This window comes from Pseudomonas chlororaphis (assembly GCF_001921865.1).
Lineage (GTDB): Bacteria > Pseudomonadota > Gammaproteobacteria > Pseudomonadales > Pseudomonadaceae > Aquipseudomonas > Aquipseudomonas chlororaphis_D.
In genome coordinates this window covers 169265-282139 of sequence record NZ_MSCT01000002.1, presented here as the reverse complement: position 1 = coordinate 282139, position 112875 = coordinate 169265, and the positions used below count along the sequence as shown (strand labels likewise).

At 61.3% G+C, this 112875-nt stretch carries 108 protein-coding genes, 2 tRNA genes and 1 pseudogene (2 of these 111 only partly in view); 49 read left to right on the top strand and 62 right to left on the bottom strand.

All coding sequences use genetic code 11. The annotated features are described in order from the left end of the window. From BTN82_RS01600 to BTN82_RS01590, 3 genes are all read right to left on the bottom strand, one after another. A protein-coding gene (locus BTN82_RS01600) for a DUF924 family protein (protein WP_075117433.1) crosses the window boundary here: on the bottom strand, positions 1–520 show its 5' portion. 83 nt of this gene lie to the left of the window's left edge; only the first 520 of its 603 coding nucleotides appear in the window; it begins with the start codon at positions 518–520; its stop codon lies off the left edge, out of view. A 4-nt stretch (positions 521–524) separates the two neighbouring features. Further along, entirely contained in the window at positions 525–1535 is a 1011-nt protein-coding gene (locus BTN82_RS01595) for a class 1 fructose-bisphosphatase (RefSeq protein ID WP_075117432.1), read from the bottom strand. 207 nt (positions 1536–1742) lie between these two features. Then, the gene (locus BTN82_RS01590; protein WP_075117431.1) at positions 1743–4193 is read right to left on the bottom strand and encodes a glycogen/starch/alpha-glucan phosphorylase; all 2451 of its coding nucleotides are present in this window, start codon (positions 4191–4193) and stop codon (positions 1743–1745) included. Positions 4194–4458: 265 nt separating this feature from the next. On the opposite strand from BTN82_RS01590, the gene BTN82_RS01585 reads away from it, so the two are divergent. Beyond that, a complete protein-coding gene (locus BTN82_RS01585) occupies positions 4459–4902 on the top strand; it encodes a YkgJ family cysteine cluster protein (RefSeq protein WP_186828344.1) in 444 nt (147 codons plus the stop codon). Positions 4903–5174: 272 nt separating this feature from the next. On the opposite strand, the gene typA is transcribed toward BTN82_RS01585, so the two are convergent. Next, positions 5175–6995: a translational GTPase TypA gene (gene typA, locus BTN82_RS01580; protein ID WP_075117429.1), complete on the bottom strand. Its 1821-nt coding sequence runs from the start codon at positions 6993–6995 to the stop codon at positions 5175–5177. Positions 6996–7134: 139 nt separating this feature from the next. Next, the gene (gene thiI, locus BTN82_RS01575; RefSeq protein ID WP_075117428.1) at positions 7135–8589 is read right to left on the bottom strand and encodes a tRNA uracil 4-sulfurtransferase ThiI; all 1455 of its coding nucleotides are present in this window, start codon (positions 8587–8589) and stop codon (positions 7135–7137) included. A gap of 330 nt (positions 8590–8919) precedes the next feature. Between thiI and glnA the strand changes: the two genes are divergently transcribed. The 3 genes from glnA (at position 8920) to BTN82_RS01555 (ending at position 11676) form a co-directional block, all read left to right on the top strand. Next, positions 8920–10326: a glutamate--ammonia ligase gene (glnA, locus tag BTN82_RS01565; protein WP_075117426.1), complete on the top strand. Its 1407-nt coding sequence runs from the start codon at positions 8920–8922 to the stop codon at positions 10324–10326. A 197-nt stretch (positions 10327–10523) separates the two neighbouring features. Beyond that, positions 10524–11072 (top strand): chorismate mutase, encoded by a 549-nt coding sequence (locus BTN82_RS01560; RefSeq protein ID WP_075117425.1) that lies wholly within the window; start codon positions 10524–10526, stop codon positions 11070–11072. Positions 11073–11160: 88 nt separating this feature from the next. Continuing rightward, on the top strand, positions 11161–11676 hold the full coding sequence (locus tag BTN82_RS01555) for a DUF4124 domain-containing protein (RefSeq protein ID WP_075117424.1): 516 nt from the start codon (positions 11161–11163) through the stop codon (positions 11674–11676). A 21-nt stretch (positions 11677–11697) separates the two neighbouring features. On the opposite strand, the gene BTN82_RS01550 is transcribed toward BTN82_RS01555, so the two are convergent. Genes BTN82_RS01550 through BTN82_RS01530 form a run of 5 tightly spaced genes read right to left on the bottom strand, consistent with a single transcriptional unit; the run spans position 11698 to position 18237 of the window. Then, complete coding sequence (locus tag BTN82_RS01550; RefSeq protein ID WP_075117423.1) at positions 11698–12900, bottom strand: 3-oxoadipyl-CoA thiolase; 1203 nt, start codon at positions 12898–12900, stop codon at positions 11698–11700. A gap of 35 nt (positions 12901–12935) precedes the next feature. Then, positions 12936–14468: a 3-hydroxyacyl-CoA dehydrogenase gene (locus BTN82_RS01545; RefSeq protein WP_075117422.1), complete on the bottom strand. Its 1533-nt coding sequence runs from the start codon at positions 14466–14468 to the stop codon at positions 12936–12938. Continuing rightward, on the bottom strand, positions 14465–15259 hold the full coding sequence (locus BTN82_RS01540) for an enoyl-CoA hydratase (protein ID WP_075117421.1): 795 nt from the start codon (positions 15257–15259) through the stop codon (positions 14465–14467). The genes BTN82_RS01545 and BTN82_RS01540 overlap by 4 nt, the downstream gene beginning before the upstream one ends. Positions 15260–15299: 40 nt before the next feature. Then, positions 15300–16487, bottom strand: a complete 1188-nt coding sequence (locus tag BTN82_RS01535; protein WP_075117420.1) for a CaiB/BaiF CoA transferase family protein — start codon at positions 16485–16487, stop codon at positions 15300–15302. A 28-nt stretch (positions 16488–16515) separates the two neighbouring features. Further along, positions 16516–18237, bottom strand: coding sequence for an acyl-CoA dehydrogenase family protein (locus BTN82_RS01530; protein WP_075117419.1), 1722 nt, complete (start codon positions 18235–18237; stop codon positions 16516–16518). Positions 18238–18349: 112 nt separating this feature from the next. Between BTN82_RS01530 and BTN82_RS01525 the strand changes: the two genes are divergently transcribed. The 4 genes from BTN82_RS01525 to ntrC all read left to right on the top strand — a co-directional run bounded on the left by BTN82_RS01525 (position 18350) and on the right by ntrC (position 23751). After that, on the top strand, positions 18350–19249 hold the full coding sequence (locus BTN82_RS01525) for a LysR family transcriptional regulator (protein ID WP_075117418.1): 900 nt from the start codon (positions 18350–18352) through the stop codon (positions 19247–19249). 197 nt (positions 19250–19446) lie between these two features. Beyond that, positions 19447–20871, top strand: a complete 1425-nt coding sequence (locus tag BTN82_RS01520; RefSeq protein ID WP_075117417.1) for an MFS transporter — start codon at positions 19447–19449, stop codon at positions 20869–20871. A 361-nt stretch (positions 20872–21232) separates the two neighbouring features. Beyond that, complete coding sequence (gene glnL / locus BTN82_RS01515) at positions 21233–22318, top strand: nitrogen regulation protein NR(II) (protein WP_075117416.1); 1086 nt, start codon at positions 21233–21235, stop codon at positions 22316–22318. Further along, the gene (ntrC, locus tag BTN82_RS01510; RefSeq protein WP_075117415.1) at positions 22315–23751 is read left to right on the top strand and encodes a nitrogen regulation protein NR(I); all 1437 of its coding nucleotides are present in this window, start codon (positions 22315–22317) and stop codon (positions 23749–23751) included. The genes glnL and ntrC overlap by 4 nt, the downstream gene beginning before the upstream one ends. A gap of 736 nt (positions 23752–24487) precedes the next feature. Here ntrC and BTN82_RS01505 read toward each other — a convergent pair. Then, positions 24488–24928: a hypothetical protein gene (locus tag BTN82_RS01505; RefSeq protein WP_075117414.1), complete on the bottom strand. Its 441-nt coding sequence runs from the start codon at positions 24926–24928 to the stop codon at positions 24488–24490. Here BTN82_RS01505 and BTN82_RS01500 point away from each other — a divergent pair. Beyond that, positions 24927–25382 carry a tRNA (cytidine(34)-2'-O)-methyltransferase gene (locus tag BTN82_RS01500; protein WP_075117413.1) on the top strand — a complete coding sequence of 152 codons (456 nt, stop codon included), beginning with the start codon at positions 24927–24929 and terminating at the stop codon, positions 25380–25382. The two genes, BTN82_RS01505 and BTN82_RS01500, sit on opposite strands and share 2 nt — an antisense overlap. A 197-nt stretch (positions 25383–25579) precedes the next feature. On the opposite strand, the gene secB is transcribed toward BTN82_RS01500, so the two are convergent. Genes secB through BTN82_RS01485 form a run of 3 tightly spaced genes read right to left on the bottom strand, consistent with a single transcriptional unit; the run spans position 25580 to position 26788 of the window. Continuing rightward, complete coding sequence (secB, locus tag BTN82_RS01495) at positions 25580–26062, bottom strand: protein-export chaperone SecB (protein WP_075117412.1); 483 nt, start codon at positions 26060–26062, stop codon at positions 25580–25582. A 56-nt stretch (positions 26063–26118) separates the two neighbouring features. After that, the gene (gene grxC, locus BTN82_RS01490; RefSeq protein ID WP_075117411.1) at positions 26119–26373 is read right to left on the bottom strand and encodes a glutaredoxin 3; all 255 of its coding nucleotides are present in this window, start codon (positions 26371–26373) and stop codon (positions 26119–26121) included. A 1-nt stretch (position 26374) separates the two neighbouring features. Then, entirely contained in the window at positions 26375–26788 is a 414-nt protein-coding gene (locus tag BTN82_RS01485) for a rhodanese-like domain-containing protein (protein ID WP_075117410.1), read from the bottom strand. Between the two features lie 151 nt (positions 26789–26939). On the opposite strand from BTN82_RS01485, the gene gpmI reads away from it, so the two are divergent. From gpmI to BTN82_RS01465, 4 genes are all read left to right on the top strand, one after another. Beyond that, positions 26940–28469, top strand: a complete 1530-nt coding sequence (gpmI, locus tag BTN82_RS01480) for a 2,3-bisphosphoglycerate-independent phosphoglycerate mutase (RefSeq protein WP_075117409.1) — start codon at positions 26940–26942, stop codon at positions 28467–28469. A gap of 136 nt (positions 28470–28605) precedes the next feature. Next, positions 28606–29892 carry a murein hydrolase activator EnvC family protein gene (locus BTN82_RS01475; RefSeq protein WP_075117408.1) on the top strand — a complete coding sequence of 429 codons (1287 nt, stop codon included), beginning with the start codon at positions 28606–28608 and terminating at the stop codon, positions 29890–29892. 31 nt (positions 29893–29923) lie between these two features. Further along, positions 29924–31234, top strand: a complete 1311-nt coding sequence (locus tag BTN82_RS01470; protein ID WP_075117407.1) for a S41 family peptidase — start codon at positions 29924–29926, stop codon at positions 31232–31234. Positions 31235–31397: 163 nt separating this feature from the next. Further along, positions 31398–32156 (top strand): divergent polysaccharide deacetylase family protein, encoded by a 759-nt coding sequence (locus BTN82_RS01465; RefSeq protein WP_075117406.1) that lies wholly within the window; start codon positions 31398–31400, stop codon positions 32154–32156. 51 nt (positions 32157–32207) lie between these two features. Here the strand turns inward: BTN82_RS01465 and BTN82_RS01460 are convergent, their stop codons facing one another. The 7 genes from BTN82_RS01460 to BTN82_RS01430 all read right to left on the bottom strand — a co-directional run bounded on the left by BTN82_RS01460 (position 32208) and on the right by BTN82_RS01430 (position 38073). Continuing rightward, on the bottom strand, positions 32208–32963 hold the full coding sequence (locus BTN82_RS01460; protein ID WP_075117405.1) for a substrate-binding periplasmic protein: 756 nt from the start codon (positions 32961–32963) through the stop codon (positions 32208–32210). A 104-nt stretch (positions 32964–33067) separates the two neighbouring features. Then, positions 33068–33838 (bottom strand): imidazole glycerol phosphate synthase subunit HisF, encoded by a 771-nt coding sequence (gene hisF / locus BTN82_RS01455; RefSeq protein WP_075117404.1) that lies wholly within the window; start codon positions 33836–33838, stop codon positions 33068–33070. 9 nt (positions 33839–33847) lie between these two features. Next, positions 33848–34585 carry a 1-(5-phosphoribosyl)-5-[(5-phosphoribosylamino)methylideneamino]imidazole-4-carboxamide isomerase gene (gene hisA, locus BTN82_RS01450; protein WP_007921811.1) on the bottom strand — a complete coding sequence of 246 codons (738 nt, stop codon included), beginning with the start codon at positions 34583–34585 and terminating at the stop codon, positions 33848–33850. 42 nt (positions 34586–34627) lie between these two features. Further along, complete coding sequence (locus BTN82_RS01445; RefSeq protein ID WP_075117403.1) at positions 34628–34885, bottom strand: DUF2164 domain-containing protein; 258 nt, start codon at positions 34883–34885, stop codon at positions 34628–34630. Further along, complete coding sequence (gene hisH / locus BTN82_RS01440; RefSeq protein WP_075117402.1) at positions 34886–35524, bottom strand: imidazole glycerol phosphate synthase subunit HisH; 639 nt, start codon at positions 35522–35524, stop codon at positions 34886–34888. Next, positions 35524–36117 (bottom strand): imidazoleglycerol-phosphate dehydratase HisB, encoded by a 594-nt coding sequence (gene hisB, locus BTN82_RS01435; RefSeq protein ID WP_075117401.1) that lies wholly within the window; start codon positions 36115–36117, stop codon positions 35524–35526. Before hisB ends, hisH begins: the two co-directional genes overlap by 1 nt. 294 nt (positions 36118–36411) lie before the next feature. After that, positions 36412–38073: an OFA family MFS transporter gene (locus BTN82_RS01430; protein WP_075117400.1), complete on the bottom strand. Its 1662-nt coding sequence runs from the start codon at positions 38071–38073 to the stop codon at positions 36412–36414. A 428-nt stretch (positions 38074–38501) separates the two neighbouring features. Between BTN82_RS01430 and BTN82_RS01425 the strand changes: the two genes are divergently transcribed. The 4 genes from BTN82_RS01425 to BTN82_RS01410 all read left to right on the top strand — a co-directional run bounded on the left by BTN82_RS01425 (position 38502) and on the right by BTN82_RS01410 (position 42242). Beyond that, positions 38502–40730 carry an AsmA family protein gene (locus tag BTN82_RS01425; RefSeq protein ID WP_075117399.1) on the top strand — a complete coding sequence of 743 codons (2229 nt, stop codon included), beginning with the start codon at positions 38502–38504 and terminating at the stop codon, positions 40728–40730. Then, complete coding sequence (gene mutY / locus BTN82_RS01420; protein ID WP_075117398.1) at positions 40727–41794, top strand: A/G-specific adenine glycosylase; 1068 nt, start codon at positions 40727–40729, stop codon at positions 41792–41794. Before BTN82_RS01425 ends, mutY begins: the two co-directional genes overlap by 4 nt. Further along, entirely contained in the window at positions 41791–42063 is a 273-nt protein-coding gene (locus BTN82_RS01415) for an oxidative damage protection protein (RefSeq protein ID WP_007921798.1), read from the top strand. Before mutY ends, BTN82_RS01415 begins: the two co-directional genes overlap by 4 nt. Positions 42064–42166: 103 nt before the next feature. Continuing rightward, positions 42167–42242, top strand: a tRNA-Phe gene (locus BTN82_RS01410). A gap of 86 nt (positions 42243–42328) precedes the next feature. Here the strand turns inward: BTN82_RS01410 and BTN82_RS01405 are convergent. Continuing rightward, on the bottom strand, positions 42329–42778 hold the full coding sequence (locus BTN82_RS01405) for a hypothetical protein (protein ID WP_075117397.1): 450 nt from the start codon (positions 42776–42778) through the stop codon (positions 42329–42331). 352 nt (positions 42779–43130) lie between these two features. Here BTN82_RS01405 and BTN82_RS01400 point away from each other — a divergent pair, with 352 nt between their 5' ends. After that, on the top strand, positions 43131–44093 hold the full coding sequence (locus tag BTN82_RS01400; RefSeq protein WP_075117396.1) for an alpha/beta fold hydrolase: 963 nt from the start codon (positions 43131–43133) through the stop codon (positions 44091–44093). Between the two features lie 105 nt (positions 44094–44198). Further along, on the top strand, positions 44199–44597 hold the full coding sequence (locus BTN82_RS01395; RefSeq protein ID WP_075117395.1) for a hypothetical protein: 399 nt from the start codon (positions 44199–44201) through the stop codon (positions 44595–44597). Positions 44598–44885: 288 nt separating this feature from the next. Here the strand turns inward: BTN82_RS01395 and gabP are convergent, their stop codons facing one another. Further along, on the bottom strand, positions 44886–46283 hold the full coding sequence (gene gabP / locus BTN82_RS01390) for a GABA permease (RefSeq protein ID WP_075117394.1): 1398 nt from the start codon (positions 46281–46283) through the stop codon (positions 44886–44888). Between the two features lie 554 nt (positions 46284–46837). Here gabP and BTN82_RS01385 point away from each other — a divergent pair. From BTN82_RS01385 to BTN82_RS31440, 9 genes are all read left to right on the top strand, one after another. Further along, a complete protein-coding gene (locus BTN82_RS01385) occupies positions 46838–47611 on the top strand; it encodes an ABC transporter ATP-binding protein (RefSeq protein ID WP_075117393.1) in 774 nt (257 codons plus the stop codon). A gap of 13 nt (positions 47612–47624) precedes the next feature. Further along, entirely contained in the window at positions 47625–48380 is a 756-nt protein-coding gene (locus BTN82_RS01380) for an ABC transporter substrate-binding protein (RefSeq protein ID WP_075117392.1), read from the top strand. 77 nt (positions 48381–48457) lie between these two features. After that, a complete protein-coding gene (locus tag BTN82_RS01375; RefSeq protein ID WP_075117391.1) occupies positions 48458–49150 on the top strand; it encodes an ABC transporter permease in 693 nt (230 codons plus the stop codon). Beyond that, entirely contained in the window at positions 49150–49839 is a 690-nt protein-coding gene (locus BTN82_RS01370) for an ABC transporter permease (protein WP_044460683.1), read from the top strand. The genes BTN82_RS01375 and BTN82_RS01370 overlap by 1 nt, the downstream gene beginning before the upstream one ends. Before the next feature lie 149 nt (positions 49840–49988). After that, positions 49989–51200, top strand: coding sequence for a methyltransferase (locus BTN82_RS01365; RefSeq protein WP_075117390.1), 1212 nt, complete (start codon positions 49989–49991; stop codon positions 51198–51200). A 355-nt stretch (positions 51201–51555) separates the two neighbouring features. Then, a complete protein-coding gene (locus BTN82_RS01360) occupies positions 51556–52377 on the top strand; it encodes an FkbM family methyltransferase (protein WP_075117389.1) in 822 nt (273 codons plus the stop codon). Between the two features lie 77 nt (positions 52378–52454). Beyond that, positions 52455–52530: transfer RNA gene (locus tag BTN82_RS01355), tRNA-Thr, on the top strand. A gap of 1075 nt (positions 52531–53605) precedes the next feature. Continuing rightward, positions 53606–54799 (top strand): hypothetical protein, encoded by a 1194-nt coding sequence (locus BTN82_RS01350; RefSeq protein WP_261792923.1) that lies wholly within the window; start codon positions 53606–53608, stop codon positions 54797–54799. Between the two features lie 419 nt (positions 54800–55218). Beyond that, on the top strand, positions 55219–56013 hold the full coding sequence (locus BTN82_RS31440) for a hypothetical protein (protein ID WP_261792922.1): 795 nt from the start codon (positions 55219–55221) through the stop codon (positions 56011–56013). Positions 56014–56025: 12 nt separating this feature from the next. Here BTN82_RS31440 and BTN82_RS01335 read toward each other — a convergent pair whose 3' ends face one another. The 24 genes from BTN82_RS01335 to BTN82_RS01225 form a co-directional block, all read right to left on the bottom strand. After that, positions 56026–56997: a hypothetical protein gene (locus BTN82_RS01335; RefSeq protein WP_075117386.1), complete on the bottom strand. Its 972-nt coding sequence runs from the start codon at positions 56995–56997 to the stop codon at positions 56026–56028. Further along, complete coding sequence (locus BTN82_RS01330) at positions 56970–57674, bottom strand: hypothetical protein (RefSeq protein WP_075117385.1); 705 nt, start codon at positions 57672–57674, stop codon at positions 56970–56972. The genes BTN82_RS01335 and BTN82_RS01330 overlap by 28 nt, the downstream gene beginning before the upstream one ends. Then, on the bottom strand, positions 57671–58219 hold the full coding sequence (locus BTN82_RS01325; RefSeq protein WP_075117384.1) for a DNA-binding protein: 549 nt from the start codon (positions 58217–58219) through the stop codon (positions 57671–57673). Before BTN82_RS01325 ends, BTN82_RS01330 begins: the two co-directional genes overlap by 4 nt. Beyond that, complete coding sequence (locus tag BTN82_RS01320) at positions 58216–59139, bottom strand: hypothetical protein (protein ID WP_075117494.1); 924 nt, start codon at positions 59137–59139, stop codon at positions 58216–58218. The genes BTN82_RS01325 and BTN82_RS01320 overlap by 4 nt, the downstream gene beginning before the upstream one ends. Beyond that, a complete protein-coding gene (locus BTN82_RS01315; protein ID WP_075117383.1) occupies positions 59136–59843 on the bottom strand; it encodes a hypothetical protein in 708 nt (235 codons plus the stop codon). The genes BTN82_RS01320 and BTN82_RS01315 overlap by 4 nt, the downstream gene beginning before the upstream one ends. An 8-nt stretch (positions 59844–59851) precedes the next feature. Beyond that, positions 59852–62284 carry a phage tail protein gene (locus BTN82_RS01310; RefSeq protein WP_075117382.1) on the bottom strand — a complete coding sequence of 811 codons (2433 nt, stop codon included), beginning with the start codon at positions 62282–62284 and terminating at the stop codon, positions 59852–59854. Between the two features lie 9 nt (positions 62285–62293). After that, a complete protein-coding gene (locus BTN82_RS01305; RefSeq protein ID WP_075117381.1) occupies positions 62294–62818 on the bottom strand; it encodes a phage tail protein in 525 nt (174 codons plus the stop codon). Continuing rightward, the gene (locus BTN82_RS01300) at positions 62815–63987 is read right to left on the bottom strand and encodes a baseplate J/gp47 family protein (RefSeq protein WP_075117380.1); all 1173 of its coding nucleotides are present in this window, start codon (positions 63985–63987) and stop codon (positions 62815–62817) included. The genes BTN82_RS01305 and BTN82_RS01300 overlap by 4 nt, the downstream gene beginning before the upstream one ends. Continuing rightward, entirely contained in the window at positions 63984–64301 is a 318-nt protein-coding gene (locus BTN82_RS01295) for a DUF2590 family protein (protein WP_075117379.1), read from the bottom strand. Before BTN82_RS01295 ends, BTN82_RS01300 begins: the two co-directional genes overlap by 4 nt. After that, complete coding sequence (locus tag BTN82_RS01290) at positions 64301–66580, bottom strand: phage tail tape measure protein (RefSeq protein ID WP_075117378.1); 2280 nt, start codon at positions 66578–66580, stop codon at positions 64301–64303. The genes BTN82_RS01295 and BTN82_RS01290 overlap by 1 nt, the downstream gene beginning before the upstream one ends. A 5-nt stretch (positions 66581–66585) precedes the next feature. Next, a complete protein-coding gene (locus BTN82_RS31745; RefSeq protein ID WP_410002777.1) occupies positions 66586–66729 on the bottom strand; it encodes a DUF6890 family protein in 144 nt (47 codons plus the stop codon). A gap of 23 nt (positions 66730–66752) precedes the next feature. Further along, positions 66753–67040, bottom strand: a complete 288-nt coding sequence (locus BTN82_RS01285) for a putative phage tail assembly chaperone (protein ID WP_075117377.1) — start codon at positions 67038–67040, stop codon at positions 66753–66755. 37 nt (positions 67041–67077) lie between these two features. After that, a complete protein-coding gene (locus tag BTN82_RS01280) occupies positions 67078–67554 on the bottom strand; it encodes a lysis system i-spanin subunit Rz (protein WP_075117376.1) in 477 nt (158 codons plus the stop codon). Next, a complete protein-coding gene (locus BTN82_RS01275; RefSeq protein ID WP_075117375.1) occupies positions 67554–68093 on the bottom strand; it encodes a lysozyme in 540 nt (179 codons plus the stop codon). The genes BTN82_RS01280 and BTN82_RS01275 overlap by 1 nt, the downstream gene beginning before the upstream one ends. Then, the gene (locus BTN82_RS01270; protein ID WP_075117374.1) at positions 68090–68296 is read right to left on the bottom strand and encodes a hypothetical protein; all 207 of its coding nucleotides are present in this window, start codon (positions 68294–68296) and stop codon (positions 68090–68092) included. The genes BTN82_RS01275 and BTN82_RS01270 overlap by 4 nt, the downstream gene beginning before the upstream one ends. Continuing rightward, positions 68293–68505, bottom strand: a complete 213-nt coding sequence (locus BTN82_RS01265; RefSeq protein WP_075117373.1) for a TraR/DksA C4-type zinc finger protein — start codon at positions 68503–68505, stop codon at positions 68293–68295. The genes BTN82_RS01270 and BTN82_RS01265 overlap by 4 nt, the downstream gene beginning before the upstream one ends. Further along, positions 68505–68954, bottom strand: coding sequence for a phage protein (locus tag BTN82_RS01260; RefSeq protein ID WP_075117372.1), 450 nt, complete (start codon positions 68952–68954; stop codon positions 68505–68507). The genes BTN82_RS01265 and BTN82_RS01260 overlap by 1 nt, the downstream gene beginning before the upstream one ends. Positions 68955–68958: 4 nt before the next feature. Continuing rightward, positions 68959–70074 carry a DUF2586 domain-containing protein gene (locus BTN82_RS01255; RefSeq protein WP_075117371.1) on the bottom strand — a complete coding sequence of 372 codons (1116 nt, stop codon included), beginning with the start codon at positions 70072–70074 and terminating at the stop codon, positions 68959–68961. Positions 70075–70085: 11 nt separating this feature from the next. Continuing rightward, positions 70086–70766: a phage virion morphogenesis protein gene (locus tag BTN82_RS01250; protein ID WP_075117370.1), complete on the bottom strand. Its 681-nt coding sequence runs from the start codon at positions 70764–70766 to the stop codon at positions 70086–70088. Next, entirely contained in the window at positions 70756–71211 is a 456-nt protein-coding gene (locus tag BTN82_RS01245) for a phage tail protein (protein ID WP_075117369.1), read from the bottom strand. The genes BTN82_RS01250 and BTN82_RS01245 overlap by 11 nt, the downstream gene beginning before the upstream one ends. Then, entirely contained in the window at positions 71208–71669 is a 462-nt protein-coding gene (locus BTN82_RS01240; RefSeq protein WP_075117368.1) for a head completion/stabilization protein, read from the bottom strand. The genes BTN82_RS01245 and BTN82_RS01240 overlap by 4 nt, the downstream gene beginning before the upstream one ends. Positions 71670–71765: 96 nt before the next feature. Continuing rightward, positions 71766–72485, bottom strand: a complete 720-nt coding sequence (gene gpM, locus BTN82_RS01235) for a phage terminase small subunit (protein ID WP_075117367.1) — start codon at positions 72483–72485, stop codon at positions 71766–71768. After that, positions 72482–73504: a phage major capsid protein, P2 family gene (locus BTN82_RS01230; RefSeq protein WP_075117366.1), complete on the bottom strand. Its 1023-nt coding sequence runs from the start codon at positions 73502–73504 to the stop codon at positions 72482–72484. Before BTN82_RS01230 ends, gpM begins: the two co-directional genes overlap by 4 nt. 1 nt (position 73505) lies before the next feature. Next, the gene (locus BTN82_RS01225) at positions 73506–74426 is read right to left on the bottom strand and encodes a GPO family capsid scaffolding protein (RefSeq protein ID WP_075117365.1); all 921 of its coding nucleotides are present in this window, start codon (positions 74424–74426) and stop codon (positions 73506–73508) included. Positions 74427–74589: 163 nt separating this feature from the next. On the opposite strand from BTN82_RS01225, the gene BTN82_RS31435 reads away from it, so the two are divergent. The 3 genes from BTN82_RS31435 (at position 74590) to BTN82_RS01210 (ending at position 77767) form a co-directional block, all read left to right on the top strand. Further along, entirely contained in the window at positions 74590–76653 is a 2064-nt protein-coding gene (locus BTN82_RS31435) for a terminase large subunit domain-containing protein (protein ID WP_075117364.1), read from the top strand. Next, positions 76565–77434 carry a phage portal protein gene (locus tag BTN82_RS01215; protein ID WP_075117493.1) on the top strand — a complete coding sequence of 290 codons (870 nt, stop codon included), beginning with the start codon at positions 76565–76567 and terminating at the stop codon, positions 77432–77434. Before BTN82_RS31435 ends, BTN82_RS01215 begins: the two co-directional genes overlap by 89 nt. A gap of 75 nt (positions 77435–77509) precedes the next feature. Beyond that, entirely contained in the window at positions 77510–77767 is a 258-nt protein-coding gene (locus BTN82_RS01210) for an ogr/Delta-like zinc finger family protein (RefSeq protein ID WP_075117363.1), read from the top strand. A 51-nt stretch (positions 77768–77818) separates the two neighbouring features. Here the strand turns inward: BTN82_RS01210 and BTN82_RS01205 are convergent, their stop codons facing one another. After that, positions 77819–78004, bottom strand: a complete 186-nt coding sequence (locus BTN82_RS01205; RefSeq protein ID WP_075117362.1) for a hypothetical protein — start codon at positions 78002–78004, stop codon at positions 77819–77821. Between the two features lie 101 nt (positions 78005–78105). Continuing rightward, positions 78106–78456 (bottom strand): helix-turn-helix domain-containing protein, encoded by a 351-nt coding sequence (locus BTN82_RS01200; RefSeq protein WP_075117361.1) that lies wholly within the window; start codon positions 78454–78456, stop codon positions 78106–78108. Positions 78457–78540: 84 nt separating this feature from the next. Between BTN82_RS01200 and BTN82_RS01195 the strand changes: the two genes are divergently transcribed. The 11 genes and pseudogenes from BTN82_RS01195 to BTN82_RS30825 all read left to right on the top strand — a co-directional run bounded on the left by BTN82_RS01195 (position 78541) and on the right by BTN82_RS30825 (position 88651). Then, on the top strand, positions 78541–78753 hold the full coding sequence (locus BTN82_RS01195) for a DNA-binding protein (protein ID WP_075117360.1): 213 nt from the start codon (positions 78541–78543) through the stop codon (positions 78751–78753). Between the two features lie 29 nt (positions 78754–78782). Beyond that, the gene (locus BTN82_RS01190) at positions 78783–79262 is read left to right on the top strand and encodes a YmfL family putative regulatory protein (RefSeq protein WP_315969260.1); all 480 of its coding nucleotides are present in this window, start codon (positions 78783–78785) and stop codon (positions 79260–79262) included. Then, complete coding sequence (locus tag BTN82_RS01185; protein WP_075117358.1) at positions 79259–79624, top strand: hypothetical protein; 366 nt, start codon at positions 79259–79261, stop codon at positions 79622–79624. Before BTN82_RS01190 ends, BTN82_RS01185 begins: the two co-directional genes overlap by 4 nt. Positions 79625–79698: 74 nt before the next feature. Next, positions 79699–79932 carry a hypothetical protein gene (locus BTN82_RS01180; RefSeq protein ID WP_075117357.1) on the top strand — a complete coding sequence of 78 codons (234 nt, stop codon included), beginning with the start codon at positions 79699–79701 and terminating at the stop codon, positions 79930–79932. A 2-nt stretch (positions 79933–79934) separates the two neighbouring features. After that, positions 79935–82721, top strand: a complete 2787-nt coding sequence (locus tag BTN82_RS01175) for a toprim domain-containing protein (RefSeq protein ID WP_075117356.1) — start codon at positions 79935–79937, stop codon at positions 82719–82721. Between the two features lie 15 nt (positions 82722–82736). Then, positions 82737–83027 (top strand): hypothetical protein, encoded by a 291-nt coding sequence (locus tag BTN82_RS01170; protein ID WP_075117355.1) that lies wholly within the window; start codon positions 82737–82739, stop codon positions 83025–83027. Positions 83028–83131: 104 nt separating this feature from the next. After that, positions 83132–83344, top strand: a complete 213-nt coding sequence (locus tag BTN82_RS01165; protein WP_075117354.1) for a hypothetical protein — start codon at positions 83132–83134, stop codon at positions 83342–83344. Beyond that, a complete protein-coding gene (gene xerC, locus BTN82_RS01160) occupies positions 83341–84489 on the top strand; it encodes a tyrosine recombinase XerC (protein ID WP_075117353.1) in 1149 nt (382 codons plus the stop codon). Before BTN82_RS01165 ends, xerC begins: the two co-directional genes overlap by 4 nt. 329 nt (positions 84490–84818) lie before the next feature. After that, positions 84819–86131, top strand: a pseudogene (locus tag BTN82_RS01155) (tyrosine-type recombinase/integrase). A 911-nt stretch (positions 86132–87042) separates the two neighbouring features. Beyond that, on the top strand, positions 87043–88023 hold the full coding sequence (locus BTN82_RS01145; RefSeq protein WP_075117351.1) for an integrase domain-containing protein: 981 nt from the start codon (positions 87043–87045) through the stop codon (positions 88021–88023). A gap of 268 nt (positions 88024–88291) precedes the next feature. Next, entirely contained in the window at positions 88292–88651 is a 360-nt protein-coding gene (locus BTN82_RS30825) for a hypothetical protein (protein ID WP_075117350.1), read from the top strand. Positions 88652–88772: 121 nt separating this feature from the next. On the opposite strand, the gene BTN82_RS01130 is transcribed toward BTN82_RS30825, so the two are convergent. Beyond that, entirely contained in the window at positions 88773–90698 is a 1926-nt protein-coding gene (locus BTN82_RS01130; RefSeq protein ID WP_075117349.1) for an ATP-dependent helicase, read from the bottom strand. Continuing rightward, a complete protein-coding gene (locus BTN82_RS01125; protein WP_075117348.1) occupies positions 90683–92821 on the bottom strand; it encodes an ATP-dependent nuclease in 2139 nt (712 codons plus the stop codon). Before BTN82_RS01125 ends, BTN82_RS01130 begins: the two co-directional genes overlap by 16 nt. A gap of 738 nt (positions 92822–93559) precedes the next feature. On the opposite strand from BTN82_RS01125, the gene wrbA reads away from it, so the two are divergent. Beyond that, positions 93560–94159 carry an NAD(P)H:quinone oxidoreductase gene (gene wrbA / locus BTN82_RS01120; protein ID WP_075117347.1) on the top strand — a complete coding sequence of 200 codons (600 nt, stop codon included), beginning with the start codon at positions 93560–93562 and terminating at the stop codon, positions 94157–94159. Between the two features lie 220 nt (positions 94160–94379). On the opposite strand, the gene BTN82_RS01115 is transcribed toward wrbA, so the two are convergent. Further along, on the bottom strand, positions 94380–94766 hold the full coding sequence (locus BTN82_RS01115) for a hypothetical protein (protein ID WP_075117346.1): 387 nt from the start codon (positions 94764–94766) through the stop codon (positions 94380–94382). Positions 94767–94768: 2 nt separating this feature from the next. Next, on the bottom strand, positions 94769–96202 hold the full coding sequence (locus BTN82_RS01110; protein ID WP_075117345.1) for a PAAR domain-containing protein: 1434 nt from the start codon (positions 96200–96202) through the stop codon (positions 94769–94771). 205 nt (positions 96203–96407) lie between these two features. Here BTN82_RS01110 and BTN82_RS01105 point away from each other — a divergent pair, with 205 nt between their 5' ends. After that, positions 96408–96803: a c-type cytochrome gene (locus BTN82_RS01105; RefSeq protein WP_075117344.1), complete on the top strand. Its 396-nt coding sequence runs from the start codon at positions 96408–96410 to the stop codon at positions 96801–96803. Between the two features lie 340 nt (positions 96804–97143). Further along, the gene (locus tag BTN82_RS01100) at positions 97144–97407 is read left to right on the top strand and encodes a DUF3077 domain-containing protein (RefSeq protein ID WP_075117343.1); all 264 of its coding nucleotides are present in this window, start codon (positions 97144–97146) and stop codon (positions 97405–97407) included. A 112-nt stretch (positions 97408–97519) separates the two neighbouring features. Here BTN82_RS01100 and BTN82_RS01095 read toward each other — a convergent pair whose 3' ends face one another. The 5 genes from BTN82_RS01095 to BTN82_RS01075 form a co-directional block, all read right to left on the bottom strand. Further along, on the bottom strand, positions 97520–98197 hold the full coding sequence (locus BTN82_RS01095) for an RES family NAD+ phosphorylase (protein ID WP_075117342.1): 678 nt from the start codon (positions 98195–98197) through the stop codon (positions 97520–97522). Next, on the bottom strand, positions 98197–98607 hold the full coding sequence (locus BTN82_RS01090) for an MbcA/ParS/Xre antitoxin family protein (RefSeq protein WP_075117341.1): 411 nt from the start codon (positions 98605–98607) through the stop codon (positions 98197–98199). The genes BTN82_RS01095 and BTN82_RS01090 overlap by 1 nt, the downstream gene beginning before the upstream one ends. Before the next feature lie 177 nt (positions 98608–98784). Next, positions 98785–100089, bottom strand: coding sequence for an OprD family porin (locus BTN82_RS01085; protein ID WP_075117340.1), 1305 nt, complete (start codon positions 100087–100089; stop codon positions 98785–98787). A 235-nt stretch (positions 100090–100324) separates the two neighbouring features. Then, the gene (locus BTN82_RS01080; RefSeq protein WP_075117339.1) at positions 100325–100720 is read right to left on the bottom strand and encodes a nuclear transport factor 2 family protein; all 396 of its coding nucleotides are present in this window, start codon (positions 100718–100720) and stop codon (positions 100325–100327) included. A 30-nt stretch (positions 100721–100750) separates the two neighbouring features. Then, positions 100751–101446, bottom strand: a complete 696-nt coding sequence (locus BTN82_RS01075) for a DsbA family protein (protein WP_075117338.1) — start codon at positions 101444–101446, stop codon at positions 100751–100753. 245 nt (positions 101447–101691) lie between these two features. Between BTN82_RS01075 and BTN82_RS01070 the strand changes: the two genes are divergently transcribed. After that, a complete protein-coding gene (locus BTN82_RS01070; RefSeq protein WP_075117337.1) occupies positions 101692–103785 on the top strand; it encodes a TonB-dependent receptor in 2094 nt (697 codons plus the stop codon). 245 nt (positions 103786–104030) lie between these two features. Here the strand turns inward: BTN82_RS01070 and BTN82_RS01065 are convergent, their stop codons facing one another. The 4 genes from BTN82_RS01065 to BTN82_RS01050 all read right to left on the bottom strand — a co-directional run bounded on the left by BTN82_RS01065 (position 104031) and on the right by BTN82_RS01050 (position 109690). Further along, entirely contained in the window at positions 104031–104231 is a 201-nt protein-coding gene (locus BTN82_RS01065) for a hypothetical protein (RefSeq protein WP_075117336.1), read from the bottom strand. 246 nt (positions 104232–104477) lie between these two features. Then, positions 104478–105584, bottom strand: coding sequence for an agmatine deiminase (aguA, locus tag BTN82_RS01060; protein WP_075117335.1), 1107 nt, complete (start codon positions 105582–105584; stop codon positions 104478–104480). 5 nt (positions 105585–105589) lie between these two features. Beyond that, positions 105590–106468, bottom strand: a complete 879-nt coding sequence (gene aguB, locus BTN82_RS01055) for an N-carbamoylputrescine amidase (protein ID WP_075117334.1) — start codon at positions 106466–106468, stop codon at positions 105590–105592. A 309-nt stretch (positions 106469–106777) separates the two neighbouring features. Continuing rightward, positions 106778–109690, bottom strand: coding sequence for an aminotransferase (locus BTN82_RS01050; RefSeq protein WP_075117333.1), 2913 nt, complete (start codon positions 109688–109690; stop codon positions 106778–106780). Between the two features lie 222 nt (positions 109691–109912). Here BTN82_RS01050 and rfbB point away from each other — a divergent pair, with 222 nt between their 5' ends. The 3 genes from rfbB to BTN82_RS01035 form a co-directional block, all read left to right on the top strand. Then, on the top strand, positions 109913–110995 hold the full coding sequence (rfbB, locus tag BTN82_RS01045) for a dTDP-glucose 4,6-dehydratase (protein WP_075117332.1): 1083 nt from the start codon (positions 109913–109915) through the stop codon (positions 110993–110995). Positions 110996–111060: 65 nt separating this feature from the next. Further along, positions 111061–111606, top strand: a complete 546-nt coding sequence (gene rfbC, locus BTN82_RS01040) for a dTDP-4-dehydrorhamnose 3,5-epimerase (protein WP_075117331.1) — start codon at positions 111061–111063, stop codon at positions 111604–111606. A 122-nt stretch (positions 111607–111728) separates the two neighbouring features. Beyond that, on the top strand, positions 111729–112875 hold the 5' portion of the coding sequence (locus BTN82_RS01035) for an ATP-binding protein (protein ID WP_075117492.1). The gene runs 662 nt beyond the window's last position; 1147 of the gene's 1809 nt are visible here — the first part of the coding sequence; the start codon lies at positions 111729–111731; the stop codon falls past the right edge of the window.

The window sequence follows — 112875 nt, the reverse complement described above, 5'->3', positions numbered from 1 at the left end:
AACGCCCGAAGCGGGCAATCACTTTCTGGTGCCGTTCGGCGTAGTCCAGCTGGTCGGCGAACACTGGCTGGTCTTCCTGCGGTTGTTCGTCGTGCAAGGCCACGAACCTGGAGACGGCTTCGTTCTGCACCGCCAGATTCTCGCAATGCTCGAACACCAGGTAGATGAAGCTGCGCTGCATGGGCGACAGTTGCCGGTCGAAATCCGCGGCGATGCCCTGGGCCACCAGCGCCTGGGCGCGCAGGTCGCCGGAAAAGCTCTTGGGGGTTTCGCGGTAGAGCATGCGCGGCAGTTGGTCGAGCAACAGCACCAGGGCCAGCCAGCCTTGCGGGCGTTGCGCCCACTCGGTCAAACCTCCGGCCAGCGCCTGCTCCACCAGCGCCCCGAAACGCTCGCGCGCTTCGAGGTCCTGGCTGTCGCGCTTGCCGAACCACAGCCCGCCCTTTTCAGCCGCGATGTCCGCGGGTTTCTCGGCAGAGCCGAACCACCAGTCGAGCAAGGGCTGCCAGGGCGCGACCATGGGTTTATTCCTTGTGGTAGGCGGTAACGCGAGCGACTTCTTCCTTCGAGCCGAGGAACACCGCGACACGCTGGTGCAGGCCGTCAGGCTTGATGTCGAGAATGCGCTGGTGACCGTCGGTGGACGCCCCGCCAGCCTGCTCGACCAGGAACGACATCGGGTTGGCTTCGTACATCAGGCGCAGCTTGCCCGGTTTCTCCGGCTCGCGGCTGTCGCGCGGGTACATGAACAAGCCGCCACGGGTCAGGATGCGGTGCACGTCGGCCACCATCGCGGCGACCCAGCGCATGTTGTAGTTCTTTTTCAGCGGACCTTCTTCGCCCGTCAGCAGTTCGCCGACATAACGCTGTACCGGCGCTTCCCAGTGACGCTGGTTGGACATGTTGATCGCGAATTCCTGGGTGGACTCCGGGATCTTGATGTCTTCGTGGGTCAGCACGAAGCTGCCCATTTCACGGTCCAGGGTGAAGCCCTTGACGCCGTGGCCCAGGGTCAGCACCAGCATGGTCTGCGGGCCGTAGATGGCGTAGCCGGCGGCGACCTGCTGGGTGCCCGGCTGCAGGAAGGCCTTTTCGTTCAGGGCTTCGTTCTGGCTCAGGTGTTCGTTGGGGCAACGCAGCACCGAGAAGATGGTGCCGACCGGCGCGTTGATATCGATGTTCGACGAACCGTCCAGCGGGTCGAACACCAGCAGGTAGGCGCCTTTCGGGTATTTGCCCGGGATCTGGTAGGCATTGTCCATTTCCTCGGACGCCATGCCGGCCAGGTGGCCGCCCCATTCATTGGCTTCGAGCAGGATCTCGTTGGAGATCACGTCGAGCTTCTTCTGCACTTCGCCTTGGACGTTTTCAGTACCCATGCTGCCCAGCACGCCACCCAGGGCGCCTTTGGACACGGCATGGCTGATCTCCTTGCAAGCACGCGCCACCACTTCGATCAGGAAGCGCAGATCGGCAGGAGTGTTGTTGCTGCGGGTCTGCTCAATCAAATAGCGACTCAGGGTAACGCGGGACATGGAAGGCTCCGGAGGAATGGGGGGCGGAAAAACCCGCGCAGTTTAACGCGAGTCGGGGCGCATTTCCTCCTATGAGACGAGATCCGCCACACAGAGTTCATGCGCGCGATTGAGCGTAGCCCGAAATCCGACCTGTAGCCGTCGCCGACGGTTGCCGGCGCCCGCGCCAAAAGGCGCCCGGGCGCAATCCGGCGGCCGACGCAGCGCCTATTCCAGAGCCTTCCAGATCTGCGTGGCGTACTCGCGAATGGTCCGGTCCGACGAGAACCAGCCCATGCGCGCGCTGTTGAGCACCGCCGAGCGCCACCATTGCTGGCTGTCGCGCCAGCGCTCTTCGACATGCAGTTGGGCGGCCCAGTAGGAATCGAAGTCGGCACACACATGGAAACGGTCGTAGTCGACCAGCGAGTCCACCAGCCCGGTGTAGCGAGCCGGATCGTCCGGCGAGAACACCCCGCCGCGAATCGCCTGCAACACATCGTTGAGGCGGTGGGAGGCGGCAATATCCGGCACGGCACTGAACTCGCCGTTGCGTTTGCGCGCCTCCACCTGCTGGGCGCTGAGGCCGAAGATGAACATGTGATCGGCGCCGACCCGTTCGCACATCTCGACGTTGGCGCCGTCCAGGGTGCCGATGGTCAAGGCGCCGTTGAGGCCGAACTTCATGTTGCTGGTGCCGGATGCCTCGAAGCCGGCGGTGGAGATCTGCTCCGACAGGTCGGCCGCCGGAATGATGCTTTCGGCCAGGCTGACGTTGTAGTTGGGCAGGAACACCACCTTGAGCAAGCCGCGCACGGTCGGGTCGTTGTTCACGGTGCGGGCGATGTCGTTGCTCAGCTTGATGATCAGCTTGGCCTGGTGATAACTGGCCGCGGCCTTGCCGGCGAAGATCTTCACCCGCGGCACCCAGTCGGTTTCCGGCTCGGCGCGGATCGCCTGGTACAGCGCCACGGTGTGCATCAGGTTGAGCAACTGGCGCTTGTATTCGTGGATCCGCTTGACCTGCACGTCGAACAGCGCCGCCGGGTTGATCGCGATCCCCAGGCGCTCGTGGATCAACGCCGCCAGCGCCCGCTTGCTGTGCAGGCGCTGCTCGGCGAACTGCTTGCGGAAGGCCGGCTTTTCGGCGAAGGGCTCGAGCTTGAGCAGCAGCTCCTCGGGGTTATCCAGCAGCGCCGGGCCCACGGCATCGACCATCATTTCCGTAAGCTTGGGGTTGGCCTGGTACAGCCAGCGGCGGAAGGTGATGCCGTTGGTCTTGTTGTTGATCCGTTCCGGGTACAGCTTGTGCAACTCGGAGAACACCGTGCTGCGCATCAGCTGGGTATGCAACCCGGAGACGCCGTTGACGCTGTGGGAACCGAGAAACGCCAGGTTGCCCATGCGTACGCGGCGGCCGTTGTCTTCCTCGATCAGCGACACCGCGCGCAGCACGTCGAAGTCATGGATGCCCTTGGCCCGCAGCGAATCGATGTGCTGGGCGTTGATCAGGTAAATGATCTGCATGTGCCGCGGCAGCATGCGCTCCATCAGGCCCACCGGCCAGGTTTCCAGGGCCTCGGGCAGCAGCGTGTGGTTGGTGTAGGCCAGGGTCTCGACGGTGATCTGCCAGGCCGCTTCCCAGGCGATGCCGTGCAGGTCCACCAGTTGGCGCATCAGCTCGGCCACGGCGATCGACGGGTGGGTGTCGTTGAGCTGGATCGCCGCATGCTCGCCCAGGCTGAGCACCGAGTCGTGCATGTTCTTGTGCCGGCGCAACAAATCCTGCAACGAGGCGGAAACGAAGAAGTACTCCTGGCGCAGGCGCAGTTCCTGCCCCGCTTCGGTGCTGTCCGCCGGGTAAAGCACCCGGGAGATGCTCTCGGCCCGCGCCACCTCGGCCACCGCGCCCAGGTGGTCGCCGGCGTTGAAGCGCTCCAGGTGCAGGTCTTCCATGGCCCGCGCCCGCCACAGCCGCAGGGTGTTGACGCTGGCGCCGCGCCAGCCGACCACCGGGGTGTCGTAGGCCACCGCGCGCACGGTTTCCGCCGGCCACCAGACCTGCCGGGCGTGGCCGGCCTCGTCGACGACGGTGTCGACGCTGCCGCCGAAGCCGATCGAGTAGATCACCTCCGGGCGCTCGAACTCCCAGGGGTTGCCGAAGTCCAGCCAGTGTTCGGTCTGTTCCTGCTGCCAGCCATCGACTATGGCCTGGCGGAACAAACCGTGCTCGTAACGAATGCCGTAGCCGTGGCCGGCGATGCCCAGGGTCGACATGCTTTCCATGAAGCACGCCGCCAGGCGCCCGAGACCGCCGTTGCCCAGGGCCGCATCCGGCTCCAGCAGGCGGATGCGCTCCAGGTCGACGCCGAGTTCGCTCAGCGCATCGCGCGCCACATCCAACAGCCCGAGGTTGCTCAGGCTGTCGTAGAGCAGGCGGCCGATGAGGAACTCCAGGGAAAGGTAATAAACGCGTTTCTGGCCTTTGCGGTAGATCTGCCGCGTATGGTCCATCCAGTGCTCGACCATGTGATCGCGCGCCGCCAGGGCGATGGCTTCGAACCAGTCATGGTCGAAGGCGTGGTCCGGGTCCTTGCCCACCGCGTAGGTGAGCTTGGTCAGGACGGCGTCGCGAAAAGCGGCCACCTCAGCGTCACGAACCTGCAGTTCCTGAGTCATGAATACGACCTCGAGCGAGATAGACAGTGAACAGGGAATTGTCTGAGCCTAGTCGGTCTGACAGGAGCCAAAGGCGCAGGTTCGGCGCGTCTTGCAATTGCCCGAACAGAGGCAGTGTCTCCCGCGGCAGCTGGCAAAAATGATGCAGATGCCGTGCCGACCCTCGCGCTCCCCCCGGGCAGGCGTAAATTCCGTTAAATGGTTGTTCAAAAATCCACCAGTACCGGTATGATCGCGCGCCCTGATACACACGCTGGAAACAAGCCTGATGAAGTCCAACCTGATCGCCGCCGCGGAAATCGACCGACTCGATACCTGGGCCAAGTATTCCGCGCCCATGTGCGGTTCCTGCATGTCCAGCTGCTGCACCCTGCCGGTGGAGGTCAAGATCAAGGATCTGATCCGCATCGGTATCGTCGACGAATTCGAGCGCGGCGAGCCGGCGAAGAACATCGCCAAGCGCCTGCAGAAGGAAGGCATCGTCGAGCGCTACAACCAGAAGTCCGAAATCTTCACCCTGCAGCGCATGAGCAACAACGACTGCCTGTATCTGGATCGTAAGAGCCGCCTGTGCACCATTTATGACAAGCGCCCGGATACCTGCCGCAACCACCCGAAGATCGGCCCGCGCCCGGGCTATTGCGCGTACAAGCCCAAGCCCCAGGAACGCCAGACCAATACCAGCAGCCGGACGCTGGAACGCTTCTGATCCGCGACCTGTACCTTTAGCCCCGTTACCCTGTAGCCGCTGCCGAGGCACGAGGCTGCGATCGACTGCGTAGCAGTCGCAATACGGCCACCAGCGTGGTTCAGATGTACTGCGTCGCATGGTTTTACGGCTGCCTTGCAGCCGAGCGCAGCCTCGCAGGCTCGGCAGCGGCTACAAGAGCAGGCAGCAGCGGGCAGCATCTTTTTCGCGGATCAAAAAAAACGCCCCCGGCCTTTCGACCGGGGGCGTTTTTATTCAGCCTGAACTAACGATCAGTTCTTGGCTTTCTTGGCAGCGCGGGTACGCTCGCCTTCGTCAAGAATCTTTTTACGCAGGCGAATCGACTTTGGAGTCACTTCACACAATTCATCGTCCTGGATGAATTCCAGAGCCTGTTCCAGGGTGAAACGAACCGGCGGAACCAGGGCGATGGTTTCGTCCTTGCCCGAAGCACGCATGTTGTCGAGCTTCTTGCCTTTGGTTGGGTTCACGCCCAGGTCGTTGTCGCGGCTGTTCAGGCCGACGATCTGACCGTTGTAGATCTCCTGGCCGTGCTCGACGAACAGCTTGCCGCGCGCCTGCAGGGTTTCCAGGGAGTAGGTCAGGGCCTTGCCGGTTTCTACCGAAACCAGTACGCCGTTCTGACGGCCGGACATGTGGCCGGACTTCATCGGAGCGTAACGATCGAAGATCGAGGTCAGGATGCCCGCACCGTTGGTCAGGGTCAGGAACTGGTTACGGAAACCGATCAGACCACGGGCTGGAATGTTGTATTCCAGGCGTACACGGCCCTTGCCATCCGGCACCATGTTGCTCAGGTCGCCCTTACGCAGGCCCATTTCTTCCATGACCTTGCCCTGGGATTCTTCAGGGATGTCGATGGTGACGTTCTCGAACGGTTCCTGCTTCACGCCGTCGACTTCACGGATGATCACTTCAGGACGGCCAACGCCCATTTCGAAGCCTTCGCGACGCATGGTTTCGATCAGAACCGAGAGGTGCAGCTCACCACGGCCGGAAACCTTGAACTTGTCAGCCGAGTCGCCTTCTTCAACGCGCAGTGCAACGTTGTACAGCAGCTCTTTGTCCAGGCGTTCCTTGATGTTACGGCTGGTCACGAACTTGCCTTCTTTACCGCAGAATGGCGAGTCGTTGACCTGGAAGGTCATGGAAACGGTTGGCTCGTCGACGGTCAGCGGCTTCATCGCTTCGACAGCGGTCGGGTCGCACAGGGTGTCGGAGATGAACAGCTCGTCGAAACCGCTGATGCAGACGATGTCGCCGGCAGCGGCTTCTTCAACGTCCACACGGTGCAGGCCGTGGTGGCCCATCAGCTTCAGGATACGGCCGTTGCGCTTCTTGCCTTCGGTGTCGATGGCGACGACCGGAGTGTTCGGTTTGACGCGACCGCGAGCAATACGGCCAACGCCGATCACACCCAGGAAGCTGTTGTAGTCCAGAGCGGAGATCTGCATCTGGAACGAACCGTCACGGTCAACGGCCGGAGCCGGAACGTTGTCGACGATCGACTGGTACAGCGGGGTCATGTCTTCGGCCATCTCGGTGTGGTCCAGACCGGCAATACCGTTCAGGGCCGAGGCGTAGACGACTTTGAAGTCCAGCTGTTCTTCGGTGGCGCCCAGGTTGTCGAACAGGTCGAAGATCTGGTCCAGAACCCAGTCAGGACGCGCGCCCGGACGGTCGACCTTGTTGATCACCACGATCGGACGCAGGCCGGCTTCGAAAGCCTTCTTGGTCACGAAACGGGTTTGCGGCATAGGGCCGTCTTGAGCGTCGACCAGCAGCAGCACGGAGTCGACCATGGACATTACGCGCTCTACTTCACCGCCGAAGTCGGCGTGGCCCGGGGTGTCCACGATGTTGATGTGGTAGCCGTTCCAGTTGATGGCGGTGTTTTTCGCCAGGATGGTAATACCGCGCTCTTTTTCCTGGTCGTTGGAGTCCATCACGCGCTCGTCGTTGAGCTCGTTGCGCTCCAGGGTGCCGGATTGACGCAGGAGTTTGTCTACCAGGGTGGTTTTACCGTGGTCAACGTGGGCAATGATGGCGATGTTGCGTAGATTTTCGATCACTTGTGTATCTCGATCAGAGGATTCGGTGTGCTGACAGGTTTTGGCAGCGATTAACAATAGAGTCAGGCTTTGCCGTTACAGCTTGACGGCGTCGTCGGGGGGCCGGTGACGCAAGCCACAGGCAAACAGCCCCGGGCACTTAGCTCGGTCTATAAACGCGCACATTGGCATGTCCCTCACTGAGCAGATGGTGAGCATGCAGGCGACTCATGACGCCTTTGTCGCAATACAGCAGGTACTGGCGCGTAGGGTCCAGTTCCTTGAAGCGTGCGTTCAATGCATAGAACGGCAACGCCTTTACTTCGATGCCAGCAAGCTCGAGCGGGTCGTCTTCCTGGGCATCCGGATGGCGGATGTCGACGATGATCTGACCGGCCAGCGCTTCGCCGACTTCTTCGATCTGCAAATCCTGGCCCAGTTCATCGATCACCCGATCGATCGGCACCAGCTTGGCCCGCTCGATCGCACGCTCGAGCACCGCCATGTCGAATTCTTTCTCTTCATGCTCCACGCGATGGCGCTTGGCATGGGTCTTGGGGTTCACCGAGATGATCCCGCAGTACTCCGGCATGTGCTTGGCGAAATCGGCGGTGCCGATTTCGTTGGCCAGGTCGATGATGTCCTGCTTGTGGCTGGCGATCAGCGGGCGCAACACCAGCTTGTCGGTGACGCAGTCGATGACCGAGAGGTTCGGCAGGGTCTGGCTCGACACCTGGGAAATCGCTTCGCCGGTGACCAGCGCGTCGATGTGCAGGCGGTCGGCGATGCTCGACGCGGCCCGCAACATCATACGCTTCAAAATGACGCCCATATGACTGTCGTCGACTTTGCCGAGGATTTCCCCGAGCACTTCCTCGAACGGCACGCTGACGAACAGCACGCGCTGGGAGCTGCCGTACTTCTTCCAGATGTAGTGCGCGACTTCCATCACGCCCAATTCGTGGGCGCGCCCGCCCAGGTTGAAGAAGCAGAAGTGGCCCATCAGGCCGCGGCGCATGATCTGGTAGGCCGCTACCGTGGAATCGAAACCGCCGGACATCAGTACCAGGGTCTGTTCCAGGGCGCCCAGCGGGTAACCGCCGATGCTGTTGTGCTGGTTGTGGATCACGAACAACCGCTGGTCGCGAATTTCCATCCGCACTTCTATTTCCGGCTCTTTCAGGGAAATCCCGGCGGCGCCGCACTGCCGGCGCAGTTGGCTGCCGACGTATTTCTCCACGTCCATGGAGCTGAATTCATGCTTGCCGGCGCGCTTGCAGCGCACGGCGAAAACTTTCCCCGCCAGGGCCTCGCCAAAGTGCTGCTTGCACTTGGCGACGATGTCGTCGAAATCGCCCAGCGGGTATTCGTCGACCTGCAGGAAATGCGCGATGCCCGGCATGCAGCTCAGGCGCTCGGTCATGTCCTTCAAGGCCTTGGCATCAGTGACCGCGGTTTCCAGCTCGAGGTTGTCCCACACACCATTGACCACCACGGCCGGGTCCAGATCGCGGAGCACGGCACGGATGTTCTTGGCCAGCTGACGGATGAAACGCGTCCGTACCGGGCGGCTCTTGATGGTGATTTCCGGGAAAACTTTAACGATTAGTTTCATGAAAACAGCGCGCGCTGGGCCAGCCGAAAAAGGGGGGCGCGGATTATAGCGGAAATTGCTCAAGGTTTAACCAATTAATCTGCATCTGGTTTTTCGTGCACCAAAACAGGTCATTACCAGATAAAAACGCAACATTGCGGTGCGCCATTTTGCCGATTTGCCCAAAACACCCCCTGAAATGCGTGAGTTTGGGGCATAAAACCCAACTCAGGGCACTGGCATGCAATTTGCTCCCTTGTGAGGCAGGTTGCCATGGCAGAGTATCTGCGCCGGCATCACCCACATTCTAAGGGCATACCAACACTCGCCCGAAGCCACCCGGAGGACACTATGTCGAAGTCGGTTCAACTCATCAAAGATCATGACGTCAAATGGATTGATCTGCGCTTCACTGACACCAAGGGCACTCAACATCACGTGACCATGCCGGCTCGTGATGCCCTGGATGAAGCCTTCTTCGAAGAAGGCAAGATGTTCGACGGTTCCTCCATCGCTGGCTGGAAAGGCATCGAAGCCTCCGACATGATCCTGATGCCGGACGACTCCACCGCCGTACTCGACCCGTTCACCGAAGAGCCGACCCTGATCCTGGTCTGCGACGTGATCGAGCCTTCGACCATGCAAGGCTACGACCGCGACCCGCGCGCGATCGCCAAGCGTGCCGAGGAATACCTGAAGTCCACCGGTATCGGCGACACCGTATTCGTAGGCCCGGAGCCTGAGTTCTTCATCTTCGACCAAGTGAAGTTCAAGTCCGACATCTCCGGCTCGATGTTCAAGATCTTCTCCGACCAGGGTTCGTGGATGTCCGACCAGGACGTGGAAGGCGGCAACCATGGCCACCGTCCAGGTATCAAAGGCGGCTACTTCCCGGTTCCACCGTTCGACCACGACCACGAAATCCGTACCTCCATGTGCAACGCCATGGAAGAAATGGGCCTGGTCATCGAAGTGCACCACCACGAAGTGGCCACTGCCGGCCAGAACGAAATCGGTGTGAAGTTCAACACCCTGGTTGCCAAGGCTGACGAAGTCCAGACCCTGAAGTACTGCGTGCACAACGTCGCCGTTGCCTACGGCCGCACTGCGACCTTCATGCCTAAGCCTCTGTACGGCGACAACGGCTCGGGCATGCACGTTCACCTGTCCATCGCCAAAGATGGCAAGAACACCTTCGCTGGCGAAGGTTATGCCGGCCTGTCCGATACCGCCCTGTACTTCATCGGCGGCATCATCAAGCACGGTAAGGCCCTGAACGGCTTCACCAACCCGTCGACCAACTCCTACAAGCGTCTGGTCCCAGGTTTCGAAGCGCCGGTCATGCTGGCCTACTCGGCGCGCAACCGTTCCGCCTCGATCCGTATTCCTTACGTCTCCAGCCCTCGCGCCCGTCGTATCGAAGCCCGCTTCCCGGACCCGGCTGCCAACCCGTACCTGGGCTTCGCCGCCCTGCTGATGGCTGGCCTGGACGGTATCCAGAACAAGATCCACCCTGGCGACGCCGCCGACAAAAACCTGTACGACCTGCCGCCTGAAGAGGCCAAAGAGATCCCACAAGTTTGCGGCAGCCTGAAAGAAGCCCTGGAAGAGCTGGACAAAGGTCGTGCGTTCCTGACCAAAGGCGGCGTTTTCAGCGACGACTTCATCGACGCTTACATCGCCCTGAAAAGCGAAGAAGAAATCAAGGTCCGTACCTTCGTACACCCACTGGAATACGAGCTGTACTACAGCTGCTGATCCGGTAGCGCCGCGATACGCGGCGTGAATGAAAAAGCCCCGGCTCTTTCGAGCCGGGGCTTTTTTTTGCCCATTGGCCTGATCCCTTGCGATAGTGCGCGCCTGGAAGATCGCTATCGCGAGCTCGCGCCTACAGGTTTAGTGCCGTCCTTGCTCGCGCTAAAAATCCCTCACTCACCTCATTACCGAGGCCCTCCATGCCCTCCCCGATCAAAACCTGCCTGGCCCTGTGCGCCGCCCTGCTCGCCGGAACCGCCCACGCCGAACCCGCCTCGCTCGCCCCGCTGTTGGGCAGCATCGAAGAACGCCTAGCCATCGCCGACCAGGTGGCCCTGAGCAAATGGGACAGCCACAAGGCCGTGGAAGACCGCCCGCGCGAGCGCGAAGTGATTGCCGGCGCGGTGGCCCAGGCGGCGGAGTACACGCTCGACGGCGCGACGGTGGAACAGTTTTTCGCCGCGCAGATCGAGGCCAACAAACTGGTGCAGTACGCCCGCTTGTCCGAATGGACCCTGCAAGGCCAGGCACCGGACGCTCCGCGCCCGGATCTGGTGGGGCAGATCCGCCCACAACTCGATCGGTTACAAAAACGCCTGCTGCAACAACTGGCCGACTTCGGCCCCTATCGCCACGACCCGCAGTGCCCGCAATGGCTGGCCCGGGCCAGCCACGACGGCGACCGCACAGCGCTGCGCCAACTGGCGCTGGTCCGTGCCACAGCCGAGCTTTGTGTGTTCAAAGGTTGAAGCGGCGAACCCGGGCGCGGTCCGCGGCTCTATGCTGGAGGCACTTTCGCCTGTGAAGCCGCAGGCCCGACGCCCCGGGAAAGCCATCATGCGTTCGTACTGTCTCTATCTGTTGTTGCTGGCCAGCCTGCCGGCCGCGGCGCAGATCTATCGCTACACCGATGCCAACGGCAACGCCGCCTACAGCGACCGGCCGCCCGCCGGCGTACCGAGCCAGGTCGTCGAGCCAAGCCCGCCGAACCGCAGCGCCGCGCCCCGGCTCACGCCGACACCCGGCACCGAGAAGACCGCGACGCCGCAAGCCAGCGCGCCGATCTATAGCACTCTCGAACTGAGCGGCGTGCCGGACGGCGGCGTGGTGCGCGCCAACAACGGCGCCTTCACGGTCGAGGTGCGCCTGCAACCGCGCCTGCGCAGCGAACATCGCCTGCGCCTGCAGCTCGACGGCCAGCCCTACGGCCAAGCCGGCCACCTGCCGAGCCTGCCACTGCGGGACATCGACCGCGGCGAGCACCGCCTGGCGGTGCAGGTGCTCGATGGCGAGCGAGTGGTGCAACAAAGCCCGGCGCTGACCTTCACCCTGCTACGGACGCATCGGCCCTGAAGCATTAGCGGGGCGAACCGCTCAGGCGCGCTCGATCACCATGGCCACGCCCTGGCCGACGCCGACGCACAGGCTGACCACGGCATAACGCTGATGGTTGCGCTGCAAGGTACGGCAAGCGCTCAACGCCAGGCGGGCCCCGGACGCCCCCAGCGGGTGGCCGATGGCGATGGCGCCGCCGCAGGGGTTGACCCGCGGGTCGTCGAAATCCAGGTCCAGGGCCTTGAGACAGGCCAGCACCTGGGGTGCGAACGCCTCGTTGATCTCGATCAGGTCGAGCTGCTCCAGGCCGATACGCGCCCGTTGCAGCGCCAGCAGAATGGCCGTGTGCGGACCGATGCCCATGAACTGTGGCTCGACCCCGACCGCCGCCGCCGAAAGAATCCGCGCCAGCGGCCGCACCCCGTGTTCGAGACCGATTTCCCGATCGCCGAGCAGCAGCACCGCCGCGCCGTCGTTGATTCCCGAGGCATTGCCCGCCGTCACCACGCCCTCGGCGAACAGCGTGGGCAGGCGCGCCAGCGACGCCAGGTCGGACTGCGGCCGCGGGTGTTCGTCATGCTCGACCGATGTGGTCAGGCCCTTGCGCCCGACCGGCACCTGCACCGGCAGGATCTCGCCGTCCAGCACCCCGGCCCGCAAGGCCGCCTGGTAACGCGCCTGGGACGCGGCGGCGAAACGGTCGGCGTCCTCGCGGCCGATGGCAAACCGACGGGCCAGGTTGTCGCCGGTCTCGGGCATGCTGTGGTTGCCGTAGCGCTGCACCAGCCGCGGGTTGGCGAAGCGCGCGCCGATGGTGCTGTCGGCCACCTCCAGGTTCCGGCCGTAGGCGCTTTCGGCCTTGGCCATGACGAAGGGCGCCCGGGACATGCTTTCGACGCCGCCGGCCAGGTACAAGCGGCCCTCGCCGCAGGTGATCGCCCGGGCCGCGTCGATCACTGCCGACAGGCCGCTGGCGCACAGGCGGTTGACCGTCTGCCCGGGCACGCGCCAGGGCAGGCCGGCGCTGAGCAGAGCATTGCGCGCCAGGTTGCGGCTGTCCTCGCCGGCCTGGTTGGTGCACCCGAGGATCACCTCTTCCAGCGCCTCGACCGGCAACCCCGAGGTCTCCAGCAGGCGCGCCAGCAAAGGCCCCACCAGATCGTCCGGACGCACGCCGGCAAGGCTGCCGGCATAGCGGCCGAAAGGGGTTCGCAAGCCGCTGTAGATATAGGCATCAAGCATGACAAGACTCTCGCAGGGATAAGGGGCAGCAGGCCTCAGGCCGGTATCGGGTTTTCCCCATGGCGCAGGGACAGGCCCAACAGGGCGCGGCGCCGCAGCCAGACGCTGGGGCGATAACGCGGGTCGCCGGTGAGCCCATGCATGCGTTCGAGGATCTGCAACAGGCGCCCGGGGCCCAATTGGTCGCCCCACTCCAGCGGCCCCAGCGGATAGCCCAGGCCCAGGCACACCGCCGCGTCGATGTCGGCCACCGAGGCAATGCCCTGCTGGGCGATGTCGCAGGCCAGGTTGACGATCGAGGCCAGGGTGCGCTGGACGATGAACCCACAGCTGTCGCGGATCAGCGTCACGGTGCCGCCGTCGCTGCTGAACAGCGCATGGGCAGCGCGCTGCATGTCTTCGCGGGTCGCCGGGTTGAGCATCAGGCAGCGTTGGCGGTCGAGGTCGGGCAAGGTGTCGATGGCCACCGTCCGCGCCGGGTCCACGGCATGGCGCAAGGTCGCTTCGCTGGCGTCGTCGCCCAGCGGCGCCACCAGGCACAAGGCACTGGCGGACGGCCGCAAGCCGTTCTCGACCCGCACGCCCAGGCGTTCGAGCAGGGCCAGCAGACGCACTCTGCCAACTTCATCGTCGGTGGCGATCCAGACGCTCGGCAGTGCCGCGTATTGCGGCACGGCCTGCGGTGGGCGCCGCGTACCGCCCGGCTCGCCATAGGCATAGAAGCCCTGCCCGCTCTTGCGGCCCAAGCGCCCGCCCGCCTGCATCAGCTGCAGCACGGGGTGCGGTCGATAACGCGGTTCTTCATAGAACTGGTGGTAGATCGACTCCATCACCGGCCCGCTGACGTCCAGGCCGATCAGGTCGAGCAGCTCGAACGGCCCCATGGCAAAACCGGCGCTGTCGCGCAGCACCGCATCGATCAGCCATACCGGGGCCACGCCCTCGCTGAGGATACGCAGGGCCTCGGTGCCAAAGGCCCGCCCGGCATGGTTGACGATGAACCCGGGGGAGTCCTTGGCCCTGGCCGGGTAATAACCGAGGGTCCGGACCAGTTCCTGCAAGCGCGCGCCGACCTCGCTGTCAGTGGCCAGGCCGTCGATCACTTCGACGATCCGCATGCGCGGCACGGGATTGAAGAAATGCAGCCCGGCGACCCGCTCCGGGTGGCGGCAGGCAGAGGCAATCGCGGTGATCGACAGCGACGAGGTATTGCTCGCCAGGATCGCACCGGGGTCCAGCACGTCCTCCAACTGCCGGAACAGCTGTTGCTTGGCATCCAGGTCTTCGACGATCGCCTCGATCACCAGTTGGCAATCGCACAAGGCCTCCAGGTGGTCGACCACCTCCAGGTTATGCAGGGCCGCGGCCGCCGCCTGGGAGGTGAGGTGGTTTTTTTCGATCTGCCGGGCGAATGCCGTCGCCAGCTGCTCGCGCGCCGTGCTCGCGGCACCTGGCCGCGCATCGAACAGCGCGACCCTGAACCCGGCCGCCGCCATGACCTGGGCGATGCCCTGGCCCATGGCACCAGTGCCGACCAGCCCGATAGATTGCAGTGCTTGAGCGGTCATTTTCCCTGGTACTCCGGTTTGCGTTTCTGCAGAAAGGCCTGCATGCCTTCACGCTGGTCAAAGGAGCCGAACAACAATTGGAATGCCTTGCGCTCCAGCGCCAGCGCCTGCTCCAGGGGCATGTCCATGCCGGCCAGCAGCACTTCCTTGATCTGCGCCACGGCCAGCGGCGGCATGCCGGCGATGGTGTTCGCCAGGGCCAGGGCGCGCGGCAGGGTTTCGCGGTCCGCCACCACCTCGCTGACCAGCCCCAGGCGCAGCGCTTCGTCGGCCGGCACCTGGCAACCGGTGAGCAGCAGGCGCAGCGCCTGGAACTTGCCGACCGCGCGCAGCAGGCGCTGGGTGCCGCCCGCGCCCGGCATCACCCCAACCTTGATTTCCGGCTGGGCAAAACGCGCGGAGCTGCCGGCGACGATCAGGTCGCAATGCATCGCCAGCTCGCAACCGCCGCCCAGGGCGTAGCCATTGACCGCCGCGATCACCGGCTTGCGGCACGCGGAAATGGCCTGCCAGTGGCGCTCGGCGTGGCGGGCATAGAGTTGCAGCGCGCTGGCGTCCACCAGCTCGCCAAGGTCGGCGCCGGCGGCGAACACCGAGTCGCCACCGGTCAGCACCACCACCCGGGTCTGTGGGCAGTCGTCCAGGCGGCGAAAGTGTTCGGCCAGTTCCTCCCGCAGCGCCATGTTCAGCGCGTTGAGGGCCTGCGGACGGTTCAGCCGCAGCAGCGCCACGCCCGGCGCAGGCCGCTCAAGCAGGACCAGCGGTTGAGGGCAAACGGTTTCAGAGTTCATGGAGTCTCCTGATACGGATAGGGGCCCGGCGCACAGCCCTTCAACCGCGGACCACGCCGCGCTCGAACAGCCAGTCGATCGTCTCGCCGTCGAGGCCCAGCTCCCTGAGTACCTCGCGGGTATCCGCCCCCAGCGCCGGCGGGGCGCTGCGATAGCGGGCCGGGGTGCGCGACAACTTGACCGGCGAGCCCACGCCCCGGTAATCGCCGATCTCCACCAGCAACCCGCGATGCCGGGTGTGCGGATGCTCGACCACCTTGTCGATCGACGAAATCGAGCCGCAAGGCACACCCAGGCGGATCAACTGCTGCGCCAGGGCGTTGCCGTCGTGTTCGGCCAGCCGCGCCTCCAGCGCTTGTTTCAAGGCCTCGCGGTTGACCGAGCGGCGACCGTTGTCGGCAAAGCGCGGATCGTCCAGCAGCGGCGCGGCGTCCAGTCGCTCGCACAGGCGGGCGAACTGCCGGTCGTTGCCGACCGCGAGGAAGATCGGCTCGGTGCCGGTGCGGTAACTGTCGTAGGGGGCAATATTCGGATGGGCGTTGCCGGTCCGCCGCGGGGTCTTGCCGGCGGCGAAATAGTTGGCCAGATGCGGATGCAGCAGGGACACGCCGCAGTCGTACAAGGTGATGTCGAGGGACTGCCCCAGGCCGCTGCGCTGACGCTCGTTGAGCGCCAGGAGAACCCCGGCCAGGGCATTCAGCCCGGTGACCATGTCGACGATCGGCAGACCGATGCGCAGCGGGCCGCCGTCGGCTTCGCCGTTGACGCTCATCAGCCCGGCCATCGCCTGGATCACCGCGTCGTAGCCGGGCAGCCCGCCCAACGGGCCGTCACTGCCGAACCCGGACACCGCGCAGTGGATCAGTGCCGGGAAACGCTGGCTCAGCACCTCGGCGTAGCCGATGCCCCAGCGCTCCAGGGTGCCGGGCTTGAAGTTCTCGATCAGCACGTCGGCGTCTTCGAGCAGGTGCATCAGCAACTCGATGCCTTCGGGCCGGGCCAGGTCCACGGCGATACCCCGCTTGTTGCGGTTCACGCCCCGGAAATACGCCGCGTCGGCGCCCTCGAACGGCGGGCCCCAGCCACGCGTCTCGTCGCCGCTCAAAGGCTCCAGCTTGATGACGTCGGCGCCGTGGTCGGCCAGGGCCTGGGTGCAGTAGGGACCGCCCAGCACCCGGCTGAGGTCGATGACTTTCAGGCCGTGCAGGGCCCCGTTGGAATGGCTCATGGCAGTCTCCGCCAGATGGGTGGGGCCGTCAGGCCGGCAGCAGGTGCATCGCTTCGGTTTGCGACAGCGCGCTTTCATTGGCCAGGCGCGCCAGCAGGCCGGGCTCCAGCGCCAGCTCCGGACGCAGCGGGTCGCGCGGCAACAGCTTGTGCTGGAGCAGCAGATGGGCCAGGGCCAGGCGTCGGTAATCGGGCGCCTGGTGGCTCGCTTCCCAGGCCATGAAGATCGCCGTGGCGATGTGATAGAGCGCGCTGCCGGCCAGGCGCACCTGGTCGTCGCGGCGCTCGTGCGCCACCTCGGCCAGCGACGCGACCGCGCGCTGCAACAGCGTCTCGAACAGGCGCTGGCTGGCCAGCGGCAGACCGGCCTCGTAGAGCAGCCCGGCGAGGTAGTGCCGCAGGGGCTCCAGGGCCTGCTCGCGAGTCACGGCGCGGGCGATGTCGAGGGCGACGATGTTGCTGGTGCCTTCCCAGATCGAGCCCAGGTGGGCATCGCGCACCAGCCGCGCATCGCTCCATTCCTCGATGTAACCGACCCCGCCGCGCACCTCCATGGCGTCGCCGGTGACCCGGCGCGCATCGCGACAGGCGCGGAACTTGATCAGCGGGGTGAGGATGCGCACGCATTTGCGCGCCGCCTCGTCGCCGGTATCGGCCTTGGGCAGCAGCGTGGCGATCTGCATGAACATCGAGCGGGCCTGCTCGGCTGGCAGCATCATTTTCAGCAACTGGCGCTGCATCAGCGGCATTTCGATCAGGTAGCGACCAAAGGCCCGGCGGTGGCGGGCGATGTACAGCGCCTCGTTGACCCCGCGGCGCATCAGCCCCGCGGCGCGCACCCCGTTGGACAGGCGCGACATGTTGATCATGTCGGCCATCTGCTGGAAGCCACGGCCGACCTCGCCGATCAGGTAGGCGGTGGCGCCGTCCAGGCTGATCTCGCCGCTGGCCATGGAGCGGCTGCCGAGCTTGTCCTTCAGGCGCAGGATCCGATAGGCGTTGCGCGAACCATCGGGGCGGTGCTTGGGCAGCAGGAACAGGCTGACCCCTTTCATACCCTCCGGGGCGTCTTCCGGACGGGCCAGGACCATCGCCAAGTCGGCGTCCGGGTTGGAGCAGAACCACTTGTCGCCGAACAAGCGCCACTCGCCGTTCTCCAGCCGCGCACGGGTTTGCGTGCGCGACACATCGGAGCCGGCCGCCTGTTCGGTCATGAACATCGCGCCCTGGAACAGTCGATCGAAATCCCGCGAAGCCAGGGACGGCAGGTAGCGTTCGAGCAATTCCGGCGAACCGAAGCGGCGCAGGGTGCGGGTCAGCGAGTCGGTCATGCTGACCGGGCAGCACAGGCCGAACTCGGCCTGCACGAAGAGGAAGGTCAGGGCGTACTTGACCAGCGGCAACACCGGCTCGGCGCCGTGGCTCATGGCGGCCAGGCCCAGCTCGGTGTAGGCCACACGTTCCAGGGCGATGAAATCCGGATGCTTGTGGATGCTCTGCAGGTCTTCGCCGCGCCGGGTACGCGAGAGCAATTGCGGCGGATTCTTGTCCGCCGAGAGCGCCAGTACGTCCAGCTCGCCACCGACCCTGGCCCCGAGCTGCCGCAAGGTCGGCAACCACTGGGCGTACAACTGCGGCGGCAGGTAGACGTCGAGCAGCGCCGCCAGCCCGGCGTCGTAGTCGAACAGGTTCAGGCCCCGGCTATCGGGGATGTTCAGGGTGTCGTGGGCGGGTTCCGGCAAGGCAGTCATGGCAACTCTCCAGGTTCTCGTGCCCCGAGACTAGAGTCGCCATCGATAAGTATCTAATACAAAATCCATCAACTACGATAAGTAAAAAATATCGTAAAGCGAGGACGCCAGCATGGATCTCAAACAGCTTCGTTACTTCGTCGCGGTCGCCGAGGAACTGCATTTCGGCCGGGCCGCCACGCGCCTGTTCATCTCCCAGCCGGCCCTGAGCTTCGATATCAAGAAGCTCGAAAGCCAGCTCGACGTGCAACTGCTGGCCCGCAACAACAAATCTGTGAGCCTGACCAACGCCGGCCAGGTGCTGCTCGACGAAGCCCGCTACCTGCTGCTGCGGGCCGAGCAGGCGCGACGCCTGACGCTGCGCTCGGCCCAGGGTTTCGTTGGCCGGCTGAGCATTGGTTTCGTCAACTCCATCCTGCACCGCGGCCTGCCGCAGGCGGTGAAGGCCTTCGAGCAGGATCACCCGGACACCGAGATCGTGCTGATGGAGATGAACAGCGCCGAGCAGGCCCAGGCGCTGCAACGCGGGCAGATCGATATCGGCTTCGTGCACTGGAGCCACTTTCCCGAGGGCATCCGCGGCGAGCCGATACTCGCCGAACCCTTCCTCTGCTGCCTGCCCCAGGGCCACCGGCTGGCGGGCCAGGCCCGCATCGATCTGGCGCAGTTGGCCGACGACGACTTCATCCTGTTTCCGCGCAATGTCTCGCCGCACTACCACGACCTGATCATCGCCCGTTGCGTGGCGGCCGGGTTCAGCCCGCGCATCCGTCATGAAACCCGGCTCTGGCAAACGGTGGTGGCGATGGTGGCCTACGAAATGGGCGTGGCCCTGGTCCCGCAGACCCTGGCGGGCACCTGGAAAGAGGGCGTGCGCTACTGCGACATCAGCGGCGACGGCGCCTTGTCGGAGATCCACGCCATCCGCCGCGCCGCCGCGCCTTCGGCCGCCGCGGAGAGTTTCCTGAGCGTGCTCAAGACCCTGCAAACACCCGCCAAGCCGGGGTTTTGAGGGCCGGCGACCATACGAAATCCCGTATCACACAATAAGATTTAATCATTATTTTTTTCATTCCTGCCTGTATAGGCTCCGTGCCGTCGGACCTTGCAAATACGTGATGCGCCCGTTCGTGCAACGAGTTATCCGAGGCGGTCAGCAGACCGCTTCCCTGGGCGCAAATAACAAGAACAACATGCAGGAATTGAATAATGAATGCCGCCCAGCACGCTGCCGCGCACCAGAAAGCCCGCAAGGCGGGAATCGCTTCGTTCATCGGCACGACCATCGAATGGTATGACTTCTACGCCTACGGCATCGCCGCCGCGCTGGTCTTCGGCAAGGTGTTCTTCCCCGCCGACCTGCCTCCCGGCACCGCCACCCTGCTGTCGTTCCTGACCCTCTGGGCCGGCTTCATCGCCCGCCCCGTCGGCGGCATCATCTTCGGCCACCTGGGCGACAAGATCGGCCGCAAGACCACGCTGGTGATCACCCTGATCATGATGGGCGTGGCCACCACCTGCATCGGCCTCTTGCCCAGCTACTTGCAGATCGGCATCTGGGCGCCGATCGCCCTGGTGGTCCTGCGCATCGTCCAGGGCATCGCGGTGGGCGGCGAATGGGGCGGCGCCATCCTGATCGCCAGCGAAAGCGCGCCCAAGGGCAAAGGCATCCTGTACGCGGCGTTCGCCCAACAGGGCTCGCCGGCCGGCAACCTGCTGGCGACCCTGGTGTTCTTCGGCTTGAGCGCCCTGCCCGCGCCGGACTTCCTGCTCTGGGGCTGGCGCATTCCGTTCCTGCTGTCGGCGGCGCTGGTCATCGTCGGCATGGTGATCCGCCTCAAGCTCGAAGAGTCGGACGACATGAAGCGCCTGATCCAGCAGAAAAAGACCGTCAAGCTGCCGATCCTCGAAGTCCTGCGCGATCACTGGCAACTGGTCCTGCTGGGCGCCGGGGTGCTGCCGATCATCCATGTCACCTACTTCAAGAGCACCTTTGCCCTGTCCTGGGCCACCAAGGAACTGGGCTACAGCCAGGGCACCTTTCTCAGCGTGATCGTCATCGCCCTCGTCGTGCAGTTCATCACCCAGCCCCTGGGCGCGGTGCTGGTGTCGCGGATGGACATGCGCAAGGCCGTGGTGCTGATGGTGCTGCCGGAGTTCCTGCTGATGCCGGCGATGTTCTTCGCCGTGGAAACCGGCGTCTACTGGATCGCCGTGCTCGGCATGTGCCTGGCCACCGTGCCGCACTCGATGTTCTACGGCGCCGTCGGCGGCATCCTGGCCCGTGCCTTCCCGACCCGGGTGCGCTACAGCGGGCTGTCGATTTCCTATCAGCTGTGCTCGCTGCTGGTGGGCGGCGCCACGCCGGTGCTGGCCCAGGGCATCCTCAACAACACCGGGAGCATTCTCGGCGTGGCCATCGCCTCGGCCTGCTATGCCCTGGTGTCCCTGGCGTGCATGCTCCTGCTGCTCAAGCGCATCGGCCACAACGCCGCCGAGCTGTCCACCGCGGAACAGGCGGACGCCGACGAACTGGCCCTGGGCCCCGAGGCCGCGCCGACCAGCGCGACCTCCGCCATGCCGCGGCCGGGCATCGAGCAAAAGATCGACCAGAAGGCCCAGCCCGCCCACTGACCCGCCCGCCGACTCCAGCCCCCAGGCCCGCCAGCAAGCGGGCCTTTTGCCTTGCCCCCACCCTCCTTCTGCCCGGCGCCCTGCCGGCTATTCTTTAGCGCGCCACGGGAAAAACCGCACTATATTGGTGCATTCAACTGCACCTTCACCCATCCGACAGCCCATTTTGGTTCGAAACTACCCAGCAACGCTGTGCGAATGCTGCGTAATAGCACTTCAAACGGCTGTTTCAGGGCTCGCGCGCTTCTTTTCGGAGCCTTGGTTTGGTTTTTGCATTTTCCCGCTATCAGCGCTTTATCCGCGCGCGCAATCCGGGACCGGCCCCGGCTTGCCTTGCTTCAAAAGAGGTCAACATCTACCCATGACCATCAGCGATCCACTGCACCGTTTGCTACTCGACAACCTGACCACCGCGACCATCCTGCTCAACGCCGACCTGCGCCTTGAGTACATGAACCCGGCGGCGGAAATGTTGCTGGCCATCAGCGGCCAACGCAGTCACGGGCAATTCATCAGCGAGCTGTTCACCGAATCGGCCGAAGCCCTGAGCTCCCTGCGCCAGGCGGTGGAACAGGCGCATCCGTTCACCAAGCGCGAAGCCATGCTCACCGCGCTGACCGGCCAGACCCTGACCGTGGACTACGCGGTGACGCCGATCCTGAGCAACGGCGACACCCTGCTGTTGCTGGAAGTCCACCCGCGCGATCGCCTGCTGCGGATCACCAAGGAAGAGGCCCAGTTGTCCAAGCAGGAAACCAGCAAGATGCTGGTGCGCGGCCTGGCCCACGAGATCAAGAACCCCCTCGGCGGGATCCGCGGCGCCGCCCAGCTGCTGGCCCGCGAGCTGCCGGAAGAGCACCTCAAGGACTACACCAACGTCATCATCGAAGAGGCCGACCGCCTGCGGAACCTGGTGGACCGCATGCTCGGCTCCAACAAGCTGCCGTCGCTGGCCCTGTGCAACGTGCACGAAGTGCTGGAGCGCGTGAGCAGCCTGGTGGAAGCCGAAAGCCAGGGCTGCATCACCCTGGTGCGCGACTACGACCCGAGCATTCCCGACGTATTGATCGACCGCGAACAGATGATCCAGGCGGTGCTCAACATCGTGCGCAACGCCATGCAGGCCATCAGCAGCCAGAACGAGCTGCGCCTGGGGCGCATCAGCCTGCGCACCCGTGCCATGCGCCAGTTCACCATCGGCCACGTGCGCCACCGCCTGGTGACCAAGATCGAGATCATCGACAACGGCCCGGGGATCCCCGCGGAGCTTCAGGAAACCATCTTCTTCCCCATGGTCAGCGGCCGCCCCGACGGTACCGGGCTGGGCCTGGCCATTACCCAGAACATCATCAGCCAGCACCAGGGCCTGATCGAGTGCGACAGCCATCCCGGCCACACCACCTTCTCGATCTTTCTGCCACTGGAACAAGGAGCCCCATCGACATGAGCCGTAGTGAAACCGTGTGGATCGTCGATGACGACCGTTCTATCCGTTGGGTCCTGGAGAAAGCCTTGCAACAGGAAGGCATGACCACCCAGAGCTTCGATAGCGCCGATGGGGTGATGAGCCGCCTGGCCCGCCAGCAGCCGGACGTGATCATTTCCGATATCCGCATGCCCGGCGCCAGCGGCCTGGACCTGCTGGCGCGGATTCGCGAACAGCACCCGCGCCTGCCGGTGATCATCATGACCGCGCATTCCGACCTGGACAGCGCTGTCGCCTCCTATCAAGGCGGGGCCTTCGAGTACCTGCCCAAGCCGTTCGACGTCGACGAAGCGGTGTCGCTGGTCAAGCGCGCCAACCAGCACGCCCAGGAGCAGCAAGGCCTGGAAGTGGTCCCGGCGCTGGCCAGTACCCCGGAAATCATCGGCGAAGCGCCAGCGATGCAGGAGGTGTTCCGCGCCATCGGTCGCCTGAGCCATTCCAATATCACCGTGCTGATCAACGGCGAATCCGGCACCGGCAAAGAGCTGGTGGCCCACGCCCTGCACCGCCACAGCCCGCGGGCGGCCTCGCCGTTCATCGCGCTGAACATGGCGGCGATCCCCAAGGACCTGATGGAATCCGAGCTGTTCGGCCATGAAAAAGGCGCCTTCACCGGCGCCGCCAACCTGCGCCGCGGGCGCTTCGAGCAGGCCGACGGCGGCACCTTGTTCCTCGACGAGATCGGCGACATGCCGGCCGATACCCAGACCCGCCTATTGCGGGTGCTGGCCGACGGCGAGTTCTACCGGGTCGGCGGGCATACGCCGGTCAAGGTCGACGTGCGGATCATCGCCGCGACCCACCAGAACCTGGAAACCCTGGTGCACGCCGGCAAGTTCCGCGAGGACCTGTTCCACCGCCTGAACGTGATCCGTATCCATATCCCGCGCCTGTCGGACCGCCGCGAAGACATCCCGACCCTGGCCAGGCACTTTCTCGGCCGCGCCGCCCAGGAGCTGGCCGTCGAGCCCAAGCTCTTGAAAAACGAGACCGAGGAATACCTGAAGAACCTGCCGTGGCCGGGCAACGTGCGCCAGCTGGAAAACACCTGCCGCTGGATCACCGTGATGGCGTCGGGGCGCGAAGTGCATATCAGCGACCTGCCGCCGGAGCTGCTGAGCCTGCCCCAGGACTCGGCGCCAGTGACCAACTGGGAGCAGGCCCTGCGCCAGTGGGCCGACCAGGCCCTGGCTCGCGGCCAGTCGAGCCTGCTGGACAGCGCGGTGCCGAGCTTCGAGCGGATCATGATCGAGACCGCCCTCAAGCACACCGCCGGCCGTCGCCGCGACGCCGCCGTGCTGCTGGGCTGGGGCCGCAACACCTTGACCCGCAAGATCAAGGAGCTGGGGATGAAAGTCGACGGCGGGGACGACGAGGACAGCGACGAAGGTTAACTCCCGCCCCACCATCCCTGTAGCCGCTGCCGCAGGCTGCGCAAAGGTCCGCAGGACCTTCGAGGCCTTCAAGAACGGCGCCCCCTGCGGGGTCGATCGCAGCCTTCGGCAGCGGCTACAGGCGCCAGCGTATGAAAGGTCCGAGGCTTTTTGTGCACCGTAATGGTGAGCCTGCACTGCCTGAAGGCCCGATCAGCCCCGGGACTTTCTTGCGGGCGGCTGTGGCTCCTGCTGAAAACCCTCATCCGCGAAACGACAAAAGCCCCGTAATCCGGGGCTTTCAGCCTTTTTCAAAAATCGGCTTAATCGTTCAAGCGAGAATTGGCACGCCCCCTGCAATAACACATTCACGAGTGCAGTCACTCAGCCGTTTTGGGGACCTTGGTACAGGCAGGCCGAGCATCCCCTTCTTTACACCCGGACCCCCTACCGCTCGCAGCGACGGGTTCCAAGCGTTTCGGGAACCCTGGTACAGGCAGGCCAGGAATTCCCTCTTTAATACCGGGCTCATCACGCTCAGAGCGACGAGCCCGCCCGTTTAGGGAGCCTTGGTACAGGCAGGCCGGGGATTCCCTCTTTACACCGGGCCCAACGCCGATGGCGATGGACCCTCCCTTTCGGGAACCCCGGTACAGGCAGGCCGGGGACTTCCCGCTTTACACCCGGCCCGGCGCGACCCACGCGCGGCCCGACGCTTTTGGGGACCTTGGTACAGGCAGGCCGGGAATCCCCTCTTTTATTCCTCGCGCAGCTGGAGCTCCAGACGCCAGCGCCCATCGACCTCGCGGCCCGACCACTCGCCGTGCAGGGCCCGCGCCGCGACCACGTTCAGCAGCAACCCCTCCTGCGCCGCCCGCACCCGCCAGTTGGCGTCCTTGTCGTTGATCTTCAACTGGCCCTTCTGCGCCCGGCCGCTGGCCTCGAACAGCAGTGCCACGGCGCCGTCGACATGCTCGCCATGGACCTTGGGCTCGTTGTTGAACCACACCACCAGGCCATTGGGCTCGACCTGCACATCCTGCAACTCGGTGGGGTCGGGGTTGGTGAGGCGGCCGATCATCAGCCCCACCATCACGCCAACTATCGCCAGCGAGCCGAATACCCGCAGCATTAGCTGCGGCCTGGAGCCGGCTTCCGGCGTAGAATGCGGCCTGTCTTTTTCTTCGGAGCCGTGCATGTTTCACGTCATCCTTTTTCAACCAGAAATTCCGCCGAATACCGGCAATGTCATCAGGCTGTGCGCCAATAGTGGCTGCCACCTGCATTTGATCGAGCCGCTGGGTTTCGAAATGGACGACAAGCGCCTGCGCCGGGCCGGCCTCGACTATCACGAGTATGCCACCCTGCAACGCCATGCCGACCTCGCCAGCTGCCTGGAAAGCCTTGGCCACCCGCGCCTGTTCGCCTTCACCACCAAGGGCTCGCGGCCGTTCCACGATGCCAGCTTCGCCGAAGGCGATGCCTTCCTGTTCGGCCCGGAAAGCCGCGGCCTGCCCCCCGAGGTGCTGGACGCCCTGCCCGGTGAACAGCGCCTGCGCCTGCCCATGCGCGAAGGCTGCCGCAGCCTGAACCTGTCCAACACCGTGGCGGTGGCCGTCTACGAAGCCTGGCGCCAGCTGGGCTTCAAATAGCCAAAACGCTCTGTAGCCGCTGCCGCAGGCTGCGCACGACTGCGTAGCAGGCGCTGCCCTTGAGGGCCTCGGAAGGTCTTTCGGACCTTGGCGCAGCCTTCGGCAGCGGCTACAGGGTTCGGCGTCAGGTTGAAATCCAGGGCCCGAGCATGAAAAAAGCGCCTTTAACGGCGCTTTTTTCATGCAGCACAAACCGCTTATTGAACGGTGTTTTCACCGGCAGCCTGCAGGCGCTGCAGCTCTTGCGCGTACAGTGCGTCGAAGTTCACCGGAGCCAGCATCAGGGCCGGGAACGAACCGCGGGTCACCAGGCTGTCCAGCGCTTCGCGCGCGTACGGGAACAGGATGTTCGGGCAGAACGCGCCCAGGGTGTGGCTCATCGAAGCGTCGTCCAGGTTCTTGATCAGGAAGATACCGGCCTGTTGCACTTCGGCGATGAACGCCACTTCGTCAGCGTTCTTCACGGTGACCGACAGGGTCAGCACGACTTCATGGAAACCTTCTTCCAGGGCCTTCTGACGGGTGTTCAGGTCCAGGCCGACGCTCGGCTCCCACTGCTGGCGGAAGATCGCCGGGCTTTTCGGCGCTTCGAAAGACAGGTCACGCACATAGATGCGCTGCAGCGAGAATTGCGGTGCGGATTCGTCTTCGGTGGCAGCGGTGTTCTGTTGGTCAGTCATCTCAGATCCTTCTTGATCTCGGGTCTAGTAGGGTTTGCTGAACGTGGGGAAGTCCGTCAGGCCGCGAGCAGCGCGTCGAGCTTGCCAGCGCGCTCCAGGGCGAACAGATCGTCACAACCGCCCACATGGGTGCTGCCGATCCAGATCTGCGGCACCGACGTGCGCCCGGCTTTCTGGGCCATTTCGGCGCGGACCTGCGGCTTGCCGTCGACCTTGATCTCCTCGAAGGCTACGCCTTTGTTCTCGAGCAGGTACTTGGCCCGCGAGCAGTAGGGGCAGTAATCGCTGGAATACACGACGACGGCGACCATGTCACTTCACCAGCGGCAGGTTGTCGGCTTTCCAGCTGCCGACACCGCCGGACAGCTTGGCGGCGGTGTAACCGGACTTCATCAGCTCGCGGGCGTGGGTGCCGGCGTGCTGACCCAGGGCGTCGACCAGAATGATGGTCTTGGCCTTGTGCTTTTCCAGCTCGCCCACGCGGGCGGCCAGTTTGTCTTGAGGGATGTTCAACGCGCCGACGATGTGGCCCGCGGCGAAGTCCTTGGACGGACGGATGTCGATCACCACGCCCTGCTCATTGTTGACCAGCGCGGTCAGTTCGCGGGTGCTGAGGCTGCGGCCGCCGCGGCTCAGTTCGTGAGCGATCAACAGGGCCAGCAGAATGACGAAGGCACCGACGAGCAGGTAGTGTTCTGTGGCGAATTGAATCAGGTGAGCAACCATCTAAGGAGGTTCCAGGGCGTTAAAATGTCGGCCAGTATACACAGCCGCTCTGGTCGGCCAAACCCCGCCCGGCGGTGACTCCGGTGGAACTTCACTTTAAACTGCCACTCCCTTTTTCCAACTTCTCCCAATCCAGCCACGAGTGGAATCTATGACTACCACGCCTAAACCTTTGGTCCTGATGATCCTGGATGGCTTCGGTCACAGCGAGAGCCACGAATCCAACGCTATCTACGCGGCCAGGAAGCCGGTCCTCGACCGCCTGTGCGCCAGCGTGCCGAACGGCCTGATCTCGGGTTCGGGCATGGATGTCGGCCTGCCGGACGGCCAGATGGGCAACTCCGAAGTCGGGCACATGAACCTCGGCGCCGGCCGCGTGGTGTACCAGGATTTCACCCGCGTCACCAAAGCCATCCGCGACGGCGAGTTCTTCGAGAACCCGACCATCTGCGCGGCGGTGGACAAAGCCGTGGTCGCCGGCAAGGCCGTGCATATCCTCGGCCTGCTGTCCGACGGCGGCGTGCACAGCCACCAGGACCACCTGGTGGCCATGGCCGAGCTGGCCTTCAAGCGCGGCGCCGAGAAGATCTACCTGCACGCCTTCCTCGACGGCCGCGACACCCCCCCCAAGAGCGCCACGTCGTCCATCGAGCTGCTGGACGAAACCTTCCGCACCCTGGGCAAGGGCCGTATCGCCAGCCTGGTCGGCCGCTACTTCGCCATGGACCGCGACAACCGCTGGGACCGCGTGGCCCAGGCCTACAACCTGATCGTCGACGGCCAGGGCGAATTCAACGCCGCCAACGCCCAGGAAGGCCTGCAAGCCGCCTATGAGCGCGGCGAAAGCGACGAATTCGTCAAGGCCACCACCCTCGGCGAGCCGGTGCGGGTCGAAGACGGCGACGCCGTGGTGTTCATGAACTTCCGCGCCGACCGCGCCCGCGAGCTGAGCCGGGTGTTCGTCGAAGACGGTTTCAAGGAGTTCGAGCGCGCGCGCCAGCCGAAACTGGCCGGTTTTGTCATGCTGACCCAATACGCGGCCAGCATTCCGGCGCCCTCGGCCTTTGCCCCGGGCAGCCTGGAAAACGTACTCGGCGACTACCTGGCGAAAAACGGCAAGACCCAGCTGCGCATCGCCGAGACCGAGAAATACGCCCACGTGACCTTCTTCTTCTCCGGCGGCCGCGAAGAGCCGTTCCCGGGCGAAGAACGCATCCTGATCCCGTCGCCGAAAGTCGCCACCTACGACCTGCAGCCGGAGATGAGTGCCCCGGAAGTCACCGACCGCATCGTCGAAGCCATCGAGAACCAGCGCTACGACGTGATCGTGGTCAACTACGCCAACGGCGACATGGTCGGCCATAGCGGCGTGTTCGACGCCGCGGTCAAGGCCGTCGAGTGCCTGGACCTGTGCGTCGGCCGCATCGTCGACGCCCTGGAAAAGGTCGGCGGCGAAGCCCTGATCACCGCCGACCACGGCAACGTCGAGCAAATGTCCGACGCCTCCACCGGCCAGGCCCACACCGCCCACACCAGCGAGCCGGTGCCGTTCATCTATGTCGGCAAGCGCGCGCTGAAAGTCCGCGAAGGCGGGGTCCTGGCCGACGTGGCGCCGACCATGCTCAAGCTGCTGGGCCTGCCGCAGCCGGCGGAAATGACTGGCACTTCGATACTGGTCTGATATCAAAGAGTGCCAATAAAGGGCCAGAAACGGCTTTTTATGACGAACGCCTCAAAGCAGTTGGCTTTGAGGCGTTTTTTTTGCGGCGAGGGGCGGGCATACTAGGCCGTCCCTTTCCCTGGTGTCGCCCGCCTCTATGCTTCGCGCCCTGATTACCCTTGCACTGATCTGCCTGCTCCAGCCGGCCTTCGCCGACGAGCGCGCGCAAACCCAACAGCAGTTGGACGCCACGCGTCAGGATATTGCCGAGCTGAAAAAGCTGCTGGGCAAGCTGCAGGAAGAAAAGTCCGGCGTGCAGAAAGACCTGCGCGGCACCGAAACCGAGATGGGCAAGCTGGAAAAGCAGGTCGATGCCCTGCAAAAAGAGCTGAAGAAAAGCGAATCCGAGCTCGAGCGTCTCGATGGGGAGAAAAAAAAACTCCAGAGCGCGCGCGTTGAACAGCAACGACTGATCGCCATCCAGGCCCGCGCGGCCTACCAGAATGGCCGCCAGGAGTACCTCAAGCTGCTGCTCAACCAGCAGAATCCGGAAAAATTCGCCCGTACCCTCACCTATTACGACTACCTGAGCCAGGCCCGCCTGGAGCAGTTGAAGAACTTCAACGAGACCCTGCGCCAGCTGGCCAACGTGGAAAAGGAAATCGAGCTGCAGCAAGCCCAGTTGCTGGTGCAGAAAAGCAGCCTCGACACCCAGCGCGAAGAACTCGGCAAGGTCCGCAAGGAACGCCAGTCGGCCCTGGCCAAGCTCAACGACGACGTGAAGGCCCGCGGCGACAAGCTCAAGGCCCGCGAGCAGGACCAGGCCGACCTGGGCAAAGTACTCAAGACCATCGAGGAAACCCTGGCACGCCAGGCCCGCGAGGCGGAAGAGGCGCGGCAGAAAGCGCTGATCGCCCAGCAGGAAGCCGAAAAAAAGCGTTTGCGTGAGGCCCAGGCCGATGCCGGCGACAGCCCGCGCAAGCCGCCCCGAGCCGTGCCCGGCCCCCTGGTTTCCAGCGCTGGCGCCTCCTATGGAGGCCCTTTTGCTTCATCCCGGGGAAAACTTCCATGGCCGGTTGACGGTCGACTGTTGGCACGCTTTGGCGAAACTCGCGGCGACGATGCCCGAACCAAGTGGGACGGCGTCATGATCAGCGCGTCGGCCGGCAGCCAGGTGCATGCCGTCCACGGCGGTCGCGTGGTGTTCGCCGACTGGTTGCGCGGCGCCGGCCTGCTGGTGATCCTCGACCATGGCAACGGCTACTTGAGCCTCTACGGACACAACCAGACGCTGCTTAAAGAAGCGGGCGATATCGTCAAGGCCGGCGAGTCCATTTCCACTGTCGGTAGCAGTGGCGGACAGGACACGCCTGCGCTGTACTTCGCCATTCGCCAGCAGGGCCGCCCAAGCGACCCGGCACAATGGTGCCGCGCGCAAGGATAAGCGCGCCATCTCATTCAGGAGTTCGTTCGACATGCTGCATTTGTCCCGCCTCACCTCGCTGGCCCTGACGATCGCTCTGGTGATCGGCGCGCCCCTGGCATTCGCCGCCGAAACCGCTCAATCGGCAGCGGCCACGACCACCAAGGCGCCATTGCCGCTCGAAGAGCTGCGCACCTTCGCCGAGGTCATGGACCGGATCAAGGCCGCCTATGTCGAGCCTGTCGACGACAAGACCCTGCTGGAGAACGCCATCAAGGGCATGCTCAGCAACCTTGACCCGCACTCGGCCTACCTGGGCCCCGAGGACTTCGCCGAGCTGCAGGAAAGCACCAGCGGCGAGTTCGGCGGCCTGGGCATCGAAGTCGGCGCCGAAGACGGCATCATCAAGGTGGTGTCGCCGATCGACGACACCCCGGCCTCCAAGGCCGGCATCCAGGCCGGCGACCTGATCGTCAAGATCAACGGCCAGCCGACCCGCGGCCAGAGCATGACCGAAGCCGTGGACAAGATGCGCGGCAAGATCGGCCAGAAAATCACCCTGACCCTGGTACGCGACGGCGGCGCGCCGTTCGACGTGACCCTGGCCCGCGCCACCATCCAGGTGAAGAGCGTGAAGAGCCAGCTGCTGGAGTCGGGCTACGGCTATATCCGCATCACCCAGTTCCAGGTCAAGACCGGCGAGGAGGTCTCCAAGGCCCTGGCCAAGTTGCGCAAGGACAACGGCAAGAAACTCAGCGGCATCGTCCTCGACCTGCGCAACAACCCGGGCGGCGTGCTGCAGGCGGCGGTGGAAGTGGTCGACCACTTCATCACCAAGGGCCTGATCGTCTACACCAAGGGCCGCATCGCCAACTCCGAACTGCGCTTCTCCGCCACCGGCAAGGACGAAAGCGAAGCGGTGCCGATGGTCGTGCTGATCAACGGCGGCAGCGCCTCGGCCTCGGAAATCGTCGCCGGCGCCCTGCAAGACCAGAAACGCGCGGTGCTGATGGGCACCACCAGCTTCGGCAAGGGCTCGGTGCAAACCGTGCTGCCGCTGAACAACGACCGCGCGCTGAAGATCACCACCGCGCTGTACTTCACGCCCAACGGCCGCTCGATCCAGGCCCAGGGCATCGTGCCGGACATCGAGGTGCGCCGCGCCAAGATCACCAGCGAGGCGCAGGACACCGAGTACTTCAAGGAAGCCGACCTGCAAGGCCACCTGGGCAATGGCAACGGCGGCGCCGACAAGCCGACCGCCTCCGGCAGCAAGCCCAAGCCGATGCCGCAGGACGACGACTACCAACTGGCCCAGGCCCTGAGCCTGCTCAAGGGCTTGAGCATCACCCGCAGCAAGTGATGGCCCCCGTCGCGAGCAAGCCCGCTCCTGTAGATGCAGGAGCGAGCTGGCTCGCGATAGCGTCCTGATAATCGCCACACCCACCAAGGTCTTACCGAACCTTATGCGTCAAATCCCCATGACCCGCCAACGCCAACCCCGCTCACGGTTGCCGTGGACGCTCATGCTCGGGCTTCTCTGCCTCCTCGCCTTCACCACGCCCCAGGCTGCCGAACCCGCGCCGCGCAAGGCCTACCTGAGCCTGATCATCGACGACCTCGGGCAGAACCTGCCCCGCGACCGACGCGTCCTCGCCCTGCCGGGCCCGGTGACCACGGCGATCATGCCCGACACGCCCCACGCCGCCGAATTCGCCCGCGAGGCCCATCGCGCCGGCAAGATCGTCATGCTGCACATGCCCATGGACCCGGCCACCGGCCCCTTCGCCTGGCACCCCGAGCTGCCCATCGAAGAACTGGAAAAACGCCTGGACGCCGCCTTCAAGGCCGTGCCCTATACCAGCGGCATCAACAACCATATGGGCAGCCGCATGACCTCCCAGCCCCAGGCCATGGCCTGGCTGATGGGCGAGTTGCAGCGTCGCCACAAGTTCTTCCTCGACAGCCGCACCAGCGCCCAGACCGTGGCCGCCGCCCAAGCGCAGAAGATCGGCCTGGCCAGCGTCTCCCGCGATGTGTTCCTCGACGACGAACGCACCGAGGCGGCCATCGCCACGCAGTTGCAGACCGCGATCAACCTGGCGCGCAAGCAGGGTTCGGCGGTGATGATCGGCCACCCCTACCCGCAGACCCTGGCCGTGCTCGAACGCGAGCTGCCCAAGCTCAAGGCCCAGGGCATCGACTGGATCGATATCAAATTGATGATCAGCGTGCGCAGCAACAAGGCGATGGCGGGGCATGGCAAGGATGGGGTCTACCGCTAGGACCTCATCGCCCCTGTAACCGCTGCCGCAGGCTGCGGCTACAGGAAGCGGTTAGAGATAGCGCCCCATGATCTCGTCCACCAGCCCTTCCTCGCGCAGTTGGTCCAGCGCGGCCTGGAGCTTGGCGACCGTTGCGTCCGGCACGTCCTTGTTCAGCGCCAGGTACAGCTGGGCGCTGTGGAAACGCAGCACGGTCTTGAGCCCGGTCACGCCTTCCTGTCTGGCCAGGTAGCGCCCAGCGGGGTCGCCCGTGGCCCACAGGTCGATCTGGCCGCCGAGCAGTTTCCTGGCGTTGTCCTGGTCGCGCAGCACCACCAGCGGATTCAAGCCTTGCTTGGCCAGGGTCTGCGCGATGGCGTCGCCCTTGTAGGCGCCGATCCGGTACTGGCGCGCCTGCTCCAGGGATTGCAGGGTGATCTTGCTGTCCTCACGGGCCAGCATGACCCAGTCGTCCGGACCGATCGGGCCGACCCATTTGAACAGCGGTTCCCGATCCGGCAACCGCGCCATGACAAACACGCCGTAGCCCGGCTGTTCGAGGGCGAGCTTGTAGATGCGCTCCCAGGGAAAGCGCAGGGTCAGGCTGTAGTTGATCCCGGCACGCTTGAACATTTCGCGGACGATATCCACGGCGATGCCGTCGATATTCTCGCCCTGGGCGAAGTTCTTGCCGTTTTTGGCCATGTTGTAAGGCGGGAAGTTTTCCGTCAGCAGCACCAGCGAGGGGCCGGACGTTTGCGCTGCGCGAGCGCTGGCGGCGAAAAGTAGCGAAGCGCTGGCGAGCACAAGAAGCAGACGTTTGAACATGACGGGCTACCGAAATCCATGGCGTGCTCAAGAGTGCCGCGAGCCCGCCATGCTGTCCAGTGGCCGCTACGCAAGCCGCCCGTGCGGCGACTTTGCGTGCCGGATCAGCGCACCACGATGCCGCGGTGCGCCATATAGGCCTTGGCCTCGGGAACGGTGTATTCGCCGAAGTGGAAGATGCTCGCCGCCAGCACTGCGCTGGCGTGGCCTTCGATGATGCCGTCGGCCAGATGCTGCAAGTTGCCGACGCCGCCCGAGGCGATCACCGGAATGCCCAGGGCATCGCTGATGGCGCGGGTCACGCCCAGGTCGAAGCCGTTTTTCATGCCGTCCTGGTCCATGCTGGTCAGCAGGATCTCGCCGGCCCCCAGGCCTTCCATCTTCTTCGCCCACTCCACCGCATCCAGCCCGGTCGGCTTGCGTCCGCCGTGGGTGAAGATCTCCCAGCGCGGGGTTTCGCCCGGGCCGGAGACTTTCTTCGCGTCGATGGCGACGACGATGCACTGCGAGCCGAAATGCTGCGCCGCTTCGCCGACGAACTCGGGGTTGAACACCGCCGCGGTGTTGATCGAAACCTTGTCCGCGCCGGCGTTGAGCAGGTTGCGGATGTCTTGCACGCTACGCACGCCGCCGCCCACGGTCAGCGGGATGAACACCTGGCTGGCCATGCGCTCGACAGTGTGCAAGGTGGTGTCGCGGCCGTCGACGCTGGCGGTGATGTCGAGAAAGGTGATCTCGTCCGCGCCCTGCTCGTCGTAGCGCCGGGCGATTTCCACCGGGTCGCCGGCGTCGCGGATGTTCTCGAACTTGACGCCCTTGACCACCCGGCCGTTGTCCACGTCCAGGCAAGGGATGATGCGTTTAGCCAGCGCCATGGTGAGTCCTCAGCCTTGGTAGGAGTCGCAGAAGGCTTGCGCCTCGGCGACGTCGAGGGTGCCTTCGTAGATCGCCCGGCCGGTAATGGCGCCGATGATCCCCGGGGCCTTGGCGTCCAGCAGGGCCTTGATGTCGCCCAGGTTGTGGATGCCGCCGGAGGCGATCACCGGGATCTTGGTGGCGGCGGCCAGGGCGGCGGTGAAGGGCACGTTGCAGCCCTGCATCATGCCGTCTTTGGCGATATCGGTATAAACGATGGCGGACACGCCGTCGGCCTCGAAACGCTTGGCCAGGTCGATGACCTGCACCGAGCTGACCTCAGCCCAGCCGTCGGTGGCGACGAAACCGTCCTTGGCGTCCAGGCCGACGATGACCTTGCCCGGAAAGGCGCGACAGGCCTCGGCGACGAACTCAGGCTCTTTCACCGCCTTGGTGCCGATGATCACGTAGCTCACGCCGGCCTTGACATAGTGTTCGATGGTTTCCAGGGAACGGATACCGCCGCCGATCTGGATCGGCAGGTTCGGATAGCGCTTGGCGATGGCGGTGACCACTTCGCCATTGACCGGCTGGCCTTCGAAGGCGCCGTTCAGGTCGACCAGATGCAGACGGCGGCAACCGCCCTCCACCCACTTGGCAGCCATGCTCACCGGGTCATCGGAGAACACCGTGGAATCTTCCATGCGGCCCTGGCGCAGACGTACACAGGCACCGTCTTTAAGATCGATAGCGGGGATAATCAGCATCTGGAAAACCTTCAAATTCGATTGTTCAGCTTGGCTCGGGAATCAGTTTTTCTCGAGCGCCCACAGGTCGCTTTCGATGCTTTCGAACCGCTCTTTGAGCTGGGCCTGCACATCGAAAATCGCCCTGTTGTAATAGTGCGGAGCAATTTCGCGGGTAAAGAGTTCAAGGATCTCGGCCGCCTCGAACGAGCCCAGGTCGAGCTCGAAACGATCTTCCATGAAACGCTGGATCTTGCGGTTGGCCTCGCTCTCCTGCTCGGGAGTGAGGGTCAGGATCGGCGCCTTCTTCTTGACCGCCATTTACCAGCGCCCGTCCCACGCCGCGAAGTTCTGCAGCAACTGCAGGCCATGGGTGTGGCTTTTCTCCGGGTGGAACTGCACGGCGAAGCGCGAACCTTCGGCCAGCGCCGCGGCGAAATCGACGCCGTAATGACCGCTGCCGACTACTTGCCGCGCATTGCCGGCGGCGATGTAGTAGCTGTGCACGAAATAGAAACGCGCCAGGTCCGGGATGTTGTGCCACAACGGATGGCTCACCGTCTGTTGCACTTCGTTCCAGCCCATGTGCGGGACTTTCAGGTGTTCGCCGTCCTCGACCAGGCCCTTGCCGAAGAACTTCACCTGGCCGGGGAACAGGCCGATGCAGTCGACGCCGTCGTTTTCTTCGCTGCGGTCGAGCAAGGCCTGCATGCCCACGCAGATGCCGAGGAACGGACGGTCCTGGCTGACTTCACGCACCAGCGCGTCGAAACCCAGGCGACGGATCTCCGCCATGCAGTCGCGAATCGCGCCGACGCCGGGAAACACCACCCGGTCGGCTTCGCGAATCACGCTGGCATCGCTGGTGATCAGCACCTTGCCGGCACCGACATGCTCGAGGGCCTTGGCCACCGAGTGCAGGTTGCCCATGCCGTAATCGATAACCGCGACTGTCTGCATTACAGGACGCCCTTGGTCGAAGGCATCTGGCCGGCCATGCGCTCGTCCAGCTCCACGGCCATGCGCAGCGCGCGGCCGAAAGCCTTGAACACGGTTTCGATCTGGTGGTGGGTGTTGGTGCCACGCAGGTTGTCGATATGCAGGCTGACCAGCGCGTGGTTGACGAAGCCCTGGAAGAATTCCTGGAACAGGTCGACATCGAAGCCGCCAACGGTGGCGCGGGTGTACGGCACGTGCATCTGCAGGCCCGGGCGACCGGAGAAGTCGATCACCACGCGCGACAGCGCTTCGTCGAGCGGCACGTAGGCGTGGCCGTAGCGACGGATGCCCTTCTTGTCACCGATGGCTTTGGCGAAGGCCTGGCCGAGGGTGATACCGACGTCTTCCACGGTGTGGTGGTCGTCGATATGCAGGTCGCCCTTGCTTTCGATATCCAGGTCGATCAGCCCGTGCCGGGCGATCTGGTCCAGCATGTGTTCAAGGAAGGGAACCCCGATATCGAATCGGGCCTTTCCGGTGCCATCCAGGTTGATCGAGGCTTTGATCTGGGTTTCCAGAGTGTCGCGCTCGACGGACGCCTTACGTTCGGCCATCACCAGCTCCGCAAAATCATTGGGCGAAAAAGGCGAACATTATAGGCCTGACGGCGGCTAAACAGAAACACGCAGGACAATATCCTGACGGGCGCGAACCCCTATATCCGGGGCCATACCTGTCATGACAAGCAATATGAAACCTGTAGCCGCTGCCGAAGGCTGCGATCGGCCGGAACGGCCGTGGCGATCCTGAAATCGCTGAAGGTCCTGCGGACTTTATCGCAGCCTGCGGCAGCGGCTACACAGAGCCCCCTGTAGGAGCGAGCTTGCTCACTCCTACAGGAATGCTGCTTAGTGGAACAACACCGCCGTCTTCTGCAGGGTCACCCACACGCCCCACGCCAGCGGAATGCCCACCGCCAGCCACGCGGCGACGGCCAGCGGCACGCTGCCGGACGAGGCTTTCCACTCCAGCACGGTGCTGCTGTCGGTGCCCTTGTCATGGCCCAGCGCTTGTTCCGCGGCCAGTTCGGCGTCGGTCATGAAGTACTTGTCGGCCACCGGGCGCACCAGCAGGTTGCACAGGAAGCCCAGCACCAGCAGGCCGGCGAGGATGTACAGGGTGATGTCGTAGGCCGCGGCGCGCTCGACGCCGATGCTCAACTGGTACTCGCGCAGGTAGTTCACCAGCACCGGGCCGAGTACGCCCGCCGCGGCCCAGGCGGTCAGCAGGCGACCGTGGATCGCCCCCACCATCTGCGTGCCGAACAGGTCCGCCAGGTAGGCCGGGACCGTGGCGAAACCACCGCCGTACATCGACAGGATGATGCAGAACGCCGCCACGAACAGCGCGACGTTGCCCAGGTGCCCCAGGTTCGGGATCAGCGCGTACAGGGCAAAGCCCAGGGCGAAGAACACGAAGTAGGTGTTCTTGCGGCCCAGGTAGTCGGAGAACGACGCCCAGAAGAAACGACCGCCGATGTTGAACAGGCTCAGCAAGCCGGTGAAGCCCGCCGCGATGGCCGCGATCGAAGCCAGTTGCGTGGCGTCCAGCTGACCGAAGGCCAGGTCGTTGCCAAGCAACTTACCGGCGAAGACTTCCTGCAACAGCGGCGAAGCCATGCCGAGGATGCCGATACCGGCGGACACGTTCAGGCACAGCACCAGCCACACCAGGGCGAACTGCGGGGTTTTCCAGGCCACGTTCACATGCACGTGACGGTGGGTGATCATCGCGTTCGCGGTCTTTTTCGCCGGCGGGGTCCAGCCCTCGGGCTTCCAGCCGGTCGGCGGCACGCGGTACGACAGTGCGCCGCCGATCATGAACACGAAGTAGATCGCCGCCATCACCAGGAAGCTCTGCCACACGCCGACGCCGGTAGGCGAAGCGAAGTGGCTCATCAGCGCGGCCGCCAGCGGCGCACCGACCATTGCCCCGCCGCCGAAACCCATGATCGCCATGCCGGTCGCCATGCCGCGCTTGTCCGGGAACCACTTGATCAGGGTCGACACCGGCGAGATATAGCCCAGGCCCAGGCCGATACCGCCGATCACTCCGGAACCGAGCCACATCAGCCAGATCTGGTGGGTATAGATACCCAGCGCCGAGATCAGCAGGCCGCCGCACCAGCACAGCGCCGACACCACGCCGGCCTTGCGCGGGCCGGCATGTTCCAGCCAGCCGCCCCAGATCGCCGCGGAGCAGCCCAGGAAGATGAAGAACAGGGTGTAGATCCAGCCGAGCATGGAGATCGGCCAGTCGCACTGGGACGAAAAGACCTGCGCGATAAAGCTCATGTCCGGGGCGCAAGCCACCGGAGCGCTGACGCCCAGCGCCTTGGACAGCGGCAACCAGAACACCGAGAAGCCGTAGGCCATGCCGATGCACAGGTGGATGGCCAGGGCGGCCGGTGGAACCAGCCAACGGTTGAAACCGGGCTTGGCGATGATGCGTTCTTTGGACAAGAACGCTGGCTGGGCGGCAGCGGCGCCCGCCTCGGTGCTAGTGCTCATGAATGTTTCCCCCAATTATTGGAATTATTCGTCGGCCACTCTTCACCCATGACCTTTGCACGCAGACGTGGCCATTTTGTCGGGTGAAGCTCCATAGAGTGCGACTTTTCGTCGCAGAAGGGCAGAAGAACTGCGAGAGATTACCATTTGCCCGTGACAGAAAAATCAAACTGCTATCACCTTTTTCCGATTCATCTGTACCGAAAACCCGAAAAACCCATGATTGAGTCCGTGTAGGATCCAGCCTTTGCCTGCGCAGCGTCCTGTCCAACCCAACGCTTGATGCCCATCGCCGGCAAGCCTGGCGCCTCAACTGCAGACGGTTCCTGCCAACCCTGGGTCCTCCAGAGCGAACGGTGACCAGTCGTCAGGCCCGGGGCGTTATACTCCCCGGCTAAATTCGAATTCGACACTACAAGGACTCGCCCATGAAAGCGTTCGGCAAAATCCTGGGTCTGGTACTTCTGGGGCTGTTGCTGATCATCGTGGCTCTGGGTTTCGCCCTGACTCACCTGTTCGATCCCAACGACTACAAAGAAGAAATTCGCCAGATTGCCCGCGACAAGGCCCACATCGAGCTGACGCTCAATGGCGATATCGGCTGGAGCCTGTTCCCCTGGCTCGGCCTGGAACTGCACGAAGCCAGCGTCGCCACCCTGGCCAACCCGACCCAGCCGTTCGCCGACCTGCAGATGCTCGGCTTGTCGGTCCGCGTGCTGCCGCTGCTGCGCCGCGAAGTGCAGATGAGCGACGTACGCGTCGAAGGCCTGAACCTGCGCCTGAGCCGCAACAAGGAAGGTCACGGCAACTGGGAAGACATCGGCAAGGTCGCTCCCGCCGAGAAACAGGCGCAAACCCCGGCCACCAGTACCGGCAAGACCACGCCAACGACGACGGCCGCCGCGGAAAAACCGGCGCAGCCGATCCGCCTGGATATCGACAGCCTGACGGTGAACAACGCCCGGGTCGAATACAACGACGAACAGAGCGGCAAGCAGTTCACCGCCGAAAGCATCCAGTTGAGCACCGGGCCGGTCCACGAAGCGACCAATACCCCGGTCAAGCTCACCGCCTTCCTCGCCAGCACCCAGCCGGCCGTGCGCGTGCGTACCGAGCTCAATGGCGAACTGCGTTTCGACCGCGTCCTCAGGCGCTACCAGTTCGAAGACATGAAGCTCTCCGGCGAAGCCACCGGCGATCCGCTGCAAGGCAAGACCCTGACTTTCGCCGCCCAGGGCCAGCTGTTGCTGGACAAGGCCGCCAACGTCGCCGAATGGAATAGCCTGAAGCTCTCGCTCAACCAGCTGCGCGCCCTCGGCGAGCTCAAGGTCAACGACCTGGACAAGACCCCGCAGGTCAGCGGCGCAATCTCCATCGCCCAGTTCGACCTGGCCAAGTTCGTCGACAGCATCGGCCAGACCCTGCCGGCCATGGCCGAAGGCAGCCTGAGCAAGGTCGAACTGGTCAGCCGCCTGTCCGCCACGCCGAACAGCGTCGCCCTGGAAAACATCAACCTGAAGCTCGACGACAGCAGCTTCAGCGGCCGCCTGGCGGTCGAGGATTTCGCCAAGCAAGCGCTCCGCGCCCAGCTCAAGGCCGACACCTTCAATGTCGACCGCTACCTGCCGCCGAAATCCGCCGAGGCCAACAGCGCCGCCGTGGCGCGCAAGGCCGAAGTGCAAAGCAGCGAAGCCAGCGCCATCGCCGGGGCCGGCAACTCGCCGCTGCCGGATGCACCGACCAAGGGCGCCTGGAGCACCGAGCGCCTGCTGCCGGTGGAACGCCTGAGCAAGCTGGACGTGGACGCCGACCTGAGCTTCGGCCAGTTGACCCTGGACAAGCTGCCGATCCAGAACGCCACGCTCAAGGCCAGCGGCCAGGGCGGCCTGCTGAAACTCGAAGGCCTGCGCGGCGAGCTGTACAACGGCAGCTTCGACGCCAGCGGCAACCTCGACGTACGCCAGCCAACACCGCTGCTGAGCCTGCAGACCAAGATCAACCGAGTACCGGTGGAACGCATCCTGGAAAGCCAGGGGCAGAACCCGCCGGTCAAGGGCCTGGTCACGCTCAACAGCAACCTGAGCGGCAGCGGCAACAGCCAGAAAGCCCTGATCGACAGCCTCAACGGCAACGCCAGTTTCGTCATCAACAACGGCGTGCTGCTCAACGCCAACCTCGAACAGCAACTCTGCCAGGGCATCGCCACGCTGAACCGCAAGACCCTCAGCAGCGAGCCGCGGGGCAAGGACACGCCGTTCCAGGAACTCAAGGGCAGCCTGACCCTGCGCAACGGCGTGGCCAGCAACCCGGACCTGAAAGTGCGAATCCCCGGGATGAGCGTCAACGGCAATGGCGACATCGACCTGCGCGTGCTGGGCATGGACTACCGCGTCGGCATCGTCGTCGAAGGCGACCAGAGCGCCATGCCGGACCCGGCCTGCCAGGTCGGCGAACGCTTTGTCGGCATCGAGCTGCCGTTGCGTTGCCGCGGCCCGCTGGAGCTGGGCGCCAAGGCCTGCCGCCTGGACCGCGACGGCCTGGGCCAGGTCGCGGCCAAGCTGGCCGGCGACCGCCTCAGCGAAAAGCTCGACGAGAAACTCGGCGACAAGGTCAGCCCGGAACTGAAAAACGCGCTCAAGGGGCTGTTCAAGCGATGAGAGCCGAGCAGTTCGCCCCGGCGGTCCTGGACTGGTACGACCGTCACGGCCGCCATGACCTGCCCTGGCAGCAAGGAATCAACCCATATCGGGTGTGGGTCTCGGAAATCATGCTGCAGCAGACCCAGGTCAGCACCGTGCTCAACTATTTCGACCGCTTCATGGCCTCGCTGCCGACGGTCGAGGCCCTGGCCGCCGCGCCGGAAGACGAAGTGCTGCACCTGTGGACCGGCCTGGGCTACTACACCCGCGCGCGCAACCTGCAGAAGACCGCGAAAATCGTGGTCGCCGAGCATGGCGGCGAGTTTCCTCGCGACGTGGAAAAACTCACCGAACTGCCGGGCATCGGCCTGTCCACCGCCGGCGCCATTGCCAGCATCAGCATGGGCCTGCGCGCGCCGATCCTCGACGGTAACGTCAAGCGCGTGCTGGCACGCTTCACCGCGCAAGAGGGCTACCCGGGCGAACCCAAGGTGGCCAAGCAGCTGTGGGCCGCCGCCGAGCGTTTCACCCCGCAGGCCCGGGTAAACAACTACACCCAGGCGATGATGGACCTGGGCGCCACCCTCTGCACCCGGACCAAGCCCAGCTGCCTGCTGTGCCCGCTGGAGCGAGGCTGCGAGGCGCACATGCTGGGCCTGGAAACCCGCTACCCGATTCCCAAGCCGCGCAAGGAAGTGCCGCAGAAGCGCACCCTGATGCCGATGCTGGCCAACCGGGAAGGCGCCATCCTGCTCTACCGCCGCCCGTCCAGCGGCCTGTGGGGCGGTTTGTGGAGCCTGCCGGAACTGGACGACCTGACAGACCTGCAACACCTGGCCGCGCAGCATTCGCTGGAGCTGGGCCGGCAACACGAACTGCCAGGGCTGGTGCATACCTTCAGCCACTTCCAGCTGGCCATCGAGCCCTGGCTGATCCAGGTCGAAGAGTCGGCGTTGCACGTCGCCGAGGCCGACTGGCTCTGGTATAACCTCGCCACCCCGCCGCGCCTGGGCCTTGCCGCCCCGGTGAAAAAACTGCTCAAGCGCGCGGCCGACGTATTGAACGCAGGAGAATTGCAATGACCCGCACCGTAATGTGCCGCAAGTACAAGGAACAATTGCCGGGCCTGGAACGTCCGCCGTACCCGGGCGCCAAGGGCCAGGAAATTTTCGAGCATGTGTCGGCCAAGGCCTGGGCCGATTGGCAGAAACACCAGACCCTGCTGATCAACGAAAAGCGCCTGAACATGATGAACGCCGAAGACCGCAAATACCTGCAAGGCGAAATGGACAAGTTCTTCTCCGGCGAGGAATACGCCAAGGCCGACGGCTACGTGCCGCCGTCCGAATAATTGCCCTCGAATCGGGGTGGGAACGTAAGCGGCGGTAATAATTAAACTTTTTTTCAAAACCTGCTTGACGCCCCCCCGAAAAACCCGTTTAATGCGCCCCGTTGCCCAGATAGCTCAGTCGGTAGAGCAGGGGATTGAAAATCCCCGTGTCGGCGGTTCGATTCCGTCTCTGGGCACCAAATACCGAAACCCCTGAATCGCAAGATTCAGGGGTTTTTTATTGCCTGGGATTTACCGGCGCCGGTTTCAGCAGCGCCGCCCTCATTCAGTAACCGCCATTCCAATGCAGATTGAGGTCGCGGATACCCGCGACTTTCATGTCCACCGTGCCGCGCTCGGTGGTGCCGTTGCGGGTAGCCGCGACCTGGTATCGACCGGCCGGCAATTGCACGAAGACGATCGGTCCCACCTGGTCCAGGGCCAGGACCTGATGCCCCTGCGGGTTCTGGATCACCAGGTCGACATCCGCGGTGTACTGGTTTTCCGGTCCCGCGGAAAAGGTTATGTGCAGGTTGTAGCCCTTGGTCTGCAGAAGCGACCGCGACTCGTCCAGGCCGATGCCGCCTGCGACGTAGGCAATGCCATTCTGCTGTTGTGGCTCCAGCTGCACGCCTGCCGGGTCGATGGGTTCGTTGCTGAAGGTGGCGGCCGGCACGCCGAGCGACAGCAGTGCCGCGATCGCGCCTGTTCCGACATAGAAAAAAAACGACTTCATGATGAGCACTCCCGGGTTCTTCGCGAACCCCTGAATGGGACGCCACCATCACGTGTCCAGCCCCAGAGCGGTAGCGTCCGGGTCTCCCCTTTTCCTCTTGAATGGCTCAGTCAGGTTTCAGGCAAGCGATGCTCAAGCTGACGCCGGCGCAGGAGCAACACGCTCGCCGGCCGCGATTCCAGTGTACGCCCCGATGTCAGGCCGTTTAGACCGATTCGGCGTGGGGCCTTGAGCAAAAGCAGCTAATGGCCCCGTCGTTACCGGCGATTGCCAGCGCACGGATGCAGCGGTTATTAATGCCTGCATCCAAAAGCATCGACTCCCCCTTTCAGCCCGAAAAGGAATACGCGCGATGACGGTTCAGTCCCCGGCCGCGGCCCGGCCGGCAGCCCCCGCGGCGACCACCGGCACGGCTTTTCGCGAGCCCGCCGCCGACGGCTACATGCTGGGCGGCTTCACTTGGCGCCACGCCGAGCCGGACCCCGCGCGCCCGGTGGTGATCATCAATGCCGCCACGTCGGTACGCTGCCGGCACTACGCGCGGTTTGCCGACTACCTGTCCAGCCATGGTTTCGACGTCATCACCTACGACTACCGCGGCATCGGCGAGTCGCGGCCGGCCTCGATGCGCAGGCTCAAGGCCTCCTGGTCGGACTGGGGCTCCCTGGACTTCGAAGCCATGCTGCAACGCGCGCAGCGGGAATTTCCCGGCCAGCCCATCGACGTGGTCGGGCACAGCTTCGGCGGCTGCGCGGCGGGCCTCGGGGCGTCCGGACAGTTGATCCGCCGCGTGGTCACGGTGGGCGCGCAGTTCGCCTACTGGCGCGACTACGCACCAGCCAGCCGCTGGCGAATGCTGGGCAAATGGCACGTGCTGATGCCTCTGCTGACGGCGCTTTACGGCTACTTCCCCGGCAAGCGCCTGGGCTGGCTGGAAGACACCCCCGCCGGCGTAGTGCGCGACTGGGCCACACCCACCGCGCAGTATCAACGCCGCCCCAGCGGCCGCCGGTTGGCCCGTCGCGACCCAGCGTTGCCCTTCGCCCGGGTCGAGGCGCAGTTGCTGGCCATCAGCATCAGCGACGACCCGTACGGCACTGTGCCGGCCATCGAGCGCCTGCTCGATTACTTCAGCGCCAGCCAGCGCAGCCACCTGCGCATCGAGCCCGCGGACATCGGCGAGCAGGAGGTCGGGCACTTCGCGTTCTTCCGCAGCCAGTACCAGGCCCGGTTGTGGCCGATCGCCCTGGCCTGGCTGCAACACGCGGCGCTGCCGACGGATACCCCGGGCCGCCTGATCGACGGTAACCGTTGAACGTGCCAGCCGGCGCATTTACTGGCATCCTCTGCCGCCTGCAAGCCAGCCCCCACGCCCCGTCGACGGCTGGCACTCCTCTTTGCGCAACAAGGTACGACGCCCATGGCATCCGCGAACAAGCAACATAAAAGAGCCCAGCGGGCGAAAACCAAGGCCAAGCAGAACCGCGCCCAGCGCAATGCCGCGCCGGTAGAGCTGGATCCGAACGATGACCGCATCGACTTCGAGTCGGTGGACCTGACCGAGCTGTTCAAGAAGATGCTCGACGCCGCGAAGACCAGCCAGCAGGCGCTGTGCTCGGCGTTCCTGGAAGACCCGCTGCTGGAGATCGTCTACGAGCAGGAAGGCGAAGAAGGCGCCATGGACTTCATCCTCGCCGCGCTGATCGAGTACCGCCAATGGTCCACCGAAACCGACGAGGCCGGCGCCCTGGCCTGGATCGAAAGCCCGGAGTTCCAGGCCGACTACCTGGCGGCTTCGGAAGCGCTGATGAAGAAGTAGGGATCACCACCCTTACCTGCGCCCCCAAGAGCAGCGCCCGCTTCGCGGCCGTGCGCAGCCTGCGGCAGCGGCTACAGGGTGGCCGCATACCGCGCGATAGCGTTCTCCCCCGGACGATGTAGCCGCTGCCGAAGGCTGCGCAAGGTCCGCAGGACCTCCTGCGGTCTCAAAGGCGGCGCCCGCTTCGCGGTCGTACGCAGCCTTCGGCAGCGGCGACAGGGATGCGAGCACGCATGAAAAAGGCCGCTGTCATCGCTGACAGCGGCCTTTGTGCTTACCGGCAAACCCTCAAGCGCGGCTCAGCACGCCAGGCGCCTGCCGCTGCGCCTTGCGCCGGCGGGCCACCAGCAGGCCCGCAGCAACCACGACGAGGCTCAGGATACCCGTGGCAATGATCTCCATACGGTGGCCCTCCTGGAACAGCATGATGGTCAACACGCCGACGATGAACACGATCACCGCGTAGGTCAGGCCCGGGAACAGCCACATGCGAAAGGCGATCTGCTCGCCGGCCGCGGCGCGTTTCTGGCGCATGCGCAGCTGCGATACCGCAATCACCAGGTACACCAGCAAGGCGATGGCGCCGGAACTGGCCAGCAGGAACTCGAACACCGCGGCGGGCGCCACATAGTTGGCGAACACCGCGAGGAAGGCCGCGGCGGTGGACAGGATCACCGCCCAGTAAGGCGTGCCGCTGCCGTTGGTGCGCTTGGCCGCGGCCGGGGCGTCGCCGCGCTTGCCCAGGGAGAACAGCATGCGCGAGGCGGTATAGAGCGCCGAATTCAGGCAACTGGTCACCGCTACCAGCACCACCAGATCGACGATCAGCTTGGCGTTGGGGATGCCCATGCGGTCGAGCACGGTCTGGTAGGAGCCGACCTGCGCCAGGCTCGGGTCGTTCCACGGCACCAGCGACACGACGATAAAGATCGACACCAGGTAGAACAGGCCGATCCGCCAGATCACCGAGTTGGTGGCCTTGCTGATCTGCTGGCCGGGGTTCTTCGACTCGGCGGCGGCAATGGTGACGATCTCGGTGCCCATGAACGAGAACATGGTGGTCAACATGGCAGCCAGGACCGCGCCCATGCCGTTGGGCAGGAAGCCCTGGGTGTCGAACAGGTGCGATACGCCGCTGACATTGCTGGTCGGCAGCAGGCCAAAGATCGCCAGCAGGCCGAGCACCACGAAACCGATGATCGCCACGACCTTGATCAGGGCGAACCAGAACTCGAATTCGCCGTAGTTCTTCACGCTGAACAGGTTGGTCGCGGTCAGCAACAAGGTGATGACCAGGGTGAACACCCAGATCGCGATGTCGGGGAACCAAGCGTGCAGGATGGTCGCGGCGGCGTTGGCCTCCAGCGGAATCACCAGCACCCAGAACCACCAGTACAGCCAGCCGATGGTGAAGCCGGCCCAATGGCCGATGGCGCGGTCGGCATAAGTCGAGAAGGAACCGGTGTCCGGCGAGGCGACGGCCATTTCGGCCAGCATGCGCATCACCAGCACCACCAGGGTGCCCGCGGCCGCGTAGGCCAGCAGTACGGCGGGGCCGGCTTCGGCGATGGCGTGGCCGGAGCCGACGAACAGCCCGGCGCCGATGACCCCGGCGATCGACAGCATGGTGACGTGCCGCGGTTTGAGCCCCTGCTCGAGGTCGTTGGAAGTATGCGTACCGCTCATTGAAACTACCTTTGCGAAGAAAGCGAAAGCGTCCGCCCGGTCTGGCTGTTCTTTCTTGTAAAAAGAATCCAACGGGGCGTTCTTTATTTCTTACGCAAGATTTGCGCCAAAATGTTACAGACTCCCGACCGGCGTGGCTTGCGAAGTCGACCAGCGGATCGACGCAAACCCTTGAGATTAATGGCATTACGCCAGAGCGTTACCGCACCACCCATTTCTATAACGAACCAGCGCACCAGAAACACACATAAAAAGTGCGGCACGCACAATTAAAGGGCGGATCAGCAACCTTTGGCCGTTTTACCCTTCCAACACCCGGCCAAAGCTGGCACCATCGCGCCTTTTTTTACGCGACACCCGCCGGGAACTGGGTTCAAACGGGCGTTCGGTTGTTGATGGCGCGACAGTCTGCTGTGCTGATGCGACAACCTGCCACACGCCGTTCGCTTACCCCCCGTAGCGCTGTTGGCTGTCATTCGAACGCTATGCTAGGTTGGCGCCTCGCCAGGAAAGCCGCTACCAGCAGGAGCGCAATGAACTCATGAGGACCGCACATGGCTGAGGCCACGCCCGCGCTTGAAATCCGCAACTTGCACAAACGCTACGGCTCGCTGGAGGTACTCAAGGGTGTCTCGCTGACCGCACGCGACGGCGATGTGATCTCGATCCTCGGTTCCTCAGGTTCCGGCAAGTCCACGTTCCTGCGTTGCATCAACCTCCTGGAAAACCCGCATCAGGGCCAGATCCTGGTCGCTGGCGAAGAGCTCAAGCTCAAGGCCGCCAAGAACGGCGAACTGATCGCCGCCGACGGCAAGCAGATCAACCGCCTGCGCAGCGAAATCGGCTTCGTGTTCCAGAACTTCAACCTCTGGCCGCACATGAGCGTGCTCGACAACATCATCGAGGCGCCACGCCGGGTCCTCGGCCAGAGCAAGGCCGAAGCCATCGAAGTGGCCGAGGCGCTGCTGGCCAAGGTCGGTATCGCCGACAAGCGCCATGCCTACCCGGCCCAGCTGTCCGGCGGCCAACAACAGCGCGCCGCCATCGCCCGCACCCTGGCGATGCAGCCCAAGGTCATCCTGTTCGACGAGCCGACTTCGGCCCTGGACCCGGAAATGGTCCAGGAAGTCCTCAACGTGATCCGCGCCCTGGCTGAAGAAGGCCGGACCATGCTGCTGGTCACCCACGAAATGAGCTTTGCCCGTCAGGTCTCCAGCGAAGTGGTGTTCCTGCACCAGGGCCTGGTGGAAGAGCAAGGATCGCCACAGCAGGTGTTCGAAAACCCGCTTTCGGCGCGCTGCAAACAATTCATGTCCAGCAACCGCTAACGGAGCAACACGCATGCAGAGCTATAAGAAATTCCTCCTGGCCGCTGCCGCCACTCTGGTGTTCTCGGCCAATGCGATGGCCGCCGAAAAACTGAAGATGGGCATCGAAGCAGCCTACCCGCCGTTCAACAACAAGGACGCCAGCGGCCAGGTCGTGGGCTTCGACAAAGACATCGGCGACGCCCTGTGCGCCAAGATGAAAGTCGAATGCGAAGTGGTCACCTCCGACTGGGACGGCATCATTCCGGCCCTGAACGCCAAGAAGTTCGACTTCCTGATCTCCTCGATGTCGATCACCGACGAGCGCAAGCAGGCGGTGGACTTCACCGACCCGTACTACTCCAACAAGCTGCAGTTCATCGCACCTAAAGACAAGGCCGACTTCAAGACCGACAAGGCCTCCCTCAAGGGCAAGATCATCGGCGCGCAGCGTGCCACCCTGGCCGGCACCTGGCTGGAAGACAACCTGGGCGACGACATCACCGTCAAGCTCTACGACACCCAGGAAAACGCCTTCCTGGACCTGACTTCCGGCCGCCTGGACGCGATCCTGGCCGACAAGTACGTCAACTACGAATGGCTGAAAAGCGAAGCGGGCAAGCCTTACGAGTTCAAGGGCAACCCGGTTGAAGAAAGCGACAAGATCGGCATCGCCGTGCGCAAGAACGATCCGATCCGCGAGAAGCTCAACGCCGCCCTGAAAGAAATCGTGGCCGACGGCACCTACAAGAAGATCAACGACAAGTACTTCCCGTTCAGCATCTACTGATACTGACTGGCCTGCCCGGCGCCCTCCCCGAGGGCGCCGGTCCTTAGCAAAGCCTGCCGCGACTTGAATAACCATCCATGAATATCGATCTCCACGGATTTGGCCCGGCGCTCGCCGCCGGCGCGCTGATGACCGTCAAGCTGGCTCTCTCGGCGCTGTGCCTGGGGCTGGTGCTCGGCCTGCTCGGCGCCCTGGCCAAGACTTCCCCGTACAAGCCGCTGAAATGGCTTGGCGGCATTTATTCGACCCTGGTGCGCGGCGTTCCCGAGCTGCTCTGGGTACTGCTGATCTACTTCGGCACCGTCAACCTGATGCGCGCCCTGGGCGAGTTCTTCGGCAATCCCGATCTGGAACTCAATGCGTTCGCCGCCGGGGTCATCGCCCTCGGCCTGTGCTTCGGCGCCTACGCCACCGAAGTGTTCCGCGGCGCGATCCTCGCCATTCCCAAGGGCCATCGTGAGGCCGGCGTGGCCCTGGGCCTGTCGAAATGGCGGATCTTCACCAAGCTGATCATGCCGCAGATGTGGCGCATCGCCCTGCCGGGCCTGGGCAACCTGTTCATGATCCTGATGAAGGACACCGCGCTGGTGTCGGTGATCGGCCTGGAAGAGATCATGCGTCACTCGCAGATCGCCGTGACCGTGTCCAAGCAACCCTTCACCTTCTACATGGTGGCGGCCTTCATGTACCTGGGCCTGACCGTGCTGGCCATGACCGGCATGCATTTCCTGGAAAAACGCGCCGCTCGCGGCTTTGCGAGGAGCGCCTGATGAACTGGGAAGTGATCATCAAGTGGCTGCCCAAGCTGGCCCAGGGCGCCACGCTGACCCTGGAACTGGTGGCCATCGCGGTCATCGCCGGCCTGCTGCTGGCCATTCCGCTGGGCATCGCCCGCTCGTCGCGCCTGTGGTACGTGCGCGCCCTGCCCTACGCCTACATTTTCTTCTTCCGCGGTACGCCACTGCTGGTGCAGCTGTTCCTGGTCTATTACGGCCTGGCGCAATTCGACGCGGTGCGTAACAGCGCGATGTGGCCGTACCTGCGCGATCCGTTCTGGTGCGCCACCGCTACCATGACCCTGCACACCGCGGCCTATATCGCCGAGATCCTGCGCGGGGCGATCCAGGCCATCCCGCCGGGCGAGATCGAAGCGGCGCGGGCCCTGGGCATGTCCAGGCCCAAGGCGCTGTTCTATATCATCCTGCCGCGGGCCGCGCGCATCGGCCTGCCGGCCTACAGCAACGAAGTGATCCTGATGCTCAAGGCCAGCGCCCTGGCCAGCACCGTGACCCTGCTGGAACTCACCGGCATGGCCCGCACCATCATTGCCCGCACCTACCTGCCGGTGGAGATATTCTTCGCCGCCGGGGTGTTTTACCTGCTGATGTCCTACGTGCTGGTGCAAGGCTTCAAGCTGCTGGAGCGCTGGCTGCGCGTCGAGCAGTGCCAGGGCCGCTGATCCGTTCGCTCCTACCGGCGCACCGTTAACCTGTAGGAGCGAGCTTGCTCGCGATAGCGTCCGCCTAGACACCGCCTGGGATGGCCGCTACGCGGATCGCGAGCAAGCTCGCTCCTACAGTTGCCCCTCCTCCTGCCGAGCCTCCCTGCATGCCCGCCATCCTCCAAGGCCCCGAACTCCTCATCCGCTTCCAGGCCCTGGACCGCTTTCTGCTCGAGCATCAAGCGCTCTGGCGCCCGCGCCCCTTCACCGAGCGCCAGCTGCCGTGGGAAGCCCGGCACCCCGAGCTCGCCCAGTGGTTGCGCCAGCGCAGCCTGGACGACGCCGAGGCCAGCCATAACCACCCCGAACGGCTCGACGCCCCGGCGCCCTTTCCCGCCCTGGCCCAGACCGCCGCCGCGCTGGGCGCCGTGGCCGAGCTGCCGATGCACGAGGTGCCGGACGCCCGCCAGCGTCTCAACGTCGATGTGCCCGGGCGTAAATGGCAACAGATCGAAGCCTTCGCCGCCTGCCTGGATTTCACCCACGCACCCGACCACTGGCTGGACTGGTGCGCGGGCAAGGGCCACCTCGGCCGCCGCCTGCTGCAACCCGGGCAACAACTCACTTGCCTGGAATACGACCCAGCCCTGGTCGCCAGCGGCCAGCAATTGAGCGAACACCATCGGCTGCCGGTCGCCCACCTGCAGCAGGATGTACTCGCCGCCGATGCCGTTACCCGCCTGGACGCCGGGCACACCCCGGTGGCCCTGCACGCCTGCGGCGACCTGCATGTGCGCCTGATCCAACTGGCCAGCTCCGCGGGTTGCCGGCAAATGGCGATTGCCCCCTGCTGTTACAACCGCATCAGCGGTCCGGGTTATCAGCCGCTCTCAGGCCCGACCAAGGCCTCGGCGTTGCAACTGTCCCTCGACGACCTGGGGCTGCCCTTGAGCGAGACCGTCACCGCCGGCGCCCGGGTACGCCGCCAGCGCGACCGCTCCATGGCCCGACGCCTGGGGTTCGACCTGCTGCAACGCCAGCTGCGCGGCGTCGACGAATATCTGCCCACCCCGTCGCTGCCCGCCAGCTGGCTGGACAAACCCTTCGCCGACTACTGTCGCGACCTGGCCGCCCTCAAGCACTTATCCACAGTTGGCGCGCAGGACTGGCCGGCCCTGGAGGCCGCCGGCTGGCAGCGCCTGGCCCAGGTGCGCAACCTGGAACTGCTGCGCGGCCTGTTCCGCCGCCCCCTGGAGCTGTGGCTGGTACTCGATCGCGCGCTGTTTTTGCAGGAACAGGGCTACCGCGTACGACTGGGCCTGTTCTGCCCGGCGCCGCTCACCCCGCGCAATCTGCTGTTGCTGGCGGAGCGTGGATAAAAGTGGATCCATCATCCTATCCAGCCTGTGGATAACTCTGTTGATGAATTCCCGGTAAAGCCACTGAATGCACCTCTTGCAAGGCCAACCCTCTACTGGTCATTTTTTGTTCATAACAATAAATCAGCGGAAAAACAGCCAGTTGCGGCCTATTGAGAACGGATTCACAGAATCGCCCGTAACAACGGCGCAACAGCCGTCGATTGTGCATAAGCGTTAATACCAAAGGACATAACCGCCGAAAACCGGCACCGGGCAAGGCGCAAATTGCGCCTGCCGGCGGCGCTTGTTATACAGACGCAGGCGCCCGCGGCGCGTCCAGGGCCAGAACCTTTGTGACTGACGGGAAAAGACAGTGACGTTCATTTCTTATGCACAGAATTTCGAAGATATCCGCCTGTGGCGCGCGCTCAAGCAGGTCGAACACGGCTTCTACATCGACGTCGGCGCCAATCACCCCACCGCCGACTCGGTAACCCGCGCCTTCTACGACCGCGGCTGGAGCGGTATCAACGTCGAACCGGTGCCGGCCTACTACCAGGCCCTGTGCCAGCAGCGCCCCCGAGACACCAACCTGCAATGCGCCGCCGGCGACAACGCCCAGGCCCTGACCTTCTACGGCATCGCCGACACCGGCCTTTCCACCCTCGACCCGGCCCTGGCCAAACAGCATCAGGACGCCGGCATGCAGGTGCAAACCCAGACCGTCAGCTCGCGAACCCTGAGCGACATTTGCGCAAGCCATGTCGACGGTCCCATCCATTTCCTCAAGATCGACGTCGAAGGCCACGAAGAAACCGTGCTGCGCAGCATGGACTTCAGCCGTTGGCGCCCGTGGATCCTACTGATCGAAACCCCGTGGGAACGCAACCAGACCTGGGAAACCCTGGTCACCGACGCCGGCTACCACCCCGTGGTGTTCGACGGCATCAACACCTTCTACCTGGCCGAAGAACACCTGAACCTCAAGGGCGCCTTCGACCTGCCGCCCTGCAACCTCGACGAATTCCAGTTCAACCCCGACCACCGCTTTGTCGTCCCCCCCACCGAGCTGCAACAAGCCCTGATCGCCGAACGCCAACGCGCCGACCGCGCCGAAGCCGCCCTGCATGCCCTGCGCAACAGCCGCTCCTGGCGCGCCCTCGAAAAACTCAAGAAAGTGCTGGTCCGCGGCTAAGCCTTGGCACAAAGCAAAAATAGTCAGATTTCAGGGGTTTACAGAACCCCGCCAATCGCTATAATCGTCGCCCACACGCCGGTATAGCTCAGTTGGTAGAGCAACTGACTTGTAATCAGTAGGTCCCGGGTTCGACTCCTGGTGCCGGCACCATATAAATCAAGGGCTTGCAGCGATGCAGGCCCTTGTTTTTTGCCTCAGACGTAACAAGCGACGTAATAAGCGGCCTTTCACCAGGTTACGAGCACGCGCCGCTGAACGCCCCCCGCCTACGCGGTTCCCCCGTTTTATGTTGACCCATGGGGAAAAGGTAATTTTGGTAATTCATTTTTTGAAACGCTTTAAAAGCCTTTAAAATCAATTAGTTAGGTAAACTTATTAAAGGTAATAATAGGGTAATTTCTTAGTAATCAGATTACCTTTTACCTAGGTTAGATCCTTACCTTATAAAGTCCTTTAAAATCAGTGTCTTACGGAAAAATTACCTTTTCAATTACCCTAAATTACCTTCTCTGGTAATCGCTCAAAGCCACGTCGCACAAGGCTTACAGGCCCCTCCCGCTACCAAATTCCCAAAATTACCTTTTTCCCAGCCCTCATCTGGAAATGGCCATCTGACAGCCTGAAAAAACATGGCCGCAGACTCATCGGCTCCATTTTCGGAGAACGGATCTGGCTCGCTTACCAGGTAGAAAACGAGTGCAGTTGTGTGAAAGCACTGCGAGAGCCAAAATCGGGCTGCAGCCCTCAACTGACGGGCGTTGCAGCTGAATTGCCGTGGCTCGCTGACACAGCTCAGCTCCAGCCGAAACAGACCGATCGCAAAATGGAAAACTCGCTCAAACCGACGTTTTCCAGTTTTTCGCCCAGCAGAACCGGGGTCTGCAGCGATTGCCCGCCCAAGGCTATACAGAGCCCCGCTGTGCAACCGTGCTGCACTTCTCTTCCAAAATTTGCAAACCGTGAAATGAGCGATCGCCTGTGAAGCCCCACGGCCGGCCTGGGCTGCAGGGTCGCTTGCACTACTTTTGAATTTGCACAAAAAAAGGACGCAAGGCCCGTCGGCGGGAGGGGGATAAGTGTTTTTCCAGATGGTTTTCTTTAATAGAGACACTATTGACGCCACTGACACAAATGCGGGCGGGATCAGCTAAATCGGCATACTGCACACACGAAGTGTCGATATGCGTCTCAATCTATATAGCTTCGTGCAAATACGTGTGGATTCATGTTGATTCGTGTTGTGCCAACTGGGCGGGTTGAGCCAGAATGCCCCCTCAAGCGATGGACCGCCTTGGTATCCAGCGAGGGTCAAAGACCTTCCACCACTGCCGGTACGCTTCGCGTAACCAATGTGAGCTTTGAGCTTCAAACAGGCAGGAGAGACTGGGTGCTGAGTGACGCAGATAGCAGGCTTTCGGTTGTCATTTTTGAACTGATCAAAAAAGCAACGAACCAGCAAGTCGTTAGAGACTTCCTCAAGGAAAGGGGCGTCGCTACGTCTGGAAACTGGGACGAGTTGTACGAAAAGCGCATCCTGCCGGCCCTGAGGCAAAGTATTTTCACTGTTACCGATCTGCGCGCGCTTTTGCAGACGGTTGAAGAATATGGTCGCCAACACACTTTTTTATATCAATGCACTCCTGAACGAGCCCAGGGACTGATCAACCCAGTACGGGTGCGTGCAATTGCGCGCGAAGAAAACCTCGGCGCACTACTAGACACTCCACTGGACATTGATTTCCCAGACTCCCCCACAATAGTTGATATACGCGTATTTCACCCTGACCCTAATTTAATACCTGTAAGCTTAACGATAAAAATCATCGAAAAGCGCATAACTAAAGTTTTTGAATCAGAATCAATCGATCACGACGCAGGCACTATTACAAAAAAATATAATTTTACTGAAAAACGAGCGGTAAATATTGCAACCTTAAATCATGAAGGTTTGTTAGAACTTCGCATTGCCTCGCAGGACAACTCAACCAAGTACACTAACTTGGTAAGAGATATGTTAATGAGAATACGTAAATTTATACCGATCGATGGATTTGGTACAACGTCTCTGGGCGCGGCAAAGGACAAGATATTAAAAGATAGAGCCGCACTCGCTCATGAGTTTCGTTATAGCAACTCCACAGCTGTAAATGATCTTGGCGCAGTGCTGCAAATTTCTTCGTCGTCCCAAGACGACAACCTTTCGTCTGATAACGGCTCGATGGCAGCAATTGACAGCTTCTTGGCAGGCGACGGCCATGTGACGGGAGCAAACGTTTACGCTAAGATACCAGATACGGACCCGCAGCGTGAAATTCACCTGTTGTTGGGTGGTGATATTAACGAGTTCGCAGTCCCAGGTGCATGCTCCGCAGGAGACTATTCTTATGTACGCGGAAAAGTTATCTCCCTTAATACGTAGTTTTCCTCAAGATGCGGAAGCTCTACGTAGAATGGAGAAATTTCTGTGCGACTTCGAAGATCGGAGAGCTGATGACTTGCCGAGGATGCGACTCAATCCGTCACGAATGTTCGATATCTTACAGGCTGGCAGTAGCTCTCGCTTGTCGAGGGTAATTGCCATCCTGATTGAGGGGCAAGTTTTCCGCCGTCAGGTACTGGTGCGTTTCCCTTCAGGATCCGGCCTAACGTTTGCATCATATTCAGAGCTTCCACCTGTCGTTCGAGATCCTGTACAGGATATCGAGGTTCAAGTGACAGAAGACAATATTGAACCGTCTTATATTTTGGTGACCAATGAGGCCAGCTGAAGTATTTGAACGATTCAATTTAACTTGGAACGACACACTGCCGAACGCAAGAGTCAGACAAATTCAATTGATGAAAGAACAACTTCCGAAGGAGCACTGGGAGTTGGTCGATAGCATGCTCGATGCAAAGTTATCGGGAATTCAAGACAATCCTCAAGCTACTGTAGTTTTCCTGATTCATGGAATACAGACAGACGGCGCTTGGCACAAACTAGTAGAAAAAGAACTAAGTAGTTTGCCACATACCAACGTTGAAGGACTTGGTTACGATTTCGTTTCAGGTTTTCAGTTGGCATCCCCGGTTCGCAATACACCGATACAGAAAATAGCTCAATCTATTCGCGAAGCTAAGTCCTTGGAGCCTAATGCTCAGTTCATGGTTATCGCACATAGCTTTGGTAGTTATATTTTAAGTCGCATCCTGGCTACATCTACCGATATTAGCTTTAGAAGAATCATACTATGCGGCTGTATTGTCCCCACTAGTTACCCTTGGGGTCTATATACCAAGGAAATGGAAAAGCGCTCTATACTTAACGATGTAGGAACTCGCGACTTTTACCCGGTGCTCGCCACTTTCTCCAGCTTTGGTTACGGCAGTTCTGGCAGAAAAGGCTTTCAAGTTCCTCACATTAAAGATAGATACTTCGACTATGGCCACAGTGACTTTTTTGAACCAAAAAACAATCACATTGCACAATATTGGAAACCATTTATAGCTGACGGCAACATTGTAGAGTCCGACTGGGATCAGGAAAAGCCAAAGCTGACAAATACAATAAACATGTTGACCCATCCATGGATTGGACGTTCAATTTTTTATGCCGTAATTATTGGCACCCTAGCCGCATATTACGTCTGGTAAATTCCTATTCAATTACAGAGTTACCCCTTTCAACTGTGTAGATAGAGTTGCCGCCTTCGCAGCATCTGCGGTGAACGCTGCAGCATTGCCCGGTGGTGGTGTTGGCCCATGGGTATGGCCTGCGAGCTGAGTGTTCATCTCTTGCACCAGGTCGAGTAAGTCGCCCAGGATCTGCAGCACATTGACCGACTCCGACCCCAACCAGGTCTTGGGCGCCAGCAGGCGCTGACTGACTGCCGCCACACTCCGGCGCAGGCCCTGGATCTGCTCCTGCATGTCGCCACCGATCACAGCGTTATGCTTCTGGCCCACCACCAAGTTGAGATCCCGGCCCGTCGCCTGGTGCAGATCGTCCACGGCCGCCAGGCTCGCGGATCCGCCCGACAGCAGCTTGAGTGCGCCCAGCGCCTCGATCGTCTTGATCCCACCCACCGACTCAGTCGAATGGTCGTCGATCGTCTGCGCGTGGTTCTGGTAACGCTCAGTGTTGCCCAGAGCTTCCACTTCGCGCTCGATCGCCTTGTCCTGGATCTTGCCATCGGTCTGGCGTAACCAGTTGCCGTCCGCATCGACGCGCTGCTGGCAGGCCTCGCTGTGCTGCCAGACCTGGTCGCCTTTCGGAACCCGGGGCATGCTTAGGCCGTGAGGGAGAATCGTCTGTATGTAGGGCTTGTGCGGTAGCCCGTAGGCGAAACACACCACCACCGCGGTGTTCTCCTCGGGGAAGGCATAGATGCCCATTTCCTCGCCGCCCGTAGGTAGCGGCAGCGGTACGCCGGCGAGGATTGGCAGCGACGTGTCGGGCTCGCCATCCGGCCCCAGGACCTGGATATCCACCGCGTAGCGCGGCCGGAAGTCGTCGCAGATCCCCGCGGCCGCCGGCGCATCGGCGACACCGACCACCCGGGCGAAGCGTGGCAGGTGGTAGCCGCCGGTCAGTTCCGGAAATTGCCGCTCTACGCTGCGGCGGATTGCGTCGTCCATTTGATCGCCATTTGACTGTGAACCAGCGTCACGTTTGTGATGCGCTCGCCCTGGTTGATTGTTGCACCTGGTCGCAACCCGGGAAGGGCCGCGACCATCGCGCTTTGATTACCCTGGTAGCCGTCGAACAGCTCGATCGGCAGTTGCAGCGGCGCCCGTGCGCCGAAGAAGCTATCCGCCCAACTGCCCACGAAGACTTCGCCGTCGCCCTGTTGCTGCCAGATGAAGTCGGGGATGTTGAACACCCGGGCCAGGCTGTCCATCGCCTGATAGCCGGCCGCCAGGCTGTAGAAAAACGGGGCCTTGACGCTTGCATAGGATCGTTCCGGAACACGAAAACAGAGCCCGGTCTGCTCGCTGATCTCGCCCAGGACCGCGCGCAGATCGACATGGCGCAGGTTCAGCGGCAGCGGGTTGCCCAGGATCGCGGCGACCTCCCGGCAGAACAGCACCTGCTGTACGCTGTTGGCGCCGGTGCAGCGTTCCACGTAGCCGATAAAGTGGCGCTGCAGGGTGCTTTCGTTGTACCCGATATCGAGCGTCACCAGCCCTTTGACCGGGCCGCTGGCCTGGATTGTGAACGTTGCCCGGCCGGGGTTTCTCAGGTCCAGACGTACCTCGTCCTTGACTAGGACATAAGGCTTACCGGCGACGGTCAACACCTTGTGCAGTTTCATGGCGAGCCCACCCCGCCGATATAGTCGTCCAGCTTTTTCAGGGTCTTCTCGAAGCCCGAAAGCTCCTGAGAACCGCCCGAGCCATCGGCACCGCCGCCGCTGCCGACGGCCGCACCCGGTCCCGATTGAGCCGTGACCTTGTTCCCTGGGCGCCGGCCCTCGACTTTCTCCGGGTTCGATACCTTTTCTGTGAGCGTGAACTGAATCCGCCAGGCGCTGAGCGTGTCGTCCTCGCGGGCGCTGACCCCTTCGGCGAACTGCACCTGGCGAATACCGAACGCGGCGGCGGTGTCGTTCACGACCCTATAGGTCTTGAGCTGCCCGCCGCCGGCAGTGGCCTCGGCCAGGCGCATCAGGTCGCTGAGCTGCGAGCGATCGACAAACGGAATCGTCAGCGAGACGGTCAGGGTCTTGGGCTTGAAGCCCTTGTGGGCCTTCTCGGTGTTGCTGGTCTGCCCTGACATGTCGTCGCTTTCAATACGCAGGTTGGCGGTGATTTTCAGGAACTTGCCCTGCACCTGTTCCCCATCGAGCAGCAGCGTCATAGGCCCACCAGTTCACGAACGAAGCTCAGGCCCTTTTCAGAGCCCACCAGCAGCGCGCCGGCACTCAATACCCATTCATGCCCGGGCGGCTCGCCTTCCAACAGCCCACGACGCAGCTCGGCCGCGTTCCCTGGGCCGATCAAACGGGCCCGCATGCTGCTGTCACTGCCGCCGCCGCTGAGCAGGGCTTTCAGGTCGTTCAACTGCTGGTCGCGGCCCTGCTGCTGTGTGGCCTTGCGGCTGGCCAGCGCGGCCAGATCGCCCATCGGTGACCCGTCGGCCGCGTAGCTCTCAAGCACAGCGAGCTGGCCGGCCATGGACTGCTGAGCGGCTTTCAACACGGTGCAGCGTTCCAGGGGCAGCGCCTGCCAGCGCGGCAGCGTGCCGGGCGTGGAGATCTCCCACTTTTCAGCCTCAAGCTTCGACAGGTGGCGCGCGCGGCGCTCAGTTCGCACCAGGTCCGGCATCGGTAGCAGCGCGTTGAAGCGCGCCAGGCTCGCGGCGAGCTGGTCGAAGCGCGTAGCCAGGAACAGCAGGCACAGGGCGTACTGTTCCTGGGCGGGCCGGCCGGGGTCGCTCGCGTCCACCAGCTTGTTGCCCAGTTGCTGCAGCAAGTTGGGCGCGGACAGAAAACGCTGGTAGCCGTGACCTTGGCCAACACCACTTTGGAAAGGTGTTACCACCAGGCAGGCCGGCGCCTCGCCCATCTGTTCGGACAGCGCGGCACGTCCAGCAGCGATCGCGCCCTGGGCGGCGTTACCCACGGGGCCGGGGTTGGTGCTGGCCAGGCCCTGCAGGCCGGCCAAGCGTAGGCCGGTGCTCGCCAGCTCGCTGCCGGCCAGATCCTGGGCGGCGGACAACTGCCCCATCCATTGCGTGGCCTGCTCGGGCCAGCGCATCGATACGGCTGGCCAGGTCATGCCGGCGGCGTCCATTCGATCGCCTGCATGGCCTTCAACTTCTTGCCTTTCAGGGCGGTGGCCAGCGCCTGTTTCAGGTCGTTGGCATGCTGCAGGGCCGCCTGCTGAAAACGCACCTGGTCTTGGCCGACTTCGCGCAGTTGCTGGGCGGTGTGCGGCCGGAATTCGCGCACCTGGTCAACGTCGGAACAGGCGTAATCGGAATCCAGGCCACTGATAATCAGGCTGGTCAGGTTGAGCTGGTCGTCCATCGCATTGCTGTAGTGATGTACCGCGCCTAGGGCGCGGGAGGTAAAACCGCCCTCGATGTACTGGCTGCACCCGCTGTTGATCGCCTGCAGCTTCTGCTTGTAGAGCGCATCCAGGATCGCCCCGATATCGTCCACCCACTCGCCGTTTTTCCAGACCTGGTCGGGCCCGGGCTGCTTGGTGGTGTACCCGCTGGGGATCGGCCCCACCCCGTTGAGCGTCTGCGGCTCGCCCGTGGTGGTGCTGTAGATAATCAGGCCGTTGAAGAAGTCCACCAGTTGCCACTGGCCGTCCGCCCAAAGGGCAGATTTATGTTCGGGAATGGCTGGCGGGGCTGTCTCGGTGCAACCGCCCGGGATCAGGAACACCCCGGGTTCTTGTGGCGACTCGGTGGCCTCTACAGTGCCGACATAGAGCCCTAGCTGATTGGTTTGATAGACGGTTTTCGTGTTCATGGTCGGGCTCAATACTTGATGCACATGAGGAAGGAAATGTTCATTGGGCGGGACTCATTGCCGCCGGAGGCATGCACAGTGATGGCATGGGCGTGGTCGCCCGCCGCTTGAATGCGGTTACCGGCCACATTGCTTACGCCGGCATAGTGCATAGCGGCGCCGATGCCTTGGCGATCCTCTGTAGTCGGTGTGTTGACGTAGTTGAACGCGTGGGAGTGGGAACCCGCTGTGCCACAGCTGGCGTCATGGGTGTGGCTCGCGTTTTGGCCTGGCTGAAATACGCCCAGGCCATGCCCGGGATCGAGGCCCCGGCCATCATCCCAACCCCGGACAAACAGCCCGCGAAGGTCGGGGATGTTGAACGTGCTGGAGCCGTCGCCAGCGCCGTAAAAGGTGCCGAGCACCGCGAACAGCCGCGGATAAGCCGTGCGGGATATTGCGGCGCCGTTCGCTGGCAGAAACCCTGCGGGCGCTGCGCTCATGGTAAAGGTGATGATTGTCCCGGCCGGGACAATGGCCTGCGGGTTGAGGTTGCCGGTGTGGTAGACCTCACGCGTCGGCGTCCATCCAGCTGGTGAGTTGCCCGCGTCGTTTTTAACCGACCTGATAAGCAGACTCGGTTCTGCTAAACCTTGTCGCATGCCGATCTGGCCGGCGTACGCGCTGCTGCCGTAGGGGATGTTGAGGAGGGACACGTATTCAGCAAAAGACGTCGAGCCGGTGCCGAAGTGGTGGAAGCCACCAGGCAGGCCGATAGTGTCGATGGCCGACGTGGGGGCGGAATTAGACCCCAGGCCATATTCCCCCTTCTGGATCGCGTCAGTGATGCCATACCCCCCTAACGTCGTGGCTTTGTCAGCCTTCGATGCGGGGGTGAAATTATGGGCGGTCCAGATTGGAAGCCCCGACCACTGCAGTACGCCGGCGGCGTCCATCGCCAGGTCGCCAGCAGTGATATCTCCCCAGTGAAAGAGGATACGCGGGGCGTAATCGAAATGGGTCTTGGTGCTGACGACCAGTTGCGCCTCGCGAATCACCATCGCGCCCTGGTTGTAATGCCGACCAGGTTCAGGGGCGTAGAGTTGCGGACGTTTGTTGGTCAGCCCGGTCGGGATGGCGTTGGTGATGCCGTAACCGTCCAGCGTCGAGGGCTTTCCGGTGGTGATTTTGCTCCAGTCCAGATTCGGGATATCAGCGGCAACGAGCGCCCCGCCAGCGGTCACCAGGCCTTTGGCGTTGATCGTGACTTTTGTGTACGTCCCTGCGGGCGCGCCGCTGTCTGCCAGGGTCAGGTTCAGGGTGACATCCTGGCTACCGTCGAAGCTGACATTCCCGGTACCGGCCCCGCTGATCGCAATCTTGCGGGCGGTGGCCAACTGCTTGGCCTTGCCCGCCGGTGTGGTGCCATCCACCAGGGCGGCGACATTGACCTGAACACCATGGACCGCTTTCGTCGTGGCCAGAATCGAGCTGCTGTTGCTCGATGCGTCGTCACTGATGGCGTTGGGAATGTTCCCCAGGTCCACGTCTTCCTTGGTGGTGGCCTGGGCGCGCAGCTCTGGATAGGTGCCGACGCGGGCGGCCAGGTGCTGCAGCAGCGGCCCCTTGATCGGCTCCATCGCCCGGCGATCGGTGATGGCGGCACTGGTCAGGTCGCCCAGGACAACGCAGTAATGCGAGACACCGGCGCTGTCCACGTAGTCGGCCTTGTTGGCCGCGAACACCACCTGCCAGCTCGCCACCACGTCGTTGGACTGGCGCTGTAGGGCAACATCGAGCCAGGCGGTGGTCGGTAGGCTCGTTGGGGTGATGTTCAGCGCCGCCGGCAGCAGTACCCGCACGCCCTCGATGTACGCCTGGCCAGGCTTGAGCCGATAGGCCTGCCCGACTTTCTCCAACTGCAGGCCGCTATCGAAGAAGCAGGCGCGGCCGTACACGTCCCGATTGCTCAGGCGCTCGCGCTCGTCTATGCCCTTGAGGCGAACAGTAAAGTCATGCTGCCAGGTGCTGGCATCGATGGTGATGCCGGTCAGCTGCTGGGCGCCGGTGAACTCGACCAGGATATTGCGCGTCACGTTGTTGCCCAGCTGCAGTGGCGGAATATTGCGCCGCTTCTGCTGCAGGGGCACGTAGGCCACGGCGAACAGCACGCCTTCAGCGCTTTCCAGGCCGAGCCAGTTCCAGTCGAAGTCGCCGATATCGCTGCCGAGCATCGAGCTGTAGACAACCTGGTTCGGGTTCACAAACCCGGAATTCCCGGCGGGGATCGTGTAGATGTGCACGATCTGGTTGGCCGGCGGCTTGGGCGCGGCCCGATCGATCGGCGATTGTGGATTCAGTCCTGGGACGTTGGCGTAGATGAAGCGCGCCACGTTCAAGACTTGTTGGGTGCCCTGTTTCTGAGCAATCAGGCTTTCGCCGGCAAGGGTAATACTGGCCACGCAGGCCTCCTACAAGCTGGCGACCAGCGTCTGCTGGTCGTCGTTGAAGTCCGCCGCGACGATGCGCAGCGTTACAGGGGTGATGGTCACGAAGTCATAGCGGCGGCAGGTGCGGCCGTATTGCTGAATCAATACCCGCAGCAGCTCGGGGTTTTCCGACAGCTGCGAGTCGGAGAGGCGCAGCAGCACCACGTCCCAATCCCGACCGTCCAGGCGTTCCTCGATCTCGACGTAGCCGACGCCGAGGCGGTGCAGGATGCGTTTCAGCCCTGCAGTGCTGCCGGCGTCCACGGCGTTGATGAAAGCGAACTTCACGCGCAGGCGGTAAAGGCTCTCGGGTTCGTCCTTGAAGCGGTTGATATCCCGTTGCCAGGCCAGCAGGTCGAGCACGGTCAAATGGCACGTCTCGGCGTCCATCTGCAGCAGTGGCCACTGCAGCCAGCCCTCGACCTTTTCCCACCAGGTCTGTGCGGCGGTCTTGAGCTTGGCCAGCTCGGGCCCGTCCAACCAAAACGGCAGTTTCAAGCGGATCATGCGGCGACCACCTGCAGGCTCTGGATACGTGGGATGGTCAGCTCTGAAACGATGTCGTCATTGTCGAAGTGCAGCGACTCGATGCTGGGGAACGTCTGGTGCAGTTCCTCGCCCAGGCGACTGAACGAAAAGCGCGACTGCGGGTAGGTCAGCGTCGGCTGGTAGTCGCTGGCGGTGCTCTCGCGGAATGCGGCGCGGATGAACAGGGCGATTTCTTCCTGCAGGCTCTCGCGCTTCTCCGCGGTCAGGTTGGGCCGTGGCCAGAAGGTCACACGCAGCGCGTGCAGCGTCTCCGGCATCACCATGACCAGCATGTCGTCGCCATGGCCATGGTTGCCGCCATCGCGCACGTGGGCGTTGATCTGCTCGAGGAACGTCGCGGCCGGCACGTCGGCATCGAACAGCACGTAGGCATTGGCACTGCCGGGGCCCCGGGGGGCGCCGTGCAGGAAGTACACGCCATCCGGCCGTACGCCAGGGAATGCCGAGATCATCGCCCGGTATACGGCGTCGGTGTGCCATTGGTTGACGGCCGAGAACTGGTTGCGGGTACGCAAGCGCAGTTGGTCGTCGGGCTCCGGATCCGCACCTGGTGCAGTCATCCAGCCGTCAGCGTTCACCACCTGGGCAATGCCGGGCACCGGCTCCGGCAGGATGGCGTAGTACCCGGGCGCCAGATTGTAGCCGCTGCCGACCTCTTGCGCTTGCACCGGCACGGAGAGTTGCAGCAAGCCGTCGTCAAACACCGCGTCTGCGGTGGTCACCAGCTGATAGATATGGCCGTTGATTGCGGCGGACTGCACCACCACACCGGCGGGCATCTCCAGGGCGCCGCCGGTGGTTTCGCGGGTGAACAGCAAGACGCCTTGGGTCTTGGTCGCGCCCTTGCGCTCGACGTTGACCGCCCAGGCCAGCATCTCCAGCCAGGCACCGCCGGCAGTCTTTACGAAAAAGTTGGGCAGTACGGTGTCGCTGATGAGATTAATCAGCCACATGACCGGCTTGGTCACCAGGGCGGTGACCACGCGCCAGAACGGCGAGTAGGCACCGGTGTTGCTCACCTTGCTGCCCTGGGCAGCTACCTCGGCCTCCCAGGTCTTGCGCAGGCCGTCCTCGGTGGTCGGAATGCCGGCATCGATCAGCGCCTGGCGAAAATCTACGTCACTCACAAAAACACCTCGACAGCGCCAAATTTCAGGGTCTTGGCGGTCACCAGGTACTGGCCCGGTTTGTCCTGGGTAATCCTGGCCGTCCCTGGCACCAGGCGTTCGTCAGCCTCCACCAGCAGCTCCAACTGCAGGATGCAGTCGGCTTGCCGGTTGCGGCTGCGCTCGGCGACCAGGGTCACCAGCAAACCGCTTTCGCGGATCATGTGGGCAATGTCCTGGGCGATGCTGGCCCGGTCCTCGATCAGCCGCGGCTGACGGGACGGGTCCAGCACCAGGTCGTTGCCCTCGATCAGCAGGTCTATGTACTCGCTCATCAGCCCACCGCCATGTCGATCATGTTTTCCAGCTCCAGCGGGGTCAGCGGTTTGCTGGTGTGGATCTCCACTTTTTCCACCTTGATTCCTCGGTTCTGGTTCTGGGTGTTGGTCTGAATGCTGTTCAACAATCCGCCCTGGGGCACAGCTGCAGGGCGCAACGGCGACAGGTTCGGGGCGGCCTGGGTCAGGCGTTCGCGGTTGCGCTCGACCTGGTCCACCGGCCCGGCCACCTCGACCTTCACCGGCGTTTGCGGCAGTGCGGCCAGGGTCTTGAGCGTGGCGCCGATCGGCTCAGGTTGTGCTGGCATCGAGGCCGGCACCTGGGCCAACGGCTGTACCACCGGCGGAACCAGCTTCAGCGCCGGCGCCGTTGGGGCAGCGGCGGTGCGCTCCACTGCCGGCGGCAACATCGCGTTGGCCATCGGTGTGACCAGGGGCACCGACGGCTGCACCTGCAGCAAGGATTTCGCCACAGGCTGCAGCGCCTCCTGGTTCATCGGCATGACGCCAACCGGGACGGCCTGGCCGGGGATCTCCGGCACGTCGGGCGGCTGCGGCAGGTCGCCAAACTGGGTTTCGATGTTCACGCCGGGGATCTTGTTCAGCATCTCGATCAGGCCATTAATGGCCTTCTGAAAGACCGAGACGATGCCGTCCCACGCAGCCCGGGCAAGGCCCGTCCAGCCGCCCATCGAGCTGAACCAGTCGCCCAGCGCCTGCACCTGGCCAGCGACCCACTGAAACGCCGCGGTCTTCATCAGCGCCGTGGTCAACTCGTCCCAATACGCCACGATCGCAATCACGGCCGCGACCAGGGCGACGATGGCGACAATCACCAGGCCGATCGGGTTGGCCAGCAGGGCCGCGTTCACCAGCCAGATAGCGCCCTGCCACAGCAGCATGGCCACGCGAACCAGACCCATGACGGTGTACATGAGAACCAGGCCCGTGACGAACGCAGTCACCATCACGGCGTGATAGAGGAACATCGCGATGCTGCGCCAGCCGGCCCAGGTGAACAGGTTCCAGGCGATGGTCGCGGCCATCCAAACCATCTTGCTGATGCCCACAACCAGGGTAAGCGCACTCATGGCGGCGACGATGCCCAGGACGGAAAGCACGGTGATACCGATCACGCGGGTGATGTTCGGGAACAACCGCGTCCAATACACCAGGGTTTTACCGATGCCGACCAGGCGATCCATCAGCGGCTGTAGGATCGGGATCAGGGCTTGCCCGAAGGCGATGCGCAGCGCTTGCACCGCGGCGCCGAACTGCTGCCACGGATCCACCATGGCCTTGGCCATCTTCTCGGCCTGCTCCAGGCCCCGGACCTTGCCCAATTGCTCAATGCCGTTCTTGAGCCGGCCGGTGTCCTGAGCGAGCGCGCCGATTACCTGGGCGCCTTCACCGCCGAAGGCTTCCATGAGCTTGGCGTTAGCCGCGGCGCCGCGCAGATCTCCGAACTTGCCCTGCAGCTTGGCCAGAATGTCCAGCATCGGCATGACTTTGCCATTGGTGTCGGTGAACTTCATCCCCAGCTTTTCGGATGCGTTCTCGATGTTCTCGAAGAACGCTTTGTAGCGGCCGCCGGCATCGCCGCCTTCCATGGTGCTGGACAGGCTACCGATCACAGCCATTTGTTCGGAAAGGTCGATGCCGGCGGCGGTAGCGATCGCGCCGGCCTCCTTGAAACCGTCTTTCATCTGCGCGCCACTGGTGCGGAACAGCCGCACGGCTAGGGCGGTTTGCCCGCCCAGCTTCTCGACCCATTGGCTTTTGCCCATGGCATCGGCCTGCTGTTTCTGCAGGTTGTACAGCGTGCCGACGTACTCGCTCATCACCTCCTTATCGGACTTGGTGGCCTTGGCCAGCACGCTGCTGGTGTTGGTAAAGGTGGCCAACTGCGAGCCGGCCAGACCCTTGATCGCGCCTTCGATCTTGTAGGCCGAGGCGACGAACTCCTGGGCGTTCTCGCCATAGGCGACCGAGAATTCCAGCGACTTGCTGTTGAGCGCGTCCAGCGCATCCTCGGCCACGCCGAGCGAACGGACTTCGCCCAGGGCGCGGTTCATCTCCAGCGCAGGCTCCAGCGACTCGCTGATGCCTTTGGCCGAACCAATCAAGCCGCCCAGGCCTAGCCCCATCTGCTTAATGTTGTTCTCGCCCTGTTCGGCCAGGTCGTTGAAGCCCTTGGTCACCTTGGCCAGCGGTGAACTGATCTTGTCAGTCAGGCTCAAGATGAAGTCCAAGCGGCTGGATGCTTTCGCGCTCATGGGGATCAGTTACCGTTGAATGCTCGTGATATGCCGTTGGCTATGGCGATCTCCATTCGCCGCCAGTGCTCGTCCTCCAGCCATTTGGCTGTGCCCAGGTTGTCAGGCGTGGGCGGTGCACCAGGTAGCCAGCGATCGGCCAGGGCCAGAAGTTGGCCCAGGCCGTCTTCGGTCAGTCGTTCGGCGTGGCCGAGCGCTTTTTTACGGTGACCTCAACAGTCGGGGCGTACTCCTCGACCAGGGCGCCGGCGATCTGCAGGACGGTCATCGGGTTGCCCAACAGCGGCTTGAGCTTGTCCTTCTGGGCAGCCACTACGGTGTTCATCAGCAGGTTGTTGCCTGGTGCTACCTTGTTGGCCGGGGTCAGGCTGTTGATGTACTTGGTCATTACGGCCGGATCCACGACAAAGTCGAAGTCGTCGTTGCCTACGGTCAGGGTGATTTCGGTGCGGTCGGTCATGGGTATTGCTCCTAATGGATGGAATGGAAGGTGTGAATCAGCGCCCGCAGGCACGGCGGGCATAGTCCTGCAGGACACGGACGTGGGCCTGCAGGCCGAGGATCATTTGCCGGCCGAGGGCGAGCTGGTCGCGGAGGGTGAAATAATCCGATCGAGCGTTTGCTGCGAGTTCGGCGGTTCCTGCATCAGCCAGGCCGCGGGCTCCGGAATCAGTAGTTGGGCTGGCTGGACAGGTGGCGTTGACGAACAGCCGCTGACTGCCAGCGTCAACAGCGCGCTGCAGCAGCTGGTTTTGATTGCGTTCATGGGTCAGCTCCTGGGTTCGTTGGCGATCGATGGCGTCACGCGCTGCGAGCAGTTCGCCGCTGACGCGAGCCGCCTCGCGCAGGCCGTCTCGCTCGTTTCGGGCTTGGTCACGTTCGAGGCGGGCGGTGTCGCGTTGCTCCTCGAGGAGGTCAAACCCGAACCAGGCCGCCAGGACGAGCAGTAGCGGAAACACCACTTCCCGAAGCATTACAGGCCCTCCTTGCACAGCCGCATCTCGTCCAGACGCCGGGCGTGCAAGCCAGGAACCAGCCGCTTGCGGCCCTGGGCATCAGTCACGAAAGCCCACACCGGCGTTTTTCCATCGGGTGCCCAGGCGATCGCCTTGCAGCCCTCGGCGATCTGCCCGGCGTTGATAAGACCCACAGCACGGCTCGCGCAGGTGCTAGGCACGCCGAAGTTATGCGCGTGGCTGCTCAGGGCATCGAAGGTGTTCTGGCTGATCCGTGGGTTGTCCAGGCAGTCCGCCAGGTCCAACTGGTCTTTTTCGACCACCATTTGCTCCACCTCGGCGCAGCGCTCAGGCGACCAGTAGTCGCTGACGATCACCGGATAAGGGCTGGTGTACTTGGTGATGCCCTTGCAGACGGTAGGCAGGCCCCGGGCCAGCTTGTCGGGATAGACGACGTTCTGGCCTTCGCCTTCCCACTTGCCCAGGAACGCCATCAGCGTGCTACTGCCCAGGACCAGGCCGATGGACCCGGCCAGGATCTTCTGACGCAGGCTCATCGCTTTCCCTTCCAGTCGCTCAGCATCTGGCGGTACTTGGGGGCCAGCAGAACGATCTGCAGCACCATGTACAGCGCAGTCAGCATGTAGGCGACCGCCGACCAATCGACGGCGCCTGTAGCGCCGGTGGCGGCCACGCCTATGGCTGGTGCGGCCTTGGCTACGGCGATTGCGGTGTCCTGGGCAGCTTGGTTTGCACTCATCGCTGTCCCCCTTTCTCGAAAGTGGATTGGCAGGGGACGCAGCGAGTCATTCCGCCCAAGGCGCGGCGCGCTGGGGGGATCTCGCAATCGCAGTCCTCGCAGTGGGTCAGGCTGGGGCCCGTCGAGCGTGCCCGGGCGAGCTGGACGGCGATCGCCTGGTCACGCTGTCGCTGTTCCAGGGCCTGGGCGCGGTCGAACGGGCAAACCATCAGCTCAGGCCCTCGATCTCGGTCGCATCCAGGTACGGCACGCCGTTGATGTGGATAAAGTCCGGACTTCCAACTTCAAACGGCACCTTGTGCTTGGACTTCTCCCCACCTTTGGAGTCGATGTTCAGCAGGCTGGAGATTTTCAGCTTGCAACCGAAGGCCTCTACGCGGACTTCGTCAGTCGGGGTCTTGGCAAAAAACAGCACGTCGAACAGATCCAGCTTGCGGAAGCTGCCGGCGCGGCCGGCGGCCTCGATCAGCAAATTGAAGTTGGTGGTATCCAGCTCCATCTCGCCACTGGCCGCCACGTCGCCGGCGACAAAGCCGTCAGGCACGCCCCGGGTCAGGGCCACGGCGCTGTTGTCCGTGATATCGAGAGTTGCGGTTTCAACGTGGACTTTCAGGTCGCCCAGGTTGATGTCGAAATTCATGCCGCCAATCTTGGCCATGGGGTTACTCCTGGTCGTCCTGGGAAAGGTCGAGTGCGATGTTCGCGGTAAGGTCTTTCGGGCAGTTCAGCGGCCGGATCTTGAGGAAGGCCTCAACCTTGGTTCGGCTCTTCCAGACCAGCACTAGGTCGCCGTCCTTGGGGGCCTCGATCTCGCCCGGGAAGACTTCGCCGGCGAACTTGGCGGCCTTCGACATGCGGCGCAGCGGTGCCATCAGGGCATTGGTGTTGACGGCCATGCTGTTGGGGCTGTTGTTCAGCCGGCGGTCACCGATACGGCGGATTAGCAGCGGGCGAATCTGGCGGGCGGCCTTGTCGGCCAGGCGCAGGTGCTCCAGCACCTGGAAGTCGCTACCGGCGGTGTCCAGCAGGTTGGCGTCGCCCCAGTAAACGCCTTCATAGTCCGGGTAGGTCTGCGAGACAGAGAAACGGGCCTTGTCCAACTCGGCACGAATGGCCGAGGGCAGCGGTACGCCGTCCTTGTCCTGGGGCACCGGCCCGAGGCCCAACAGCGGCCCGCTGGCCACGCGCATAGGGGTGTCAGCAATGCTCCAGGCGGCATTGGCCAGGCGCCCGGCCAGGACGCCCAGGTCGTTGCCGTGCAACTGGTTCACCAGCACGACTCGAGGGGCGGCGATGCCGGCAGGGATCGCTTTCTGCTCCACCAGGTACTCGTCCCAGGTCTGAACAGGATGCAGACCAGCGGAGGCGGCAACGACGAATGCGCGGCGTCCGTACTTGTTGTTCAGTGCCTCGGCGGCAGCGTGCATCGCCTCCAGCTCGGCGCCGGCGGTCACCGGCTTGGTGATGAAGATGCCTTCGACCGAAAAGCCTTGTTCCTGGGCGGTTTTCAGTGCGGCAGCCCATTCACCCTCGGGGCCGATCGGCGCGGCCAGGCACGCCCAGCGGTTGCCGCCATTGGCCCGGGCTGCAGTGATTTGGGTTTTCAGGTCGCTGGCTGGCAGGCCCAGCTCGCCATCCAGGTCGCTGTCGGTGTTCAGGGCCAGCAGCTTGCCGACGTTCTTAGCCGCGGGGCCGATGAAAAGGAAATAGCGCTCGATCTCCGTCACTTCGCCTTGGCCAAGATTGAGATTGTTTACGCTGACTTGTCCGAGTGCCATGTGGTGCCTCGTTAGCGGGGTGAGTTGAGGATTTGTTGCAGTACCTGGTTCACCAGCAGGCTGGTGTCTCGGTCGGTGCTGACCCCGAGAAACTGGCGTTTGGGCAGGGTGATTTCCCAGCTCTGCGCGCCGGCGGACTCGGCCTGTTGCTCGCCCAGGATGCGAATCAGCAAGCCGGCCTGGGCGTAGTTGACGTGCTCTTGAATCCACGCCACGGATGGCCTGGTGAGGCGCTTTTTCCCCGCCTGGCGGGTGCGAAAGCCCAACCGGCGCAGGCGTTTTGCCTGCTTTTCGGTGGAAGCCAGGCCGGGCGGCGTCTTGTTCCAGCGGCGCATCTGCGCGGCCGTGCGGCGCTCGCTGGCCCCGTTGTATTGCTGGGCAGCCACCCAGCTGGTCAGCCCGTTACGCCAGCCCAAGACGGCTTGATCGGGTGACACGCTGGTGACCTGCAGCAGCTTGCCCAGTCCGGCTTCCATCTTTTTCTTGCCCTTGCCGGTGCTTTTGCGAGGGGCAAAGGGCGAGCCGTCGAGGTTCCTCTGCTCGCGGATACGCTTGCGGCTCATGGTGCGCACGCGCTTGGACACGTTGTTGAGCAGCCGTCGGCGCAGTTGCGGCGGCAGACTGAGCAACGCCAGTTGCTCGCGAACGCCGAGCAGGCCCCGGGCGTCGAGGCCGATCGCGCTACGCGTCACGGCTGACCACCTCGCCTTCCTCGGCAATCCACAGGTCGAACGGGATCAGCGACCAGGTCTTGCCGAACGCCTCGATCTCGCCGTCCGGATCCTCGGCCAGGTATTGGGGCTCGACGAACTCCAGGACCAGGTCCACGTCGAACAGGTCGTTATCCAGGTCCAGCGGCTCGATGCTGAAAGCCGGGGCCGGCAGGCCGTGCTGGTCGCGGTCGGGGTCGTGGGTTTCCAGCCAGCTGCCTACTAGGGCCATCAGGCGCGGCGGCGAGCCGTTGAAGCGCTCCAGGCTGAACACGGCGCGATAGCGCATGTTGCTCATGTGCAGGCCGCGCTCGCTTTCACGCCATACCAGGTCAAGGTCCACCTGTTCGCTCCAACTGTCGAACTGGTCGGGCATCAGCTGCAGGCGGTCTTTCAGGAAGGCGCTCAGGTTCTTTAACTGGATCACAGCAGGGCCGCCGTGATGCGACTGCGGCCCTGTAGGGCGCGGACGGCCTGCTGGCTGAACTCCAGGAACTGCTCGGCGCGCTCAGGGGCTTCCTTGCCGGTGTTTTCCGCAACCTCGCGGCGGGTGACTGTGGCGAAGTCAGTCAGGACGGTGCCCTTTGCCCTGCAGTACACCGCGCGCTTGTACAGGTTCACCTGGTGCGAACGCTCGGGCAGTAAGAGCGGGTCAGCGGTGGCCACGTTGGTGACGCCCAGGGATTGCCAGTTGGCCATCAGGCGCTGCAGGTCGCCGTTCACGGCGTACATGGCCATGTTCAGGTGAGTGACCAGCAATTCAGTCAGAAGCTCGCCGGGCAGGCGGTAAGCCTTCTGGAACTCTGCCAGCGAGAGGTCCGGCCAGAAGCCGTTATTCTCGATGGTCTGGTCCACCACGGTGTTGGTTCTGCCTGAAAAACTCATGCTGGCCACTCGAAAAGGGCGGGGAGACTGTTTCTCGCAGGTCGGGCCATAAATGGTCGGCATACGTCCACAGTTCCCCGCTGGGGGGGTAGTCGGTTATTCGGAGGCCTGGGTGGCCTGTTGTTTTTTCAGCGCCTTGCGGCAGCGTTCAAGGCGGGTATCCACGCCAACCTTGGAATACAGCTCAGTGGCACGCTCAAAGTGCTGGATAGCGGTTTCCCACTGCTCGGCCTCCTGGGCGCGGATGCCAATCAACTTGTGGTACTTGGCCGGGATCTGCTCGGGCAGCTCCTTCCATTCGCCATCGACGCGGGGTAACAGGTCGGACAGGTACGGTTCCGGGCTGCGCTGGGCGTTGTACTCGGCCAGGGCCCACTCGATCACGGCGTCAGCAACAAACGTCGGGATATCGCGCTTGAAGCGCTCCGGCATTTCCTGACCCTGCGCCATGGCGAAGTCCGCCAGTTCCAGGCCGTCCACGAACTGCTCGGTGTCGAACAGCCAGACCATTACCTGCACCAGGACGCGGTTCGGCATCACCAGGCCCGACTCGATGTAGCGCTGGATAAAGTCCTGGTACTTGGGCAGCAGCTCGTCGCGCTTGAGTGCCTGTTTGCTGGCCAGGTTCTTGAGCGCGCTCAGGTGCTCCAGGTCCTGGTCCAGGGCGGCTTCCTGCAGCAGCAAATGCTTACGGGCATTTGCCGGGCTGCTCAGGGCTTCCGCCGGCGAGTACGCCGCCGGTGCTGCAGCAGCAGCGGCTACTGCAGCGGTGCCCAGGGCCAAGGTGCGGCGCTTGTGCGCCAAGGCCAGGCTCATGCCACCAGCTCCACGTTCTCGGTCAGCGCGATCTTTTCCAGCTGCTCGATCACGTAGCCTTCGTTGCGGCTGTTGTAGTCCTCGACGCGGGAGCGTTTCGGGTTCTCGATCGTCTGCTTACGCCAGCTGGTGTCCTGGTAGTAAATCGAAAGGTTGTCCCAACTGGTAACCAGCACCGCGTTGACCGGGAAGTTCGGCACGCTGAACGCCGGCAGACCGCCGTAGGTGGCAATGACCTGGGCGTTTTCGATGCGCTCCTTTTCGGTCGGTGTATCGCCTTGCTTCGTGTACAGCTTGGCCTTGTCAGAGGCGAGCAAGTCGGTGCCGATGATCGCGACCAGGTCGCCGTCTTCGCGCAGGATCTCGTCCACCATCTGCTTGGTGTCGTGTACCAGGGCATCGAGGTTGGCGTAGTCGCCGCCGGCGCCCAACTTGACCTTGCCGGAATCCTTCACGCCTTCCTTGAGCACCTGCTGCGGGGCCTGCTCGCGGAGTTGCTGCAGCCAACCTTTGTTCACGTCCTGCAGCTTGGGATTCGCTGCAAGGTCGGTCTGCACAGCCACTTGCTTGCCGTGGAAGCCGATAACGATCCGATCCTGCGCAATGCGCTTTTGCACGGCAGCGGAATAGCGCTCTTTGAAGTCTGGAAACTTCGCCCAGGCGTCAATTTTGGCGTACGGCAGGCCCACGTCCGACTGAGTATCAGCCAGCTCGTAGGTGGTGTTGTCCAACGCCGACGCGTCCTTTGCTTCGCGATCGGTGGTCTTGGTGTTGGTACGGCCAGTAACCGGGCCGTTCACGCCAATGAAGACCTTCTCACCCTTGATCTCGCTGACAGGGACGACGTTGATACGCTCCAGGAAGTCGGCCTTGGCGGTAATCGCGTCGTTCAGTTCCTGGGCGATAGTCGGCTCCACACTGAACATGCGGGTCGAGTTGTCGATGCCATATGCTTCGGCGATTGCTTCCTGCAGCTCGGCGTACTGTTTGGCGCCCCGGGCGCTTAGTGGCTGGGCCATGTCAGAGCACCCGCTTTTTGGTGGTGGTTACAGGGCCGGCGTTGCGTGGCAGTTGGCGGCCGGTGGCGGTGTTCTGCAGCACGGAGAATTGCTTCTGCAGGCTCGACAACGCAGACAGCACTGCAGCGTTGGAACCGCCCTTGCGACGGAACTCGCGCTCTTCTTCGGCCGTGGTGACGATCTCGTCTACGGCGGCGCTCACGTCATCGATCGGGGCCTGGTCGGGTTCTGGTGCATCTTCGGCGGCGGGCTCGATCACGGCCTGAATGCCGGCAGCGACGACCAGCAGCTGGGCCAGCAGGGCTTTTAAAGCCGTTGCGGTAGCTTCATCCATTGGGGGTTTGCTCTCTGGGGTGGTGGGGGTGTCGGTGGCGGGGGCTTCTACGAGGCCGAAGCGCTTGAACAAGCTGGTGAACATGGCGGCGAGCCGGCCGATTTCGCCCTGGGGCTGGTCATCACGGAACGAGCCGATGGCTACCGATGCGGCGTAAAAGGAGGTCTTGTTGGAGCGCTTCGAGAAGTACAGTTCCTGGGTGCCGACGCTGGCGGGTTCGTCGGTGACGCCCAGGCCGGTCAAGTACGCTTTGCCCGTGCCCCGGAAGTTCGGGGTGATTTCGATGCTGGTGAACAGCTTCTGGCCGCGGTCATTCAGGTACAGCAACTGGTCGTTGGGTTTCAGTTGGGCTTCCAGGGCCACTTCGCCAGGCTGCAGGTCGGCGCCTTCCTCGACCAGACGCACGGCGTAGACCGTGCCATGAGAGCCAGGCCAGCGTTCGTGGTCGCACCAGATAACTGCGGTGTAAAAACCAGGTTTGTAGGTCTCGGCAATATCGCGCAGGTCCTGGGCCAGAATCTCGCGACCATCGGCGGTCATGCCGCTGGTGGCGACACGTTTCCAGAACGAAACAAGGGAACGGGGCATAGGGGGTAACTGCGCTCAATCGGTTGAATGAGCCGCCACGATAGGGAGCCGTTCGGGTCCAAACAAACGGTTCCATTGCGCGTTCCTCCTAGATTCTAGATATAGGTGGATCGCGGAATTTAACCCCGCGTTTCCTACGTTTTCGCCGCATAGACTGCGGCCCATGTACTACTCGACCGAAGTTAAAGAAGCCGCCAAACGCCTGTTTCTGCGCCGCTGTAAGGCCAAGGAAATTCAGGCGCAGCTCAACCTGCCGAACATCCGGATCGTCTACTACTGGATCCGGCAAGGCGGCTGGGAAGACATGCTGTCGGATGAAGAGCCGCTGACCGCCGTAGGGCGGCGAATCACCCTGCTCCTGGACAAAACCACGGTACTGACCAAGGACGAGCTCAACGAGCTGGACCGGCTGACCACCGTTCGCGAACGGCTGTTGAAGCAAGCAGCCAAGCCGACACCGGCGGCGATCGGCGAATCCGCGGCCGAGCCCCAGGAACGCCGCCAAGGCTCGCGTAGCGAACGTTCCGGCCGGGGCGATGGCGGCGGCAAGAAGCGTGAGAAGAAGGCCAAGAACGACATATCCCGCCTGACCGAAGTGGATTTCTTAGAGAAATTTACCTCGACCATGTTCGGCTACCAGCAGGAGCTGCTGGCCGCGAAACAGAACCCGCTGACGGCACGGATCCGCAACATCTTAAAAAGTCGTCAGGTTGGGCTGACCTACTACTTCGCAGCCGAAGCTTTCATGGATGCGGTGTTGACGGGGGACAACCAGCTTTTTCTGTCAGCGAGCCGGGCACAATCGGAAGTGTTCCGCAGCTACATCATCAGCTTCGCCAGCAAATGGTTCGACATCGAGCTGACCGGCAACCCTATCGTCTTGAGTAAAGACGGCAAGCCCTGGGCAGAACTGCGCTTTCTGTCCACCAACGCCTCCACGGCGCAGAGCTACCACGGGCACCTGTACGTTGACGAATATTTCTGGATCCCCCGTTTCGACAAGATCCAGGGCGTGGCCAGCGGTATGGCTGCACATGAAAAGTGGCGGCAAACCTACTTCTCCACGCCGAGCGCTGTTACTCATGAGGCCTACCCCTTCTGGACTGGTGAGGAGTTCCGCAACAGCAAGCGCGGCAAGAAAGCTGGCGGCACCTGGCCCAGCGAGGCGGAGACTCACAAGGGCGCCCTGTGCCCTGATGGGCAGTGGCGCAAGATCATCACGGTCCTGGACGCCCAGGCCGGCGGCTGCAATCTGTTCAATATTGAGCGGCTACGTCTGGAGAACGACGAGGACCGTTTTGATCAGCTGTTCATGTGTAAATTCATCGACAGCACACAGAGCGCGTTCGGGCTGAAAGACCTGGAGCGCTGCTACTCCGACCTGACGTTGTGGGAGGACTACAAACCCGAGCTGGATCGACCTTTCGGCAACAGCCCCGTGTGGATCGGCTACGACCCAAGCCGCACCCGCGACGATGCCACCTGTGTGGTCATCGCACCGCCGCTCGAACCTGGGGCCAAGTTCCGGATCCTGGAGAAGCACAGTTGGCGGGGGCAGTCGTTCAAGTACCAGGCCGAGCAGGTCAAGACGCTCACAGAGCGTTTCAACGTCCAGCACATTGGTATCGACACCACCGGTATTGGCTATGGCGTGTTCGACCTGGTGCGCGACTTCTACCCGCGTGCGACCTCGATCCATTACAGCCTGGAAACCAAGAACACCTTGGTGCTCAAAGCCCAGGACACCATCCAGGGCAGCCGCATCGAGTGGGACGCCGGCTGGACCGACATCGCCCAGGCCTTCCTCACGATCAAGCGCGGCACGACCGGCAGCGGCCAAGTCACCTACAGCGCATCGCGTACCGACGCCACAGGCCACGCCGATATCGCCTGGGCAATCATGCATGCCCTGGCCCACGAACCCTTGAACACGAACAAGCGGCGCCGTAGCCGCTACCTCACGAGCGGAACCAATGCCCAAGCCACGACACAGAAAGCGCCAGGCCACCCAACAGGTGCGACAGCAACAGCCCATGCGGGCGTTTACGTTCGGGGAGCCGGAACAGGTGTTGTCCGGCAACATCGGCGAATATCTCGGGGTGTTTCCCAGCGACGACGGCGAGATCTACAAGCCGCCGGTGTCGCGGCCGGGCCTGGCCAAACTGCTGCGCGCCAACGCGCACCACGGAGCGATACCGAAGTTCAAGCGCAACCTGCTGTTGCGTGAGTTCATCCCCTCGGCCGGCTGCAGCACGCAGACCATGGGCCGGGCCAGCCTGGACTACATGGTGTTTGGCGAAGCCTACTTCTATCGCGTGCCCAATGCCTTCGGCCAGGTCCTGGAGCTGCAGCACACGCCGGCGATCAACATGCGGGTAAAGGTGGACGGTGGTTTCAGGATGCTGCTGCCCGACAACAAGTACCAGGACTTCGACCAGGACGAGATCGAGCACGTCCTGGACTACGACGTGGAACAGAACATCTACGGCGTGCCCGACTACCTGGGCGGTATGCAGGCGCTACTGCTCAACGAAGCCGCGACCCTCTTTCGCCGGCGCTACTACAGCAACGGCGCGCACGCTGGGTACATCTTCTACACCAACGACCCGGACCTGACCGAGGAAGACGAAGAGAACCTGCGCGCACAGATCAGCGCAAGCAAGGGCGTGGGCAACTTCCGCTCGATGTTCGTCAACATCCCCAACGGCAAAGAGAACGCCATTCAGATCATCCCTGTGGGGGATTTCCAGGCCAAGGACGAGTTGGAAAAGGTGAAGAACATCACCCGAAACGACGTGATTGCAGCATGGCGGATGAACCCGGCCCTGGCCGGCATCATCCCGGAGAACAGCGGCGGCTTCGGCGACATTGAAAAGATCGATCGGGTCTACACCAGCAACGAGATCCGGCCGATCTGTCAGCTGTTCGACCAGCTCAACGAGACATTGCGAGCGGACAGGCGAATCGCCTGGAGAGAAGTACCAACGACAGCAGAAGTAACCGAATAGCGCGCCCACAAAAGAGAAAATAACTGCATCTTTCTATATAATTATGGCAATTTACTGCGCCACTTGGAGAGATACATGCGAGTGACTTGTAAATGCGGGCACAAAGGCCGAATCGCATCCCGTGAGGTGCTATCGACAGACTTCGCGAAGCTTTATTGCCAATGCCTGGACGCCAAGTGCGGGCACACCTGGGTAGCCAATCTAACGTTTTCACACACGCTCAGCCCGTCAGCTCAGACCTTCGACAGGATGCTATTCGATCGTTTGATGGATATGCCCAGGGCACAGCAGCGTGAGTTGTTCGAAAAGCTCGGCTCGCAGGCCGTGGCGTAATACGCAAACCGCCGACTCGGAATTGTCGGCGATCGGTTACATGAAGGGATATCAGCTCCCGACAGATCCTTCTGGATTGATCGCTAACACTTCTGACAAGCGTCGTAGTTGAAGTTGCTCCTGCTCATTCAACAAGCGGTATAGCCGGATAAGACGACGTTCAGTTTCAGTCAGACCAAGCCATTCAAATTCCAGGATTCCAACGCAGACGCGTTCGTTGTTCGTACGATCCAACATGCTTACTACTCCATAAAGTGCATTGCTGAGTCGACGTTATCGGGGCGGAAACTGCCTTTAGAACGAGGGAGCGACGAATGTCGTACATGCTTTGCTACAAGTTAAGTCCGATGCCGGACAGCGTCGTCAGCCATTGCTTTCAAAAAACGGCGGATCGCTTCTTGGTCACCTGGCGTGATGCTTCTGTACTGCATGACGAGCAGGTTCTCAACCTGGTTCAACGAATCGACGGCCAGAGTAGTTCGTACGCCGGTGAGTATGTAGGGCACGTCAAAACCGAACTCGCGCGCGCATCTGCTCAGGTAAGAAGCCGTAGCGTCACTAGTTCCGGATTCCCAGTTCGCCTGTGTCCGTTTGGCGATACCGAGAGCTTCAGCAATCTGAAGTTGCGTCAGACCACATCGTTTCCGCTCCTCTTGCAGCCGAGAGCCGATTTCTTCAGAAAGGTGCACTTTTTTTCATCCTTACTATTTACAAGTGCACCTAAGTGCATCATTGTGCATCTCACACCACATGAAATTGCACGGATCTGCACTATGCCCAACTCAACCATCACCGAGCAAGCCCGCCAGAAAGCGCGTGAAGCGCTAGAAAAGCGGGGTCAATCAGCTAAAGATTTTGCTGTACAGCATGAATTGAACCCAAGCACCGTTTATGCCGTGCTGAGTGGCCAAAGCCATTGTCGTCGCGGGGAGGCACATCGCGCCGCCGTACTTCTTGGCATTAAAGACGGCGTAATAGAACAGTAATGGCACCGAGCCACAGGGAAAAGCAGAACATGAAAAGTTCAGTTCTAAAGACTCGGCGCCAGGTTGTTAGCGCAATTATCTGCGCCTACCCAGGTGGACGCGAATGTGCTGCTCCACGCCTCGGTTTGTCGCTAAAAAAATTCGACAATCATGCCTACGAAAACAACAACAGCCGCCCACTGACCGATGTTCAGATCCATCAGCTTGAGCTCGAGGCCGGAACAACCTTTTTGCCCGAGTATATCGCTGCGATGTACGGCGGAATGTTCGTCTCAGTTGTTGAGCCTGAAGCGTTGGACAACGTCGAGATGTACGCCCGCTGTGTAGAGGCAGCAGCCAAGAAGGGTACTGTCGACCAGATCATTGCAAAGGCGCTGGAAGATGGAACCATCAATGACGTTGAGGCGGAAGCGATCCTTCAAGCGGACACCTTGCATCTGGCCGCAAGGCACGCCGAAGTACTCGCCCTCATTCAACTGCACGCTTCGAAGTCGGAGAAAGCCAAATGACTGCCCTGCCTGCCGTGCAGGAATACCAGGACATGCTGCAGAGTGCCGCGCTGTCGTTTCTTGAGCGTCACCAGTCCGAACACCTGAGCGACGATCAGCGACTGTTCAGCCGGGCCGTACAACACCTGGTTGCCGACTACGACGTGCTGACGCAGGTCGCTGAAAAGATCGTCCATCTGGCCAACAGCGCCATGGTCGCCGTTCGTGATCGACAGCGCCTGAACATCCAGAGCAGCACGTCGACGCACACCGTAATAGTTGACCCTGTCACCGGCAGCCAATGGGCCGTGCCTGTCAGCCTCATCTATGAGCGAATCATCAACGCACCGGACATCGGGCGTTTTCGCTTAACCCACTCGTAACACCCACCCCAAACAAACGCCTGCCCCACATCCCGTGGGTTTGGGTGAGCTGCGCCCGAAATCGAGGTTTCAAGATGGGAAACACCGTAATTCTGACCACCCAGCTGCCACCTGCAGAAGCCGAAGCGCTTCTGGCTGCCATGCGTGAGCAGTACCGCTTGAGCCTCAACGACTACTGGTATGCGGATGAATTCCGGTATGTCCCGCAAGAAAAACGGCACAGCTCGATTCTCGAAAGAACCCCGGTAATGGCCGCTCAGAAACGCCTGATGGCAGCCCTATCCCTCAGCCTCAAAGCAGTGAAGTAACCATGAGAGACGACCTGCGTCACGACGTCCTACAACGCATCGAATCGGAGTTCGGCCTAAAACACCGTAAACCTACGAACTACATGCGTGGTGGCACCTGCCCCAAGTGCAACAAAAAAGAGCTGTACACCCGTTTCGATAGCCCATGGCAACTAATTTGTGGTCGTCAGGAAAAGTGCGGCCATACGCTGCATGTAAAGGAGATCTACGACGACCTGTTTGAGGACTGGAGCAAGCGTGCTCCCGCAACCGATAGCGCCCCCACAGCAACCGCTCGGGCATACCTCGAGTTTGCCCGGGGCTTCGACCTATCGCTGATCGCCGGCTGGTTTACCCAAGAAACGTTTTATTCCAGCCATGACCAGGCTGGCAGCGCGACCGTGCGTTTTGCCCTGGAGAAGGGCGGTTATTGGGAACGCCTGATCGATCGGCCAGCCCGTTTCGGGAAGATGAAAGCCCGCTTCAAACCAGGTGAAACCTATCGCGGCGTGTGGTGGTGCCCGCCGTGCGTCGACCTGCTCGAGGTCAAAGAGATCTGGATTGTTGAGGGGATCTTTGACGCGATCGCACTGGTACACAACGGCCTGTCAGCCGTGTCGGCAATGTCCTCGAACGCCTTCCCTGAGGAGTCGCTGAAAGCGCTGCTGCGCGACCGCACCGACAAGTTGCCGAAGCTCGTATGGGCGTTGGACAACGAACCAGGTGCGCATGCCTACACCCGCCGCTGGGTCCGCCAGGCGCGTGAAATGGGCTTCGTCTGCGAGGCAGCACAGATCCCGCAGCGCGACGGCCGCAAGGTCGACTGGAACGACCTACATCAACGCTGGGCCTTCATCGAGGGCGATGAAAAACGAGCTGCTCAGATCGCAACAGAGATCAAAAATATCCGCCACCAGGGCGCGCTGCTGATCGCTGAAAGCGCTGCCGAGAAAGCGCTACTGATGTACGACTGGAACAAGCGCGGCGAATTCCACCTGGGCTTCGGCAGCCGCCTCTATTGGTTCAAGTTGGACATGGAGAAGTACAACCGCGCCGTCCAAGACCTCGAGGACAGTGACCAGCATGACGACCAGCTGCTGAACCAAGCGCAGATGCGCGAAAAAGCGCTGCAGCAGTCCGGCAGCGTGGTGGAGATCGCCAACTGCTACCCGCAAGCCCTGTACTTCCAGCGGAACGAAGTCACCGACGAGTCCTGGTACTACCTGCGCGTGGACTTCCCCCATGACGCCGGCAGCGTCAAGAACACCTTCACCAGCGGCCAGCTCGCCGCCGCCAGCGAATTCAAAAAGCGACTGCTCGGAATGGCCGCTGGCGCCATGTACACCGGCAGCGGCCAGCAACTGGACAAGCTCATGAAAGACCAGCTCTACGGCATCAAAACCGTCTCCACCATCGACTACGTGGGCTACAGCAAGGAATACGAGTGCTACATCTACGGCGACGTGGCCATCAAGGATGGCAACGTTTACCCGGTGAACAGCGAGGACTATTTCGAGTTCGGGAAAATGCGCCTCAAGACCCTGCAGAAGGGCGTGCCGGTGCAAATGCAGCGCGATGCCAAAGGCTATGACGAGGAATGGTTGCGCCTGCTCTGGATCTGCTTTGGTACCCAGGGACTGGCCGCCTTGCTGTTCTTCTTTGGTTCGTTGTTCTGCGAGCAGATCCGTGCCCGCTACCAGTCGTTCCCGTTCCTCGAGGCCACTGGTGAAGCCGGCGCCGGCAAGACCACCTTGCTCAACCTGCTGTGGAAGCTGCTCGGCCGCGAAGGTTACGAAGGGTTCGATCCGATGAAGTCCACCAAGGCCGGCCGGTCGCGCTTGATGGGACAGGTGTCCGGAATGCCAGTTGTGTTCCTCGAGGCAGACCGCCATAGCGAAGATAAGGCGCACGCCAAAACCTTCGAGTGGGACGAGCTGAAAGACTTTTTCGGCGGCGGCACGCTGGCGACCAAGGGCGTCAAGACTGCCGGCAACGAAACCTACGAGCCGCCGTTTCGCGGCACGATCGCAATCAGCCAGAACGCCGCCGTGGTTGCCCACGAAGCGATCATGACGCGCATCGTAAAGCTGCACTTCATTCGCCCGACGGTTACCCCGGAAAGCCGCGCTGCAGCGGACAAGCTCAACGCCCTGGACGGGAAGACGCTAAGCCACTTCCTCCTGCAGGCGGTGCGCAAAGAGGCCGAGGTGATGGATCTGTTCAGCAAACGCTTTCCTGAACACGAAACCAAGCTGCGCCGGCTACACACGCATTGCTTCGCATGTGATACCCAGTTCAAGGGTGACGGTGCCTGCAACAAGTGCGGTAACGGATTGCGGGGCTACATCGGTGTCGAGCGGATCATCAAAAACCACGCTCAGCTGTTCGCCCTTCTGGACGCCATCCGCCTGGTCACCACCTTGACCGAGGTGCAAGTCAGCTCCACGCGCCGGCAGATCGTAGAAATGGCTCTCGAGCGGCAGAGCACTACCAATGCAGACCACAGTGCCGTGGCCGAGTTTTGGCAGGTTTATGACTACCTGGAATCGATCTACGACGAGCCCCTGGTCAACCACAGCAAGAACCCGGATGTCATCGCCATCAACCTCAACGAGTTCGCCGAGCGTGCTGCAGAGCATCGTCAGAAGCTGGCCGACGTCACCACGCTGAAAGACCTGCTTAAGGAATCCCGTAGCCACAAGTATCTCGACTACAAGGCCGTCGACAGCGCCGTGCGGTCCGCGCAAGCGCTCAAGAACCCCATGGTCACCCGTTGCCCCACCGTCAAATGCTGGATTTTCAAGGCCTGATCAGGAGGCAGATCGATGCACATCCAATTGATTGTTGAGCGGGAACGGGACAACGCGATCGAGGAGATCCGCCGGATCAACGCGGTAATGACCCAGCTGGGATACGAGGGCAGAACAGTGTTCGCTGAAGCCTATGGCTCTGACGGCCTGGTCCAGGTACTCGAGGTTCGTGCCAGCGGTGGCCAAAGGGAAATTCTGGTCATGGACTGCTCACGGGAACAGGTCCAGGCAGTCCTGGAGTGGCAGTCCTGCGACGACGAAGGGGAGTTGGACGATCTGGTAATTCACCTGGTGCGCAAGGCCTAAGCCAAGCCAATAGATCTCAGCAGTTTGCATTCAAACTTCTAATAACGATGCCCCGGCCGCAGCGCTAGACTGCCCGGGGTGCTCCAGCTTACAGAGGGCTAGCAATGAACTCCCGATCGGACAACGTCCTGGTATTCACCGACCTGCAGCGCATAACCGGCTACCAACGCCGGTCTGACGTCGAACGGTCACTGATCGACCAGGGCGTTCGCCTGTTCCGTGGCCGCACCGGGCCCTGGACAACGCTGGACCTTATCAACCAAGCCGCAGGCATGAAGCCAGCTGCAGCAGAACGATACGACGCCGACATCCTATGAGGAAAGCACGGAAGCGGAAGCATAATCCGCACATTCCCGCCCATATCGACCAGGCCACTCTCCCAGCGGCCGTTTACTTTGACCACCGAAAAGGTAGGGTCTGGTACACGCTGCACTATGACGAAACGGGAAAACAGCGCCGGCGCAACATTGCGCCGGCCGACGTTTCCTTGGCCGAACTGCACCAGATCATGGACGAGACCTCCAACGTCGACCGTGGAACGCTTCGCTACGTTTGTGGCCAGTTTCACGAGAGCGACCGTTACAAGAAGCTCAGCCCGAAAACCCATGACGACTATTGCTACTCGCGTGATGTGCTGCTGACCTTGCCCACAAAGCTGGGCAAGCCCCTGGGAGATCTGGCGGTGCGCAAGTTTACTTCTGCCCTGGTGCAACGCATCGTCGATCGACTAGCAGACGAAGGCACTCCATCCAAAGCCGCGCACGCCCTTCGCTACCTGCGCCGCGTGCTGCAATGGGGCCGCAACCGCGGCTTCCTGGAAGTGAACCCCGCCCTGGGCATTGAGGCCCCTGTCGAACGAAAACAACGCCGCCTGCCGAACCATCAAGTCATGGATACACTCATCGATCGAGCAATTGCCCGGGGCCTGCTGATACGCGGCGAAAAAGGCGGCTGCCCGGAGTATCTCGGCTACGTCATGGAGCTGGCCTATCTCTGCAGGCTACGCGGTATCGAAGTCGTTACCCTGACCGACGCAAACGAGCTGGAGAGCGGGATTCTGACCAACCGTCGAAAGGGCAGCCGGGACAACATTGTTCGCTGGACACCTCGACTGCGCAAAGCTTGGGATAACGCCAAGGCCTATCGCACCAAGGTCTGGGCCAAACGCAAAACCGCGATACCGATCGCACCATCACGACGAAACATCATCGTGGCCAGCCACGGTGGGCCGCTTCGCAAGTCCAGCCTGGACACGGCATGGCAGCGCTTCATCACCCTGGCTCTCGCCGACGAGATCATCACACCGGAGCAACGGTTCGCCCTTCACGATCTGAAACGACGTGGCATCACCGACACGGTTGGCACTCGGGCGGATAAACAGGAGGCCAGCGGCCACCGTGACCCGAAGATGATGGACGTCTACGACCACAGCATACCGACCGTTTCTCCTTCTGCAGACTGAGCAAATCGGACGTAACAAGCGACACAGGGCCCGCCATCTACGCGGGCCTTGGCGCATCTGGGCGTAATAAGAAATCACGTAACCCATTGATTTGTATACTTGAAGCACCTTCCTTGTAATCAGTAGGTCCCGGGTTCGACTCCTGGTGCCGGCACCATACAAGGTTCCATAGAAGGCTTTCAAAATCTCTGGAACCCCCGAAAAACCCGCCTTCTGGCGGGTTTTTTCGTTTTGGGGTTCCGTCAGATTCCGCCAAAATCTGTTGGAATCCGACCGTTTTAGGGATAGATATAGGGGTAAGGTCATTCGATAAAGGGAGGAGTACCCTTATGTCGCGCACCACTGCACCACTCTCCGATTCGGCTTGCCGCGCAGCCAAGCCCACCGACCGCGCCTACAAGCTTTTCGACGGCGACGGCCTCTACAACCCAATGGCCGTAAAGGCTGGCGTCTCAGGTATGTCAAACCTGATGGTCGTGAAGGACTGACTTCGTTCGGCAACTACCCCGTGGTCGGTCTCGCCGATGCGCGCCATAAGCGCCTGGAGGTCAAGCGGATGCTAGCGGAAGGCATCAATCCAATAGAGTCCAAACACCAAGCTAAGACGCAGGCCGCAATCCAAGGCCGAACCTTTGAAAGCGCGGCCCTGGACTGGCACAAAGCGATGTCTGCCAAATGGGCTCCGGGCCATGCCAAGACGGTCCTGAGCCGCCTCAAAACCCATGTCTTTCCACTGATCGGCGCTCGCTCTATTGTCGATTTGGACACCCATGACCTGATGCAACCTCTGGAAGCGATCCAGGAGCGCGGCACAATTGACGTAGCTTTAAGGGTACAAAACTACCTGCAAAGCATCATGCGTGAGGCGAAGCGTGCTCGACAGATCGCGGCAAACCCTGCCTCCGACCTTGAAGGTTTGATCAAAGCCCCGAGGGTTGTTCACCGCCCAGCGCTACCCTTATCGCGTCTGCCTGAATTGCTGAAGCGCATTGAGGGTTATAACGGCCGCGTACTTACCCGGCTGACGGCCATGCTCTCGCTGCATGTGTTTGTCCGCTCCAGTGAACTGCGCTTTGCCCGTTGGACCGAATTCGACCTCAAGCGCGGCACCTGGGAGATTCCCGACACCCGTCCCGCGTTGGACGGCGTCCCCTGTTCCACAAGGGGTACAAAAATGGCCGGGGATATCCATCTTGTACCCTTATCGCCGCAAGCCGTGGCCCTGCTTGAACAGATCCACGTCCTCACCGGTAAATTCGACCTGATGTTCGCAGGCGATACCAAGCCCTGGAAACCCATGTCTGAAAACACGTTGAACAGCGCGCTTCGAAAGATGGGTTACGACACCAAAACCGAAATCTGCGGGCATGGGTTTCGGTCGATGGCCTGCAGCGCACTGATCGAGTCAGGATTGTGGTCGGAGACAGCCATTGAACGGCAGATGAGCCACAAGGAGCGAAATAACGTCCGCGCCGCTTACATCCACAAGGCCGAGTTCATCGAGGAGCGCAGGCTGATCATGAACTGGTGGAGCCGGTATCTGGAGGCCAACCGGCAGGAGCATGTCACTCCACACGAATTCGCGAACCAGACCGGAGCGAACGTCACTCGCCTAAAAGCAAAACGTGGCGCAACCGAGTAAGCGCTCGGTCTTTATATCTCAGTGATCCGCTTGTCCACGCGGGTCCATCCAAGCAGGGCTGCAAAGCCGCCCTGCTTGGATGGACCTCACTTAAAAAATCTAAAGCCCACGCAACTGTCTGTGGAAAACCACGGATTTCCACCGGTGGATAATTTCATCCACAGCCGCAGCACTCCCGAAAATTAGAGCCTTGACCCGAATTATCCACAGGCGTAGAAAAGATCGGGCAAAGCGCTGTCGTTGACAGCAACCCAGGTAGCCAGAACCTTTAAGGCTACGCCACATCGTGGTGGTTCTCCCAAAGTGCGATTAGCGTCCGACGGCTCGCACGGTCACAGCGATGTGATGGATGCCTGCTCTTACCAGTGTGCCCACTGCGGCAACTCATCCCCTTTCAAAGCTGCCCTGCAGCAACCTATCCGCTTGGCCATTCCCGTGCGCCAATCTGCGCCCGTCTCTTTCTCCCGGAAAGAGACGGGCGCTTCTACCACTGCTGCAGCCAAACTCGTACAAGGCTTTGTGGCATTCCCCCTCGTGACAATCAGCGTGACAAACACCGAAGCCACCAGCAACAGCGATGCAGATGATGGTGCCGCAACCCAAGGAATGGACTGCACCTGACTGACAGTCAGGCATGCCCCGGTCATCGCTTCACTGCCTTCACCCGACTCAGGATCTCGCGGCGCCGGTCTCGTCAGCCAGTGCAGCCTCCACCCGCCCACTTCCTCGGAAGTGTTCAGGAGGCCAGATCATGAGATGCCCAAGTTCCCGGTCGTAAGGAGCCGCCAGTCCCGCGTTAGTGGACAACCCTCACAGGTCGCAGGGGCCTTGATCCCTGATAACACTCAACATTCGTGGCGGGATGACGTGGGGAAGGTTTCAAAGGCTTTTGCGTCGAGAGGAGTTTGATCATGGCATTGGTAGGTAGACGGGATGGACGAAATTTTGGCTATGGCCGACAACTGAGTTATGCCGGGTCGCAGGCGCTACGTGATCTGTTTGGCGGCGGGCATTACGGCACGGTGAAGGCGCACGGTGATCGCTGGCAGGCGTTTGTGCGGTGGTGCCGGTCGGAGGATGGGCCGGGGTTTAACGATGCGCGGCAGATAAATCAGCAGATCTTATTGGACTATGCTGGACATCTGCAGCAGCAAGTTGAACATGGGGCTATAAACATCGCCACCGCACAAAACCGGTTGTCCAGCGTGAACCGAACGATGGCGGCGCTTCGCGGTGATCAATATGTGAAAGTGCCGAGTCCGAGCAAGGCGCTGAGGATACAGCGAACCAGTGTTCGCCGCTCGGTGCCGCAAGGCCAAGACCGCGAACATGTGAAACGGATAGTCGACGTACTCTGCGAACACCAGATACCACGCGCCGCCGCCATCGCTCAGCTGGCGCGAGCCACCGGCATGCGCTTACGCGAGGCCATTTTGGCCGACCTACCGCGTCTAAAACGTGAGGCCGAACACTACGGCAAGATCAACATCCAGGATGGCACCAAAGGGGGGCGCTCAGGTGCTTCGGCGCCACGCTGGATTACGGTAGATGATCATGTTCGTGAGGCACTGAGCTTTGCCGAACAGGTATCGCCCGACGGCAGCCGCAACTTGCTCGCGCCGAATGAACGCTACCTCGATTTCCATCAACGAATCGTTCGCCCTGCACGAGACATCCTCCATACGCACCACCTCAAAGGTTTCCACGAATTGCGGGCAGCTTATGCGTGCGGACGCTATGAGCAAATCACCCAGCATGCCGCCCCCATCAACAGTGGCCATTGCTACCAACTCGACCGACGCTTAGATCAGGATGCCCGAGTACAAATCAGTTATGAGCTGGGGCACAACCGTATCGTCGTGGTGGCCGCTTACGTTGGTGGTCGAGCATGAGCACGGGATTCGATATAGATCTGTTCCTGGCGGGCGTCCTGACCGGATCGCATACCACGCGCCAACGCCACCTACATCAGGCGAAGGCTATCCAAACAGCGATCGCTGAGCGCTAGCACCGAGACAATCCTTGGACGTGGCAAAGAAAGCATGTGCTATGGTTTTTGCGCATGAAGATACAACATCGAGCCGCTTCCACGCGTTATTACTATAAGCTGACTGCAGAGTTAATTACTGTGAGACTAAGTAAAAAATGGAGATTTGACTAATGAAAGAAACAACACGAGCTAGGGTCGCTGCAGTCGTCGGTGCTGCCGGAAATCAGAAAAGAATAAGCTCTATTTACGATTACTCGACTTCATGTCATAGGAATATTTCAGCTAGCATCTCAAATGGAAAAGTTGAAGGATATGACTACACAACATCTAGCTTCTTTTCTGGAAGTAGCAACAGCTCACTAGACTTCTATGACTACAACAATTCAAAACATGTAAACCTCAAAATGAACGGAAAAAAGTTTGATGGCTATGACTACGACACAAAAAAGTATTTTAGCGGAACCATAAACGGTAAAAACATTTCTCTGTACGATTACGACACTGGAAAATACTATAACTACAGTATTTAGATATTAAAAAATAATTGAAAGCACCACCAATTAAATATGCACTTGAATTTCATTAGCATTGCCTGACTTACCCAGATTGCTTTCCTAGGTAATATCAGGCACTGCTTTTCCGCATAGAAAGTTAATCTAAATTTTTTACGTTTTCATGGCCAAACCAAGCCCTCGCTTTTTCAATAACTGCTTCAGACGGCGAGTGATAAAATAAAGCCAAATTTGATTTTGCACGGGTACAGCATACATAGAGAATTTTTCGCGTCCGATTCACTACACTCTCTTTATCCACGCGATCAGTGAACAAATAATCAAAGTTATAGGAATTCCACCGACCGTTATTCAGAACAACTAGAACATCAGGAAACTCTCGACCTTTGGTTTTATGTTGAGTAGAGAACGGCGTAAATCCTTCAAGATATTCAAATAGTTTCTGAAATTGAGAAAATGGAAGCGCGGCCACTTGGCTATAAATATAACGTTTCGACTCCATAAATGATTGAAGGCGATCATCAATTCTAACAAGGCCGCTTTCATTTGCCTCATCGATGACTTGCTGTACTGTTTTATCATCGACTTTAGATAAATTTATAACCCTCTCCTTCAGTCTAACTTTATCATTCTTAGATTTGACGGCATGTTCAGTTACGCGAAGAAATTCATTAAAACTTCCATCTAAGTAAAGCTGGACATTTTTTTGTATTTTAAATAAATGTTTTATCAGGTCATCCCTGTTACCCCCACCACGCCCCAACTCACTTCGATCAGATTTCTGATCATCTATAAGCTGGTCTTTGTCAACATATAAAGAAGCCAGTTCACTATATGGAAAACCCAGTGCAGAGTCATATATGGCTTGGTGCTCTGCAATATATATCGCCATGCCGTCTGTGGGATCAACGTCTTTTAAGGCTTTACCAGTTTTCTTATACTTCAACTCGGCCAATACTTCTCCGAACGTTTTTCCCTCAGAGTTAAAAGCAGGCTCATTTTTCTTGATATAATTTTTGACCCTACGGACATACTCTAAAATCTTGTCGCCATCATAAATCCTCATCAGCTCACTAAACCCTGCTTTGGCAGCGATGAGATTATGAGTGAGATTGAGTTCCTTAGCACCTGATGGCTCGGAAAACTCCCAACCCAGGTATTCTTTTACAATATTAATATCATCATTCGAAGAGTATATAAATTGTATATGACCACTTTTTACACCCCCTTCAGCGGTCATATTTGGAGCATTTAAATCTTTAGAGGGAACTTGAAAAAGCCCATCATTCCTAAGCTTGTTTGCCAAATCGATTACATTTTGTGGATTTCTTCTATTTTCTTCTTTCTTTATCTCTCTAACCTGCCCAACCCCCTCCCCTTTGTAAGAATCTAAATCACCAATACCTTCGTCATAAATTGCCTGCATTGCATCGCCAAAAAAGCCAATAACATTTGGATCACCAACTCTAGTCAACTGCGTAAGAAGTATATCTACAACTTCCGCCTGAGTATCTTGATACTCATCCACCATAATATATGGATAACAATCTTTCAAAATCCGGCACAGCTTGTCGTATCGCTTAAACATTTCGTTAGCAAGGACAATAACTTCATCATGTGAAATTACCCCCTCCCTAAACTTGACGTATTCCTTATACCTTACATCCGCCTCAATTACATCTAATTTTTCCGACTCTCCATTGCCATCTAAAACTTTAAACCCTGATATTTCGTCATCATTAATCAGCGTTAACAAAACCTCCTTTAGTTCCACTTGAAAGTGCTTGATTACTCCCCAGAGAAAGTCATGAATCGTAGAAACGTGCAGATTTGGATGACTGGCTCTGCCCTCAATCTCCCGCACCGCCGCGTTGGTGTAGGTAATACACGCTACGCGTGCCAAGGGCTTGAGGGTAACCAAATTCGTTATAACCTCTACCAAAGAATAAGTTTTCCCACTCCCTGCACCGCCACTCAGTAAAAAACTCTTACCCTCACTGATAGTATCTAGAATTTTTTTCGTCTCTTCACTAACCTCCTCTAAGTTCTTCATTTGCGCAACCATTCCAAGCCCTCTTGGATATAGTGAGGAGTCTTCCAATTGGAGAAGTCTGATTTTTCATCAGGTATACTATTAAGCAGAACTTCAATCGCTAACGAAGGCTTTTTGCCAACTGCTTTCTCTGCAAACTCAAATGCATCGCACTCGCCATTTATATATTTGTTGAACCACTTAGGCGTTAGAGATGGAAACTTTTCAGAGTCAGTTCCAAGTAGTGCTTTGTTTATCGAAAAAAATGCATCTTCGAAGCTTCTTCCATGATAGCCGTCGTCTTTAGTCTGATATGCTAGAAAAATACTGCCATCGACATCGACCTTCCATTCGCCTCCGACTTTGGATAAAGCCTTACCTTCAACACTAAGTGAGGTAAAGTAGTCCAAATCTTCTCTAACCTTGCCGTGATAAAATATTAACGATCCATTTGCTGTATGGTCTGCCGCCGGGTCATCAGGACGACATTTTATAGTCTCTATTTTCTGAGTGCCTTTTTTGTATAGCTGGGGAGTAACTCCATCCTTTTCAAAAAGCAGTTCTTTAATCCCGCTATCGATATCGGTCAAAATTAAAGCTTTAATACCAATGAAATGGATAAACTTTTCAAAAATTTGAGCATGTGCTCCTACCTCCACGATTGAAATATTCTGTGAAAGCAGAGGTATAGCGCCAACATCAGGAACCTCTTGGTCAAATTTTCTCATCATTGCTGGTAGAAGAATCTTCTCAGTATCACCCTCAATAAGTATTGCTTTATCGGCAAAAAATAGCTCGGCGCGATTCAACGTAAGATACTGTTTAAGGAATTTGTAGTAGAGTTCAGCCTGGGCATTGTCATCCACATCATCGGACGAATACTCTGACTTGAGCGCCTTAAGATTTTTTGCATCCACACTGTTAGCAAGAGGAGACTTCCTCAAGTACTTGATATCGTCGAAATCACACTCTGCCACTATATGAGATGAGTGAGTGCTGATAATCGTTTGAAGATGAATCTCCACCCCATCCTCTCTCACCCGACTTTCTTTTAATAGGGACTTAATATTTTTTATAAAAGTATATTGCATCTGAGGATGTGTATGCGCTTCCGGCTCCTCAATAAAAAGTAAATTAATCGCAGCAGGATTTTCTTTACTAGATCTCCGAAAAGAACTCATCAACATTTCTATTTCAAAAATCATGCTGATTAGATTCATATAGCCAAGCCCATTAAAGTGCTCGGGAAGATCATGGGTGTCATGGGTATACATCACAGTTGTATTTCCATCCAACAGCTCTCGATGCTGCAGGGTGGATGCAATTTTAATATGCGTCTCGGACAATCTAGACCCGCCAAACTTTGCAACTTTTCCCAACAACCCAGAAAACATATCCTGATATATTTCGCTCAGCTCTTTATCCGTCGAGCGCAATTGTTTCTTAAAGCCCTCGACAGCCTCCTGCTGCTCTTGGTTCTCAGATGTCTTTTTGTATATGATTGCAGTCTGAGAAGAGAGGGTTTTATCATTGTCTTTATTCGTAACACTCCGCTTCGCACCGATAGACCTGAATGAAATAACATCAGCCAAACTAATGTTTTCTTTAGTCAAGTCTGTGAACACATCCGGATCACTATAGGAAAAGCTTTTTTTCCTGACTTGATCAAAATAAATATGCTGATTTTCCTTAAGAAACAAACTCGAATCGTTGTCATATTTTTCTTTTACAGCATTGTAATCATTCCGCATCGCCGTCAACTGAGAATAACTAACCAGATACTCAAACCCAAGCACAATATGATTATCATCAGGATCCAAGCTCATTATTAACTGGCTTACTGGCGACAAATTATCGACGTCATCGTACTCAACATATAACTTCAACGTTATACCCAAGGGGATATAGGCATTCTCCGGACCTATCGGATCAGCCCCGCTCACCAATTTGATTAAGGCTGCTTTTAAATCGACATTGAAATCGTCAAAAACTATTTTATGCTTCTCAGAAGAATTTATAAATTTCTCTAACGCAGAGAGAAGCGAAGTCTTTCCGCTATTATTTTTACCCAACACCAGAGAAAGATTGCTCTCAAGATCAAGAGAGAACTTCTTCAATAATCGAAAATTATTAACCTCGATCCTTACTACTTTCATGAACCTATCCTTGCATTAGAATAAATTGCACCGAAATTAGATATCAGACACATCTAGTCCCTGACATAAAACAACCAGTTGTCGATCAATAAAATTAGAGCTATCGGTGTGTAAGTTACTGAAATTATTTGGCTTAATCGCTTAAGCGGATCATTTGCATCCATGCTAACCAAGCCTCCCGCTACCAAGGGTTACATGACCCAGGGAGCTGGCCACTTGCCAGACAGTAGCTAAAGCTTGGTCTACCTGGCAAGTAGCTACCAAAGGCGCAGTTGGCATCGCACCCTGCAAATGAGAAAGATGTTGTAGATGTCAGGGTAAATTTAGAGATAGAAACTTCAGAAAATCTATAAATATTAAACAAAAACAACAAGTTAGTTTTATGTTCGACTCCTGGTGCCGCACCATACGCAGTAAGTCAAAGGCCAACCTTCGGGTTGGCCTTTGTCGTTTCCGGGGTTGGTAAAAACCCGGAACCAGTACGCCAAGCGCCCTCTCCGTTTTCAGATCCTCTCCAGTGCTACGCCTCCGGGCACCTTCGTGCCGTCGTCATTTTAAACGATCAGTTTTCTCGAACCTGCTGTTCAATATTTTCTCATATTCACAGAAACCAATTAGATCGATCATGTGCCACGACTCACGCAGACGCAGGGTGAAACGGTGGGATGGATAACGAATCTGGTTGCCTATTTAACAGGCCATCAATCAGCTCAAAACACACCTCAAGAGGAAGTACGCATGGCTAAGGTATTGGTTCTTTATCATTCGATGTACGGTCATATCGAGACTATGGCCCAGAGCGTGTCGGAAGGCGCGCGGAGCGTTCCCGGGGTCGAAGTGACGATCAAACGCGTACCAGAAACCATGGACCCGGAGGCCTTCAAGGCGGCCCATGGGAAAGTGGATCAGATCGCTCCGATTGCCACTCCAGGCGAGCTGGGCGACTACGACGCGATCATCCTCGGTACCCCGACCCGCTTCGGCAACATGTCCGGCCAGATGCGCAACTTCCTCGACCAGACGGGCGGGCTGTGGGCCAAGGGCGGCCTGGTTGGCAAACTTGCCAGCGTATTCACCTCGACAGGTACCGGTGGTGGCCAGGAGATGACCATTGCATCCACTTGGACCACCCTCGCCCACCACGGCATGATTATTGTGCCTATCGGCTACAGCTCGCCAGCCTTGTTCGATACGTCCAGCGTCGGCGGCGGCACGCCTTATGGCGCATCTACCATCGCCGGTGGTGACGGCTCTCGCCAACCTGATGCTCGTGAACTGGAGATCGCTCGTCATCAAGGCCAGTACGTGGCACAGCTGGCGGTCAAACTGAGCCAGTAGTGGCTGGGTAAATCGCCCGGCCTGCGCAGAGACAAGCGCCACAGGGTGCTCCATCTGCCAGCACCAGGCGCAAAGACCAAACCGAGCCCTCGCAGCGATGCGCGGGCTTGGTTGTTTCTGGGCCACTGTTCTCTGTCACGCTCAAGCCGTTCCGGTATACCTTTATCTCCTAGTGCCAGCACCGCCTGCTGCTTGTCGAGAGTCCTACATGCCAGCCTGATTACTTCAGCCATCCCATGTACTTTCCTAGTCCCCAAAGAATAAATAGCAGCACTCCCGCGAAAAGGGCTGCCATATACGAAAGCTTTATCATTCGGCGTAACGAACCTGGAAAATTTTGATGATCCTCAGCATCCAGATCCCCACCTTTCAGTGAGCGTTTGTAGAACGTCAGCATGCTGCCAACGCAAATCAGCACGAGGAAACGGGTAAATGGATCTTTCCCCATGAAAGAGAGCCGCAACTGGACACCCCTTGAATGGCTCAAGCTGCTGAGTATTTCGTTCATCCGAAAATAGGCGAAGTACAGTTGCGTTCCGATAAACAAAAACACCAAGGTGAAATTCGCAATCACAAAGATGAAAAAAACATCTTCAGCATCAAGCATCCCTATTCACTCCATTCATACACTTTCTCTCCCACTCCCTCTCCAAGGCTCTCGCCAACAGCACCACCGGCAACGGAGCCCAAACCTACCATGACCACGCCACACAGCAGGCCGCCAATACCAGTGGCACTGAGGGCAACACATGCAGCACCGCCTATCGGACCACCAACAGCGCCACCAGCAAGCCTGCCGGAAAATTTTCCGCCCTCGATAAACCTAACCTTGCGGCAGTCCTGTTCGCTGCCGATGCGACATACCTCTCGTACTTTCAGTGCCGAAGCAGATGCCCCAAGCCCAATCCCCACCCAGCCCCCGGCTTTGATGTATTTGCTGGCCTTGGCTACGCCCTCGATATGGGTCGTATAGCCCGGAATGCCCCCAGGTGCTCCAGCTTTGCTCCAGTGGTGAACCAGGCTACGACTGGAGATCCCCAGGGCGCTTTTCAGTTTTGGATGCTCTGGTATGCCTATACCTTTACGCACCAGCGGGCCCAGGCTGTTATCCAACTGAGACATCAAGCGCTTTCGCTCTATAAGAAACTCCGGGACCTGCAACCGACCGTGTTGCCGGAATGTTTGCTGGTGCAACTTTTCCAGTTGTTCCAGGGTGCTTTTCAAGTTATCCAAATGCTTGGAAAACATAACCTCGCCAATACCGATAGCCCCCGAGCCCTCAGTCAAGAACGACTCGATTTCCGCTCGATGACGGACCATAAAAGCGGCCTCATCATCACTCATCGCCCCAAGAGCGCTGTTCACCTTATCGGCTGCTTCCATTAGCAACGCTTCTTCTCGGGTGCACTGATGGTTCTTGGGATCACTCAAGACAATCAGTTGCCCCGGTTTCGCGTAGTTCGACAGTTGAGGATTCAGGGTGCGGAACTTGTCCAACACAGCGGCATTAGGCTGTTCGAACAGGAGTGCTTCAAGCTCTGAGCGGGCGATAACGCTTTGCACAATATGGAAGCCAGGCTCGGCCTCCTGGAGCGCTGTCGGCGCAGCTGACAATGGCTCAGCACTGGTCAACCCGGTCAGTCCTTGGGTAGGGATATCTCGAGTGAACTCACTCTTGTAAGAACCATCACTGATTGCCCGTGCCCAAGCATGTGTGGCTGCCTGCGCCATTGCGGCAAACTCAGGTGCGATGACCACACTACCTTCCTCGGCTGCCATCACCGTACTTTGAGTGGCGATCAACCGGTTGCTGCCAGGAGGACACCCGCATTGCACTGCGTGCCCGTGGGTCGCTACTGCAACGCCCTCAACGATAAAGCTTGGATTGCCTTCGGCGATAAACCCCATGCTGTTGCATTGAGGGCACCACACCGGATCGCTGATTCTCGCGGCCTGGCGATGCACCACAATCGTAGTCGTCGACCCTACGAGAACCCGACCTCCCGTAGTGCTCGGATCTCCCTCCCTGATCACAAAAGTCATGGCTATATCCTGCTAGCGGAATGAGCCTGGATGCTAACGACCGGGGTATCCAGAAGGATTTAAGACATTTCTCAAAACAACGGACGGGTCGCTTCAATAACCAATCATTCGTCATCACTAGTAACGCCTCTTTTCCGAAAAGCCGCCTGCCATGCTCAAATAGCCCCCGCTTTTGTTACCCGCCACATCCGATCCGGAGCCGTACATGAAAATCACCGCAACCCTGGCCTTGGCCCTGATACTGAATCTGCTGTCATTCCATGCCCTGGCAGATGCAGTGGGCGACGCCGAAGCCGGCGGCAAGTTGTTCAAGCGCATCTGCAGCGGCTGCCACAATATCGGGCCTTCGGTGCGCAGTTCTTTTGGGCCCCAGCTCAATGGCGTTATTGGGCGTACGGCGGGGAGCGTCGAGGACTATCAGTACTCCGATGCGATGAAGTCGTCCGGCGTCGTCTGGACCCGCGACAAGCTGGTGGCCTATCTCGAAGACCCGAAGGGTGTGGTGCCCGGCACGCGGATGATTTTCTGGGGGCTGAGCGATCAGGAGAAGATCGATAATCTGCTGGCTTATTTGCAGACTTTCCAGACGCAAAAACCCTGAGCGGCCAGCCCCATCCAACCCTGCAACAAGCGTCCCTAAACCTGCGATTTGTCACTTTGCTTTTCCCGCTGTTGCGGCGCACAAGACCCCACGTTAACCTCCCCTCCGTCGTTGCCAATTCAACGACCGGGCGTGAGAACCCGAACCAATCAAGGCGCAAGGCGCCCCCATACTGTTGCAGGCGCTTTTTTGTGCCCGCGAGAGTGCTTTATGGCGGCCGTGCGTAGGAGACCTTCGGGTCTACCGGTTGCCTTGATTGCCGGTTTCTCACCCTGCGTACGGCTGCCACCCCAACCCGTGAGAAGGTTCGTGGCAGCTTCATAAGTCAAGGAGCCAGACCATGTACGCAAGCAATCCAAAGGACCTAAAAACCCCAGGCCTCACCCCCTGCCCCTTCCACGCAGGTGAACCGTTGTTCCAGGTCAGCAGCGGTATCCCGATTCGCGACGCCTTGTCCCTCGCTTCCGATCTGCTGCATATCGCCAAGAAATTGGCTGAAGACGCTGCTATGGAGCGCAGCACTGATCGACATGCATGGGCCTCGCATTACCTACAAACGATGAGCAAGGCGCTGATCGATGATGTGGTGAAGGTGCTGGAGTAAGCAGCGGGTTTAGACGATGAGGGCTGCGGGAGTTTTCCGCAGCCCTTTAAAGCGCAGCTGCTACGCAGCCGTTCGCAGCCTGCGGCAGCGGCTACAGGGTAATGTCGCAACCTCAGACTTCACTGACCTCGAACACGAACGAAATCTTCCGGCTGCCGGCATTCCACACGTAGCGCAGGTGCTTGCCTTGTTTGGGGATCGATACCGCGGGCGGGCGGAAAGCGGCGATACATTCGTGGCCGTCGAGGCGCACGCTGTTGTACAGCAGGCCCCAGGATTGGGCGTCGCGCAATTCGCGGGCGAAGGCCTGGGCCGGGCCGTAGCGGCTGGGGTCGGGGTCGTGCAACTGCGGGTGGTCGGCACGGATATCGTGCAGGGGCTGGAGCACCCGATTGACGTAGGTACGCATGGTCAGTTCCAGGTCCGACTCGTGGGTCGCGGCGAGGAAACGCTCCTGGTGGTAGCAGGTTTCGGCGATGGCCGCGGCCTGGCTGCTGGCGGCGTAATAGACGCCGTAGCTGCCGTCGGTGAAGCGGCTGGCCTTGCCGATGTGGGTGAAGGCCGCCATCACCGGCGTGGAGCCTGGCCCGGCGATGCGATCTTGCGGCAGCACCCGCGACAGCTCGCCGGCCTGTTCGCGCAGCCGGTCGTTGGTCAGGGCTTCCAGGGCGTAGGCGGTCTGCAGGTCCTCGGGGTCGAGCACGTCCTCGAACAGGCTGATGGGCGGAAAGCAGCTGTTGACGATCCGATAGGCCCGCGGCCACGTCGGCAATACCTGTTGCGGCGCCATCAACCACGCACTCCGTCGAGATAGCGGCGCACGTCGGCGATGTCCACCACGCGGCCGGCGAGCATGTAGTCGAGCGCGGTCTGGCCGTTGAACGGCGCGGCCGTATTCGGGCTGCTGACCCACTGATAGGCGCGCTCGCGGCTGTTGCTGAAAATGATGCTCAGCGCCTTGTGGATACCCATCAGGTAAGAGATGCGCTCCAGGGTGTCGTGGGGCAGCCGCACATTGGCCGGCAGCTGTTTGTATTTGTAGAGCGTGGTGTTGCCGACCTTGCCCAGCAGGGTGCGCTGTTGCTCGGCGCTACAACCCCAGTGCTGCATGAGGCTGAAGAAGAATTTCAGCGCCACCCGGCTGGCTTCCGGGCTGTCCAGCGCATGGGGGGCGGCTTGGGCGGCGGACGAAACGGTCATGATCGAACCTCCGTGGATCAGTGAGCGATAACTTCAGCCTAGTACGGATACGAATAGATTTGTAGTTTTTATTCTCATATGAACTCGCGAAAACTTATCCACAAGCATAAAAAAGCCCCGAACCAGTCGGGGCTTTTTCTATTGCCGGCCGAGTATCAGGCCGCGATCAGGCGTTCATCAGAACACGTTGATCGGGTAGTCGACGAACACACGCAGTTCGTTGCCGCTGTCGTTGTAGCCGCTGGATTTCTGCGATACGCGCAGGATCGAGCTGCGTACTTTCACGCTCAGGTCCTTGGCCGGGCCGCTCTGGACCACGTACTTGAACTGGTTGAAGATCTCGCGCTCGGTGCCGCCAGTGGTGGTGTCGCCGGCACTGTTGGTCGAGGTGATGTTGTCACCGCGCACGTAGGCCAGGTTGTAGGTCAGGCCCGGCACGCCGAAGGCGCCGAAATCCAGACCGTAGCCCAGCTGCCAGCTGCGCTCGTCTTCGGCGTTGAAGTCGGACCAGTAGGAGTTGGCCAGCAGGATGGTGTTGCCACCGTCGCCAATGCGCCGCTGCTCTTTCTGGTAGCCGCCGTAGGCATAACCCAGGTTGCTGTCGCCGGTGCTGCGCTGGTGCGCCAGGGTGAACGAGTGCGCGCCCAGGGCGTAGGTGGCTGCCAGGCTCCAGATCTTGTTGTCCTGGCCGCCCGCGTCCTTGAGCTCGGCATAGGACTTGTCCAGCTTGGTGCGGTAGCCGTTGAAGTCGAAGGTCAGCGACTGATCGGTGGCCAGCGGGAACACGTAGTTCAGGTTCACATACTGCTTCTTCAGCACGTCTTCGACGTCGGAAGCGTACAGCGCGCCCTTGAACTGTTCGGTGAACTGGTAGCTACCGCCCAACACGTTGATCGACTTCAGGCCGCCACTGTCACGACCTTCGGCGCTCTTGCGCGATTCGGCGGTGAAGCGACCGGCGTTCAGCTCCAGGCCCTTGATCTCTTTGGAGGTGATCAAGGTACCGGTATAGCTTTCCGGCAGCAGGCGCGAGTTGTCGTAGTTCAGCACCGGCAGGGCCGGCATCTGGTCACCGTAGGTCAGCACGGTGTTGGATACACGGAACTTCACCGCGGCGCCGGCCTTGGCCAGGTCGCCCGCTGGCGACTTGTTGCCACCTTCGCTTGGCTTGAAGAAATCGATGCCCTGGCCGCCGCTGTGGCTGCCTTTGTCCAGGCGCAGCGCGTACAGGCCGAAGGCGTCGACGCCCACGCCCACGGTGCCTTGGGTGAAGCCCGACGAGAAGGTGCCGATGGCGGCCTGGCCCCATTCACGCTGATCGTGATTGCCGTCTTTCTTGTCGCGGCTGATGTAAGCATTGCGCAGCAGAATGTTCAGGCTGCTGTCTTCGACAAACCCCTTGGACTCAGCCTGGTCGTTAGCCATGGCTTGAGTAGCGCTCAGAATCCCCAGTGCGATCAGACCGATCCGCTTATTCAACATTTTATTTTCCTTATTACGGGTTGATGACGCGCTGTGGTGCTCCTTGGAAACGGCGCTTAAGCGCTCTTTTTTCAGGCCAGGACAAAAAGACCCGCCCACGAAGAATCGCGGCGGGCCTTTATTGATTTTTTTGTTATGGCCGTTGGCCACAGGCGTTGGCGCGAATCCTATCTGCGCCCCGAACAATGTGTCAATTTCAAGAATCGTCTGAAAATAGGCAAAAATCGTCTAAGACTCAGCGATCCTTGATGGCCAGTTGCACAGTGTGGCTGTCGACGAATTGCTCGAAGTGGGTGACCTTGCCTTCCTTCAAGGTCCACAAATGCGCCACGCGAGCGTTCAGCGGCTTGCCCGTGGCCTTATAGATGCCGGTGTAATTGCCGTAGGCGAACACCTTGTCGCCCTGGGCCACATAGTTCTCGACGGTGAAGGCAAACCCTTCCCACTCGGTGGCCAGGCGCTTGAACACGTTTTCCACCACCGCATCGAAACCGACGTAAGTGCCGGCGTAGGGAAAACCCGCCGCTTCGGTCCAACGCGCATCGGCGGCCAGGGCGGCGGCGGTGTTGCGGCCGTTTTCCTCGGAGGTGGCCCCTTCGTAGGTGCTTTTGATCAGTGCCAGGTTATCCATGGGTGACTCCGCAAAATTAAGTGGGGGGTGTTAAAGGGTGCAACCGCTCAGGCCGCAGGTCTGCAAGCCGGCCGCTGTCTCGGCCTCAGACGCGCCGAAAGCGTCTTGCAGCCAGGTGGCGAACGCTTGCGGCTTGCCCAGCCAGGGGCTGATGTCGATCAGCTGGAACTGGCCGTCCTGCTCCAGCACCAGGGTCGGGAAACCCTGGCCGCCGACCTGGGCCAACAGCGCCCGGCTGGCCTTGATGTGTTCGTTCAGACTGTTCGCCGCCGCATATTCGAAGGTTTCCTCGAACTCGCCGCGCTCGAAACCCAAGCCTTCGGCAAGCTCCAGCAACACCTCGACATCGGCAATGCGCCGCCCTTCGACGTAGTGCGCCGTCTGCAACCGCCCGAGCAGTTCCAGACCGCGCCCGTCGAGGGCCTGCGCCGCCAGTACCGCGGCAATCGGCGGGGCGGAATCGAAGAGCGCCGAATGGTCGCGCAACAGTCCTTCGAAATAGGCCTCGCCGAATGGCTGCCCGGTGTACTCGGCGATGCGCCGGTCATGGGGCATGACGTAGTCGCGCAGTTGCGGCGAAACCTGCTGGCAGTTGCGCCCGGTCATCATCCCGCCGCCGTGGGCCACCACCGGCAGCACGGCCCGGGCGGCCTGCACCAGCGGCTTGGCGCCGTAGCACCAGCCGCACAGGGGGTCGTAGATGTAATGAAGGGTCGCTGCCGACATGGAAGGCTCCAGGAATAAAAGGCCGATGGATTCGATGGCGGCAGACTATGCCGGCGGCCGCCGGCGAAAAACGCTGGAATGGCTTTTAGTCTGTTTCGCGAATCGGTCGAATCGACCCTGTATCAGCTTTGACACAAATTGAAACAATCAACCCAAGGAACTTTTAGCGAATCATTAACATAAGTAAATAGTAAGCATTACCATTCGCGCCGACTGATTCCCTAACCCTTCAGGATGCGCTTTTAATGCCTGCCCCCTTCCGCCTGACTCCCCTTACCCTCGGTTTTTGCGCCTCGCTCACCGCCGGCTTGAGCTTCGCCGCCCCGACTACGCTACCGGCCACTGCGATCAGCGCAGAAGCCGACGCCGACGATCCGCGGGTCAAGGAAGTCAGCACCGCGACCCGCACCGCCACGCCCGTGCGCTACGTACCGCAAGCCATCGACTCGCTGAAGACCAGCAATGTGCTGGACTACGGCACCAACGATCTGGGCCAGGCCCTGAGCGGTATTCCCAACGTCAGCAGCGGCGCCGATACGCGCTTCGACAGCCTGCGCATCCGCGGTTTCGACGCCAGCAACGATTTCTACCTCGACGGCGTTCGCGACGACAGCCAGTACGTGCGCGACCTGCACAATATCGAGCGCATCGAGGTCCTCAAGGGCCCGGCGGCGGTGCTCTACGGCCGTGGCAGCCAGGGCGGGATCATCAACCGGGTGAGCAAGTTGCCGCAGTTCGGGCGACGCTCCACGGTCGAGGTCCAGGGTGGCAGCGAAGACCTGCGCAGCCTGTATGCCGACCTCAGCGCCGACCCCAGCGAGAACATCAGCCTGCGCCTGAACATGGGCAACCAGGACAACAACAGCTTCCGCGACGGCGTCAGCGGCAACCGTCAGTTGTTCGCGCCGTCCATGAGCTGGCAGCTGACGCCAGACCTCAACTGGCTGGTGCAGTACGAATACAGCCGCTACAACCGCACACCGGACCGTGGTATTCCCGGGGTCGACGGGCGCCCGGCGGACGTGAGCCGCGACACCACTTACGGCGACAAGCGCGACTACATCGACGACAAGTCCCAGTCCCTGCGCTCCAAGCTGAGCTACGAGCTGAACGACAACTGGCAACTGCGCCACACCCTCAGCGTGTTCAAGCTCAACAGCGATTTCGACAACACCTACCTGACCGGCTACAACCCGCTTACCAAACAGGTGAATCGCCAGCGCTGGCAGCAGGACCTGAACACCCGCAACATCTATAACAACCTCGAAGTCGAAGGCACTTTCGATACCTTCGGCCTCGAACACCGGGTGCTGACGGGCGTCGAGCTGGGCAGCCAGCGCCGCGATCCGAAGCTCTACACCACAGCGGCGATCAACGCCGGTGGCCAGGCCGTGCCCGCCCTGGACCTGTTCAACCCGGATAAAAACATGCGCCACACCGGAAAGATGGTGGCGTCCAGTTACAACCACAGCGAGGTGGAAAGCCGCGCCGTCTATGTCCAGGACCAACTGCGCCTGAACGATCAGTGGCAAGTGCTCGCCGGCCTGCGCTACGACAATTTCAACGTCGAGACCCACAACAAGATCCTGGATCGCAAGGACGACCGCGACAGCCACAGCACCAGCCCGCGCCTGGGCGTGGTCTGGACCCCGCTGGAAAACCACTCCTTCTACGCCTCCTGGAGCAAGAGCTTCTCCCCGGTCGGCGGAGGCCTGATCGGCATCACCCCGAACGCCAACGGCAACACCAACGACCTGAGCCCGGAACGCACCCGGCAGAAGGAAATCGGGGTCAAGAGCGACTGGCTCGACGACCGCTTCAGCACCACCCTGGCGGTCTATGAACTGGAGCTGTACAACCGCCGCACCCGCAGCGTCGAAGACCCGAACGTGATCCTGCTGACCGGCTTGCAACGCTCGCGCGGCGTGGAGCTGACCGCGGCGGGCAAGATCGTCGGCAACTGGTCGATCCGCGGCGGCATCGGCTTGCAGGACGCGACCGTGGTCAAGAGCAACAACGGCGACGAGGGCAACCGCGTGAACAACGTCGCCAAGCGCAATGGCAGCCTGTTCGTGACCTGGAAACCGGAAATGGGCTGGTACGCCGAAACCGGCCTGACCCTGGTCGGCGATCGTTATGCCGACAACGCCAACACCGTGGTGCTGCCGGGCTACGGCCGCTGGGACGCCCTGGCCGGCTTCCGCCAGAAGGACTGGGACCTGCGCGCCGCGCTGAACAACATCAGCGACCGCACCTACTACTCCTCGGCCACCAGCGCCGGGCAGATCCAGTTCGGCGATCCACGCAGCCTGGTGGTAACCGGTACCTACAGCTTCTGACACACCGCGCCGGCAGCCCCACGTCCGCTACGCGGCCGATCGCAGCCTTCGGCAGCGGCTACAGAAGCCTGATCTCGCACGCTCCCTGTAGCCGCTGGCGCAGCCTGTGTTCGATGGCGCAGCCAGCGCAAAACCTGAGCCCGCCGTCCGCCTGACACACCGCGCAAGCGCATCAGCAGCCACAAAACTGCGCGCAAAAAAAAGCGCTGCCATCCGGGCAGCGCTTTTACCAATCCGTTGTTTGCTTATCCTTCCAGCACATCCCACAACGCTTCGAGTTCCGCCTCGCTGAACAAACCAGCGGGGTAACGATCGAGGATCATCCGGCGCGGATCGGTTTCCCGAACCTGTCGCGTTCCGTTGGACTTCAGCCATTGCGCCAGAACCTGAAGCGATTCGCTATTCATTGCCATGGGATGTGGTGCCCGCTCGCTGACCATATTCATATCCAGCGCTCTCTCCCGGTTTGTGAGCGGCTAACTTATCCAAGGTTTATGACAGAACATCGCAGTTCGACATGTCTCCGAGTGACCTCACGGAAGATACAAGAGCTATGCCAAACCCTCGTAATTACGCGGTTCCAGATACAAAAAAACCCGCAGTCCATCAGGGCTGCGGGCTTGCCGGTGGCTGCCGGATTGGATCCATGTAACAACCGCGCAATCAGGCGCCGCGGGCTGTTACAACAACACTCAAACCTTGTGCGGCGCCGGTTGCTGTTGGGTAAGGCAATGGATATTTCCGCCCCCCAGTAACAACTCGCGACCCGGCACCATCACCACTTCGTGCTGCGGGAACAGGGCCTGCAGGATGTCCTTGGCGCGGGCATCCAGCGGGTCGTCGAAACTCGGGGCGATGATGCCGCCGTTGACGATCAGGAAGTTCACATAGGAACCGGCCAGGCGCACCGACGGATTGCGTTCCTGGGTGCCGTCCACCGGATCGACTCCCGCGCACTCTTCTTCGGTGGCGTACAGCGGCCCCGGAATCGGCATCTTGTGCACCGTGAACGGGCGCCCCTTAGCGTCGGTGCTGTCTTGCAGCACCTTCAGCGCCGCCTGGCAGCGCGGGTAGTTCGGGTCCTGCGGGTCGTCGGTCCAGGCCAGCAATACTTCGCCCGGGCGCACGTAGCAGCAGAAGTTATCCACATGGCCGTCGGTTTCGTCGTTGTACAGGCCGTCCGGCAACCAGATGACCTTGTCCACCGCCAGGTTGGCGCTGAGCACCGCTTCGATCTCGGCACGGTCCAGGTGCGGGTTGCGATTGCGGTTGAGCAGGCACTCTTCGGTGGTGATCACCGTACCTTCGCCGTCGACGTGGATCGAGCCGCCTTCGAGCACGAAGCCTTCGGTGCGGTAACGCGGGCTGCGCTCGATCTCGAGGATCTTGCCGCCGACCTGCGAGTCGCGGTTCCACGGCGAATACAGGCCGCCGTCGAAACCGCCCCAGGCGTTGAAATCCCAGTTCACGCCACGGACTTCGCCGTGGTCGTTGATGACGAAGGTCGGGCCGGTATCGCGGACCCAGGCGTCATCGCTGGACATCTCCACCAGGCGGATATTCGGCACGTCCAGGCGGGCCCGGGCGTTCTCGTACTGGCCCGCGGAGACCGCCACGGTCACCGGTTCGAAGCGGGCGATGGCCTTGGCCACGGCGACGTGCGCGGCTTGCGCCGGCTTGCCGCCCAGGCGCCAGTTGTCCGGGCGCTCGGGCCAGATCATCCAGGCCTGGGTCTGCGTGGCCCACTCGGCGGGCATGTAGAAGCCGTCGGCGCGAGGGGTGCTTTTCAATGTGGTCATGTCGATCAGGACTCCAGGGAACCGTCGAGGGTTTTCAACGCGCCGTACAGGTTCGGACGACGGTCACGGAACGAGCCCCACGCGCTGCGGATGTGCTCCAGCTCGTCGAGGTCGAAAGAATGCACAAGGATACCTTCTTCGGTTTTGTTCAGCTCCTGCACTTTTTCGCCGAACTGGTTGGCGATAAATGACGAGCCGTAGAAGGTGATGTCGTAGCCGTCCTGCTCTTCGTTGCCGATACGGTTGCTGGCGATCAGCGGCATCAGGTTGGCGCCGGCATGGCCTTGCTGCACGCGCTGCCAGTGGTCGCGGGACGAGATGCTCGCATCGTGCGGCTCGCTGCCGATGGCGGTCGGGTAGAACAGGATCTCCGCGCCCAAGAGCGCCATGCTGCGGGCGCACTCGGGGAACCACTGGTCCCAGCAGATGCCCACGCCGATTTTCGCGTAGCGGGTGTTCCACACCTTGAAGCCGGTATCGCCGGGGTTGAAGTAGTACTTCTCGTGGTAGCCAGGGCCGTCCGGGATGTGGCTTTTACGATAAATCCCGAGGTTGCTGCCGTCGGCGTCGATGATCGCGATGCTGTTGAAACGCGCACGCCCGGCCCGTTCGTAGAAGCTGATCGGCAGCACCACTTGCAGCTCCCTGGCGACCTTCTGGAAATGCGCGATGGCCACGTTGCTGTCCACCGTGGTGGCCAGCTGCAGATAGTCCGGGTTGGGCTTCTGGCAGAAGTACGGGGCCTCGAACAGCTCCTGGATAAGGATGATCTGCGCACCCTTGGCGGCAGCCTCGCGGACCAGCTTTTCGGCGGTCTCGATATTGGCTTCCAGGTCCCAGGAACAGGCCATCTGGGTGGCGGCGACGGTAACGATACGGCTCATGAATCATCTCCAGGGCAACAGCCAGGGACCGAGGGTGGCAGCGGTCGATGACAGAAAAAGGAAAGGCCGGGCACGGCGTGACCGAAACCGGGGCTGGAGGGATTTATATCCGATAAAAATCGACTTTAAAAGCTAATAAATCGAGCTATTAAAAATAAACCCCGATAAATACCGATTGTTATCGGTATTTATCGGGGTTCGAGGGTGTCTGTTCTGGCGCTATCGCGAGCAAGCTCGCTCCTACAGAGTTGAGGTGATTCCTGTAGGAGCAGGCATGCTCGCGATCCGAATGCGCAGCATTCGGGGGGCTTAGAGCCCCTCGTCCAGCACCTTGGCCAGCATGTCGACGAAGAAGTCGACGCTCTGGCGCGTGGTGACCATCGGCGGCTTGATCTTGAGGATGTTCAGGTCGTCGCCGGTGGGTTGCATGAAGATCCCCAGCTCGCGCAAGCGTTCGCACAGCAACGCGGTCTCCTCGGTGGCCGGCTCCAGGGTCTGGCGATCGCGGACCAGCTCCAGGCCCAGGTAGAAACCCGAGCCATGCACCGCGCCCACCAGCGGATGGCGCTCGATCAGGGCCTCGAGGCGCGCCTTGAAATGGTCGCCGACCACCTGGGCGTTCTCCCACAGCCGTTCTTCCGCCATTACGTCCAGCACCGCCATGCCGATCCGGCAACTCACCGGGCTGCCGCCGGCCGAGGAGAAGAAATAACCTTCGGCTTCCAGCGCTTCGGCGATCTCCCGGCGGGTAATCACCGCCCCCAGCGGCTGGCCGTTGCCCATGCCTTTGGCCATGGTGATGATGTCCGGCACCACGCCCTGTTCCTCGAAGCCCCAGAAAAATTTACCCATGCGTCCGTAACCGACCTGCACCTCGTCGGCGATGCACACCCCGCCCCGGGCCCGGACCCGCGCGTAAACCTGTTCCAGGTAACCCGGCGGCAAGGCGATACCGCCCGCGTTGCCGTACACCGGCTCGCAAATGAACCCGGCCAGCTGGCGATTCTGCTGCTCCAGCCGGGCCAGGTGCTGGTCAACGCTGCGCACGTAATCGGCGGTGCTGTCGGGGCCGCGGAATTCGCCGCGGTAGGTATTGGGCGCGGTCACCGGATGCACCCAGTCCGGACGGCTGCTCAAGGCTTGGGGGTTGTCGGCGATCGAGGTCGACACCGCGTCCGCGCCCACCGTCCAGCCGTGATAGGCCTCCAGCACGCTGAGCATGTCGCGCCCGCCGCTGTAGGCCCAGGCCAGGCGGATCGCCAGGTCGGCGGCCTCGCTGCCGCTGTTGACCAGGAACACCCGGTCCATCGAGTCCGGCGCCAGTTCGAGAAGCCGCTCGGAAAACTCAGTGATCGCCGCGTAGTGGAACCGCGAGTTGGTGTTGAGCAGCGACCACTGGCGGCTGGCCTCCGCGGCCATGCGCGGGTGGCCGTGGCCGAGGACCGCGACGTTATTGAGCATGTCCAGGTAGGAACGGCCCTGCATGTCGATCAGGTGGTTGCGCCAGCCGCGCTCGATACGCGGCGGGTCGACGTAATAGTGCTTCTGCATGCGCGCAAAACTGGCATCGCGCCGCGCCAGCAGGGCCTGCGGATCGAGCTCCGGCTCGGCGTCGCAGGCCAGGCCCAGCAGCGCCGCTGGCGACGGGCACAGCGCCTGCCATGCGAGCGCCCGCGAAGGCGTGCAGAACAACGGCGGATCGAGTGGCGCGCCGCGGCACAGCTGGACCTTGAGCTCGCCGTCCACAGTCCCCAACACCTGGCCTTTGACCAGCGCCGCACCGGCATGCAGCGAAGGCTCGACGCCCCACAAGCGCACGCTCGACTGCGGGCCGTCGAGGCGCAACGACCCGTCGGCGGCGCGGTGCAGCACCCCGGCGAACGGCGCTTCGACCGTCGTGCCCGACGGCACCTGCAACTGCACATGCAGCGCCAGGGTGTCCGGCTCGACCGCACTGTCCGGGCGGGTCCGGGACAAGCGGTACTGCCCGTAGCGACTGGCCGCCAGGCCATGGGCCGCCGCGGCCTGTCGCAACAGTTGTGTGTCGATGTCCGGCTGCTCCCAGTTGCCGGCCTCGAAGTGCGGGCTGAGCACGCCCAGGTCGATCAGGGCGAATTCGCGCCCCACCAGGCCCGGCAACAACGGCGCGAAACCTTCGCTGGCGATGGCCGGCAACGCCTGGCCAACCGCGCCGAGGATCGCCGCTTCCATCAACTCGAACGGCACCGAGGCGGCGACGCGGAAGATCTCCCATTCATGGTTCAGGTTGTCGCGGCTGTACTGGTTGCCGGGGTCGATGCTCACCTGCTGTTCGCCACTGAGCACCAGCACCGCGGCGCGGGCCACGATCAGCGGCCACAGCGCCAGCAACTCGGCCTCTTGCAACGGATTGACCGCGTGGTAGGCGCGCACCGCCGGCAGGATGCAGAACGGATCGCCCTCGGCATGGTGCAGCAGCGCCGCGCAGGTCACCGAGAGGTCGGTGATGCGCCAAGTGCGGATCAGGTCGCCGAAATCGATCACCCCCTGCACCTGCCAGTGGCGCTGGGCATCGCGCTGCCAGACCACATTGTCGTCGGTGATATCCATGTGGATCGGCTGCACCGGCAACTGCTCGGCCAGGCGCTGCACCCGGCGCTCGGCCTGTTCGGCTACCTCGGCAATCAGGCTGCGCTGCCGCTCGTCGGCGATCACCGGCAGCAGGTGACGGGTCAGGGTGTGGGCATGGCGCGCGTCCCATTGCAGGGTGCGTTCCAGGCCCGGGTGCTGGAAGTCCGCCAGGGCCAGGTCCATCTGCCCGCACAGCCGGCCGAACCCGGCCGCCAGCTCAGGGCCCAGGTGCGCCAGGTGGGTCAGGGGCTGGCCTTCGATATAGTCGAGCAGGCGTACATGCACCGCCTGGCCGCCGACCTCCAGGGACAACAGGTCGGCGCCGTTCTTCGCCGGGATCACCCGCGGTACATGCAGTTCGGGGTGCGCGCCGAGGTGCTTGAGCGCCGCATGCTGGGCCTGCAACTCCTGGGCATCGTAGTCGCCGCGACAGACCTTCAGTACAAAGCGGCCCTGAACGCTGTCGAGCCGGTAATTGAGGTCCTGCTGGCTGCCCAACGACTGCAGCGTGCCGCTGAGGCCGTAGTGCACCTCCAGCAGGTCCAGCGCCTGCTGCGGGGTGACCTGCGGACCGGGCAGGCTGGCGCGGTGAAGCAATGTGGCGAGCAACATGGAACGACCCCTGGAATTATTGTCAGACGCTTATATCGCCACTGCGTCGGGCGTTACGCAACCCCCTTCCTCCAGGCCGTCGGCAAGCCCCGCGCCGCCCTGGCACGGTGAACGGGGCGCGAATCCCCGGACCAGACGTCGGCGACCCTTGCGGCGGCCGCTGGCTGCCGACAAGCTATGCTCCATTCGCGATCCACGTCTTAGGGAAAAAGGCCTACCACTATGCGCATTCTCGTTACCGGCGGCGCCGGTTTTATTGGATCGGCGCTGGTTCGCCACCTGATCCGCAACACCGGGCACGAAGTGCTCAACCTCGACAAGCTGACCTACGCCGGCAACCTGGAATCGCTGTCGAGCATCGCCACCGATACCCGCTACGAGTTCGTCCAGGCCGATATCGTCGACCAGGCCACCGTCAGCGCGCTGCTCGAGCGCTTCCGGCCACAGGCGATCATGCACCTGGCCGCCGAGTCCCACGTCGACCGCTCCATCGACGGCCCGTCGGACTTCATCCAGACCAATATCGTCGGCACCTACAGCCTGCTGGAAGCCACCCGCGCTTACTGGCAGGGCCTGCCGGCGGCGGAAAAAAACGCCTTCCGCTTCCACCATATTTCCACCGACGAGGTGTACGGCGACCTGCACGGCGTCGACGACCTGTTCACCGAAACCACGCCCTATGCGCCCAGCTCGCCCTACTCCGCCAGCAAGGCCGCGTCCGACCACCTGGTTCGCGCCTGGCAGCGCACCTATGGCTTGCCGGTGCTGGTCACCAACTGCTCGAACAACTACGGGCCGTTCCACTTCCCGGAAAAACTCATCCCGCTGGTGATCCTCAACGCCCTGGCCGGGAAACCGCTGCCGGTGTACGGCAACGGCCTGCAAGTGCGCGACTGGCTGTACGTCGAAGACCACGCCCGCGCCCTGCTCAAGGTGGTCACCGAAGGCACGGTCGGCGAGACCTACAACATCGGCGGCCACAACGAACAGAAGAACATCGACGTGGTGCGCGGCATCTGCCAATTGCTGGAAGAACTGGCGCCGCACAAACCCGAAGGCGTGGGGCATTACGCCGACCTGATCACCTTCGTCCAGGACCGCCCCGGCCACGATCTGCGCTACGCCATCGACGCCGGCAAGATCGAACGCGAGCTGGGCTGGGTGCCGGACGAAACCTTCGCCAGCGGCCTGCGCAAGACCGTGCAGTGGTACCTCGACAACCAGGAATGGTGCCGGCGCGTGCAGGACGGCAGCTACCAAGGGCAACGACTCGGCTTCAGCGCCCCCCGTGATCTAATTGCCTGAACGTCATCCGTACTAGACAATTCCCGGCCACGGCCGCAACAAATTCATTTTGCTGGAGAAACCCCATGAATGTAGTCACCACCGACTTACCCGGTGTTCTGATCATTGAGCCCAAGGTATTTGGTGACGAGCGAGGCTTCTTCTACGAAAGCTTCAATGCCAAGGCTTTTGCGCAGGCAACCGGCCTGGATACCCAGTTCGTCCAGGACAACCATTCCCGCTCGCAGAAAGGTGTACTGCGCGGCCTGCACTACCAACTGGAAAATACCCAAGGAAAACTGGTGCGCGTCATCGCCGGTGAAGTCCTCGATGTGGCGGTGGATATCCGTCGCAGCTCGCCGCACTTCGGCAAATGGGTGGCGGTACGCCTGTCGGCCGAAAACAACCGTCAACTGTGGGTCCCGGAAGGTTTCGCCCACGGTTTCGTGGTACTGAGCGAGTTCGCCGAATTCCTCTACAAAACCACCGACTACTACACCCCGTCAGCCGAGCGCAGCATTCGCTGGGACGATCCGACCCTGGCCATCGACTGGCAACTCGATGAAGCGCCACAACTCTCGGCCAAGGACCAGGCCGGCAAGCTGCTGACCGAAGCGGACGTATTCCCCTGACCCCGTTACTCAAGCCCGTCGCTGGGACTGAGCAGCACACCGGCGGCGACTGTCAGCGACACTTGTGCCTTGCCAGGCAGGCCTAGGCATAATGCGCCTGTACCCACAGGCGCATGGCCCTCATGACCCCACCTCTTCCCCGACGCCCCCGCTGGCGTAGCCTGGCGTTGCTGGCCCTGTGCCTGGCACCGCTGCTGTGGCCGCTGGAGCACCTGGCCGAGCGTTACTACCGTAGCGAACTGGCGGGGCAGAACCGCCAGACCCTCGACCTCTACGTCGCCAACCTGCTGGGCACCCTGCACCGCTACGAAGTGCTGCCGCAGATTCTCGGCGACCTGCCGGCGCTGCGCGCGGTCCTCGGGGCGCCGGACGACGGCGTGACCCAGGGCAACGCCAACCGCCTGCTGAACAACATCAGCGCCCAGACCGGGGCCGAAGTCATGTACCTGATGGACACCTCGGGCAAGACCCTGGCGGCGTCCAACTGGGACAAGCACGACAGTTTCGTCGGCCGTAATTTTTCCTTCCGGCCGTATTTCAGCGAGGCCATGGCCGGGCGCCTGGGGCGCTTCTTCGGCCTGGGCACCACCTCGGCCAAGCGCGGTTATTTCTTCGCCGCCGCCGTGCGCAGCGGGGAGAAAGTCATCGGCGTGCTGGTGGTCAAGGTCGACCTGGACCACACCGAAAGCCTCTGGGGCAAGACCCCCGAGCAACTGGTGGTCACCGATCACAACGGCGTGGTGATCCTCACCTCGCGGGCCGAGTGGCGCTTTCGTTCGACCCGGCCGCTGAGCGAAGAAGAAAGCCGGGCCATCGTCGCCATCCAGCCCTACCCGACCCGCGATCCGCGACCGTTGAACCTCGACGCCAATGCCTGGCTGACCCAGACCCAACAGATCGACGAAACCGGCTGGAGCGTGAGCATCCTCGCCCCGCGCACCCTGATCGACCGTCCGGTGCGTACCGTGATGGCGGTCGGCGGCGCCACGCTGCTGGTGCTGATGCTGCTGCTCGGATTGATGATGCAGCGGCGGCGCCATTACCTGGAACGCATCGCCTTCGAAGCCAAGGCCCGGCGCGAGCTGGAGATGCGCGTGGCCGAACGCACCAGCGACCTGGAAGGCCTCAACCGCCGTCTCAAGCAGGAAGTGCTGGAACGCGAACACGCCCAGCAAGAGCTGGTGCGCGCCCAGGACGACCTGGTGCAGGCCGGCAAGCTCTCGGCCCTGGGCACCATGTCGGCGAGCATCAGCCACGAACTCAACCAGC

Bases quoted from the DNA above. Each gene is read 5' to 3' on its own strand.
- BTN82_RS01405 (WP_075117397.1), bottom strand. From the start codon at position 42,778: ATGAAGTCGTTTTTTTTCTATGTCGGAACAGGCGCGATCGCGGCACTG.
- BTN82_RS01275 (WP_075117375.1), bottom strand. From the start codon at position 68,093: ATGAGCCTGCGTCAGAAGATCCTGGCCGGGTCCATCGGCCTGGTCCTG.
- BTN82_RS01485 (WP_075117410.1), bottom strand. From the start codon at position 26,788: ATGGTTGCTCACCTGATTCAATTCGCCACAGAACACTACCTGCTCGTC.
- BTN82_RS01265 (WP_075117373.1), bottom strand. From the start codon at position 68,505: ATGGTTTGCCCGTTCGACCGCGCCCAGGCCCTGGAACAGCGACAGCGT.
- BTN82_RS01465 (WP_075117406.1), top strand. From the start codon at position 31,398: ATGCTCGGGCTTCTCTGCCTCCTCGCCTTCACCACGCCCCAGGCTGCC.
- BTN82_RS01085 (WP_075117340.1), bottom strand. From the start codon at position 100,089: ATGTTGAATAAGCGGATCGGTCTGATCGCACTGGGGATTCTGAGCGCT.
- aguB (WP_075117334.1), bottom strand. From the start codon at position 106,468: ATGAGCCGTATCGTTACCGTCGCCGCCACCCAGATGGCCTGTTCCTGG.
- BTN82_RS01545 (WP_075117422.1), bottom strand. From the start codon at position 14,468: ATGACCGCTCAAGCACTGCAATCTATCGGGCTGGTCGGCACTGGTGCC.
- BTN82_RS01365 (WP_075117390.1), top strand. From the start codon at position 49,989: ATGCCCGCCATCCTCCAAGGCCCCGAACTCCTCATCCGCTTCCAGGCC.
- BTN82_RS01255 (WP_075117371.1), bottom strand. From the start codon at position 70,074: ATGGCACTCGGACAAGTCAGCGTAAACAATCTCAATCTTGGCCAAGGC.
- BTN82_RS01350 (WP_261792923.1), top strand. From the start codon at position 53,606: ATGTTGATTCGTGTTGTGCCAACTGGGCGGGTTGAGCCAGAATGCCCC.
- grxC (WP_075117411.1), bottom strand. From the start codon at position 26,373: ATGGTCGCCGTCGTCGTGTATTCCAGCGATTACTGCCCCTACTGCTCG.
- BTN82_RS01425 (WP_075117399.1), top strand. From the start codon at position 38,502: ATGAAAGCGTTCGGCAAAATCCTGGGTCTGGTACTTCTGGGGCTGTTG.
- BTN82_RS01270 (WP_075117374.1), bottom strand. From the start codon at position 68,296: ATGAGTGCAAACCAAGCTGCCCAGGACACCGCAATCGCCGTAGCCAAG.
- BTN82_RS01375 (WP_075117391.1), top strand. From the start codon at position 48,458: ATGAATATCGATCTCCACGGATTTGGCCCGGCGCTCGCCGCCGGCGCG.
- gabP (WP_075117394.1), bottom strand. From the start codon at position 46,283: ATGAGCGGTACGCATACTTCCAACGACCTCGAGCAGGGGCTCAAACCG.
- BTN82_RS01125 (WP_075117348.1), bottom strand. From the start codon at position 92,821: ATGAAAGTAGTAAGGATCGAGGTTAATAATTTTCGATTATTGAAGAAG.
- BTN82_RS01415 (WP_007921798.1), top strand. From the start codon at position 41,791: ATGACCCGCACCGTAATGTGCCGCAAGTACAAGGAACAATTGCCGGGC.
- BTN82_RS01395 (WP_075117395.1), top strand. From the start codon at position 44,199: ATGGCATCCGCGAACAAGCAACATAAAAGAGCCCAGCGGGCGAAAACC.
- BTN82_RS01070 (WP_075117337.1), top strand. From the start codon at position 101,692: ATGCCTGCCCCCTTCCGCCTGACTCCCCTTACCCTCGGTTTTTGCGCC.
- BTN82_RS01540 (WP_075117421.1), bottom strand. From the start codon at position 15,259: ATGAACTCTGAAACCGTTTGCCCTCAACCGCTGGTCCTGCTTGAGCGG.
- mutY (WP_075117398.1), top strand. From the start codon at position 40,727: ATGAGAGCCGAGCAGTTCGCCCCGGCGGTCCTGGACTGGTACGACCGT.
- BTN82_RS01385 (WP_075117393.1), top strand. From the start codon at position 46,838: ATGGCTGAGGCCACGCCCGCGCTTGAAATCCGCAACTTGCACAAACGC.
- rfbC (WP_075117331.1), top strand. From the start codon at position 111,061: ATGAATGTAGTCACCACCGACTTACCCGGTGTTCTGATCATTGAGCCC.
- rfbB (WP_075117332.1), top strand. From the start codon at position 109,913: ATGCGCATTCTCGTTACCGGCGGCGCCGGTTTTATTGGATCGGCGCTG.
- hisF (WP_075117404.1), bottom strand. From the start codon at position 33,838: ATGGCGCTGGCTAAACGCATCATCCCTTGCCTGGACGTGGACAACGGC.
- BTN82_RS31435 (WP_075117364.1), top strand. From the start codon at position 74,590: ATGTACTACTCGACCGAAGTTAAAGAAGCCGCCAAACGCCTGTTTCTG.
- BTN82_RS01130 (WP_075117349.1), bottom strand. From the start codon at position 90,698: ATGGTTGCGCAAATGAAGAACTTAGAGGAGGTTAGTGAAGAGACGAAA.
- BTN82_RS01050 (WP_075117333.1), bottom strand. From the start codon at position 109,690: ATGTTGCTCGCCACATTGCTTCACCGCGCCAGCCTGCCCGGTCCGCAG.
- hisA (WP_007921811.1), bottom strand. From the start codon at position 34,585: ATGCTGATTATCCCCGCTATCGATCTTAAAGACGGTGCCTGTGTACGT.
- BTN82_RS01165 (WP_075117354.1), top strand. From the start codon at position 83,132: ATGAACTCCCGATCGGACAACGTCCTGGTATTCACCGACCTGCAGCGC.
- BTN82_RS01180 (WP_075117357.1), top strand. From the start codon at position 79,699: ATGGGAAACACCGTAATTCTGACCACCCAGCTGCCACCTGCAGAAGCC.
- BTN82_RS01525 (WP_075117418.1), top strand. From the start codon at position 18,350: ATGGATCTCAAACAGCTTCGTTACTTCGTCGCGGTCGCCGAGGAACTG.
- BTN82_RS01100 (WP_075117343.1), top strand. From the start codon at position 97,144: ATGTACGCAAGCAATCCAAAGGACCTAAAAACCCCAGGCCTCACCCCC.
- BTN82_RS01460 (WP_075117405.1), bottom strand. From the start codon at position 32,963: ATGTTCAAACGTCTGCTTCTTGTGCTCGCCAGCGCTTCGCTACTTTTC.
- BTN82_RS01090 (WP_075117341.1), bottom strand. From the start codon at position 98,607: ATGACCGTTTCGTCCGCCGCCCAAGCCGCCCCCCATGCGCTGGACAGC.
- secB (WP_075117412.1), bottom strand. From the start codon at position 26,062: ATGACTGACCAACAGAACACCGCTGCCACCGAAGACGAATCCGCACCG.
- BTN82_RS01325 (WP_075117384.1), bottom strand. From the start codon at position 58,219: ATGACGCTGCTGCTCGATGGGGAACAGGTGCAGGGCAAGTTCCTGAAA.
- gpM (WP_075117367.1), bottom strand. From the start codon at position 72,485: ATGAGCCTGGCCTTGGCGCACAAGCGCCGCACCTTGGCCCTGGGCACC.
- BTN82_RS01535 (WP_075117420.1), bottom strand. From the start codon at position 16,487: ATGAGCCATTCCAACGGGGCCCTGCACGGCCTGAAAGTCATCGACCTC.
- BTN82_RS01190 (WP_315969260.1), top strand. From the start codon at position 78,783: ATGAAAAGTTCAGTTCTAAAGACTCGGCGCCAGGTTGTTAGCGCAATT.
- thiI (WP_075117428.1), bottom strand. From the start codon at position 8,589: ATGAAACTAATCGTTAAAGTTTTCCCGGAAATCACCATCAAGAGCCGC.
- BTN82_RS01210 (WP_075117363.1), top strand. From the start codon at position 77,510: ATGCGAGTGACTTGTAAATGCGGGCACAAAGGCCGAATCGCATCCCGT.
- BTN82_RS01285 (WP_075117377.1), bottom strand. From the start codon at position 67,040: ATGACCGACCGCACCGAAATCACCCTGACCGTAGGCAACGACGACTTC.
- hisB (WP_075117401.1), bottom strand. From the start codon at position 36,117: ATGGCCGAACGTAAGGCGTCCGTCGAGCGCGACACTCTGGAAACCCAG.
- BTN82_RS01280 (WP_075117376.1), bottom strand. From the start codon at position 67,554: ATGCTTCGGGAAGTGGTGTTTCCGCTACTGCTCGTCCTGGCGGCCTGG.
- BTN82_RS01560 (WP_075117425.1), top strand. From the start codon at position 10,524: ATGCCCTCCCCGATCAAAACCTGCCTGGCCCTGTGCGCCGCCCTGCTC.
- BTN82_RS01330 (WP_075117385.1), bottom strand. From the start codon at position 57,674: ATGAAACTGCACAAGGTGTTGACCGTCGCCGGTAAGCCTTATGTCCTA.
- BTN82_RS01170 (WP_075117355.1), top strand. From the start codon at position 82,737: ATGCACATCCAATTGATTGTTGAGCGGGAACGGGACAACGCGATCGAG.
- BTN82_RS01590 (WP_075117431.1), bottom strand. From the start codon at position 4,193: ATGACTCAGGAACTGCAGGTTCGTGACGCTGAGGTGGCCGCTTTTCGC.
- BTN82_RS01370 (WP_044460683.1), top strand. From the start codon at position 49,150: ATGAACTGGGAAGTGATCATCAAGTGGCTGCCCAAGCTGGCCCAGGGC.
- BTN82_RS01290 (WP_075117378.1), bottom strand. From the start codon at position 66,580: ATGAGCGCGAAAGCATCCAGCCGCTTGGACTTCATCTTGAGCCTGACT.
- BTN82_RS01445 (WP_075117403.1), bottom strand. From the start codon at position 34,885: ATGGCGGTCAAGAAGAAGGCGCCGATCCTGACCCTCACTCCCGAGCAG.
- ntrC (WP_075117415.1), top strand. From the start codon at position 22,315: ATGAGCCGTAGTGAAACCGTGTGGATCGTCGATGACGACCGTTCTATC.
- BTN82_RS01195 (WP_075117360.1), top strand. From the start codon at position 78,541: ATGCCCAACTCAACCATCACCGAGCAAGCCCGCCAGAAAGCGCGTGAA.
- BTN82_RS01530 (WP_075117419.1), bottom strand. From the start codon at position 18,237: ATGACTGCCTTGCCGGAACCCGCCCACGACACCCTGAACATCCCCGAT.
- gpmI (WP_075117409.1), top strand. From the start codon at position 26,940: ATGACTACCACGCCTAAACCTTTGGTCCTGATGATCCTGGATGGCTTC.
- BTN82_RS01075 (WP_075117338.1), bottom strand. From the start codon at position 101,446: ATGTCGGCAGCGACCCTTCATTACATCTACGACCCCCTGTGCGGCTGG.
- BTN82_RS01320 (WP_075117494.1), bottom strand. From the start codon at position 59,139: ATGACCTGGCCAGCCGTATCGATGCGCTGGCCCGAGCAGGCCACGCAA.
- BTN82_RS01080 (WP_075117339.1), bottom strand. From the start codon at position 100,720: ATGGATAACCTGGCACTGATCAAAAGCACCTACGAAGGGGCCACCTCC.
- xerC (WP_075117353.1), top strand. From the start codon at position 83,341: ATGAGGAAAGCACGGAAGCGGAAGCATAATCCGCACATTCCCGCCCAT.
- BTN82_RS01555 (WP_075117424.1), top strand. From the start codon at position 11,161: ATGCGTTCGTACTGTCTCTATCTGTTGTTGCTGGCCAGCCTGCCGGCC.
- BTN82_RS01505 (WP_075117414.1), bottom strand. From the start codon at position 24,928: ATGCACGGCTCCGAAGAAAAAGACAGGCCGCATTCTACGCCGGAAGCC.
- BTN82_RS01550 (WP_075117423.1), bottom strand. From the start codon at position 12,900: ATGCTTGATGCCTATATCTACAGCGGCTTGCGAACCCCTTTCGGCCGC.
- BTN82_RS01110 (WP_075117345.1), bottom strand. From the start codon at position 96,202: ATGACTTTTGTGATCAGGGAGGGAGATCCGAGCACTACGGGAGGTCGG.
- BTN82_RS01400 (WP_075117396.1), top strand. From the start codon at position 43,131: ATGACGGTTCAGTCCCCGGCCGCGGCCCGGCCGGCAGCCCCCGCGGCG.
- BTN82_RS01475 (WP_075117408.1), top strand. From the start codon at position 28,606: ATGCTTCGCGCCCTGATTACCCTTGCACTGATCTGCCTGCTCCAGCCG.
- BTN82_RS01065 (WP_075117336.1), bottom strand. From the start codon at position 104,231: ATGAATATGGTCAGCGAGCGGGCACCACATCCCATGGCAATGAATAGC.
- BTN82_RS30825 (WP_075117350.1), top strand. From the start codon at position 88,292: ATGAAAGAAACAACACGAGCTAGGGTCGCTGCAGTCGTCGGTGCTGCC.
- BTN82_RS01095 (WP_075117342.1), bottom strand. From the start codon at position 98,197: ATGGCGCCGCAACAGGTATTGCCGACGTGGCCGCGGGCCTATCGGATC.
- BTN82_RS01175 (WP_075117356.1), top strand. From the start codon at position 79,935: ATGAGAGACGACCTGCGTCACGACGTCCTACAACGCATCGAATCGGAG.
- glnA (WP_075117426.1), top strand. From the start codon at position 8,920: ATGTCGAAGTCGGTTCAACTCATCAAAGATCATGACGTCAAATGGATT.
- aguA (WP_075117335.1), bottom strand. From the start codon at position 105,584: ATGACCACATTGAAAAGCACCCCTCGCGCCGACGGCTTCTACATGCCC.
- BTN82_RS01260 (WP_075117372.1), bottom strand. From the start codon at position 68,954: ATGGCCAAGATTGGCGGCATGAATTTCGACATCAACCTGGGCGACCTG.
- BTN82_RS01240 (WP_075117368.1), bottom strand. From the start codon at position 71,669: ATGAGTTTTTCAGGCAGAACCAACACCGTGGTGGACCAGACCATCGAG.
- hisH (WP_075117402.1), bottom strand. From the start codon at position 35,524: ATGCAGACAGTCGCGGTTATCGATTACGGCATGGGCAACCTGCACTCG.
- BTN82_RS01595 (WP_075117432.1), bottom strand. From the start codon at position 1,535: ATGTCCCGCGTTACCCTGAGTCGCTATTTGATTGAGCAGACCCGCAGC.
- BTN82_RS01315 (WP_075117383.1), bottom strand. From the start codon at position 59,843: ATGAACACGAAAACCGTCTATCAAACCAATCAGCTAGGGCTCTATGTC.
- BTN82_RS01295 (WP_075117379.1), bottom strand. From the start codon at position 64,301: ATGAGCGAGTACATAGACCTGCTGATCGAGGGCAACGACCTGGTGCTG.
- BTN82_RS01520 (WP_075117417.1), top strand. From the start codon at position 19,447: ATGAATGCCGCCCAGCACGCTGCCGCGCACCAGAAAGCCCGCAAGGCG.
- BTN82_RS01380 (WP_075117392.1), top strand. From the start codon at position 47,625: ATGCAGAGCTATAAGAAATTCCTCCTGGCCGCTGCCGCCACTCTGGTG.
- BTN82_RS01430 (WP_075117400.1), bottom strand. From the start codon at position 38,073: ATGAGCACTAGCACCGAGGCGGGCGCCGCTGCCGCCCAGCCAGCGTTC.
- BTN82_RS01230 (WP_075117366.1), bottom strand. From the start codon at position 73,504: ATGGCCCAGCCACTAAGCGCCCGGGGCGCCAAACAGTACGCCGAGCTG.
- BTN82_RS01115 (WP_075117346.1), bottom strand. From the start codon at position 94,766: ATGCTTGATGCTGAAGATGTTTTTTTCATCTTTGTGATTGCGAATTTC.
- BTN82_RS01105 (WP_075117344.1), top strand. From the start codon at position 96,408: ATGAAAATCACCGCAACCCTGGCCTTGGCCCTGATACTGAATCTGCTG.
- glnL (WP_075117416.1), top strand. From the start codon at position 21,233: ATGACCATCAGCGATCCACTGCACCGTTTGCTACTCGACAACCTGACC.
- BTN82_RS01335 (WP_075117386.1), bottom strand. From the start codon at position 56,997: ATGGACGACGCAATCCGCCGCAGCGTAGAGCGGCAATTTCCGGAACTG.
- BTN82_RS01500 (WP_075117413.1), top strand. From the start codon at position 24,927: ATGTTTCACGTCATCCTTTTTCAACCAGAAATTCCGCCGAATACCGGC.
- BTN82_RS01305 (WP_075117381.1), bottom strand. From the start codon at position 62,818: ATGATCCGCTTGAAACTGCCGTTTTGGTTGGACGGGCCCGAGCTGGCC.
- BTN82_RS01145 (WP_075117351.1), top strand. From the start codon at position 87,043: ATGGCATTGGTAGGTAGACGGGATGGACGAAATTTTGGCTATGGCCGA.
- BTN82_RS01185 (WP_075117358.1), top strand. From the start codon at position 79,259: ATGACTGCCCTGCCTGCCGTGCAGGAATACCAGGACATGCTGCAGAGT.
- wrbA (WP_075117347.1), top strand. From the start codon at position 93,560: ATGGCTAAGGTATTGGTTCTTTATCATTCGATGTACGGTCATATCGAG.
- BTN82_RS01205 (WP_075117362.1), bottom strand. From the start codon at position 78,004: ATGTTGGATCGTACGAACAACGAACGCGTCTGCGTTGGAATCCTGGAA.
- BTN82_RS31440 (WP_261792922.1), top strand. From the start codon at position 55,219: ATGAAAGAACAACTTCCGAAGGAGCACTGGGAGTTGGTCGATAGCATG.
- BTN82_RS01225 (WP_075117365.1), bottom strand. From the start codon at position 74,426: ATGCCCCGTTCCCTTGTTTCGTTCTGGAAACGTGTCGCCACCAGCGGC.
- BTN82_RS01470 (WP_075117407.1), top strand. From the start codon at position 29,924: ATGCTGCATTTGTCCCGCCTCACCTCGCTGGCCCTGACGATCGCTCTG.